Source organism: Caballeronia sp. LZ019 (assembly GCF_031450825.1).
In the GTDB taxonomy this organism is placed as follows: domain Bacteria; phylum Pseudomonadota; class Gammaproteobacteria; order Burkholderiales; family Burkholderiaceae; genus Caballeronia.
This window is the reverse complement of sequence record NZ_JARTVZ010000005.1, coordinates 1,831,091-1,946,433: the sequence shown is the minus strand read 5'-3', so window position 1 is coordinate 1,946,433 and position 115,343 is coordinate 1,831,091. Positions and strand designations below refer to the sequence as shown.

At 64.3% G+C, this 115,343-nt stretch carries 101 protein-coding genes and 1 pseudogene (2 of these 102 running past the window's edge); 48 read left to right on the top strand and 54 right to left on the bottom strand.

Translation table 11 applies throughout. From position 1 onward, the window contains the following. Nucleotides 1-299, bottom strand: partial view of a hypothetical protein gene (locus P9255_RS22530; protein WP_309763134.1) — the 5' portion only. It extends 139 nt beyond the left edge of the window; only the first 299 of its 438 coding nucleotides appear in the window; it begins with the start codon at nucleotides 297-299; its stop codon lies off the left edge, out of view. A 56-nt stretch (nucleotides 300-355) separates the two neighbouring features. Here P9255_RS22530 and P9255_RS22525 point away from each other — a divergent pair, with 56 nt between their 5' ends. Further along, nucleotides 356-544, top strand: coding sequence for a hypothetical protein (locus P9255_RS22525; RefSeq protein ID WP_309790460.1), 189 nt, complete (start codon nucleotides 356-358; stop codon nucleotides 542-544). 402 nt (nucleotides 545-946) lie between these two features. Here the strand turns inward: P9255_RS22525 and P9255_RS22520 are convergent, their stop codons facing one another. Further along, on the bottom strand, nucleotides 947-1,936 hold the full coding sequence (locus P9255_RS22520) for a hypothetical protein (protein WP_309790459.1): 990 nt from the start codon (nucleotides 1,934-1,936) through the stop codon (nucleotides 947-949). Nucleotides 1,937-2,375: 439 nt separating this feature from the next. Here P9255_RS22520 and P9255_RS22515 point away from each other — a divergent pair, with 439 nt between their 5' ends. The 3 genes from P9255_RS22515 (at nucleotide 2,376) to P9255_RS22505 (ending at nucleotide 3,807) form a co-directional block, all read left to right on the top strand. After that, on the top strand, nucleotides 2,376-2,588 hold the full coding sequence (locus P9255_RS22515; RefSeq protein ID WP_309763136.1) for a hypothetical protein: 213 nt from the start codon (nucleotides 2,376-2,378) through the stop codon (nucleotides 2,586-2,588). A 169-nt stretch (nucleotides 2,589-2,757) separates the two neighbouring features. Next, nucleotides 2,758-3,480, top strand: a complete 723-nt coding sequence (locus P9255_RS22510; RefSeq protein WP_309765332.1) for a 16S rRNA pseudouridine(516) synthase — start codon at nucleotides 2,758-2,760, stop codon at nucleotides 3,478-3,480. A 150-nt stretch (nucleotides 3,481-3,630) separates the two neighbouring features. Continuing rightward, a complete protein-coding gene (locus P9255_RS22505) occupies nucleotides 3,631-3,807 on the top strand; it encodes a hypothetical protein (RefSeq protein ID WP_309763137.1) in 177 nt (58 codons plus the stop codon). Here the strand turns inward: P9255_RS22505 and P9255_RS22500 are convergent. Next, nucleotides 3,804-4,847: an NAD-dependent epimerase/dehydratase family protein gene (locus tag P9255_RS22500; RefSeq protein WP_309763138.1), complete on the bottom strand. Its 1,044-nt coding sequence runs from the start codon at nucleotides 4,845-4,847 to the stop codon at nucleotides 3,804-3,806. The genes P9255_RS22505 and P9255_RS22500 overlap by 4 nt on opposite strands. A 91-nt stretch (nucleotides 4,848-4,938) precedes the next feature. Here P9255_RS22500 and P9255_RS22495 point away from each other — a divergent pair, with 91 nt between their 5' ends. The 3 genes from P9255_RS22495 (at nucleotide 4,939) to P9255_RS22485 (ending at nucleotide 7,849) form a co-directional block, all read left to right on the top strand. Beyond that, entirely contained in the window at nucleotides 4,939-5,970 is a 1,032-nt protein-coding gene (locus tag P9255_RS22495) for a CDP-6-deoxy-delta-3,4-glucoseen reductase (RefSeq protein ID WP_309763139.1), read from the top strand. A gap of 275 nt (nucleotides 5,971-6,245) precedes the next feature. Further along, on the top strand, nucleotides 6,246-7,430 hold the full coding sequence (locus tag P9255_RS22490) for an acetylornithine transaminase (protein ID WP_309790458.1): 1,185 nt from the start codon (nucleotides 6,246-6,248) through the stop codon (nucleotides 7,428-7,430). Continuing rightward, on the top strand, nucleotides 7,427-7,849 hold the full coding sequence (locus tag P9255_RS22485) for a GNAT family acetyltransferase (RefSeq protein WP_309763141.1): 423 nt from the start codon (nucleotides 7,427-7,429) through the stop codon (nucleotides 7,847-7,849). The genes P9255_RS22490 and P9255_RS22485 overlap by 4 nt, the downstream gene beginning before the upstream one ends. 118 nt (nucleotides 7,850-7,967) lie before the next feature. Here P9255_RS22485 and P9255_RS22480 read toward each other — a convergent pair whose 3' ends face one another. From P9255_RS22480 to P9255_RS22450, 7 genes are all read right to left on the bottom strand, one after another. Then, nucleotides 7,968-8,672: an ABC transporter ATP-binding protein gene (locus tag P9255_RS22480; protein WP_404980448.1), complete on the bottom strand. Its 705-nt coding sequence runs from the start codon at nucleotides 8,670-8,672 to the stop codon at nucleotides 7,968-7,970. Between the two features lie 18 nt (nucleotides 8,673-8,690). After that, complete coding sequence (locus P9255_RS22475; protein ID WP_309763143.1) at nucleotides 8,691-9,467, bottom strand: ABC transporter ATP-binding protein; 777 nt, start codon at nucleotides 9,465-9,467, stop codon at nucleotides 8,691-8,693. A 15-nt stretch (nucleotides 9,468-9,482) separates the two neighbouring features. Continuing rightward, nucleotides 9,483-10,652, bottom strand: coding sequence for an ABC transporter permease subunit (locus P9255_RS22470; RefSeq protein ID WP_309763144.1), 1,170 nt, complete (start codon nucleotides 10,650-10,652; stop codon nucleotides 9,483-9,485). Between the two features lie 24 nt (nucleotides 10,653-10,676). Then, nucleotides 10,677-11,627, bottom strand: coding sequence for a branched-chain amino acid ABC transporter permease (locus tag P9255_RS22465; protein WP_309763145.1), 951 nt, complete (start codon nucleotides 11,625-11,627; stop codon nucleotides 10,677-10,679). A gap of 222 nt (nucleotides 11,628-11,849) precedes the next feature. After that, the gene (locus tag P9255_RS22460) at nucleotides 11,850-13,067 is read right to left on the bottom strand and encodes a branched-chain amino acid ABC transporter substrate-binding protein (RefSeq protein WP_309790457.1); all 1,218 of its coding nucleotides are present in this window, start codon (nucleotides 13,065-13,067) and stop codon (nucleotides 11,850-11,852) included. Nucleotides 13,068-13,401: 334 nt separating this feature from the next. Next, on the bottom strand, nucleotides 13,402-14,370 hold the full coding sequence (ispH, locus tag P9255_RS22455) for a 4-hydroxy-3-methylbut-2-enyl diphosphate reductase (RefSeq protein WP_309790456.1): 969 nt from the start codon (nucleotides 14,368-14,370) through the stop codon (nucleotides 13,402-13,404). 2 nt (nucleotides 14,371-14,372) lie between these two features. Beyond that, nucleotides 14,373-14,828 (bottom strand): peptidylprolyl isomerase, encoded by a 456-nt coding sequence (locus tag P9255_RS22450; protein WP_309763148.1) that lies wholly within the window; start codon nucleotides 14,826-14,828, stop codon nucleotides 14,373-14,375. A 204-nt stretch (nucleotides 14,829-15,032) separates the two neighbouring features. Between P9255_RS22450 and radC the strand changes: the two genes are divergently transcribed. The 4 genes from radC (at nucleotide 15,033) to nadB (ending at nucleotide 18,195) form a co-directional block, all read left to right on the top strand. Then, the gene (gene radC / locus P9255_RS22445) at nucleotides 15,033-15,770 is read left to right on the top strand and encodes a DNA repair protein RadC (protein WP_309763149.1); all 738 of its coding nucleotides are present in this window, start codon (nucleotides 15,033-15,035) and stop codon (nucleotides 15,768-15,770) included. A gap of 231 nt (nucleotides 15,771-16,001) precedes the next feature. Then, on the top strand, nucleotides 16,002-16,235 hold the full coding sequence (rpmB, locus tag P9255_RS22440; RefSeq protein ID WP_008351171.1) for a 50S ribosomal protein L28: 234 nt from the start codon (nucleotides 16,002-16,004) through the stop codon (nucleotides 16,233-16,235). Nucleotides 16,236-16,246: 11 nt separating this feature from the next. After that, a complete protein-coding gene (rpmG, locus tag P9255_RS22435; RefSeq protein WP_014190626.1) occupies nucleotides 16,247-16,414 on the top strand; it encodes a 50S ribosomal protein L33 in 168 nt (55 codons plus the stop codon). Nucleotides 16,415-16,596: 182 nt separating this feature from the next. Next, a complete protein-coding gene (gene nadB / locus P9255_RS22430; protein WP_309763150.1) occupies nucleotides 16,597-18,195 on the top strand; it encodes an L-aspartate oxidase in 1,599 nt (532 codons plus the stop codon). Nucleotides 18,196-18,201: 6 nt separating this feature from the next. Here the strand turns inward: nadB and nadC are convergent, their stop codons facing one another. The 6 genes from nadC to purN all read right to left on the bottom strand — a co-directional run bounded on the left by nadC (nucleotide 18,202) and on the right by purN (nucleotide 25,106). Next, nucleotides 18,202-19,068, bottom strand: coding sequence for a carboxylating nicotinate-nucleotide diphosphorylase (gene nadC / locus P9255_RS22425; protein WP_309763151.1), 867 nt, complete (start codon nucleotides 19,066-19,068; stop codon nucleotides 18,202-18,204). Beyond that, nucleotides 19,065-20,192, bottom strand: coding sequence for a quinolinate synthase NadA (gene nadA, locus P9255_RS22420; RefSeq protein ID WP_309763152.1), 1,128 nt, complete (start codon nucleotides 20,190-20,192; stop codon nucleotides 19,065-19,067). Before nadA ends, nadC begins: the two co-directional genes overlap by 4 nt. A 110-nt stretch (nucleotides 20,193-20,302) precedes the next feature. Beyond that, on the bottom strand, nucleotides 20,303-21,502 hold the full coding sequence (locus P9255_RS22415; RefSeq protein WP_309763153.1) for an acyl-CoA desaturase: 1,200 nt from the start codon (nucleotides 21,500-21,502) through the stop codon (nucleotides 20,303-20,305). A gap of 263 nt (nucleotides 21,503-21,765) precedes the next feature. After that, nucleotides 21,766-23,142 (bottom strand): mechanosensitive ion channel domain-containing protein, encoded by a 1,377-nt coding sequence (locus tag P9255_RS22410; protein WP_309763154.1) that lies wholly within the window; start codon nucleotides 23,140-23,142, stop codon nucleotides 21,766-21,768. Nucleotides 23,143-23,148: 6 nt separating this feature from the next. Further along, the gene (locus P9255_RS22405; RefSeq protein WP_309763155.1) at nucleotides 23,149-24,459 is read right to left on the bottom strand and encodes an RsmB/NOP family class I SAM-dependent RNA methyltransferase; all 1,311 of its coding nucleotides are present in this window, start codon (nucleotides 24,457-24,459) and stop codon (nucleotides 23,149-23,151) included. After that, on the bottom strand, nucleotides 24,456-25,106 hold the full coding sequence (gene purN / locus P9255_RS22400; RefSeq protein WP_309763156.1) for a phosphoribosylglycinamide formyltransferase: 651 nt from the start codon (nucleotides 25,104-25,106) through the stop codon (nucleotides 24,456-24,458). Before purN ends, P9255_RS22405 begins: the two co-directional genes overlap by 4 nt. Before the next feature lie 165 nt (nucleotides 25,107-25,271). Between purN and P9255_RS22395 the strand changes: the two genes are divergently transcribed. From P9255_RS22395 to dut, 6 genes are all read left to right on the top strand, one after another. Then, entirely contained in the window at nucleotides 25,272-26,267 is a 996-nt protein-coding gene (locus P9255_RS22395; protein WP_309763157.1) for a bifunctional riboflavin kinase/FAD synthetase, read from the top strand. 111 nt (nucleotides 26,268-26,378) lie between these two features. Next, the gene (ileS, locus tag P9255_RS22390; protein WP_309763158.1) at nucleotides 26,379-29,210 is read left to right on the top strand and encodes an isoleucine--tRNA ligase; all 2,832 of its coding nucleotides are present in this window, start codon (nucleotides 26,379-26,381) and stop codon (nucleotides 29,208-29,210) included. Between the two features lie 14 nt (nucleotides 29,211-29,224). After that, nucleotides 29,225-29,719, top strand: coding sequence for a signal peptidase II (gene lspA, locus P9255_RS22385; RefSeq protein ID WP_404980388.1), 495 nt, complete (start codon nucleotides 29,225-29,227; stop codon nucleotides 29,717-29,719). Between the two features lie 55 nt (nucleotides 29,720-29,774). Then, the gene (gene coaBC / locus P9255_RS22380; protein ID WP_309763160.1) at nucleotides 29,775-30,983 is read left to right on the top strand and encodes a bifunctional phosphopantothenoylcysteine decarboxylase/phosphopantothenate--cysteine ligase CoaBC; all 1,209 of its coding nucleotides are present in this window, start codon (nucleotides 29,775-29,777) and stop codon (nucleotides 30,981-30,983) included. A 3-nt stretch (nucleotides 30,984-30,986) separates the two neighbouring features. Continuing rightward, a complete protein-coding gene (locus P9255_RS22375; protein WP_309790455.1) occupies nucleotides 30,987-31,991 on the top strand; it encodes an LLM class flavin-dependent oxidoreductase in 1,005 nt (334 codons plus the stop codon). Nucleotides 31,992-31,994: 3 nt separating this feature from the next. After that, nucleotides 31,995-32,441 carry a dUTP diphosphatase gene (gene dut, locus P9255_RS22370; protein ID WP_309790454.1) on the top strand — a complete coding sequence of 149 codons (447 nt, stop codon included), beginning with the start codon at nucleotides 31,995-31,997 and terminating at the stop codon, nucleotides 32,439-32,441. Between the two features lie 65 nt (nucleotides 32,442-32,506). On the opposite strand, the gene clpA is transcribed toward dut, so the two are convergent. Next, on the bottom strand, nucleotides 32,507-34,810 hold the full coding sequence (gene clpA, locus P9255_RS22365; protein ID WP_244814254.1) for an ATP-dependent Clp protease ATP-binding subunit ClpA: 2,304 nt from the start codon (nucleotides 34,808-34,810) through the stop codon (nucleotides 32,507-32,509). After that, the gene (clpS, locus tag P9255_RS22360) at nucleotides 34,807-35,121 is read right to left on the bottom strand and encodes an ATP-dependent Clp protease adapter ClpS (RefSeq protein ID WP_008351199.1); all 315 of its coding nucleotides are present in this window, start codon (nucleotides 35,119-35,121) and stop codon (nucleotides 34,807-34,809) included. Before clpS ends, clpA begins: the two co-directional genes overlap by 4 nt. Nucleotides 35,122-35,638: 517 nt before the next feature. Between clpS and cspD the strand changes: the two genes are divergently transcribed. Further along, nucleotides 35,639-35,845 (top strand): cold shock domain-containing protein CspD, encoded by a 207-nt coding sequence (cspD, locus tag P9255_RS22355; protein ID WP_008351201.1) that lies wholly within the window; start codon nucleotides 35,639-35,641, stop codon nucleotides 35,843-35,845. Nucleotides 35,846-36,001: 156 nt separating this feature from the next. Here the strand turns inward: cspD and icd are convergent, their stop codons facing one another. Further along, nucleotides 36,002-37,258, bottom strand: coding sequence for an NADP-dependent isocitrate dehydrogenase (icd, locus tag P9255_RS22350; RefSeq protein WP_309763162.1), 1,257 nt, complete (start codon nucleotides 37,256-37,258; stop codon nucleotides 36,002-36,004). A gap of 205 nt (nucleotides 37,259-37,463) precedes the next feature. Between icd and P9255_RS22345 the strand changes: the two genes are divergently transcribed. The 10 genes from P9255_RS22345 (at nucleotide 37,464) to P9255_RS22300 (ending at nucleotide 48,493) form a co-directional block, all read left to right on the top strand. After that, nucleotides 37,464-38,039 (top strand): pseudouridine synthase, encoded by a 576-nt coding sequence (locus P9255_RS22345; protein ID WP_309763163.1) that lies wholly within the window; start codon nucleotides 37,464-37,466, stop codon nucleotides 38,037-38,039. Between the two features lie 362 nt (nucleotides 38,040-38,401). Beyond that, complete coding sequence (locus P9255_RS22340; protein WP_309763164.1) at nucleotides 38,402-38,623, top strand: hypothetical protein; 222 nt, start codon at nucleotides 38,402-38,404, stop codon at nucleotides 38,621-38,623. A gap of 287 nt (nucleotides 38,624-38,910) precedes the next feature. Next, nucleotides 38,911-39,351: a DUF192 domain-containing protein gene (locus P9255_RS22335; protein ID WP_309765333.1), complete on the top strand. Its 441-nt coding sequence runs from the start codon at nucleotides 38,911-38,913 to the stop codon at nucleotides 39,349-39,351. Nucleotides 39,352-39,603: 252 nt separating this feature from the next. Then, complete coding sequence (fusA, locus tag P9255_RS22330; RefSeq protein WP_309790453.1) at nucleotides 39,604-41,709, top strand: elongation factor G; 2,106 nt, start codon at nucleotides 39,604-39,606, stop codon at nucleotides 41,707-41,709. A gap of 102 nt (nucleotides 41,710-41,811) precedes the next feature. Next, a complete protein-coding gene (locus P9255_RS22325) occupies nucleotides 41,812-42,315 on the top strand; it encodes a cupin domain-containing protein (RefSeq protein WP_309763166.1) in 504 nt (167 codons plus the stop codon). A gap of 97 nt (nucleotides 42,316-42,412) precedes the next feature. Next, nucleotides 42,413-44,074 (top strand): ABC transporter substrate-binding protein, encoded by a 1,662-nt coding sequence (locus P9255_RS22320; RefSeq protein ID WP_309763167.1) that lies wholly within the window; start codon nucleotides 42,413-42,415, stop codon nucleotides 44,072-44,074. Nucleotides 44,075-44,115: 41 nt separating this feature from the next. After that, nucleotides 44,116-45,078, top strand: coding sequence for an ABC transporter permease (locus P9255_RS22315; protein WP_309790788.1), 963 nt, complete (start codon nucleotides 44,116-44,118; stop codon nucleotides 45,076-45,078). After that, nucleotides 45,075-45,932, top strand: a complete 858-nt coding sequence (locus P9255_RS22310) for an ABC transporter permease (RefSeq protein WP_309763169.1) — start codon at nucleotides 45,075-45,077, stop codon at nucleotides 45,930-45,932. Before P9255_RS22315 ends, P9255_RS22310 begins: the two co-directional genes overlap by 4 nt. Continuing rightward, nucleotides 45,929-48,013: an ABC transporter ATP-binding protein gene (locus P9255_RS22305; RefSeq protein ID WP_309790452.1), complete on the top strand. Its 2,085-nt coding sequence runs from the start codon at nucleotides 45,929-45,931 to the stop codon at nucleotides 48,011-48,013. The genes P9255_RS22310 and P9255_RS22305 overlap by 4 nt, the downstream gene beginning before the upstream one ends. A 69-nt stretch (nucleotides 48,014-48,082) precedes the next feature. Next, a complete protein-coding gene (locus P9255_RS22300; RefSeq protein ID WP_309790451.1) occupies nucleotides 48,083-48,493 on the top strand; it encodes a hypothetical protein in 411 nt (136 codons plus the stop codon). On the opposite strand, the gene P9255_RS22295 is transcribed toward P9255_RS22300, so the two are convergent. Genes P9255_RS22295 through aspT (P9255_RS22285) form a run of 3 tightly spaced genes read right to left on the bottom strand, consistent with a single transcriptional unit; the run spans nucleotide 48,490 to nucleotide 52,806 of the window. Next, nucleotides 48,490-49,335: an aldo/keto reductase gene (locus P9255_RS22295; RefSeq protein ID WP_309790450.1), complete on the bottom strand. Its 846-nt coding sequence runs from the start codon at nucleotides 49,333-49,335 to the stop codon at nucleotides 48,490-48,492. The genes P9255_RS22300 and P9255_RS22295 overlap by 4 nt on opposite strands. A gap of 53 nt (nucleotides 49,336-49,388) precedes the next feature. Continuing rightward, nucleotides 49,389-51,095, bottom strand: a complete 1,707-nt coding sequence (gene aspT / locus P9255_RS22290) for an aspartate-alanine antiporter (RefSeq protein WP_309763173.1) — start codon at nucleotides 51,093-51,095, stop codon at nucleotides 49,389-49,391. Between the two features lie 28 nt (nucleotides 51,096-51,123). Then, a complete protein-coding gene (aspT, locus tag P9255_RS22285; protein WP_309763175.1) occupies nucleotides 51,124-52,806 on the bottom strand; it encodes an aspartate-alanine antiporter in 1,683 nt (560 codons plus the stop codon). Nucleotides 52,807-53,333: 527 nt separating this feature from the next. Here aspT (P9255_RS22285) and P9255_RS22280 point away from each other — a divergent pair. Next, nucleotides 53,334-54,335, top strand: a complete 1,002-nt coding sequence (locus P9255_RS22280; RefSeq protein ID WP_309790449.1) for a LysR family transcriptional regulator — start codon at nucleotides 53,334-53,336, stop codon at nucleotides 54,333-54,335. Nucleotides 54,336-54,401: 66 nt separating this feature from the next. Further along, a complete protein-coding gene (locus tag P9255_RS22275; RefSeq protein ID WP_309790448.1) occupies nucleotides 54,402-55,421 on the top strand; it encodes a 2-hydroxyacid dehydrogenase in 1,020 nt (339 codons plus the stop codon). Between the two features lie 13 nt (nucleotides 55,422-55,434). On the opposite strand, the gene P9255_RS22270 is transcribed toward P9255_RS22275, so the two are convergent. Next, nucleotides 55,435-55,932 (bottom strand): plasmid fertility inhibition factor family protein, encoded by a 498-nt coding sequence (locus tag P9255_RS22270; protein WP_309763177.1) that lies wholly within the window; start codon nucleotides 55,930-55,932, stop codon nucleotides 55,435-55,437. Between the two features lie 210 nt (nucleotides 55,933-56,142). Between P9255_RS22270 and P9255_RS22265 the strand changes: the two genes are divergently transcribed. Genes P9255_RS22265 through pdeM form a run of 4 tightly spaced genes read left to right on the top strand, consistent with a single transcriptional unit; the run spans nucleotide 56,143 to nucleotide 62,169 of the window. Then, complete coding sequence (locus P9255_RS22265; RefSeq protein WP_309763178.1) at nucleotides 56,143-57,195, top strand: ligase-associated DNA damage response exonuclease; 1,053 nt, start codon at nucleotides 56,143-56,145, stop codon at nucleotides 57,193-57,195. Continuing rightward, complete coding sequence (locus tag P9255_RS22260; RefSeq protein WP_309790447.1) at nucleotides 57,192-58,847, top strand: ATP-dependent DNA ligase; 1,656 nt, start codon at nucleotides 57,192-57,194, stop codon at nucleotides 58,845-58,847. Before P9255_RS22265 ends, P9255_RS22260 begins: the two co-directional genes overlap by 4 nt. Next, nucleotides 58,844-61,492, top strand: a complete 2,649-nt coding sequence (locus P9255_RS22255; RefSeq protein ID WP_309763180.1) for a ligase-associated DNA damage response DEXH box helicase — start codon at nucleotides 58,844-58,846, stop codon at nucleotides 61,490-61,492. Before P9255_RS22260 ends, P9255_RS22255 begins: the two co-directional genes overlap by 4 nt. Nucleotides 61,493-61,500: 8 nt before the next feature. Continuing rightward, nucleotides 61,501-62,169 carry a ligase-associated DNA damage response endonuclease PdeM gene (pdeM, locus tag P9255_RS22250; RefSeq protein ID WP_309790446.1) on the top strand — a complete coding sequence of 223 codons (669 nt, stop codon included), beginning with the start codon at nucleotides 61,501-61,503 and terminating at the stop codon, nucleotides 62,167-62,169. Here pdeM and P9255_RS22245 read toward each other — a convergent pair whose 3' ends face one another. Beyond that, nucleotides 62,170-62,610 (bottom strand): hypothetical protein, encoded by a 441-nt coding sequence (locus tag P9255_RS22245; RefSeq protein ID WP_309763182.1) that lies wholly within the window; start codon nucleotides 62,608-62,610, stop codon nucleotides 62,170-62,172. A 259-nt stretch (nucleotides 62,611-62,869) separates the two neighbouring features. On the opposite strand from P9255_RS22245, the gene P9255_RS22240 reads away from it, so the two are divergent. Beyond that, nucleotides 62,870-64,042 (top strand): MFS transporter, encoded by a 1,173-nt coding sequence (locus tag P9255_RS22240; RefSeq protein ID WP_309763183.1) that lies wholly within the window; start codon nucleotides 62,870-62,872, stop codon nucleotides 64,040-64,042. Nucleotides 64,043-64,082: 40 nt separating this feature from the next. Here the strand turns inward: P9255_RS22240 and P9255_RS22235 are convergent, their stop codons facing one another. The 4 genes from P9255_RS22235 to hmgA form a co-directional block, all read right to left on the bottom strand. Then, entirely contained in the window at nucleotides 64,083-64,436 is a 354-nt protein-coding gene (locus P9255_RS22235) for a hypothetical protein (protein ID WP_309763184.1), read from the bottom strand. Nucleotides 64,437-64,440: 4 nt separating this feature from the next. Further along, entirely contained in the window at nucleotides 64,441-64,797 is a 357-nt protein-coding gene (locus P9255_RS22230) for a hypothetical protein (protein ID WP_309763185.1), read from the bottom strand. Between the two features lie 621 nt (nucleotides 64,798-65,418). Beyond that, complete coding sequence (gene fahA, locus P9255_RS22225; protein ID WP_309763186.1) at nucleotides 65,419-66,705, bottom strand: fumarylacetoacetase; 1,287 nt, start codon at nucleotides 66,703-66,705, stop codon at nucleotides 65,419-65,421. After that, entirely contained in the window at nucleotides 66,702-68,039 is a 1,338-nt protein-coding gene (hmgA, locus tag P9255_RS22220; RefSeq protein ID WP_309763187.1) for a homogentisate 1,2-dioxygenase, read from the bottom strand. Before hmgA ends, fahA begins: the two co-directional genes overlap by 4 nt. A 177-nt stretch (nucleotides 68,040-68,216) precedes the next feature. Between hmgA and P9255_RS22215 the strand changes: the two genes are divergently transcribed. Beyond that, nucleotides 68,217-69,038 carry an EAL domain-containing protein gene (locus tag P9255_RS22215; protein ID WP_309763188.1) on the top strand — a complete coding sequence of 274 codons (822 nt, stop codon included), beginning with the start codon at nucleotides 68,217-68,219 and terminating at the stop codon, nucleotides 69,036-69,038. A 5-nt stretch (nucleotides 69,039-69,043) separates the two neighbouring features. Here the strand turns inward: P9255_RS22215 and P9255_RS22210 are convergent, their stop codons facing one another. Then, nucleotides 69,044-70,588 carry an FGGY-family carbohydrate kinase gene (locus P9255_RS22210; protein WP_309763189.1) on the bottom strand — a complete coding sequence of 515 codons (1,545 nt, stop codon included), beginning with the start codon at nucleotides 70,586-70,588 and terminating at the stop codon, nucleotides 69,044-69,046. A 334-nt stretch (nucleotides 70,589-70,922) separates the two neighbouring features. Here P9255_RS22210 and dalD point away from each other — a divergent pair, with 334 nt between their 5' ends. From dalD to P9255_RS22195, 3 genes are all read left to right on the top strand, one after another. After that, nucleotides 70,923-72,323: a D-arabinitol 4-dehydrogenase gene (dalD, locus tag P9255_RS22205; protein ID WP_309790445.1), complete on the top strand. Its 1,401-nt coding sequence runs from the start codon at nucleotides 70,923-70,925 to the stop codon at nucleotides 72,321-72,323. A 113-nt stretch (nucleotides 72,324-72,436) separates the two neighbouring features. Beyond that, nucleotides 72,437-73,918 (top strand): xylulokinase, encoded by a 1,482-nt coding sequence (gene xylB / locus P9255_RS22200; protein WP_309790444.1) that lies wholly within the window; start codon nucleotides 72,437-72,439, stop codon nucleotides 73,916-73,918. An 851-nt stretch (nucleotides 73,919-74,769) separates the two neighbouring features. Next, a complete protein-coding gene (locus P9255_RS22195) occupies nucleotides 74,770-75,717 on the top strand; it encodes a sugar-binding transcriptional regulator (protein ID WP_309763192.1) in 948 nt (315 codons plus the stop codon). A gap of 3 nt (nucleotides 75,718-75,720) precedes the next feature. On the opposite strand, the gene P9255_RS22190 is transcribed toward P9255_RS22195, so the two are convergent. The 7 genes from P9255_RS22190 to P9255_RS22160 all read right to left on the bottom strand — a co-directional run bounded on the left by P9255_RS22190 (nucleotide 75,721) and on the right by P9255_RS22160 (nucleotide 82,728). Continuing rightward, a complete protein-coding gene (locus P9255_RS22190; RefSeq protein WP_309763193.1) occupies nucleotides 75,721-76,584 on the bottom strand; it encodes an MOSC N-terminal beta barrel domain-containing protein in 864 nt (287 codons plus the stop codon). Between the two features lie 66 nt (nucleotides 76,585-76,650). After that, nucleotides 76,651-77,802 (bottom strand): sn-glycerol-3-phosphate ABC transporter ATP-binding protein UgpC, encoded by a 1,152-nt coding sequence (locus tag P9255_RS22185; RefSeq protein WP_309763194.1) that lies wholly within the window; start codon nucleotides 77,800-77,802, stop codon nucleotides 76,651-76,653. A 32-nt stretch (nucleotides 77,803-77,834) separates the two neighbouring features. After that, entirely contained in the window at nucleotides 77,835-78,503 is a 669-nt protein-coding gene (locus tag P9255_RS22180; RefSeq protein WP_309765336.1) for an HAD-IA family hydrolase, read from the bottom strand. Nucleotides 78,504-78,558: 55 nt separating this feature from the next. Next, entirely contained in the window at nucleotides 78,559-79,410 is an 852-nt protein-coding gene (locus P9255_RS22175; RefSeq protein WP_309763195.1) for a carbohydrate ABC transporter permease, read from the bottom strand. Then, entirely contained in the window at nucleotides 79,407-80,342 is a 936-nt protein-coding gene (locus P9255_RS22170; protein ID WP_309763196.1) for a sugar ABC transporter permease, read from the bottom strand. The genes P9255_RS22175 and P9255_RS22170 overlap by 4 nt, the downstream gene beginning before the upstream one ends. 67 nt (nucleotides 80,343-80,409) lie before the next feature. Beyond that, nucleotides 80,410-81,708, bottom strand: a complete 1,299-nt coding sequence (locus P9255_RS22165) for a sugar ABC transporter substrate-binding protein (protein ID WP_309765337.1) — start codon at nucleotides 81,706-81,708, stop codon at nucleotides 80,410-80,412. 246 nt (nucleotides 81,709-81,954) lie between these two features. After that, nucleotides 81,955-82,728 carry an L-iditol 2-dehydrogenase gene (locus P9255_RS22160; RefSeq protein ID WP_309790787.1) on the bottom strand — a complete coding sequence of 258 codons (774 nt, stop codon included), beginning with the start codon at nucleotides 82,726-82,728 and terminating at the stop codon, nucleotides 81,955-81,957. Nucleotides 82,729-83,013: 285 nt separating this feature from the next. On the opposite strand from P9255_RS22160, the gene P9255_RS22155 reads away from it, so the two are divergent. The 7 genes from P9255_RS22155 (at nucleotide 83,014) to P9255_RS22125 (ending at nucleotide 88,124) form a co-directional block, all read left to right on the top strand. Further along, entirely contained in the window at nucleotides 83,014-83,538 is a 525-nt protein-coding gene (locus P9255_RS22155; RefSeq protein ID WP_309763197.1) for a DUF1566 domain-containing protein, read from the top strand. A 113-nt stretch (nucleotides 83,539-83,651) separates the two neighbouring features. Beyond that, nucleotides 83,652-84,464: a hypothetical protein gene (locus tag P9255_RS22150; RefSeq protein WP_309763198.1), complete on the top strand. Its 813-nt coding sequence runs from the start codon at nucleotides 83,652-83,654 to the stop codon at nucleotides 84,462-84,464. Between the two features lie 32 nt (nucleotides 84,465-84,496). Beyond that, on the top strand, nucleotides 84,497-84,931 hold the full coding sequence (locus P9255_RS22145; RefSeq protein WP_309763199.1) for a hypothetical protein: 435 nt from the start codon (nucleotides 84,497-84,499) through the stop codon (nucleotides 84,929-84,931). A 129-nt stretch (nucleotides 84,932-85,060) separates the two neighbouring features. Beyond that, nucleotides 85,061-85,528, top strand: a complete 468-nt coding sequence (locus tag P9255_RS22140; RefSeq protein WP_309763200.1) for a Fur family transcriptional regulator — start codon at nucleotides 85,061-85,063, stop codon at nucleotides 85,526-85,528. A gap of 25 nt (nucleotides 85,529-85,553) precedes the next feature. Further along, on the top strand, nucleotides 85,554-86,435 hold the full coding sequence (locus P9255_RS22135; RefSeq protein ID WP_309790443.1) for a metal ABC transporter solute-binding protein: 882 nt from the start codon (nucleotides 85,554-85,556) through the stop codon (nucleotides 86,433-86,435). Then, nucleotides 86,432-87,343: a metal ABC transporter ATP-binding protein gene (locus P9255_RS22130; protein ID WP_404980387.1), complete on the top strand. Its 912-nt coding sequence runs from the start codon at nucleotides 86,432-86,434 to the stop codon at nucleotides 87,341-87,343. The genes P9255_RS22135 and P9255_RS22130 overlap by 4 nt, the downstream gene beginning before the upstream one ends. Continuing rightward, a complete protein-coding gene (locus P9255_RS22125) occupies nucleotides 87,336-88,124 on the top strand; it encodes a metal ABC transporter permease (protein ID WP_309763203.1) in 789 nt (262 codons plus the stop codon). Before P9255_RS22130 ends, P9255_RS22125 begins: the two co-directional genes overlap by 8 nt. A 49-nt stretch (nucleotides 88,125-88,173) precedes the next feature. Here P9255_RS22125 and fghA read toward each other — a convergent pair whose 3' ends face one another. From fghA to P9255_RS22105, 4 genes are all read right to left on the bottom strand, one after another. Next, nucleotides 88,174-89,022 carry an S-formylglutathione hydrolase gene (gene fghA / locus P9255_RS22120; protein WP_309763204.1) on the bottom strand — a complete coding sequence of 283 codons (849 nt, stop codon included), beginning with the start codon at nucleotides 89,020-89,022 and terminating at the stop codon, nucleotides 88,174-88,176. Between the two features lie 15 nt (nucleotides 89,023-89,037). Then, entirely contained in the window at nucleotides 89,038-90,144 is a 1,107-nt protein-coding gene (locus tag P9255_RS22115; protein ID WP_309763205.1) for an S-(hydroxymethyl)glutathione dehydrogenase/class III alcohol dehydrogenase, read from the bottom strand. A 39-nt stretch (nucleotides 90,145-90,183) separates the two neighbouring features. Next, the gene (locus P9255_RS22110; RefSeq protein WP_309790442.1) at nucleotides 90,184-91,398 is read right to left on the bottom strand and encodes an AGE family epimerase/isomerase; all 1,215 of its coding nucleotides are present in this window, start codon (nucleotides 91,396-91,398) and stop codon (nucleotides 90,184-90,186) included. A gap of 98 nt (nucleotides 91,399-91,496) precedes the next feature. Further along, nucleotides 91,497-92,909 (bottom strand): FGGY family carbohydrate kinase, encoded by a 1,413-nt coding sequence (locus tag P9255_RS22105; RefSeq protein ID WP_309790441.1) that lies wholly within the window; start codon nucleotides 92,907-92,909, stop codon nucleotides 91,497-91,499. A 343-nt stretch (nucleotides 92,910-93,252) separates the two neighbouring features. Here P9255_RS22105 and P9255_RS22100 point away from each other — a divergent pair, with 343 nt between their 5' ends. Continuing rightward, nucleotides 93,253-94,656, top strand: coding sequence for a nucleobase:cation symporter-2 family protein (locus P9255_RS22100; RefSeq protein WP_309763208.1), 1,404 nt, complete (start codon nucleotides 93,253-93,255; stop codon nucleotides 94,654-94,656). Between the two features lie 62 nt (nucleotides 94,657-94,718). Here P9255_RS22100 and P9255_RS22095 read toward each other — a convergent pair whose 3' ends face one another. The 6 genes and pseudogenes from P9255_RS22095 to P9255_RS22070 all read right to left on the bottom strand — a co-directional run bounded on the left by P9255_RS22095 (nucleotide 94,719) and on the right by P9255_RS22070 (nucleotide 106,984). Beyond that, nucleotides 94,719-96,194, bottom strand: coding sequence for an efflux transporter outer membrane subunit (locus tag P9255_RS22095; protein ID WP_309763209.1), 1,476 nt, complete (start codon nucleotides 96,192-96,194; stop codon nucleotides 94,719-94,721). Nucleotide 96,195: 1 nt separating this feature from the next. Next, nucleotides 96,196-99,364 (bottom strand): annotated as a pseudogene (locus P9255_RS22090) (efflux RND transporter permease subunit). Between the two features lie 20 nt (nucleotides 99,365-99,384). Next, nucleotides 99,385-100,539: an efflux RND transporter periplasmic adaptor subunit gene (locus tag P9255_RS22085; RefSeq protein WP_309790440.1), complete on the bottom strand. Its 1,155-nt coding sequence runs from the start codon at nucleotides 100,537-100,539 to the stop codon at nucleotides 99,385-99,387. A gap of 484 nt (nucleotides 100,540-101,023) precedes the next feature. Further along, on the bottom strand, nucleotides 101,024-102,544 hold the full coding sequence (locus P9255_RS22080) for an efflux transporter outer membrane subunit (protein ID WP_309790439.1): 1,521 nt from the start codon (nucleotides 102,542-102,544) through the stop codon (nucleotides 101,024-101,026). Nucleotide 102,545: 1 nt separating this feature from the next. After that, the gene (locus tag P9255_RS22075) at nucleotides 102,546-105,737 is read right to left on the bottom strand and encodes an efflux RND transporter permease subunit (RefSeq protein WP_309763212.1); all 3,192 of its coding nucleotides are present in this window, start codon (nucleotides 105,735-105,737) and stop codon (nucleotides 102,546-102,548) included. Nucleotides 105,738-105,754: 17 nt separating this feature from the next. Then, nucleotides 105,755-106,984, bottom strand: coding sequence for an efflux RND transporter periplasmic adaptor subunit (locus P9255_RS22070; protein ID WP_309763213.1), 1,230 nt, complete (start codon nucleotides 106,982-106,984; stop codon nucleotides 105,755-105,757). 376 nt (nucleotides 106,985-107,360) lie between these two features. Here P9255_RS22070 and P9255_RS22065 point away from each other — a divergent pair, with 376 nt between their 5' ends. Further along, nucleotides 107,361-108,005, top strand: coding sequence for a TetR family transcriptional regulator (locus tag P9255_RS22065; RefSeq protein ID WP_309763214.1), 645 nt, complete (start codon nucleotides 107,361-107,363; stop codon nucleotides 108,003-108,005). A 1-nt stretch (nucleotide 108,006) separates the two neighbouring features. Here the strand turns inward: P9255_RS22065 and P9255_RS22060 are convergent, their stop codons facing one another. The 8 genes from P9255_RS22060 to P9255_RS22025 all read right to left on the bottom strand — a co-directional run. After that, entirely contained in the window at nucleotides 108,007-108,627 is a 621-nt protein-coding gene (locus P9255_RS22060; protein ID WP_309763215.1) for a cysteine hydrolase family protein, read from the bottom strand. A 49-nt stretch (nucleotides 108,628-108,676) separates the two neighbouring features. Beyond that, nucleotides 108,677-109,486 carry an SRPBCC domain-containing protein gene (locus tag P9255_RS22055; protein WP_309790438.1) on the bottom strand — a complete coding sequence of 270 codons (810 nt, stop codon included), beginning with the start codon at nucleotides 109,484-109,486 and terminating at the stop codon, nucleotides 108,677-108,679. A 104-nt stretch (nucleotides 109,487-109,590) separates the two neighbouring features. Then, nucleotides 109,591-109,965, bottom strand: a complete 375-nt coding sequence (locus P9255_RS22050) for a DUF427 domain-containing protein (protein WP_309763217.1) — start codon at nucleotides 109,963-109,965, stop codon at nucleotides 109,591-109,593. A 164-nt stretch (nucleotides 109,966-110,129) separates the two neighbouring features. Continuing rightward, nucleotides 110,130-110,627, bottom strand: coding sequence for a carboxypeptidase regulatory-like domain-containing protein (locus P9255_RS22045; RefSeq protein WP_309765339.1), 498 nt, complete (start codon nucleotides 110,625-110,627; stop codon nucleotides 110,130-110,132). A 136-nt stretch (nucleotides 110,628-110,763) separates the two neighbouring features. Further along, nucleotides 110,764-112,272 (bottom strand): DegQ family serine endoprotease, encoded by a 1,509-nt coding sequence (locus tag P9255_RS22040; RefSeq protein WP_309763218.1) that lies wholly within the window; start codon nucleotides 112,270-112,272, stop codon nucleotides 110,764-110,766. 199 nt (nucleotides 112,273-112,471) lie between these two features. Beyond that, on the bottom strand, nucleotides 112,472-113,404 hold the full coding sequence (locus P9255_RS22035) for a YadA-like family protein (protein WP_309790437.1): 933 nt from the start codon (nucleotides 113,402-113,404) through the stop codon (nucleotides 112,472-112,474). A 502-nt stretch (nucleotides 113,405-113,906) separates the two neighbouring features. Then, complete coding sequence (locus tag P9255_RS22030) at nucleotides 113,907-115,208, bottom strand: ATP-binding protein (protein ID WP_309790436.1); 1,302 nt, start codon at nucleotides 115,206-115,208, stop codon at nucleotides 113,907-113,909. Then, nucleotides 115,208-115,343, bottom strand: partial view of a response regulator gene (locus tag P9255_RS22025; protein ID WP_309763221.1) — the 3' portion only. 527 nt of this gene lie beyond the right edge of the window; 136 of the gene's 663 nt are visible here — the last part of the coding sequence; the start codon falls outside the window, past its right edge — the gene reads right to left on this strand; its stop codon occupies nucleotides 115,208-115,210. The genes P9255_RS22030 and P9255_RS22025 overlap by 1 nt, the downstream gene beginning before the upstream one ends.

The following is a 115,343-nucleotide window of genomic DNA, read 5'->3' as shown; positions in this document are numbered from 1 at the left end:
TATAACCATAGAAGCACGCCGCCAAGCGAGGCGAAAATTCCCAGATTTACGATAAATATCGCCTGCTCCAGACGATGAATCACTTGCCATCGCAACGGGTCTCGCAGCAATTCCGACGGAAAAGCGGCAAGCGCCATATTGAAGCTGATGCCCGAGGCGACCAGCGAGATCGGGAAGAACTCGTCGACGCCCGGCTGCCTCAGCGCCACACGCACGATGTATTCGATCACGCCCATGAAAAGCGGCAGCAGAAATACGAGACGTTGGCTCGTTGAGGGAAGACGCTTTGCGGTCATCATCGTGTCCAGTGGTACTGATCGTGATCGGTACGACTGTCGCTCGCACGGCGGCGCGCGTGAAGTCGGCCATCCGGCTAATAGCGCATGCGTCTTTTTCGGATCATCATTGCGCGAATGTGCGCAATACCGTAGAAGCGAGACGTTTTTTCTCGGGAGAATCGCAGGCGGCGGTATCGATGAAGCCGGACCTGCATGCGCTGCGAGCACGCTCGTTCGGCTTGCTTAAGGTTTTCCCGATGCCGTGAGCCGCCCCGCGCGTTGCGCCAACCTGACCCGGCACGAGTACGCATGATGCAACCCGAATATTCGCTGTCGCTCGATGCGGTGATCTGCCGCCGCTGCAACGTCGTTTCGCCCGCCGTCGACGAGACGTGCCCGTACTGCGGAGCGGATCGCCAGGGCGCGATCTTCACCAGCGTCGCGGATACCAACGCCGATGCTGCCGCAAGCGACGATCGGCGCGATTTCGTCGACTTGCGCGACACCGGCTGGCTCACGCGGCTCGTGCGTCGAAGAATGGTGACGTCGTATCCGAGCCTGGTCGAGCCCGGCGACGCTCTGCCGTTGCCGGAACGCAGACCCGCGCGCAAGGGGCTCGTAATGCTTGTGAGCGGTGTGGTGGCCGGCGTCGCGGCGGGCGGATACTTTTATACGCAGTCCGATGCGCAACGCACGCCGACGCAAACCGTCAGCGCGGCGGGAACGATCGGGAACGCGTCGTCGTCGCCGCAAACCCGCGATGATGCCGATCGGCATGCGCTCACCCGGCGGCAGGACGACGAGGCGCAGACTTGGAAGACAACGGCTGCAGGCGCATCGGCTTCGGCCGCAGCCGTGCCTGCGGCGAACGGCGCGGGCGGTATGTCTGGTCCCAGCTTGGCACGTGTCGAAGGTTCTTCGTCGCCGGCAGTTGCATCGCGCGTCGTTGAATCCCAGGCGGCGTCCGGGAAGGGAGCGAAAGCCACGGAGGTCGCATCGGCGAGTGACTCGTCGCTGTCGTTGCACGGTGAGGCGGCGTCGAAGGCAACTACCGCCAAAGAGACAAGCGCCGCCGACATCGCATCGTCGAATGCTACGTCTTCGTCATCCCGCACCGTTGCGGCGTCGAAGGCATCCTCCGCAAAAGACTCAAGAACCGCTGCCGTTGCATCGGCGAGCGCTTCGCTCGCTTCGTCGCCCGCGGACATTGCATCGACCGCCAAGCGCGTACCGGAACTCCAGATTCCCGCGATGGCCGCCGAATCGCCAAAAACCCGCGAGGCGTCGCGACAGGCCGTCGCCGACGCGATCAACTCTGCCTCCCGCCACGGCCGCGCTGCGTCGGACATGGCGACGGGCGCGGTGGTATCCCAAACGCCGTCCCATGCGGTCTCGACAGTCGCGTCGGCCTCGCAAAGCAGGTCGTCGCCGACTTCCGAAGCAGCGCATGACAGGAGCGTTGCGACGCCTGTTGCATCGCCGAGCGCGGGAGCGCGCGTTGCGAGCGCCTTGCCATCCGTAACGTCTCCGCCCGCCGTCAACAGCAACACAGCGGCGACGTCGAACGCGACGGCTTCGCAATCGACAGTGACATCAGCACGCACGCCGGCCACGGCAGCGACTTCGGCAGCGCGCGCATCGTCTATCGCGCCGAACAACGAATCGCGGTCTGCTCCGACGATCACCGCTCAGACAGGATCAAGCACTGCCGCTACGCCGACGTCAGACGCCCTGGACAAAACACCCGCGAACATCGCCTCACCGGGCCGCCCGATCGCGCATTCGGCATCCGCCCACGAGGCGCCGTCGTCCGCCGAAGCGCGCACGGTCGCAGCCGTCCGCCAAGCGCTCGCCAACCGCGATCTCGCCGCCGCCCGCCGATACCTCCGCGCCCTCGCCCCGATTCAATCTCGCAGTGCGCAGACCCAGCAACTCGCAGCCGACGTCTCGCGTCAGGAACGTGCGCGCGACAGCGCGATGGCCAGCGCCCGTTCGTGCGCCGCGAACCATGATCCGGCATGCGTGACACGAAACGCGCGACGCGCCGTCGCGCTCGATCCGCGCAACGCGCAAGCTCAAGCGCTGCTGAAGCACGCAATGACCGTTCAAGCCGACGCCAACACCGCCTATTTCCGCAAGGCGAGCGCGCTGCCCGCACCGGTCGTCCCGTCGATGACGTTCGACGGGCGCTGGAGCGTCGCGCCCAGGAGCGCATCGGGCGAAAGCCACCGGAGCGACGCATCGAAGTCGTACACGCTTTTCGGCTGGGGCGTGCCTACGGTGTCGAAGGGACGCGGCGACGCGCATTGAAAAGGACACGCGGGAAGCCCGCGACGATTCGGCTCCCAGCCAGATGACGCATATCGCCGTACTGCCTCGGCTCCGAATGCGTCGCGGGAACTCGCCGCACGCTCATGCCTGACGTCGCAGGCGCCGTCGTGGCCTTGCTAGAATGCGCGCTTCAACTGCCCTGCATCCGATGGACCTCGAAACCCTCCTCTTCTCCCAAGGCTTCGGGTCGCGCCGCCAGTGCCGCGGGATCATCGCCGAAGGGCGCGTGCGCATCGGCGGCGAAGTCCGCACCGATCCGCGCGCCGATTTCCCCATCGCGCCGCCGCTCGATTTCGACGTCGACGGGCGCACGTGGACCTATCGCGACAAGGCGTATCTCGCGCTCAACAAGCCTGCGGGCTACGAATGCTCGCGCGATCCGCAGCATCATCTGAGCGTGTTCCACCTGCTGCTGCCGCAACTGATCGAGCGCGGCGTCCAGCCGGTCGGCCGGCTCGATCAGGACACCACCGGCCTGCTCCTCCTTTCCGACGATGGCGCGTTCGTCCACGCTTTCACGTCGCCGAAGCGCAAGGTGCCGAAGGTCTATCTCGCGACGGTGCGCCATCCCCTCGATGACGCGCAGCTCGCCACCCTTCGCGAAGGCGTGCTGCTGCACGGCGAGACGAGACCGACCGCCGCGCTCGCCGCCCATCGACGAGACGAACGGTTACTCGAACTGACCGTGCTGGAAGGCAAATACCACCAGGTCAAGCGGATGGTCGCGGCGGCGGGAAATCGCGTCGAACAGCTGCATCGGGAGCGCGTCGGCGGTTATGCGCTGCCGGCATCGCTCAGGGAAGGGGAATGGCGCTGGCTCGACGCCGACGATCTTGCCGCACTGCGCTCGAAGGAAGACATCGACGCGTGACACGGCCACCTGCCGGCCCCAGGAAACCGATCTGTAAATCCCGAAAACCGCCCACGCCCGCGCGTTGCGCCGCAGCATGCCTTCCGGTCCGAGTGCTCATATACTCGTCTTACGGAACCAGAATGACTAAAACAAGGGCAGGAGGGCATCATGGCTTCCCACATGAGCGTCGCGCTGATTGCGTTCGTCGTGTTGTGCGCGGTTCTGATCGGGGTATTGGGCGTCGTCATGCACATGAGGCATAAGTACTCGCCGAATCTGATGGGCGCGCTGATCGGCGCATTGATGTGCTTCGTCCTGCTCGAAACGATTCCGGCGCTGATCTAGCGCGGCGTATCCGCTTCCATTCCCGGCCCGGCGTGCCCGCGGCTTCGCTCGCGAAGGAAATGGTCGACCGTGGGATAGCGCAGCGCGTAACCCAGTTCGCGCTTGAGACGATCGTTGCGAAGGCGTCGCGATTCGCGCATGAACGAAAGCGTGACCGGTTCCAGCCGCGCTTCGGCTTCCTCTCTCGTGATGCGCGGCACGCGCGGCAATCCGCAGGCATCGGCCACGCGGTCGAAATAATCGGCCATGCACAAGTCCGTATCGTCCGATGCGTTGATCGCGCGCTGCGGCTTTCCCCGCCCGAGCGTTCGAACGATGATCGCGGCGAGATCGTCGGCGTGAATGTGGTTCGTGTACACGTCGTCGCGTTCGATGAGCGCAGGCATCGCCCGTTCGATGCGCGCGCGCGGCAGACGGTCTTCCGCATAGATTCCGGGGATGCGCACGATCGACACGCGCCAGCCGCTTCGCACGCCCGTGCCGCGCAACAGTTGCTCTGCCGACACGCGGCGCCGCGCACGCTCGTTCTCGGGCCGCACGGGCCGCGTTTCGTCGATCCGCGCGCCGCGGCAATCGCCGTATACGCCCGTCGTGCTCGCATAAACGAACCGCAAGCGGGCCTGCGCCGACGTGGCTCCAAAAGAGGTGTCGGGTACAATGAAAGACGCGCTGCGCCACGCGGGACGTACAGCCATTGAGGTTTGCACGCCACGCGCCACCGAGCGGCGAGGCGCGCGCAATGCTGCAAGAAGGGCGCGGGTGCGGCGGTCGGTATCGCCGTCGCGCTGGGGCGGCGCGAGATGCAAGACATGACGCGCGATGCCCGCGAGCCTCGCAAGACTTCTGCGCGCATCGAGGTCGCCGGTAATCGGCAACGCGCCTGCCGCGCGCAGTTCGGCTGCACGTTCGGGATGATGCGTAAGCGCGATCACGCGCGGTCCGGCGGCGCGGGCATGAAAGAGCGGCAACGTGCGCAGCCCGACATCGCCGCATCCGACGATCAGCACGCGCGGGCGGCGCAGAATTCGAGTGGCGATCATGCGGTGCATTGTATCCGCCGCTCGTTGCAGACGTTCGGCCGCTGAACGCGGCATCGAAAGACATACTTACACCATCGCACGAAATCGATCTATGGCATTCAACGTAACGCTCCGGCAAAGCGGCCGGCAGTTTCAGGTGGAACCCGACGAACCGGTGCTGACCGCCGCACTGCGTCAGGGGATCGGCCTGCCCTACGGCTGCAAGAACGGCGCTTGCGGCTCCTGCAAGGGCGCGGTCGTCGAGGGCGAAGTCGAACAGGCGCCGCATTCGTCGTCGGCGCTCTCCAACGATGAAAAAACCCGCGGCATGGCCCTCTTCTGCTGCGCCACCGCGCAAAGCGATCTGACCATCGACGTGCGCGAAGTCGCGGGCGTCGGCGACGTGCAGGTGAAGAAGCTGCCCTGCCGCGTCAACGCGCTCGAGCGCCGGGCGGACGATGTCATCGAACTGAAGCTGCAGTTGCCCGCCAACGAGCGCCTGCAATATCTCGCGGGGCAGTACATCGAATTCATTCTGAAGGACGGCAAGCGCCGCAGCTATTCGATGGCGAGCCCGCCGCATCACGAAGGCCCGCTCGAGCTGCACATCCGCCACATGCCGGGCGGCACGTTCACGGACCACGTGTTCGGCGCGATGAAAGAGCGCGATATCCTGCGCTTCGAAGGCCCGCTCGGCACGTTCTTCCTGCGCGACGAATCGGACAAGCCCATCGTGCTGCTCGCGTCGGGCACGGGCTTCGCGCCGATCAAGGCGATCATCGAGCATGCGGTGTTCAAGAACCTGAACCGCCCGATGACGCTCTATTGGGGCGGCCGCCGCAAGAAGGACCTGTACATGATGGAACTGGCCGAGCAGTGGGCGAAGGAAGTGCCGAACTTCAGGTTCGTGCCGGTGCTCTCGGAACCCGATGCGGTCGACAACTGGAATGGCCGCACGGGCTTCGTACATCGTGCCGTCATCGAAGATCTGCCCGATTTGAGCGCGTATCAGGTCTATGCATGCGGCGCGCCGGTGATGGTGGAATCGGCGCAACGCGATTTCACGCTGCATCACCGGTTGCCGGAGGACGAGTTTTACGCGGACTCCTTCACGAGCGCGGCGGATCTCGCGCATCCGGTGTGATCGGCATTCTGTGAAACCGCCGGCGCCGAGATTTTCGCGCTGGCGGTTTACACGCAGGAACGTCATAACGTATCCTTCGCGAATGAATCGAATCCTGAACGCACTCCGACGCCGCCGCTCGCCGCTTCCTTAGGGATGCCGCTGGCTCGTCAAGCATTCGCGCTCGTCATGGTTCGGTTGTATGAAGCGCAGAGAATGAAGCCACGCAAACGCCGTGGCTTTTGTTTTTTGCGCGCCGCTTTTTCTTTCGTCATCGCCTCGTGGAGCCCGCTGTCATGAATTTCAATGAGTACCCTGTCGATTCGCTGATGTACATCACGAACCGCCCCGAGATCGTGTTCACGCACGGCAAGGGCTCGTGGCTCTACGACAATACCGGCAAGCGCTATCTCGACTTCATTCAGGGCTGGGCGGTCAATTCGCTCGGCCATTGCAACGACGGCATGATCGAAGCGCTGGAGAAGCAGGCGCGCACGCTGATCAATCCGTCGCCGGCGTTCTATAACGGCCCGATGGCGCAGCTCGCCGGCTTGCTCACGCAGCACAGCTGCTTCGACAAGGTGTTCTTCGCCAACAGCGGCGCCGAAGCGAACGAAGGCGCGATCAAGCTTGCGCGCAAATGGGGCCGCAAGTTCCGCAACGGCGCCTACGAGATCATCACGTTCGATCACAGCTTCCACGGCCGCACGCTCGCCACGATGTCCGCGAGCGGCAAGGCGGGCTGGGACACGATCTATGCGCCGCAAGTGCCGGGCTTCCCGAAAGCCGATCTGAACGATATCGCCTCGGTCGAGAAGCTCATCAGCGAGAAGACCGTTGCCGTCATGCTCGAGCCGATTCAGGGCGAAGGCGGCGTCATTCCCGCGACGCGCGAGTTCATGCAGCAATTGCGTGCGCTGACGAAGCAGCACAACCTGCTGTTGATCGTCAACGAAGTGCAGAGCGGCTGTGGACGCGCGGGAACATTGTTCGCGTACGAGTTGTCGGGCATCGAGCCGGACATCATGACGCTCGGCAAGGGCATCGGTGGCGGCGTGCCGCTTGCTGCGTTGCTGTCGAAGGCGGATGTCGCGTGCTTCGAGGCGGGCGACCAGGGCGGCACGTACAACGGCAATCCGTTGATGACGGCGGTGGGCCATTCGGTGATTTCGCAGCTTGTTGCGCCCGGCTTTCTCGCGGGCGTGCGCGAGCGGGGCGAATATTTGCGTAGCGAGTTGCTGAAGTTGTCGGATGAGCGCGGCTTCCGGGGTGAGCGTGGCGAGGGCTTGCTGCGCGCGCTGCTGCTGGATAGCGACAAGGGACCGCAAATCGTCGAGAAGGCGCGGCTGATGCAGCCGGATGGGTTGTTGCTGAACGCGGCGCGGCCGAACTTGCTGCGCTTCATGCCGGCGCTCAATGTGACCAAGGACGAGATCGATCAGATGCTTTCGATGCTGCGTTCCGTGCTCGATACGCTGTGATCGTTCGCACCTTCGAAGCGGGCGATCGCGATGCCGTGATCGCTCTGTGGCGCGATGTGTTTCCCGAGTACGGGGATGCGTCGAGGCCGCAGCGCGATCCGGCTTTGTCGATTGCCAACAAGCTGTCGACTCAGCCTGAGTTGTTCTTCGTCGGTGTGGTGGATGACGCCGTCATCGGAACCGTCATGTGCGGGTATGACGGGCATCGGGGGTGGGTTTATTCGCTTGCCGTTTCGCGTTCGTCGCGAAGGCGCGGGTTTGGGCAATGTCTGATGCTTCATGCCGAAGCGGCGCTTGCCCGGCTTGGTTGCCCTAAGGTTAATCTGCAGGTGCTTTCTGTTAAGCCCGAGTTAGTTTCGTTTTATCAGCGGCTCGGGTATCGCGTTGATGATGTTGTCAGTCTGGGCAAGCGGCTTTAGTGTTCTTTTCGTTGAGCTTGTTTTCGTGTCGGTCTATTAATGCGCCCCGGGGAGGGGCGAGCTAATAGACCGACACGAGATAACGAAGCCACCAAAAACAGGCGGAGTGAAAAAACCCTCACTCCCCCAGATAAGCAGCCCGAACCTTGGGATCATCGAGCATGACCTTGGCATCGCCGGACATCGTGACAGTACCGGAATCCATCACATACCCGCGATTAGCGGCCTGAAGCGCCAGCCGCGCGTTCTGCTCAACCAGCAGCACGGTCAAGCCTTCCTTTGAAATCTCCCGAACGACTTCAAAAATCTTCTCGACCATGATGGGCGAAAGCCCCATGGAAGGCTCATCGAGAAGCAGCAGCTTCGGTCGCGAAAGAAGAGCGCGAGCCATCGCAAGCATCTGCTGCTCGCCGCCCGAAAGCGTCCCCGCGTACTGCGAAGCGCGCTCCTTCAAGCGAGGAAAGAAGCCGAACATACGCTCGGTATCCTTCTGAATGCCGTCGGCGTCATTACGCAGATAAGCCCCCATCTGCATATTCTCGAGAATCGACATGCGCGCAAAGATGCCGCGCCCTTCCGGCACCATCGCGAGGCCGCGCTTCAAAAGCTCATGCGTCGGCACGCCCTTGATCGACTGGCCCATGTACTCGATATCGCCGCCCGAATAAGGCTTCAATCCGGTGATGGCCTTCATCGTCGTGGTCTTGCCCGCGCCGTTCGCGCCGATCAGCGTGACCAGTTCGCCCTGCCCGACTTCCAGATCGACACCCTTCACCGCCTGAATGCCGCCGTAATTCACCTGCAGGCCCTTGACCTTCAACATCGCGCTTGTGGTCGCCATTTAGTGCACCCCCGCACCCAGATATGCCTCGATCACCTTCGGGTCCTTCTGCACGTCCTGCGGCAGACCCTCGGCGATCACCTTGCCGTAATCGAGCACCGTCATGCGGTTGCACAATCCCATCACGAGCTTCACGTCGTGTTCGATCAAGAGAATCGTCTTGCCGTCCGCGCGAATCTTGTCGAGCAGACGCGTCAGTTCGACCTTCTCCGTCGCGTTCATGCCGGCCGCCGGCTCGTCGAGCGCGAGCAGCTTCGGGTCCGTCGCCAATGCACGCGCGATTTCCAGTCGACGCTGATGCCCGTACGACAGATTGCGCGACGTATAGTCCGCGTACTGCAGCACGCCGACATATTCGAGCAGTTCCAGCGCGCGTTCCTTGATCTCGCGCTCTTCACGACGTTCCGCCGGCGTCTGCAAGACCGCGCCGATCAGCCCGTGCTTCGTGCGGACGTGCCGGCCGACCATCACGTTCTCGAGCGCAGTCATGCCGCCGAAGAGACGAATGTTCTGGAACGTGCGCGCGATGCCCGCCTTCGCCACCTGATACACGGCAGTCGGCGTATACGGTTCGCCGTCGAGCTTGAATACGCCCGAATCCGGCGTGTAAAGACCCGTGATGACGTTGAAGAACGTGGTCTTGCCCGCGCCGTTCGGGCCGATCAGACCGTAAATTTCGCCTTCCTTGATTTCGAGGCGCACATCGGAGAGCGCCTGCAAGCCGCCGAAACGCTTGTTCACGCCCTGCACGGACAATCGAGTACGTTTGTCGCTCATTTTCCAGTCCCCCGCTTAGGCGCGCACCGGCTTCTTGCCGCTGCGCTTCGCGATCTTCGCGATCTTGTCTTCGTGTTTCGCGGCGGGCCACAGGCCTTCCGAGCGATACAGCATGATGAGCACCATCGCCAGACCGTACAGCAACTGGCGGATGACTTCGGTATCCACGATCTGATGGCCGAAGATGGCGTTCTGCAGCGGACCCATCGTCGAGCGCAGGAATTCAGGGAACACGGCGAGCAGCACCGCGCCGAGAATCACGCCGGGAATATGGCCCATGCCGCCAAGCACCACGCACGCCAGCACGACGATCGATTCCCAGAACGTGAACGATTCCGGCGACACGAAGCCCTGGAACGCACCGAACATCGCGCCCGACAGACCGCCGAACGACGCGCCCATCGCGAATGCGAGCAGCTTCACGTTGCGGGTGTTGATGCCCATCGCCTTCGCCGCGATTTCGTCCTCGCGGATCGCCGCCCAAGCACGGCCGATGCGCGAATGCTGCAGACGCGTACACACCCAGATCACGAGCAGCGCGCCCAGCACGAACAGGTAGTAGTACATGTAGACGGACGGGAACTTGAAGCCGAAGAACTCGTGCGTCTGCGACAGATTGAAGCCCGCCACCGTCACCGGATCGATGCCCGTGATCCCCTTCGGCCCGTTCGTGATGTTGATCGGACGGTCGAGGTTGTTCATGAAGATACGGATGATTTCCCCGAAGCCCAGCGTGACGATCGCGAGATAGTCGCCTCGCAGGCGCAGCGTCGGCGCGCCGAGCAGCACGCCGAAAGTCGCTGCGAGCGCCATCGCGATCGGCGCGATGATCAGGAAGGGAATGTGCAGGCCGCCCGGCGCGAGCTGCGCGATCCATTCGAACTGCGAAGTCAGCTGCGGCGACGACAACAGCGCCGCCGTGTACGCGCCGACCGCATAGAACGCGATATAGCCCAGGTCCAGGAGGCCGGCGAAGCCGACCACCACGTTGAGGCCGAGCGCCAGCATCACGTAGAGCATCGCGAAGTCGAGCACGCGGACCCAGTAGTTGCCGCCGGCTGCGCCGATCACCATCGGCGCTGCGATCACGAACACGGCGGTCAAGAGGCCGATGACGAGCGTCTTCGTCGTGTTCTTCTCGGGGATGAGCGTCGTCGACGGCTCAATCGGTTGAATCGAAGTCATTTTATTCAGCTCCTCACTCGGTCTTTAAGCGCGATCCGCGACACGTTCGCCGAGCAGACCCGACGGACGGAACACGAGCACGATGATCAGCACGACAAAGGCGAAGACGTCCTGATAGTTACTGCCGAAGACGCCGCCCGTCAGACCGCCGATGTAACCGGCGCCCAACTGCTCGATCAGACCGAGCAGCACGCCGCCGACCATCGCGCCGCCCAGATTGCCGATGCCGCCCAGCACCGCCGCCGTGAATGCCTTGAGTCCCGGGATGAAGCCCATGTAGAAGTGCGCGTTGCCGTATTCCGACGCGATCATCACACCGGCGAGCGCCGCCAGCGCCGAACCGATCATGAAGGTCGCGGAAATCACAAAGTTCGGATTCACGCCCATCAGCGATGCGACGCCGGGGTTCTCGGCGATGGCGCGCATCGCACGGCCGAGCTTGGTCTTGTGAACGAGCAGCAGAAGGCCAGCCATCACGAGGAACGCGACCGCGATGATCACGATTTCCGTCATCGAAATCACGGCGCCCGGATTGTTCTCGCCGGCGGTGATCACGTTGATCGGATCGGTCGGCAGGAGCTGCGGGAACGCGAGCGGATTGCGGCCCCAGATCATCATCGCGATGGTCTGCAGCAGAATCGACACGCCGATGGCGGTAATGAGCGGCGCGAGACGCGGGGCCCTGCGCAGCGGCCGGTACGCGACCTTTTCGATGGTATAGCCGACGATCGCGCAGACGACCGCGGCAATGACGAGCGCGATCGTCAGCATGATCGGCCCGGGCATCGATGGAAAGTGGTTCTGCATGACGCCGATCGCTGACAGCGCGACCATCGCGCCGACCATCAGCACGTCGCCGTGCGCGAAGTTGATGATGCCGAGAATCCCGTACACCATCGTATAGCCCAGAGCGATGATGGCGTAGACGCTGCCAAGCACCAGACCGTTGATGATCTGCTGGATGAAAATATCCATTTAAAGCTCCTTAGCCCCGTGCGACCGGATCACGCCTTTATCACCGGCCGATAAACCGGTGTGAAGCGAAATCTGGAGCGGCACTGCGCGTACTTTTAAAAAAACCGGTAAGGGTTGATCGCCTGCCGTTTCGCCCGCCGCCGGGTAGGTGCGGGCTTCCGGCAGACGGATACGAAACGGCGCTTTCGATAAGGCGCCGCAAGACTCAGAAACGCCTCTCTGCTACTGCCTGACGACGTCGAGCACGTCCTTCTTCTTGTCCTTGAAGTCGTAAAGCGTGATGGTGCCTGCCTTCAGATCGCCTTTGTCGTCGAACGCGATATGCCCCGTCAGACCGTTGAAGTCCGTCGTGGCCATCGCCGCGAGCACCTTGCCCGCCTCGATGGAATTGGCGCGCTTCATTGCATCGACGATCACGTACATCGCGTCATACGTGAACGGCGCGTAAATCTGCACCGGGGTGTGGAAACGTGCTTCGTACTTCTGCGCGAAGTCCGCACCCTTGTCCATCTTCGAGAGCGCGAGCCCCGCTTCCGAACAGACGATGTTCTGCACCGCATCGCCCGCCAGTTCCGGCAATTGCTGCGTGCAGACGCCGTCGCCCGCCAGAATCTTCGCCTTGACGCCGAGCGCCGCCGCTTCCTTCGCGAACGGGCCGCCTGTCACGTCCATGCCGCCGTACATCACCACGTCGGGCTGCATGCGCTTGATCTTCGTGATGATCGCCTTGAAATTGCGCGCCTTCTCGGTTGTCGACTCGCGCGCCGCGATCTTTACCCCGCCCGCCTGAATCGTCTTTGCGAATTCGTCGGCGAGGCCGCGGCCGTAGGCGCTGGCGTCATCGACGATCACGACTTTCTTCGCGTGCAGCGTCTTCATTGCGTAGCCGGCCAGCACGGGGCCCTGCTGCGCATCGGTGGCGACGACGCGAAACGTCGTCTTGTAGCCTTGCCTCGTATATTGCGGGTTGGTCGTCGAGGGCGAAATCTGCGCGATGCCCGCATCGCTGTAAATCTTCGACGCCGGAATCGACACGCCCGAATTCATATGCCCGATCACGGCCGCCACATGGTCGTCCACGAGACGCTGCGCGGCTTCCTCGCCGGTGCGCGGATCGGCGGCGTCGTCCTGGCTGTCGAGTTGCAGGTGAATCGCGCGGCCGTCGATCGTCAGACCCTGACTGCTGATTTCTTCAAGTGCGAGCCGCGCACCGTTCTCGTTGTCTTTTCCGAGGTGCGCCTGCGTTCCGGTGAGCGGCGCGACATGACCGATCTTCACGATCGTCGCCTCGCTCGCGGGCGCCACGGCGGCCGCCGGCGCAACTGCGGCGCTCGCCGCCGACGCTGCTCCGCTCGCCCCGCTTTCGTCCTTCTTGCCGCATGCAGTTGCCATTGCAACCGCAGCCGCGATGGACACGGCGTGAGCAAACTTGAATCGCATCAAACAGGTCTCCTGCGCCTTCCAAAACGGTTACCGAAGCCCCTTGGGACTCAAGACGCGCGAATTGTAACGCCAAATATGAGACGAGCAATATTCTTGCGTGGCGGGGTTTTCCAGCATTGCAACCCGGATTTTCGGGCTGTTTCGCAGCAATAGCGCAACCGGGTTGCGATCTGTCCTTGTGCAGCAGTTGCACCACTCCGGAAGTGGGTCTTTATTCGACTTCGTTCGTGCCGGTATCAAATTGGTGCATGGCTCTTTTTGGACGCGGTGTGCTCGACGGCGGACGGCGAAAAAAAAGCGCCCGGAGGCGCTTTTCGAGGACTTCGTCTAATTACTGCGGCAAGGACAATCCGCGCGGCAGCGGAAAAGAAATCGTCTCTTCGATGCCTTCGAGCGACCGCACGCTGCGCACGCCAAGCTCACGCAGCCGTTCGATGACCGCCTGAGCCAGCACTTCCGGCGCCGACGCCCCGGCCGTCACACCGATCCGCTTCTTTCCTTCCAGCCACGCCGGATCGATCTGCGTCGGCGAATCCACCATATAGGCGGGGATGCCGCTACGCTCGGCGACTTCGCGCAGCCGGCTCGAGTTCGAGCTGTTCGGGCTGCCGACCACGATCACCACATCGCACTGCGGCGCGAGGAACTTGACCGCGTCCTGGCGATTCTGCGTCGCGTAACAGATGTCCTGCTTCTTCGGCTCCTTCACGTTCGGATACTTTCGCTTCAGGGCATCGATGATGGCGGAAGCGTCGTTGACGGAAAGCGTCGTCTGCGTGACGTAGGCGATGCGGTCCGGATCGCGCAGATCGAGCTTCTCGACGTCATCGATGTCTTCCACCAGATGCATGCCTTCGCCCGACTGGCCCATGGTGCCTTCGACTTCAGGATGCCCCTTGTGGCCGATCATCACGATGTCGAAGCCTTCCTGGCGCATCTTCGCGACTTCCATGTGTACCTTGGTCACGAGCGGGCACGTGGCGTCGAACACGCGCAGGCCGCGTGTTTCGGCCTCGGCGCGCACCGCCTTCGATACGCCGTGCGCGCTGAAAATCAGCGTGCTGCCTTCGGGCACGTCCGCGAGCTCCTCGATGAAAATCGCACCCTTCTTCCGCAGATCCGCGACGACATAGGCGTTATGGACTATCTCGTGCCGCACGTAGATGGGCGCGCCGAAGAGTTTGATCGCCCGCTCGACGATCTCGATGGCGCGATCGACGCCCGCACAGAACCCGCGCGGCTGGGCCAGCAGGATTTCGAGGTCGGTTTCGATGTCGTTGAGGCTTTCAGTCAGGCTCATGGCTACAGGATTCCGATGATTTTCACTTCGAAGGCCAGCGCCTGGCCGGCGAGCGGGTGATTGAAGTCGAAGAGCGCGGACGTCTCCCCCACTTCCTTCAGCACGCCGGCATAGCGCCCGCCGTTGGGCGCGTTGAATTCGACGAGATCACCCGGAGAAAAATCCTCGCCGATCATGCTGTTTTCACGCAGCGTCGCCAACGACACCCGCTGCACGAGCTCCGGATTGCGCGGCCCGAACGCCTGATCCGGCGTTAGCTGAAAGGTCGAATGGTGGCCGACCTTCAATCCAAGCAGAATTTCTTCGAGCGGCGGCGCAAGCTGGCCCGCGCCCAGCAGGAGCGTCGCGGGCTTGTCGGTGAAGGTGTTGACGATGTCGGCGCCATCAGCCAGTGCGAGCCGGTAATGAAGCGTGACATGGGAACCGGGTTTCACCTCGGAGATATCGATGATGCTCATGAGTATTGGATGTGGCGGTTCAGTGACAAGCGCGGCGTGCGCCGGGCGAGCGGCGGCTCTTCGGCACGAAGCTGCGAACCGCGGGGCGCAGGATCGGGACGAGCGCCAAAACCGCTATTGTAAGACAGAGTTGCGAAACGCCGTGACGGGCACGCGCGGCGTTGGTGCGCCACGCCTCGCACATCCGGCCGCGCGGAGCGTGCGATGACAGCCGTGCTTCCGCTGCCCGAGCCCGTCGAATCTGCGCTGCAAGAACGGCTGCGGTTGCTATCGATTCCTGAATGGGACGAAGCCGACCGCCCGCGCGAACGTCTGCTGAAGGGCGGGCCGGCCACGCTTTCCGACGCAGAACTGCTCGCGCTTTTCCTCCGGACGGGTGTGCCGGGCCTGACGGCCGTTGACGTGGCGCGCGCGCTCGTGCGACGATTCGGCTCACTGCGTGCCGTTCTGGATGCGTCCGCCTCCGACTTGCAGGACGAGCGCGGTGTCGGCGAGGCGCGCGCCGCGACGCTGCTCGCCGTGTCCGAAATATGCCGGCGCGCGCTGGCGGAGAAGGCGCGCGAGCGCATGCTGCTGAACTCGCCGGGCGCAGTCGAGGATTTTCTCCGCCTCAAAATCGGCACGCGGGCTAACGAAGTGTTCATCTGCATCTATCTGGATGCGCGTCACCAGCTGCTGCATATCTGCGAAGAGGCGCAAGGCTCGCTCACGCGTGTGGCGGTGTATCCGCGGGAAATCGTGAAGCGGGCGCTCGCGTTCAATGCAGCGGGGCTGATCGTCGCGCATAATCATCCGTCGGGCGGCGTCGAGCCGAGCGCCAGCGACCGCAAGCTCACCCGCACGCTGCAGGACGCGCTCGCGCTCATTGACGTCAAGCTGCTGGATCACATGGTCGTCGCATCGAATGACATTTTTTCGTTCGCGCGAGAGGGCTGGCTGTGACGCCGCCCGCACCGGCGCGCAAGCCAGAAAATCTTGATAACGCACTGTTTTTCCTGCTAGAATCCACGTTTGCTTTTTTCAACCGCCTGTTCTGGTCCACGCAGTCCTCATTGGCATAACCGTGCTGCCAAGTCCCCGATCGGCAAATCGGGCGATTAGAGGCATCGGGCGAAGGAATTTCCCTTCATTCGAGCGTTCGATTCAGACTCAACGTGTATTAGGAGCGTCATCATGGCACGCGTATGCCAAGTAACTGGGAAAGGCCCGATGTCGGGCAACAACGTTTCCCACGCAAACAACAAGACCAAGCGTCGTTTCCTGCCGAACCTGCAGAACCGCCGTTTCTTCGTTGAAAGCGAAAACCGCTGGGTGCGTCTGCGCGTCTCGAACGCCGGCCTGCGCCTGATCGACAAGAACGGTATTGACGCCGTGCTCGCAGACCTGCGCGCACGCGGTGAAATCTAAGGAGCACGCACATGGCCAAAGGCGCACGCGACAAGATCAAGCTGGAGTCGACCGCAGGCACGGGTCACTTCTACACGACGACCAAGAACAAGCGCAACATGCCGGAAAAGATGCTGATCAAGAAGTTCGATCCGGTCGCCCGCAAGCATGTTGACTACAAGGAAACCAAGATCAAGTAAATCTTGATCCGAGTACCTGTAGGAAGACACTGAAAGCCCCGCCCATGCGGGGCTTTCTGCTTTTCAGCCCTGGACATTCCCACGCCTTTCACACCCGCGTGCGAGGGATTTCATTGTTCCCGCCGCACCCCGCGCGATATGCTTGCCGGCTACGCAAGCACACGCAACGGAGACGCGGCAACATGAATTTCGATGTAGCGATCGTAGGAAGCGGCCTCGCGGGACTGAGCGTCGCGCTGAATCTGGCCGAAACGCGGCGCGTCGCGATCATCGCGAAACGCGCGGTGAGCGAAGGCGCGAGCGACTGGGCGCAGGGCGGCATCGCGGCGGTGCTGGACTCGGCCGACAGCATCGACAACCACGTCGCCGATACGCTCGTCGCGGGCGGCGGCCTGTGCGACGAAGCGGCGACGCGCTTCATCGTCGAGAACGGGCGCGCGGCCATCGAATGGCTGATCGACGCAGGCGTGCCCTTCACGCGCGATATGTCCGCCGAACTCGGCTTCCACCTGACGCGCGAAGGCGGTCACAGTCATCGCCGCATCATCCACGCGGCCGACGCGACGGGCCACGCCGTCGTCACGACGCTCAGCGAGCGCGTGCGCAATCATCCGAACATCACCGTTCTCGAAGATCACTACGCGATCGATCTCATCACCTCGGACCGGCTCGGCATGCCCGGCCATCGCTGCCACGGTCTCTACGCGCTCGACCTGAAAACCGGCCGCACCGTGACGATCCAGGCGCCGCACACGGTCCTCGCGACGGGCGGCGCGGGCAAGGTCTACCTCTACACGACGAACCCGGACACCGCCACTGGCGACGGCATCGCGATGGCGTGGCGCGCGGGCTGCCGCGTCGCGAACATGGAGTTCATCCAGTTCCACCCGACCTGCCTCTTTCATCCGTACGCGAAGTCGTTCCTTATCTCCGAAGCGGTGCGCGGCGAAGGCGGCATCCTGCGCCTGCCGGACGGCACGCGCTTCATGCCGGAGCACGACGCACGCGCCGAACTCGCACCCCGCGATATCGTCGCGCGGGCGATCGACTTCGAAATCAAGAAGCGCGGCATCGACTGCGTGTATCTGGACATCAGCCACCAGCCGCGCGCGTTCCTCGAAGAGCATTTTCCGACGATCCTCGCGCGCTGCCGCGAATTCGGCATCGATATCGCGAAGGAGCCGATTCCCGTCGTGCCCGCCGCGCATTACACGTGCGGCGGCGTCGTCACGGATCTGGCCGGGCGCACGGACCGGCCGGGGCTGTATGCGGTCGGCGAAACGGCCTGCACCGGACTGCACGGCGCGAACCGGCTCGCGAGCAATTCGCTGCTGGAGTGCATCGTGATCGGACGCGCGGCGGCGCATGCTATCGAGGCGGATGGATTTTCGTCCGGCTGCCATGCCGAACTGCCCGACTGGGACGAAAGCCGCGTGTCGGACCCTGACGAGGAAGTCGTCGTCGCGCATAACTGGGACGAGTTGCGGCGGCTCATGTGGAACTATGTCGGCATCGTGCGCACGGACAAGCGCCTCGCGCGCGCGCAGCATCGGATTGCGCTGTTGCGCGACGAGATCCACGAGTACTACGCGAACTTCAAGGTGAGCCGCGATCTGCTGGAGCTGCGGAATCTGGTCGATGTCGCTTCGCTGATCGTGGAGAGCGCATGCACGCGGCGCGAGAGCCGCGGCCTGCACTTCAGCCGCGACTGGCCCGGCACCTTGCCGAAGGCGCTGCCGACCGTGCTGATGCCGCCACCGAAGCGGCGACGCGGCGTTTAACGGCCGCTAAAGAATGCGCATGGAGAAATCCGTGGCGCGCACGTCTTTGGTGAGCGCGCCGATCGAGATGCGGTCTACGCCCGTTTCCGCGATCGCGCGCACGGTCTCGAAGTTCACGCCGCCCGACACTTCCAGTAACGCACGGCCCGCTGTGATGCGCACGGCGTCGCGCATGGCGTCGAGCGCGAAGTTATCGAGCAGGATCGATTCAGCGCGATGCGTCAACGCCGTTTCGAGCTGCGCGAGGGTTTCCACTTCGATCTGAATGGGCACGCCGGCGTTCAGGGCGAGCGCCGCATCCATCGCCTCGCCCACGCCACCCGCCGCCGCGATGTGATTCTCCTTGATGAGGATGCCGTCATACAGCGCGAGGCGCTGATTCGCGCCGCCACCGACACGCACTGCGTACTTCTGCGCGAGCCGCAAGCCCGGCAGCGTTTTGCGCGTATCGAGAATGCGGGCACGCGTGCCTTGAATCGCATCGACAAAACGGCGCGTCGCGCTCGCCACGCCGGAAAGCAGTTGCAGGAAGTTGAGACCGTTGCGCTCGGCGGTCAGGAGCGCACGCGCGGGACCGCGCAGTAACGCGACCGGCGTGTCCGCCGCCATGCGCTGCCCTTCCCCGTAATGCCATTCCATCTCGATCGACGGATCGACGCGGCGCATCACTTCGACGAACCACGGCACGCCGCACAGCACGGCATCCTCGCGCACGAGAATGCGCGCCGTGCGCCGCGCGTCGGCGGGCACGAGACGGCCGGTGACGTCGCCGCTGCCGATGTCTTCCGCGAGCGCATCGGCGACATTGCGGGCGAGCGCCGCATCGAATGCTTCGCCGTACTGGGCGCGCACGTCTTCGAAAATCGACGTCATGCCGCCCCCACATTCGAGAACAGCGCCGCGTCGTTGGCCAGATCGCCGCTCGTCTGCACGCGCTTCTTGTGGCGCGCGGCGAAATCGAGCATGCGGTCGATAGGCACGCGCGCCCGCTCGCCGATGGCCGCATCGATTTGAATCTCGTTGTGGCCGCGTTCGAGCACGTCGGCGAGATTGGCGAGGCCATTCATCGCCATCCACGGACAATGCGCGCAGCTCTTGCAGGTCGCGCTGTTGCCGGCCGTGGGCGCCTCGATGAACGTCTTGCCCGGCGCGGCCAGCCGCATCTTGTGCAAGATGCCGAGGTCCGTCGCGACGATGAAGCGTTGCGCATCGAGCCGCACGGCGGCGTCGATCAGTTGCGTGGTCGAGCCGACGACATCCGCGAGCCGCACGACGGCTTCCGGCGATTCGGGATGCACGAGAATCTTCGCGTCCGGATATTCGGCGCGCAGCAGGTCCAGCTCGATGCCCTTGAACTCGTCATGCACGAGGCACGACCCCTGCCACAGCAGCATGTCCGCGCCGGTCTTCTTCTGGATGTAGCCGCCGAGATGCCGGTCGGGCGCCCACAGAATCTTTTCCCCGCGCGCGTGCAGGTCCGCGACGATTTCGAGCCCGATCGACGACGTGACCATCCAGTCGGCGCGCGCCTTCACGGCGGCGCTCGTGTTCGCGTACACGACGACGGTGCGCTCCGGATGGGCATCGCAGAACGCGGAGAATTCGTCGGCCGGGCAGCCGAGATCGAGCGAGCAGGTGGCATCGAGATCGGGCATCAGCACGCGCTTCCCCGGGCTCAGAATCTTGGCCGTTTCGCCCATGAAGCGCACGCCCGCGACGACCAGCGTTTTTGCGCCGTGGTCGCGGCCGAAGCGCGCCATTTCCAGGGAATCGGCGACGCAGCCGCCGGTTTCGTCGGCGAGCTCCTGGAGCTCGGCATCGACGTAATAGTGGGCCACCAGCACCGCCTGCTCGCGCCGCAACAGCGCGCGAATGCGCTCCTTCAGCGCACGCTTTTCTTCCGGCGATGGCGCGTTGGGCACTCTCGCCCACGCCTCGCCCACTCCACACGTCAGGCCTTGCGGCCGGTCGTACTCGACGCTTCTGATCGCTTCCATGTCTCCTGTCCCACCCTTCGAGCCAAAAACAATGCGAAATCCGCGGCACAAAAACAAAGACCCCGCCAGAGCGGGGTCTTGTGACGTCTTAAAATCTTAGCGGATATCGCTTACAAAGCGTAGCGACGCAAACGCAGCGCGAAATCCTGCAGCGCCTTGATGCCGCTCTGCTCCGCACGATGGCACCAGTCCTGCAATTGAGCCAGAAGTTGCTCGCGCGACGCGTTCGAACGGTCCCACATTGCCGCCAGATCCTTCCGCAGTTCGATATACGTGCGCAGCTTCTGGTTGTCCGAGAACAACTCGGGCAGTTGCTGGCGCTGCGGTTCGTTCAGGCCGTCTTCTTCCTTATGGAACCACTTGCGCGCGCCGCGCATCAGTTGATACTTCTCGCGCGCACCGGCTTCCTTCAGCTTCGCCAGTTCCTGAGCGTATGCGTGCTTGAGCGCCTTGCCGTAGCGCGCCATGACTTCGTAGCGGTTGGCCAGCACGGCCTGCAGCGTGTCGTGATCCACCACTGCCTTGCTTTCCGAGAGTCGCGGCGTGGGCGCGAGCTTCTTCACCTTGGCGAGACCCATTGCCGACAGAATGCGGATGTAGAGCCAGCCGATATCGAACTCGTACCATTTGCTCGACAGCTTCGCCGACGTCGCATACGTGTGATGATTGTTATGCAGTTCTTCGCCGCCGATCAGGATGCCGAGCGGGAAGATGTTGGTGCTCGCATCGGCGGAATTGAAGTTGCGGTAGCCCCAGAAGTGCGCGAGACCGTTGACCACGCCCGCCGCCCAGAACGGAATCCAGATCATCTGCACGGCCCACACCGACAGCCCGACGATGCCGAACAGCGCGACGTCGATCACCATCATGATGCTGATGCCGAGAATCGGATAGCGCGTGTACACGTTGCGTTCCATCCAGTCGTTCGGCGTACCGTGACTGAAGCGGCGCAGCGTTTCTTCGTTCTTCGCTTCCGCGCGATACAGTTCCGCGCCTTCGAGCAGCACTTTCCAGATGCCGCGCGTCTGCGGGCTGTGCGGATCTTCTTCCGTCTCGCACTTCGCGTGATGCTTGCGGTGAATCGCGGCCCACTGACCGGTCAGCATGCCGGTGGTCATCCACAGCCAGAAGCGGAAGAAATGGCTTGCGATGGGATGCAGGTCCAGCGCGCGATGCGCCTGGCAGCGGTGCAAATAAATGGTGACGCCAGCGATGGTGACATGCGTCACTGCAAGCGTGAACAGCAGAATCTGCCACCAAGAAAAGTCGAGCAATCCGTTGGCGAGAAATTCGAGGGAAGAATTCAGCAAGGCGGTTTACCTGTGTAGCTGTGAAATTCGGGAAAAATGGCCGGTTAAAACCGTTCCGAGGCGATTCCGAAACGCGAGGCGGCCGGCTTGTCGGGCACGTGAAAGGTGTGCGCGCGGGTTCGATCGCATTCTACTGCAGTCGTTCCAAGTCTTTGTCGGAAAGGTGAATTTTTTTGAATCTCCCGCAAACCGGGAAAATCTCACGCGCCGCTTTTCCGTTCGGTTCCTTACGGAAACGGAAGGAATGACGCACGCCCCACTAGTCAGACCGCGCTCTGAGGCACACCTGCGCCGTCATCGCGCCACCGTTCGGCATTTCGTACCGGGCCGGCCGCTGCGCCCTGGACGATTCTGATTTCCCGCTGCGCATACGGAATGGCAATTCCGTTCTCCGAGAATAACCGCCACACGCACCGGTTGACTTGCGACTTAACGCCGCCCGTGCCCTTGGCCGCGTCTTCGATCCAGAAGCTCAGTTCGAGATTGATGCCGTCGGCGCCGAAGCTCGCGAGCAGCGCAGCGGGCGCCGGGTCCTGCAACACGCGCTCGACGCCCTGTGTCGCTTCGACGAGCAGTTGCATCGCGCGTTCCACGTCGCACTCATAGCTGACCTGCACGGCGACCTTCGCGTTCCCGCGCGTCAGATACGACGAGTGATTCTGTACGACATCGGTAATGAGCTTTTCGTTCGGAATCAGCGTTTCGATGCCGTCGAGCCCGCGCACCACCGTATAACGCGTGCGAATCTGCGTGACCGTGCCCTGCGAGCCGCCCACGCTGATCATGTCGCCGAGCCGCAGCGACCGGTCGAGCAGAATGATGAACCCCGACACGTAGTTGCTCGCGATCTTCTGCAAGCCGAAGCCGAGCCCCACGCCGAGCGCGCCGCCGAACACGCCGAGCACCGTGATGTCGATGCCGACGATCGACAGGCTGACGAGGATCGCCGCCAGGATCATCAGCGCCCGCGCGACGCGCGCAAGCACGACCTTAAGATTCGCATCGAGCGAGCGGGCGCGCATCAGGCGGTCGTCGATGAGCGCGCCGGCCCACATCGCCACGATCAGCGTCACGCAGACCCACAGCACGCCCGAGGCGAGCGAGAGCAGCGTCATGTGCGCGTTGGCGAAGTTGAAGCGTACGCTCGCCATCCAGCGGACGACGTCGTCCTGAATGCCCATCACCGTGAGCAGCATGGCAAGCCAGACGATCACCGTGACGAGTTTTTCGAACACGAAGAGCAACGCGTGCGCTTCATGCTCCGTCCCGCCGCTGCCGCTCGTCCGGAAAACGCGCCGCACCGCGTAGAACATCATGTAGATGACGGTGATGCCGCACAGCGGCACCAGCGCGAGCCGCAAAAGCGACGTGTGGATGAACGGCGCCAGCGCGAGCTGCGCGATGGCCACGAAGACCATGCCGAGCAGCGGAAACAGCGCCTTGTTGAGGCTTTCCGCGCCGAACCGAACGGCCTCGAAGCGCGACTGACGACGCGCATCGAGCTTTCTGCGCAGCACCCGCGCGCACCACCATGCGACCGCGAGCAGGCCGAGCAGCGCGCCCACCTGCCAGAGCACTTCCGGTTCGCCGAAATCGCGGAAAAGGCGCTCGGACAGGTGCGTCAGGAAGCGGTTCTGCATCGACGCTTAAGCGGTTTGTTCCCCGGCGTCATCCTGCGTCGCCTTCTGGGCCTTCGCTTCGGGCACGCGCTCCAGCACGGCGGCGAAGAAGCCGTCCGTTCCGTGCTTGTGCGGCCACAGCGACAGGTAATCGCCGGTATCGAGATCGATGCGCTGCTCCGCGAGCACATCGCGCGCGGGAACGACGCGGAAGTTCGGATGCGTTTCCAGGAACTGCGCGACGACGCCCTCGTTTTCTGCTTCGAGCATGCTGCACGTCGCATAGACGAGACGGCCGCCCGTCTTCACGAGGCGCGCGGCGCTCGTGAGAATCGACAATTGCTTCGGCGTGAGCTCCGCGACGGTCGCGGGCGATTGCCGCCACTTCAGGTCCGGATTGCGGCGCAGCGTGCCGAGGCCCGAGCACGGGGCATCGACGAGCACGCGATCGATCTTGCCCGCGAGACGCTTGATCTTCGCGTCATGCTCGCTGTCGATCAGCACCGGGTTCACGTTCGACAAGCCGCTGCGCGCGAGGCGCGGCTTCAGCTTCGCGAGACGGCGATCGGACACGTCGAAGGCATACAGACGGCCGGTGGAGCGCATCATCGCGCCGAGCGCGAGCGTCTTGCCGCCCGCGCCCGCGCAGAAATCCACGATCATCTCGCCACGGCGCGGCGCCATCAGCGAGCACAGCAACTGGCTGCCCTCGTCCTGCACTTCGATCCAGCCTTCCTGGAACGGCGCAAGACGCGTGAGCGCGGGCTTGCCGTCCACGCGGATGCCGAACGGCGCGAACGGCATTTCGCCCGCGTCGATGCCCGCGTCGACGAGCGCCTTCAGCGCCGCTTCGCGCGTCGCCTTGATCGGATTCGCGCGCAGATCGAGCGGTGCCGGATAGTTCAGCGCGGCGGCGAGCTGCGCGAGCTCTTCCGGCTCGAAGCGCCTGGCCATCGCGTCGTGAATCCATTGCGGCAGATTCGTGCGCACGCGCACGGGCAGGCTCGCCGGATCGATCTTCGATACCTGCGCGAGCCATTGATATTCGTCGGCGGACACGTGCGGCTTGAGCGCGCTCAGGCCTGCCGTCTGCATCAGCCCCAGCAGCGCGAGACGCCGCGCCTGGTTGCCGCTGCCGCTTTCCGCGAGATGCGAGAACTCCATCTTCCGGCGCAGCACCGCGAAAACCGCCTCGGCAATCACGCCGCGCTCGCCGTGGCCGAGCTTCGGATGCGCGCGGAAGAAGCGGCTCGTCGCGGCATCGGCGGGACCGGCGAAGCGCAGCACGTCCGCCAGCAGCGTTTCGGTTTGACCAATCAGAAATCCATGCAGCCTCATACGCCCTCCCCGGCAATGTCGGCAAAGAGCCATTGCGGCTCAGACGGCGTGAGAGCGACACGTTCGCCCTCGATACAAAGACGCCCTTCGATGAACCAGCGCACCGCGCGCGGGTAAATGATGTGTTCGACCGTCAGCACGCGCGCGGCGAGCGCGGCGGCATCGTCGCCGGCGATGACGGGCACCGCGCCCTGCGCGACGATCGGCCCGTGGTCGAGCGTCGGCGTCACGAAATGGACGCTCGCACCGTGCACGCGAACGCCGGCGTCGAGCGCCTGCTGATGCGTGCGCAGCCCCGGAAAACACGGCAGCAGCGACGGATGAACGTTCAGCATGCGACCGGCATAGCGTTCGACGAAAGCATCGGTCAGCACGCGCATGAAGCCGGCCAGCACGACGACATCCGGCTCGAAGCGGTCGATTTCGCGGGCGAGCGCGGCGTCGAATGCGGCGCGGTCATCGAACTCGCGGTGATCGACCACGGCGGTCTCGATGCCGTTCGCAGCCGCGAAGCCGAGCCCGGCGGCATCGGGACGGTTGGAAATGACCGCCGCGACGCGAGCCGGCCAGCCTTCACGCGCACACGCGCGCACGACGGCTTCCATGTTGCTCCCGCGTCCGGAAATCAGAATGACGATTTTTTTCATCCGCGGATTTTATCATTCGGCGGCGGCGAAAATCGTGCCAAAGGGCAGCAACCCGGCAGTCAACGTCTCCAAGGGCGGCGGCGCGGCGAGAGAACCGTCCCCGCGTGCGAGCGTTTATAATCGAATGCTTTGCGGCATCAGCCCTCCCACCGACCAACGCCTATCGTGAGAGTCTTCCGCGGCCTCCCCAACGCCGAAAGCCGGTCGCCCTGCGCACTGACCATCGGCAATTTCGACGGTGTCCATCGCGGCCACCAGGCGCTGCTCGCGCGCGTGCGTGCCGCCGCCGACGCTCGCGGGCTGCCGGTCTGCGTGATGACTTTCGAGCCGCATCCGCGCGAGTTCTTCAATCCGGCAGGCGCGCCGCCGCGCATCGCGATGCTGCGCGACAAGCTCGAAGCGTTGCGCACCAACGGCGTCGATCGCGTGGTGGTCGAGCACTTCAGTCAAACGTTCGCGAGCCAGTCGCCGGATACGTTCGTCAAGAACGTCATCGTCGATGGCCTGCACGCGCGCTGGGTCATGGTCGGCGACGACTTCTGCTACGGCGCGAAACGCGCGGGCAACTTCGCATCGCTCAAGGCGGCGGGCGACCAGTACGGCTTCGAAGTCGAGCAAATGGCGACCGTCGCGCATCCGAACGGCGCGCGCATTTCGTCCTCGTCGGTGCGGGCGTCGCTCGTCGCGGGCGACCTCGAGGCGGCGCATCTCGCGCTCGGGCGTCCGTATGTCATAAGCGGTCACGTCGTGCACGGCGCGAAGCTCGGCCGCGATCTCGGCTTTCCCACGCTCAATCTGCCGATCGCGCACAAGCGCCCGGCGGCGTCGGGCATTTTCGTCGTGCGCGTGCACGGCCTCGCGGACGAACCGCTGCCGGCGGTGGCGAGTCTCGGACTGCGCCCGACCGTCGACGATTCCGGCCGCGTCCTTCTCGAAGTCTTCGTGCTCGACTGGCACGGCGACGCCTACGGCAAGCTCGTGCGCGTCGAATTCCTGAAGAAGCTGCGCGACGAAGAAAAATACGTCGACCTGGAAACGCTGTCGGCCGCCATCGCCAAAGACGTGGACAACACGCGCGCCTACTTCGGCCTGCCGCCCGCGAGCAACGCCGGCAGCCGCGCCACGGGCTTCGCCATTTCGGCCACCGACCGAATTAGGTGAGCGCGCGATGCCGCTTTGATAAAAGCGCATCGCCCGCTGCCCCGCACTCGAATGCCCGTATCACCGCGCGCCGTTTGCAAGCGCCGTCTCACCGAATTCACTGAGTCACTCATGAGCGACAAGAAAGAGAAAGCCTCCTCGAAGTATCCGGTCAATCTGCTCGATACGCCCTTCCCCATGCGCGGCGACTTGCCCAAGCGCGAGCCCGCGTGGGTGAAGGAATGGCAGGACAAGAAGATCTACGAGAAGATCCGCGCCGCCTCGAAAGGCCGCAAGAAGTTCATTCTGCACGACGGCCCGCCGTACGCGAACGGCGACATTCACCTCGGTCACGCCGTCAACAAGATCCTGAAGGACATGATCGTCAAGGCGCGCAATCTGGCGGGCTTCGACGCGGTCTACGTGCCGGGCTGGGACTGCCACGGCATGCCGATCGAAATCCAGATCGAAAAGCAGTTCGGCAAGTCGCTGCCCGCCGCCGAAGTGATGCAGAAGGCGCGTGCGTACGCCGGCGAGCAGATCGAGAAGCAGAAGGTCGGCTTCCGTCGGCTCGGCGTGCTCGGCGACTGGGACAATCCGTACAAGACCATGAACTTCGTCAACGAGGCCGGTGAAATCCGCGCGCTCGCGAAAATCATGGAAAAGGGCTACGTGTTCCGTGGCCTCAAGCCGGTGAACTGGTGCTTCGACTGCGGCTCGGCGCTGGCCGAGGCGGAAGTCGAATACAAGGACAAGACCGATCCGACCATCGACGTGCTCTTTGCATTCGCGGAGCCGGAGAAGACCGCGCAGGCGTTCGGCCTGCCTTCGCTGCCGAAGACGGAAGGCGGCATCGTGATCTGGACGACGACGCCCTGGACCATCCCCGCGAACCAGGCGTTGAACGTGCATCCGGAGATCGTCTACGCGCTCGTCGATACGCCGCGCGGCCTGCTGATTCTCGCGCAGGAACGCGTCGAAGCGTGTCTGCAGAACTACGGCCTGCCGGGCGACGTCATCGCCACGACGACCGGCGAGAAGCTCGGCAACCTGCGCTTCCATCATCCGCTCGCGGCGGCGCATCCCGGCTACAAGCGCACCTCGCCCGTATATCTCGGCGATTACGTGACGACCGAAAGCGGTACGGGCGTCGTGCACTCGTCGCCGGCGTACGGCGTGGAAGACTTCGTGTCGTGCAAGGCGCACGGCATGGCGGATTCGGACATCATCAACCCGGTGATGGGCGATGGCCGCTACATCGAATCGCTGCCGCTCTTCGGCGGGCTGTCGATCTGGAAGGCGAATCCGCAGATCGTCGAGGCGCTCGATCACGCCGGCTCGCTGCTCAAGACCGAAAAGTACACGCACAGCTACATGCACTGCTGGCGTCACAAGTCGCCGATCATCTATCGCGCGACTTCGCAATGGTTCGCCGGCATGGACGTGAAGCCGAAGGACGGCGGGCAAACGCTGCGCGAGACCGCGCTCGAAGGCGTCGAGAACACGGCGTTTTATCCTTCGTGGGGCAAGCAGCGCCTGTACAGCATGATCGCGAACCGCCCGGACTGGACGCTTTCGCGTCAGCGTCAATGGGGCGTGCCGATGGCGTTCTTCGTGCACAAGGAAACCGGCGAGCTGCATCCGCGCACTCCCGAATTGCTGGAAGAAGTGGCGAAGCGCGTCGAGCAGGGCGGCATTGAGACGTGGCAATCGCTCGATCCGCGCGAGCTGATCGGCGACGACGCCAACATGTACGAAAAGAATCGGGACACGCTCGACGTCTGGTTCGACTCCGGCACGACGCACTGGCACGTGCTGCGCGGCTCGCACAAGGACGAACTGCAGTTCCCCGCCGACCTGTATCTGGAAGGTTCGGACCAGCATCGCGGCTGGTTCCATTCGTCGCTGCTCACCGCTTCGATGCTCGACGGCCGCCCGCCCTACGACGCGCTTCTGACCCACGGCTTCACCGTGGATGGCGAGGGCCGCAAGATGTCGAAGTCGCTCGGCAACGGCATCGATCCGCACGAGGTGGCGAATCGCCTCGGCGCGGAAACCATCCGCTTGTGGATCGCATCGACGGACTATTCCGGCGAACTTGCCATCTCCGAGGAGATCCTGAAGCGCGTGACGGAAACGTATCGGCGTATCCGCAATACGCTGCGCTTCCTGCTCGCGAACCTGTCCGATTTCGACTTCGACAAGGACGCGGTGCCGGTGCAGGACTGGCTGGAAATCGACCGTTACGCGATCGCGCTCGCGCGCAATCTGCAAGACGACGCGCTCTCGCACTACGAGAAGTACGAGTTCCACCCGGTCGTCGCGAAGCTCGCGACCTTCTGTTCGGAAGACCTCGGCGGTTTCTATCTCGACGTGCTGAAAGACCGTCTCTACACGATGAAGCCCGGCTCGCGCGAGCGCCGCAGCGCGCAGACGGCGCTGTATCACATCGCGCATGGCCTGCTGCGTCTGGTTGCGCCGTATCTGTCGTTCACGGCGGAAGAAGCGTACAAGGTGCTGAAGCCGGGTCAGGATACGATCTTCACCGAAGTCTTCCACGCTTATCCGGACATCGCGAATTCGGGCGAGTTGCTCGACAAGTGGACGCTCATCCGCGCCGCGCGCGGCGACGTGACGAAGGCGCTGGAAGAAGCGCGCACGGCGAACCAGATCGGTTCGTCGCTGCAGGCGGAAGTAGTCGTGCGGGCAAGCGGCGCGCGCTATGACGCGCTCGCAAGTCTCGGCGATGCGTTGCGCTTCGTGCTGATCACGTCGCAGGCGCAGGTCGCGCAGGTGGCGAGCGAAGCGGAAGAAGGCGTCGACGTGACGGCATCCAGTTACATGAAGTGCGAGCGCTGCTGGCACTACTGCGCGGATGTCGGCTCGCACGCGGAGCATCCGGGGCTGTGCGGCCGCTGCTTCTCCAACCTCTTCGGCGCGGGCGAAACGCGGAGCGCAGCATAATGGCAACGAAAACGATGGCGAAACAAACTTCATCGAGTGGATCGCTCGCGCCGTGGCTCGGCATCGCGCTGATCGTGATCCTGTTCGATCAGTTGACGAAAATCGCAGTGCAGAAGGTCTTCGCCTATGGCGAGCCTCACGCGCTCGCGCCTTTCTTCAACCTGCTGCTCGTCTATAACCGCGGCGCGGCGTTCAGCTTCCTCGCGGCGGCGGGCGGCTGGCAGCGCTGGGCGTTCACGGCGCTGGGCGTGGTGGCGGCGGCCGTCATCTGCTATCTGCTCAAGAAGAACGCGACGCAGCGGCTCTTCTGCGCGGCGCTCTCGCTCATCATGGGCGGCGCGATCGGCAATGTGATCGACCGCCTCGCGTATGGTCACGTGATCGACTTTCTCGACTTCCACGTGAACGCGTGGCACTGGCCGGCGTTCAATCTCGCCGATACCGCCATCACCATCGGCGCGGCGCTGCTGATTTTCGACGAACTGCGGCGCGTGCGCGGATCGCGATGATGTTCCCGGCGCGGCTCTTTTCAGCGAGCCGCGCTTTCTTTGCGACGGAGGCAAGTTGGAACTCGCAGGCAAACATCTCGTACTGGGGCTGACGGGCGGCATCGCGTGCTACAAGATCGCGGAGCTGACGCGCCTGCTCGTCAAGGCGGGCGCGACCGTGCAGATCGTGATGACCGAAGCGGCCACGCAGTTCATCACCCCCGTCACGATGCAGGCGCTCTCGGGACGCCCGGTCTACGTGTCGCAATGGGATGCGCGCATGCCGAACAACATGGCGCACATCGATCTGTCGCGCGAAGCCGATGCGATCGTCGTCGCCCCCGCCTCCACCGACTTCATCGCCAAGCTCGCGCATGGCATGTGCGACGACCTGCTGTCCACGCTGTGCGTCGCGCGTGATTGCCCGCTGCTCGTCGTTCCCGCAATGAACCGGCAGATGTGGCAGAACCCGGCCACGCAGCGCAACGTCGCGCAGGTCCGCGATGACGGCATCGAAGTGCTCGGCCCGGATTCCGGCTCGCAGGCGTGCGGCGAAGTCGGCGACGGACGCATGCTGGAGCCGTCGGCGACGTTCGAAGCCATCTGCGCATTCTTCCAGCCGAAGATTCTGCGCGGGCAGCGCGTGCTGATCACGGCGGGACCGACCTTCGAGCCGCTCGACCCGGTGCGCGGCATCACGAATCGCTCGTCGGGAAAAATGGGCTTCGCGCTTGCGCGGGCGGCGGCGCAGGCGGGCGCCGACGTGCATCTGGTCGCCGGGCCGGTGTCGCTGGCAACGCCGTGGGGCGTGTATCGCGAGGACGTGCAGACGGCCCAGCAGATGTACGACGCCGTCATGGAAGCCACGTCGGACGCGGACATTTTCATCGCGGTGGCGGCGGTCGCGGACTGGCGCGTCGATCACGCGAGCGCGCAGAAGATCAAGAAGGCGCCCGGACAGCCGTTGCCGTCGTTCGAATTCGTCGAGAATCCGGACATTCTCGCCGCCGTGGCGAAGCTGCCGAACCCGCCCTTCTGCGTGGGCTTCGCAGCGGAAAGCGCGGACCTCGACGTTCACGGCGAAGAGAAACGCAAGCGCAAGAACGTGCCGCTTCTGATCGGCAACCTCGGCCCGCTGACCTTCGGCCGTGACGACAACGAAGTCGTGCTGTTCGAGACGTCGGGTGCCACGCCGCTGCCGCGTGCCGACAAGCAGCTTCTCGCCCGCACGCTGATCGCGGAAATCGCCAAACGTGCGCCGCGCGGCGGCGCGCTCTTCTCCTGAGCCATGACGAAGCTATCGGTTCTCGATCAAACGCCGGTCATTCACGGCCACACGGTCGCGGATGCGATCGCGGCCACGCTCGACCTCGCGCAACTCGCCGATGATCTCGGCTACACGCGCTACTGGTGCGCCGAGCATCACGGCCTGTACGGCGTGTCCAACCCGTGCCCGGAAGTGATGCTCGCGCGCATCGGCAGCCTGACGAAGCGCATCCGCATCGGCTCGGGCGGCGTCATGCTGCCGTACTACAGCCCCTTCAAGGTCGCGGAACAGTTTCTGATGCTCGAAGCGCTGTTTCCGAATCGCGTCGATCTCGGCGTCGGCCGCGCGCCCGGCGGCGACATGCGCACCGCGCAGGCGGTCGCATCAGGCTCCTACAATCGCGGCGATATTTTCCCGCAGCAGGTCGCGGAATTGATCGCGCTATTCACCGGCAACATTCCCGACGATTCCCTCGCCAAAGGCGTGCTGCTGCAACCGCAGATCGACACGCGCCCCGAACTCTGGATGCTCGGCTCCAGCGACTTCGGCGGCCTCCTCGCCGCGCAGCTGGGCATCCGCTTCGCGTTCGCGCATTTCATCAACCCGCAGTACGGGCAGCACGTGGCGCAGGCGTATCGCGAGCGCTTTACGGCCGGGCACGAACAGAAGCCCTATCTCGCGGCGGCGGTCTTCGTCATTTGCGCCGATACGGACAAGGAAGCCGAAGCCCTCGAACGCGCCGTGGATCTGCGCCGCGTGCAAATGGCCTACGGGCTGAATCAGCCGATTCCATCCATCGCACAAGGCATTTCGCAGGTCTACGGCGAACGCGAACTTGCTGTGATCGCGCATGAGAAAGCGCGCAGCATCATCGGCACGCCGGAACGCGTGACCGAACAACTGCATGCGCTGCAGGAGCGATTCAACGCCGACGAACTGATCGTGCTGACAGTCGCCGGCAGCTACGCCGCGCGCACGCGGTCCTATCAACTTCTCGCCGACGCCTTCGCGCTCGGCCAAGCCTGAACCATGAAACTCGACGTCAAGATTCTCGACGCGCGCATGCGCGACTTCATGCCCGCCTACGCGACGCCCGGCAGCGCGGGCCTCGACCTGCGCGCGTGCCTCGATGCGCCGCTCGTCATCGAACCGGGCCAGACGGTGCTCGTGCCGACGGGCCTCGCGGTGCATCTCGGCGATCCCGGCTACGCCGCGCTGATCCTGCCGCGCTCGGGCCTCGGTCACAAGCACGGCATCGTGCTGGGCAATCTCGTCGGCCTGATCGATTCGGATTATCAAGGTCAGCTGATGGTCTCGACGTGGAATCGCGGCGATACCGCATTCACGCTGAATCCGATGGAACGGCTCGCGCAACTCGTGATCGTGCCGGTCGTGCAGGCGCAGTTCAATATCGTCAACGACTTCGAAGCAAGCGAGCGCGGCGCGGGCGGATTCGGCAGCACCGGCAAGCACTGAGCTTTCTCGGGGCACAAAAAAACGGCGCGGTCGAAACCGCGCCGTTTTGCTTTCATCTACCGCAATCAGTCCACTTCGATCGCTTCCGGATTCGGATTGCGCGGCGGAGCCGAATTTTCGTCGAAGGTCAACTGCACCTTGTCTTCGGCATCCACGTCCACGGTCACACGGCCGCCGTTGAGCAGCTTGCCGAACAGCAGTTCGTCGGCCAGTGCGCGGCGGATCGTGTCCTGGATCAGCCGCTGCATCGGACGCGCGCCCATCAGCGGATCGAAACCGTGCTTCGCCAAGTGCTTGCGCAGCGCATCGGTGAAGACCGCATCGACCTTCTTCTCGTGCAACTGATCTTCCAGTTGCATGAGGAACTTGTCGACCACGCGCAGGATGATTTCTTCGTCCAGCGAACGGAAGCTGATGATCGAATCCAGACGGTTGCGGAACTCCGGCGTGAACATGCGCTTGATGTCGGCCATTTCATCGCCCGACTCGCGGCGCGACGTGAAGCCGATCACCGACTTGCCCATGGTCTCGGCGCCCGCGTTCGTCGTCATGATGATGATGACGTTGCGGAAATCCGCCTTGCGTCCGTTGTTGTCCGTCAGCGTGCCGTGGTCCATCACCTGCAGCAGCACGTTGTAGATGTCCGGATGCGCCTTCTCGATTTCGTCCAGGAGCAGCACGCAATGCGGCTTCTTCGTGACGGCCTCGGTCAGCAAACCGCCCTGATCAAATCCGACATAGCCCGGCGGCGCGCCGATCAGCCGGCTCACCGCATGACGCTCCATGTACTCGGACATGTCGAAGCGCAGCAACTCGATACCGAGCGTGAACGCCAGCTGCTTCGCGACCTCGGTCTTGCCGACGCCGGTCGGGCCGGAGAACAGGAACGCGCCGATCGGCTTGTCCGTCTTGCCGAGGCCCGCGCGCGCCATCTTGATCGACGCCGACAAAGCATCGATTGCCGGGTCCTGACCGAACACGACGGCCTTCAGATCGCGGTCGAGCGTCTGCAGCTTGCTGCGGTCGTCCTGCGACACGCTTTGCGCCGGCACGCGCGCGATCTTCGAGATGATCTCTTCGATCTCGCTCTTGCCGATAGTCTTCTTCTGCTTCGACTTCGGCAGGATGCGCTGGGCCGCGCCGGCTTCGTCGATCACGTCGATTGCCTTGTCCGGCAAGTGACGATCCGTGATGAAGCGCGCCGACAACTCAGCCGCCGCCGAGAGCGCACCCGACGAGTACTTCACGCCGTGATGCTCTTCGAAGCGCGACTTGAGACCGCGCAGGATGGCGACCGTCTGCTCGACCGACGGCTCCGTCACATCGACCTTCTGGAAGCGCCGCGACAAGGCCGCGTCCTTCTCGAAGATGCCGCGATACTCGGTGAACGTCGTCGCGCCGATGCACTTCAACTGTCCCGACGACAGCGCCGGCTTCAGCAGGTTCGATGCGTCGAGCGTGCCGCCCGATGCCGCGCCCGCGCCAATCAGCGTGTGAATTTCGTCGATGAACAGAATGGCGTGCGGACGCTCCTTCAGTTCCTTCAGCACCGTCTTCAGGCGCTGCTCGAAATCGCCGCGATACTTCGTGCCCGCGAGCAACGCGCCCATGTCGAGCGAGTAGACCTGCGCATCCGCGAGAATGTCCGGCACTTCGCCGCGCGTGATGCGCCAGGCGAGACCTTCGGCGATCGCTGTCTTGCCGACGCCCGCTTCGCCCACGAGCAGCGGATTGTTCTTGCGGCGGCGGCAGAGCACCTGCACGACGCGCTCGACTTCCAGCTCGCGGCCGATCAAAGGATCGATCTTGCCGTCCTTCGCCTGCTGATTCAGGTTCTGCGTGAACTGCGCAAGCGGCGTTTCCTTCTGGGCGGCGGCATCTTCCGATTCCGGATTCGCTTCGCTGTTCGCCTTCGCGGCGTCGCCGCTGTTCGTCTTCGCGATGCCGTGCGAAATGAAATTCACGACATCGAGGCGCGTCACGCCCTGCTGCTGCAGGTAATAGACCGCGTGCGAGTCCTTCTCGCCGAAGATCGCGACGAGCACGTTCGCGCCCGTCACTTCCTTCTTGCCGTTCGAGGTCGATTGCACATGCATGATCGCGCGCTGAATCACACGCTGGAAACCAAGCGTCGGCTGAGTATCGACGTCGTCCGTGCCGGGCACGGTCGGCGTATTGTCATGAATGAAATTGCGCAGGTTCTGACGCAAATCTTCGATGTTTGCTGCGCAGGCGCGCAACACCTCAGCGGCGGTCGGATTGTCCAACAAGGCCAGTAAAAGATGCTCGACCGTAATGAACTCGTGCCGCGCCTGACGTGCTTCCATAAACGCCATGTGCAGACTGACTTCCAGTTCCTGGGCAATCATGCTTCCTCCATCACGCACTGCAGCGGATGACCCGCCTGCCGTGCATGGCTAACGACTTGCTCAACTTTGGTCGACGCAATGTCCCGCGTGTAGACCCCACAAACTCCCCTGCCCTCGCGATGAACCTTCAGCATGATCTGCGTCGCAGTCTCACGATCCTTATTGAAGTATTCCTGCACGATCATCACGACGAATTCCATCGGCGTGAAGTCGTCATTCAGCAGCACCACCTTGTACATCGCCGGCTTCTTGAGCTTCTGCTCCTGCCGCTCGAGTACCGTGCCATCCTGCTTGTTGGGATTAATCGCCATACACCCATTCTAAACAACACGGGCGCTCTCGCAATTGCCGCTCCAGCACCGGCTACACAACCGGAAAGGGTTACTGAAACGTACATTGCGCAGCTACCGTCCATCGTATCCTGCCGCCGCCCAAGGATCTCGGCGCGGCCCGCTTGCACCTCGTCGAAACCAGTATCGCACAGCTTCAAAAAAAACAAGCGATGCCACCTTGGCGGGGCCGCCGGGCGTATCACACAAGTGAGTCGATTATGCGACTTTTCAAGATGACTTGCTTGGACGGAGGCGCACACGCGAAGCAGGAATTACCCTACGAATGCGTTCGCTGCAACGAGCATAAGCTCTATCTTAAAAAATTCTTGACACTCGATTTAAGAGATTCAACAATCAAACTGGCACTTTTTTCCGGGGGCCTCCGGGCAAAAAAGGCCGAGGTGAGCTAGTGAGGAGGGGCGGTTGGCTTGAGGGGTGGGCCGTCGGGCTTTTCGAACGTGCTCGGGTTGCGACGAGAGTTAGAGGGGAAGTACGAATGTCTACTGGTACGGTCAAGTGGTTCAACGACGCGAAAGGCTACGGATTCATCACGCCCGATGAAGGCGGCGAGGATCTGTTTGCGCATTTCTCGGCGATTCAAATGAACGGTTTCAAGACGCTCAAGGAAGGCCAGAAGGTTTCTTTCGAGATCGTCCAGGGACCGAAGGGCAAACAGGCATCGAATATTCAGGACGCTGCCTGACCGTTCGGCTGCATTTGCCTCGTGAAACCCGGCCTTCGCGCCGGGTTTTTTTGTGGCCGTTTTCCGAAACCGGCCGCCTGAAGCCGGCGAAATAAAAACCCCGAAAGGCCCGAGCCTTTCGGGGTTATTCGAATGCGGACCGTGAAGCGCGAACGCTCACATATTCTCGATCATCACCTCGCCGAACGCCGAGCAAGAAACCTGCGTCGCGCCTTCCATCAGCCGCGCGAAGTCATACGTCACGCGTTTCGAAAGAATCGACTGCTCCATCGACGCGATGATGCGGTCCGCCGCTTCCGTCCAGCCGAGATGACGCAGCATCATTTCAGCGGAGAGAATCTCGGAACCCGGGTTCACGTAGTCCTTGCCCGCATACTTCGGCGCGGTGCCGTGCGTTGCTTCGAACATCGCGACCGAGTCCGACATGTTCGCGCCCGGCGCAATGCCGATGCCGCCGACCTGCGCGGCGAGCGCATCGGAGATGTAGTCGCCGTTCAGATTGAGCGTGGCGATCACGTCGTACTCGGCGGGACGCAGCAGAATCTGCTGCAGGAAGGCATCGGCGATGACGTCCTTCACCACGACTTCCGCGCCCGTCTTCCGGTCCTTCACCTTCATCCACGGACCGCCGTCGATCAGCTCCGCGCCGAATTCCTTCTGTGCGAGCGCGTAGCCGTAGTCGCGGAACGCGCCTTCGGTGAACTTCATGATGTTGCCCTTGTGCACGAGCGTCACCGATCGGCGATTGTTGTCGAGCGCATACTGGATCGCCTTGCGCACGAGCCGCTCCGTGCCCTCGCGCGACACCGGCTTGATGCCGAGTCCCGACGATTCAGGGAAGCGGATCTTCTTCACGCCCATTTCGTCGCGCAGGAACGCGATCACCTTCTTCGCCTCGGCGGACTCCGCCGGCCACTCGATGCCCGCATAGATGTCTTCCGAGTTCTCGCGGAAGATCACCATGTTCACCTTGTCCGGCTCGCGCAGCGGCGAAGGCACGCCCTTGAAGTAGCGCACCGGGCGCAGGCAGACATAGAGATCGAGTTGCTGGCGGAGCGCCACGTTCAGCGACCGGATGCCGCCACCGACCGGCGTGGTCAGCGGCCCCTTGATCGACACGAGGTATTCCTTCACGACATCGAGCGTTTCGTCGGGAAGCCAGACGTCCGGCCCGTAGACGCGCGTCGCCTTCTCGCCCGCGTAGATCTCCATCCAGTGAATCTTGCGCTTGCCGCCGTAGGCCTTCTCGACCGCCGCATCGACCACCTTGATCATGACGGGCGTGATGTCGACGCCCGTGCCATCGCCCTCGATATACGGGATGATCGGCTGATCCGGCACGTTGAGCGAGAAATCCGCGTTGACGGTGATCTTGTCACCGTCCGCCGGTACCTTGATGTGCTGATACGGCATGGTCGACTCCAGAGAAGGTCGGGCTCTAATGGAAGCTGGCGGTATTGAGCGGCACGGCCGGGCGTCGTTCGCAGGGATGGCCAGAGCATCATTCTAACCATGCCCCGCCTGGCGGCTATCGCGCTCTGCCATTGCAAAGGCGGTTCGCGAATCATTATGCATTAAGATGCCGCTCCGACCGTCCTTGCGCCTGCCCTGTCTTCCGATGCCGCTCATCGCACTCAACAAACCCTTCGGCACGATCTGCCAGTTCTCGGCGCACGAGACGCGGCCGTCGCTCGGCGACTGGGTGAAGACGCCGGGCGTCTATCCCGCGGGCCGCCTCGATGCCGACAGCGAAGGGCTGCTGCTCCTCACCGACGACGGCGCGCTCCAGGCGCGCATCGCCGAGCCGCGTCACAAGCTCGTCAAGCGTTATTGGGCGCAGGTCGAAGGCGCACCGGGCGACGATGCCCTTGCGCATCTCGCCCACGGCGTCGATCTCGGCGATTACGTGACGCGCCCGTGCCGCACCGCGTTCGTTCGCGACGAGCGCATCGAAGCGCTATGGCCGCGCAATCCGCCGATCCGATACCGCGCCGCCATCCCGACGACGTGGATAGAACTCGCCATCACCGAAGGCAAGAACCGGCAGGTCAGGCGGATGACGGCCGCCGTCGGTTTTCCGACGCTGCGGCTCGTGCGCGTGGCGATCGGCGCCCTCGATATCTTCGCACTCGACCTTGCGCCCGGCGAAAGCGTCGAAGTGCCTGCGCGATCTCCGTGGCAGCGCACCGGTTGAATGTCGCCCGCATGCGCTGATTTTTATCGGCGTGATTCACGGCGATGACATCGACCGATGACAAGCCACTCGCAGTGCGAACTTTTTTTTCATTCGCCGCGCGATTCTCATGAAAAAGACGTCAACCGACCTTTTGCACGATGCGTTAAGCGCCATAGATGCCGTGCAAAGCTATCCGGCATGAACGAATCAACCTTTCGATAACCTGTGTGCTCCAGGCTATTTGAAAGGAAAAGCGTTCACAGCCGTATCGCGTTTCTTTCGTCGATACGACTGTCAACCGAAAGGTGGATGGCTCGTTTACCGACATGACTCAATGACCGGGTCGTTTGGTTAATCAAACTCAAGCTGAGGATTCACAAATGAACAAACTGATCGCTGCTCTCGTCGCTGGCCTGTTCGCAACGGCTGCATTCGCACAAGCTTCGGCTCCGGAAGCTGCTGCTCCGGCGGCTGCTTCGGCTGCTGCTCCGGCGAAGGCACACAAGTCGTCGTCGAAGAAGCACGCACACAAGGCTTCGCACCACAAGAAGTCGCACAAGGTTGCCGCTTCGGCACCGGAAGCTGCTTCCGCAGCTCAGTAAGTTCGTTGTAAGAGGCGGTAAAGCGAAGTCAACAACAAGCATTACCGCCGCTTGCGGCGTTAAAGGGCAGATCGCCGAAAGGCATCTGCCCTTTTGTTTTGCGTCCGTTTTGTATCCTCGTCCTCGCTTCGAGTAACATGCGCGGGCCTGCTGGTTATCCGGCGCAACGACTGTTTTCAAAGGAGCATCGTGTGAATTCGCTGTTGCTTTCCCTGCGTGCCTTGCGTTTTTCATTTTCTCCGCGTCGCGTGTCGATTAGGAAAGCGACGCGCGCCTTTCTCATCGCGATGCTGCTGCCGCTCGCATCCGTCACGCTGGTCGAGGCGCAGACCATGCCGCCCGGCGCGAAACAGCCGTCCGACTTTCCCCGCGCGAAACTCACCGCGGGCATGTACGTGATCGACGCCGCCGTCGCCGCGAACGATGCCGACCGCGAGCAAGGGCTCATGTATCGCACGCAGCTCGGCGCAAACGAGGGCATGCTCTTCGTGTTCAACGAGAACGCCGTGCACTGCTTCTGGATGAAGAACACGCTGATTCCGCTGTCGATCGCATTCATCCGCGCGGACGGCACGATCACCGACATCGACGAGATGCAGGCGCAGACCGAGAACAACCATTGCCCGCGCAACAACGGCGTGTACGCGCTCGAAATGCCGAAGGGCTGGTTCGCGGCCAAGGGCATCAAGCCGGGCGTGAAGATCAAGGGGTTGCCGGGCGCTCAGTGAGCCCGCCCTGTTAGCTCGCCGTGTTAACCGACAAAGGCGCGTCCTCCGACGCGCTTTTTTTTCGCCCAAGCGCCGCCTCCGAACGATGCCGAGCGGCAATTCAGGCCGAGCTGGCAAGATTCCTGCAAAGAGACTGTCGACGCGCTATCCTAAAAAGGTTAGCGCAATGCCGCCGCGACGTTCGGCGGCCGCCGCGTGGCGACGCGTACGAACTGCGCCGCGCCGCCAGGATATTTTCCACAGGAGGTTCACGTGCCCCGCAAGACCCCCATCGAGCGCTATCGGAACATCGGGATCAGCGCTCACATCGATGCCGGCAAAACAACGACGACCGAGCGCATCCTTTTCTACACCGGCGTGACCCACAAGATCGGCGAGGTTCACGACGGCGCGGCCACGATGGACTGGATGGAGCAGGAGCAGGAGCGCGGCATCACCATTACGTCGGCTGCGACGACCGCCTTCTGGAAAGGCATGGCCGGCAATTACCCGGAGCATCGCATCAACATCATCGACACGCCGGGACACGTCGATTTCACGATCGAAGTGGAGCGCTCCATGCGCGTGCTCGACGGCGCGTGCATGGTCTACGACTCCGTCGGCGGCGTGCAGCCACAGTCCGAAACCGTGTGGCGTCAGGCGAACAAGTACAAGGTGCCGCGCATCGCGTTCGTCAACAAGATGGACCGCGTGGGCGCGGATTTCTTTCGCGTGCAGCGGCAGATCGGCGAGCGCCTGAAGGGCGTGGCGGTGCCGATCCAGATTCCGATCGGCGCGGAAGAGCACTTTCAGGGCGTGGTCGATCTCGTGAAGATGAAGGCCATCGTCTGGGACGATGAGAGCCAGGGCATCAAGTTCGCCTACGAGGACATTCCCGACAATCTCAAGGAAGTCGCGCACGAATGGCGCGAGAAGATGGTCGAGGCCGCGGCGGAAGCGAGCGAGGAACTGCTCGAGAAGTACCTGACCGACCATGAAAGCCTGACCGAGGAAGAGATCAAGGCCGCGTTGCGCCAGCGCACGATCGCCAACGAGATCGTGCCGATGCTGTGCGGCAGCGCGTTCAAGAACAAGGGCGTGCAGGCGATGCTCGACGCGGTGATCGACTATCTGCCCTCCCCTGTCAACGTGCCCGCGATTCTCGGCCACACCGAGGACGATCAGCAAGCCGAGCGTCATCCGAGCGACGACGAGCCGTTCTCCGCGCTCGCCTTCAAGATCATGACCGACCCGTTCGTCGGCCAGTTGATCTTCTTCCGCGTGTACTCCGGCGTGGTGAATTCGGGCGATACCGTCTACAACCCGGTGAAGTCGAAGAAGGAACGGCTCGGGCGCATCCTGCAGATGCACGCGAACGAGCGCAAGGAAATCAAGGAAGTGCGCGCGGGCGACATCGCGGCGGCGGTCGGCCTGAAGGAAGCGACGACCGGCGACACGCTCTGCGATCCCGACAAGATCATCATCCTCGAGCGCATGATCTTCCCGGAGCCGGTGATTTCGCAGGCCGTCGAGCCGAAGACGAAGGCCGACCAGGAAAAGATGGGCATCGCGCTGAATCGTCTCGCGCAGGAAGATCCGTCGTTCCGGGTCACGACCGACGAGGAATCCGGCCAGACGATCATCTCCGGCATGGGCGAGCTGCACCTCGAAATTCTCGTCGACCGGATGAAGCGCGAGTTCGGCGTCGAGGCGACGGTCGGCAAGCCGCAGGTCGCGTATCGCGAGACGGTGCGCAACAAGGTGACGGATGTCGAAGGCAAGTTCGTCAAGCAGTCGGGCGGACGCGGCCAGTATGGCCACGCGGTCATCACGCTCGAGCCGGACCCGGGCAAGGGCTACGAATTCGTCAACGCCATCAAGGGCGGCGTGATTCCGCGCGAGTTCATCCCGGCGGTCAACAAGGGCATTCAGGAAACGCTGAAGGCGGGCGTGCTGGCGGGCTATCCCGTCGTCGATACGAAAGTGACGCTGACCTTCGGCTCCTATCACGATGTCGACTCCAACGAAAACGCGTTCCGCATGGCCGGTTCGATGGCCTTCAAGGAAGCGATGCGCCGCGCGAAGCCCGTGCTGCTCGAACCGACGATGGCCGTCGAAGTCGAAACGCCCGAGGAATTCATGGGCAACGTGATGGGCGATCTGTCGAGCCGGCGCGGCATCGTGCAGGGCATGGAGGACATCGCGGGCGGCGGCGGGAAGATCGTGCGCGCCGAGGTGCCGCTTGCCGAGATGTTCGGCTACTCGACGTCCCTTCGTTCGCTGACGCAAGGCCGCGCGACCTACACGATGGAGTTCAAGCACTACGCGGAGACGCCGAACAACGTGTCGGAGGCGATCATCAACTCCAAAGGGAAATGACCGGCGCGCGCCGTTGCGACAATCGCGTGTAATATCGGAAGTCCGTTGCTCGCTCGTGTTGGTGGCGGCAACGGACTTTTTTTGTCCACGGACGCAAAGACCATGAGCGACGCACATCACATCGATTGGCGCGAAAACGGCGTCAAGGTCATAAAGGGCGATCAGCTCGACACCAACACCCCGCAGACGCCGGGCATGCATCGCGCGGCGGCCATCAACGCGGCGCGCGTCGGCGCGCAGAAGATCTGGGCGGGAACCGTCACCATTCATCCGAATGCGAAGACCGGCGCGCATCATCACGGCGCGCTGGAAAGCGTGATCTACATCGTGCGCGGGCAGGCGCGCATGCGCTGGGGCGAGCACCTCGAGTTCACCGCCGAGGCCGGACCCGGCGATTTCATCTTCGTGCCGCCGTACGTGCCGCATCAGGAAATCAATGCGAGCACCGACGAGCCGCTGCAGTGCGTGCTGGTGCGCAGCGACAACGAGGCGGTCGTCGTGAATCTGAACATCGACGCGGTCGAAGAACCCGAAGAAGTCTATTGGGTCGATCCCATTCACAAAGACCCGCACGACCACAAGCACGATCATCCGCACGGCAACTGAAGCCGGATGCGGCGCGTTCCTTGCTCCCGCGCCCTGACGCGCGACGCGGGTCCTTGCCTGACGATTACGCCGGACAACACCACACGGAACGACACCGATGAAGAAAACATCGACCGACGCGCATCACCTCGAACTCGCGCGCACGCATGCGGGCGAGCTCGGCAATCACGCGATCGACGAATTCAGGGCCGGCCGGCTCACGCGGCGCGAACTGCTGCGGCATGCGAGCGTGCTCGGCATCGCCCTCACGGCGGGCGGGCTGTTCGGCATGCCGATGGCGCGCGCCCAGGGCGCGGCCAAGCCCGGCGGGACGATCCGCGTCGCGCACATGACGCCGGCCGGCGCGGTCGATCCGCTGACGGTCACGGATTCCGCGGGCCTCGTGCTCATCAACCAGACCGGCGAATTCCTGATCGACGACGACAGCGAGACGCTTACCCTGCGCCCGGCGCTCGCGCTGTCGTGGTCGTCGAACGCGACGGGCGATGTCTGGACCTTCAAGCTCCGCCCCAACGTGAAATTTCACGACGGCCAGCCGATGACCGCCAGGGACGTCGCCGCGACCTTCAACCGCCTCGCCGATCCGAGCGCGGGCTCGGCGGCGCTGTCGGTGCTGAAGGGCGTGCTGTCGAAGAACTCGGCGAAGGCCGTCGACGATCACACCGTCGAGTTTCATCTCGACGCGCCGAACGGCAATTTTCCGTACTACGTTTCGTCGGACAACTACAACGCGGTGATCCTTCCGGCGAACTTCAGCGGCTCGTATGAGAAGTCGTTCATGGGCACGGGCGCGTTCAGGCTGGAGAAATACACGCCGAAGGTCGGCGCGTCGTTCGTGCGCAATCCGGACTACTGGGGCGACAAGGCGCTGCCCGATCGCGTCGCCTTCTCGTTCTATGCGGACCATCAGGCGCAGCTCCTCGCAATGCAGGGCCGCCAGGCCGACGTGATGGGCGACTTCACCGTGCAGGGCGGCGTCTCGCTGCTCTCGAACCCGCAATACAAGGTGCTCGGCGCGAAGTCGAGTTCGCATCGGCAGATTCACATGCGATGCGACACCGGCGCGTTCAAGGACAAGCGCGTGCGTCAGGCGCTCGCGCTCGCGGTCAATCGCGAAGTCATCGTGAAGGGGCTGTTTCGCGGACGCGCGGTCGTCGGCAACGACAGTCCGTTCGCGCCCGTCTTCCCGTCGAGCGATCTCTCCGTGCCGCAGCGCAAGCTCGATATCGCGCAAGCGAAGAAGCTGATGAGCGAGGCGGGCGTCGCGAACGGCTTCGACATCACGCTCACGACCGAGAAGTACATGGAGATTCCCGATCTCGCGGTCGTCGTGCAGAACGCGGCGAAGGCGATCGGCATTCGCATCACGCTGAAGGTCGAGAGCCAGGACCTGTATTACGGCTCGGGCACGTTCGGCAAGTCGGACTGGCTCGATTCGCCGCTCGGCATTACGGACTACGGACATCGCGGCGTGCCGAACGTGTTTCTCAACGCGCCGCTCACGAGCGGCGGCACGTGGAACGCGGCGCACTTCAGGAACGCCGAATACGACAAGCTCGTCGCGCAGTTCGTCGCGGCGCTCGACGTCGCATCCCAGAAGAAAGTCTCCGGGCAGATTCAGCGCCTGTTGCTCGATGAAACGCCTGTCATCATTCCGTACTTCTACGACCAGCTGATCGTGACGCGCGCCAGCGTCAGCGGCGTGCGCTTCAACGCGATCTCGCAGATGTGGTTCGACCGCGCGACGGTGGCCGCTTGAGCACGATCACCCCGACGGCGCACGCAGCCGACTTCGCCAGAATGAAACGCATCGTGCGCTTCGTCGGCGTGCGCGTGCTGCTTGCGCTCGTCACGCTGTGGCTTCTGTCGATGATCGTCTTCGCGGGCGGCCAGCTTCTGCCCGGCGATGTCGGCCGCGCGATTCTCGGTCCGCTCGCCGACGCGCGCGCGGTCGCGGCGCTCAATCATCAGCTCGGCGTCAACAGGCCGCTCGTCACGCAGTACGTCGGCTGGATCACGCATTTCCTGCGCGGCGACATGGGCGAGTCCTATGCGTTCCGCGCGCCGGTCGCGCCATTCATCGGGGCGGCGCTGTGGAATTCGGCGAAGCTCGGCGCGCTCGCATTCGTGGTGGTCGTGCCGCTCGGCATCGCGGGCGGCGTGTATGCGGCGCTGCACGCGGGGCGCTTCATCGACCGCATCATCAGCATCGGCGGGCTGACGGCGACGGTCGTCCCGGAGTTCGTGTCGTCGATCGTGCTGATCCTGATCTTCGGCGTGTGGCTGCAATGGCTGCCGATCGAGGCCACCGCGCCCGCCAACGCGAACTTTCTCGTGCAACTGAAGCATCTCGTTCTGCCCGTGCTGCCGCTCGTCTTCGTGTTCTTCGGCTATATCGCACGGATGGCGCGCGCCGGCACCGTCGAAGCGCTCGATGCCGACTACACGCGCACCGCCATTCTCAAGGGCCTGCCGCGCCGTATCGTGATCTTCCGGCACGTGCTGCGCAATGCGCTGCTGCCGACGGTGACGGTCGCCGCGACGCAGCTCGGCTACATGATCGGCGGGCTGGTCGTCGTCGAGACGCTGTTCCACTATCAGGGCATCGGTTCGCTCATCTACGGCGCCGCGAAGGCCAAGGATTTTCCGATGCTCGAAGCGGGCGTGCTGACCATCGGCGTGATCTATACGGCGGCGAATCTGATCGCCGATGCCCTCTACGTCGTGCTCAATCCGCGGCTGCACACGGGAGGCGCGCGATGAGCACCGCCACCGCGTCGGCTCCTAGACCGCGCCGCTTCGACGCGCTCGGCGCGCTGCTGCGTTCGGGCACGTTCGACTTCGGCGTGCTGATCCTGCTGTCCTGGATCGTGTGCGCGCTGTTCGGCCACTGGCTCGTGCCGCTCGACCCCTACGCCTCCGATCCGCTCAACTCGCTCGCGCCGCCCTCGCCGGAGCACTGGTTCGGCACCGATCAGCTGGGCCGCGATGTCTTCGCGCGCGTGATCGTCGGCTCGCGCGACATTCTCACCATCGCGCCGCTCGCGACGCTCATCGGCACGGCGGCGGGCACGGCCATCGGGCTGATCGTCGGCTATTTCGGCGGCTGGGTCGATGCGGTCATCGGCCGTGTCACCGATGCGCTGCTCGCGCTGCCGCTCGTGATCGTCGCGCTGCTGGCGCTCGCGGCGGTCGGCGCGAGCAACGCAACCGTGATTCTCGTGATCGGCCTCACCTTCGCGCCGATCACCGCGCGCACCGTGCGCGCCGCCGTGCTCGGCGAGCGCCATCTGGACTACGTGCTCGCGGCGCAATTGCGCGGCGAGAACGCGTTCTACATCATGTTCGCGGAGATATTGCCGAACGTGCTGCCGCCGATCGTCGTCGAGGCGACGGTGCGGCTCGGTTACGCGATCTTCGCGGTCGCGACGCTCTCCTTTCTCGGCTTCGGCATTCAGCCGCCTTCCGCCGACTGGGGCCTCGCGCTATCTGAGAGCTACACGCTGATGGCGGGCGGCGCGTGGTGGACCGTGGTGTTCGACGCCGCCGCGATCGCGTCGCTGGTGATCGCCGTCAATCTCGTCGCGGATGCCGTGCAAGGAGTGCTCGACCGATGAACGGACCGCCGCCATCGGCATTCCCCGCGTTCGGCGCCGCCAAGGGCGATCAGGCCGACGCGCTGACGGTCGTCGGCCTGACCGTCGCCTATCGCGCGCGCGGACACGAACGCGAAGTGCTGCAGGACATAAGCTTGCGCGTGCGGCGCGGCGAAGCGTACGGGCTCGTCGGCGAATCGGGCTGCGGCAAGTCAACGGCCGCCCTCGCGATGCTGCGCTATCTGCCGCGCAACGGCCGCGTCAAGGCGGGGCGCATCACGATCGGCGGCCGCGATGTCGCCACGCTTCATGCCGATGCGTTGCGCGGCCTGCGGGCGAACGCCGTATCGATGGTCTATCAGGACCCTGGCCGTGCGCTGAATCCGTCGCTCACCATCGCGCGACAGGTGTCCGAAGCATTCGAAGCGGCGGGCGCATCCGCGAACGAGGCGCTGTCGCGCACCGCCGACATGCTGCGCCGCGTGCGGATCGCATCGCCTGCGCGGGTGATGGAGAGCTATCCGCATCAGCTGTCGGGCGGGATGCAGCAGCGCGTCGTGATCGCGATGGCGCTCGCGTGCAATCCCGAACTGCTGATTCTCGACGAACCGACGACCGGCCTCGACGCCACGGTGGAAGCCGAAGTGCTCGATCTGATCGCGCAGTTGCGGGCGGAACTGGGCACGGCCGTGCTCTTCATCAGCCACAACCTCGCGGTGATCGGGCGCATGTGCGACCGTGTCGGCGTGCTGTATGCGGGCAAGCTCGTCGAAGAAGGCGCGACCGCCGATGTCTTCGCGAAGCCTCGTCATCCGTACACGGTCGGCCTTCTGCGATGCCTGCCCACGCGCGGCCGCAGCAAGGAAAACGGCCGTCTCGACACGATCCCCGGTTCGCTGCCGCTGCCGGGATCGATTGCGCAAGGCTGCGTGTTCGCGCCGCGTTGCAAGCTCGCCGACGAGCGCTGCGTGAAGGATGCGCCGCCGCCCTATCGCGTGGCGTCGCTGCACGGCGATCAGATGGCGCGCTGCCATTACCACGAGCGCGCGCAGGATTTGCCGCGCTCCACGGCCGAAACGCCCGCGCCCGTCGCTGTGCCTGTCGATGAACCGGTGCTCGCGCTGTCCGCGCGCCATCTCTCGAAGACCTTCCGCGTCGGCGACGAAGACGTCCGCGCGGTCCACGATGTATCGCTCGATCTCGTGCAGGGCGAAACGCTCGGGCTCGTCGGCGAATCGGGCAGCGGCAAGACGACGCTCGCGAAACTCCTGCTCGGTCTCGTCGCCCCGGACAAGGGCGCGACGCTCGAACTCGATGGCGAGCCGTTGCCGGAACGTGTCACGCGCCGCAGCGGCGAGCAGGTCAAGTCGCTGCAGATCGTGTTCCAGAATCCCGATTCGGCGCTGAATCGGGCGCATTCGGTGCGGCGGCTGATTGCGCGGTCGCTGTCGAAGCTCGCCGCGCTGCGCGGCGAAGCGAAGGAAACGCGCCTGCACGCGCTGACCGAAGCGGTGCGCTTGCCGGAACGCTATCTCGGCTCGCGCACGCGGCAGCTGTCGGGCGGATTGAAGCAGCGTGTCGCCATTGCGCGGGCGTTCGCGGGCGATCCGCGCGTCGTCGTCTGCGACGAACCGACTTCCGCGCTCGACGTCTCGGTGCAGGCCGCGATCCTCAATCTGCTCGCCGATCTGCAGCGCGAGCGGCGCGTGAGCTACGTGTTCATCTCGCACGACCTGAACGTCGTGCGCTATCTGTCGGATCGCATCGCGGTGCTCTATCTCGGACGCATCATGGAGATCGGCCGCGCCGCCGATGTCTTCGATGGCCCGCAGCATCCGTACACCGAAGCGTTGCTGTCGTCGGCGCCGTCGCTCGACGAGGCGCGGGCGGGCAGCGAGCGCATCCGCCTGTCGGGCGACTTGCCGAGCGCGGCGAACCCGCCTTCCGGCTGCGTGTTTCATACGCGATGCCCGCGCAAGATCGGCGACATGTGCGAGCGCGAGACGCCGCCTTGCCGCGATGCGGGCAACGGCCACGAGATTCACTGCCACATCCCGGTCGACGAATTGCGGGCGCTTCAATCGCGGGAAAAGGCCGTCTGAAACGACGCGGGCCGGAACCAAAGCGCGTCCGATGTCTCTCATTGGTTACACAAAACAATGAGGACGCTCATGAAGAAATACGCTCTCTCGCTCGCCGCTTCCCTCGCGCTCGGCGCTGGCGTTTCCGCTCACGCGCAGTCAACGCCCGCGCCGGGCGCATCGGACCCGTCGTTCTCGGCGTGGTCGCTCGCTCAGCAGTGCGGTCAGAAAAGCGACAACGCCGCGCAAGGCCAGTGCGTCGGCGCGGTGCGCGGCATCGTGCGGGGCTATCAGTACGGCGTGTTGTTCCTGTCGCAACGCGCATCGCTCGCGGATACGGAGACGAAGCGCGTGTCGCTGTGCTTGACGAACACGTCGGTGTCGTCGATCGTCAACGACTTCCTCGCCGATGCAAAGCAGGTCAGCGAAGCCGATCTGCGGCGCACGCCGGCCGAAGTCGCGGTGCTAGGCTCGGTGCATGCACATCATGCGTGCTCCTAAAGCATCTCCAGCCCGCGCTTCACCTTCGGCGGCTTGAACTGCTTATCGATATCCGCGAGTTCGTCCGTCAACAAGCGGATATCGAGCGCGGCGCGGTTTTCGCGGACATGCGCAATATCGGCGGCTTTGGGTATCGCGAAAACGCCCGGCTGCTGCAAGACCCACGCGAGCGCCACCTGAAACGCCGACACGCCGCGGGATGCGGCGATCTTCTCCAGCACCCCGCCGCGCGGCAGACGCGCATGATCGACGGGGCTGTATGCCATCGCCGGCAGCCGATGTTCGCGCAGCCACGGCAACAGATCGAACTCCGGCACGCGGCGCGCGACGTTGTACAGAATCTGGTTGGTCGCGCACGCATCGCCGCCATCGAGCGCGAAGAGTTCCTCCATGTCGTCCGTGTCGAAGTTGCTCACGCCCCAGTGACGAATCTTGCCGTCGCGCTTCAGTTTCTCGAAGCCCGCGACCACGCCGGCCAGGTCCTCGCCGCCGCGCCAGTGCAGCAGGTAGAGGTCGATGCGATCGGTCAACAAGCGCCTGAGGCTCCGCTCGCACGCGGCCTGCACGCCGCGCTCGGTGCCGTTATGCGGATAGACCTTGCTCACGATGAAGATGTCGTCGCGCCTGTCCGATAACGCCTCCGCGATGAGCTTTTCGCTTTCGCCATCGCCATACATCTCGGCCGTATCGATGAGTGTCATTCCGAGTTCGACGCCCTCGCGCAGCGCGGCGATCTCCGCCCTGCGCGCATTCGGGCGCTCGCCCATTTCCCAGGTGCCCTGACCGAGCTTCGGAATCGCTTCGCCGTCCGGCAGTTCGACGGCAGGTAACGCGTTCGCCATGAGGAGCCTCCTTGTGTGCCGCCGATTATGGCGCAAGGCGTCTTCTCATGCCGTCACACGATCTCGACGATCAACGGCCCGAGCAGCGTCAGCAGCACGTTCGCAAGCGCATACGTGACGGCGAACGCCGCCGTCGGCGCCGGGCTTTCCGCCTTGTCGAGCACGCCGCCGAACGCCGGATTGGCGCTGCGCGATCCCGACAGCGCGCCCGCGAAGATCGCCGCGTTGTCGTAGCGCAGCACGTAACGCCCGAAGAGCATCGTCAGCAGCAGCGGAAACAGCGTGACGAACACGCCGAGCAGGAAGATCGTGAGGCCGCTCTGCTTTACCGTGACCACCGCCTGCAAGCCCGAATTCAGCCCGACGACCGCCACGAACGCGGCCAGCCCGAAGTCCTTCAGCAATTGCGACGCGGCGGGCGGCATCACTCCGTACATCGGATGCTTGCCGCGCATCCAGCCGAACACGAGCCCCGCGAGCAGGCAGCCGCCGCCCGAACCGAGCGTGACCGGAATGCCGCCCACGCGCACGACGACCAGTCCGATCAGCAGCCCGACGACGATACCCACGCCCATGTAGATGAAGTCGGTCTTGTCGGAGTACGGCAGTTCGTAGCCGGCTGCATCGACGGCGCGTTTCGTGTCCTGCGGCGACCCGTAGAAGGTGATGACATCGCCATGCTCGAGGCGCGTTTCGGGCAGCGCGGGCAGCGGCATCCCGGCGCGCGTGACGGCCTGCACGTAGACGCCGTGGCGCATGGCGCGATCGACGGTTGCGCGCACGGCTCGCATCGTCCAGTGATTCATGCCGCGCATCGCGAATACGCCCCGGCGTGTTTGCATCACGACGCTGACGCCGTCGGTGTCCGCGACTTCGTCGCCGATCTGCGCCGCTGCGCCGGCCATCACCTCGCGCCGCCCGACGACGAGCACGATATCGCCCGGCTCGAGCGTCACGTCCGGCTGCGGTTCGATCGCATGGCCCGCGCGCCGGATGCGCTCGATGGTGATCGCGTCCTGTTCGTCCATTTCGATGTCCGCGACCGTGCGTCCTGCCGCGCCTGCGCCGCCCGCCCCGCCTCCCGTCACGCGATACGTCCGCCCGACGAGCGGCGGCAGCGCCGAAACCTGCCCGGGCGCGGGTCCGCCGATGCCGCCCGCAAGCGACTTCTCGGCTTCGATCGACGCTTCCTTCAGTCCCTGTCCCATGAACTTCGGCAGGATATTCACGCATACGACGATGGCGCCGAGCGAGCCGAACACATAAGTGACTGCATAGGCGATGGCGACATCCGCCTGCAGCGCCTTCGTCTCTGCCGCCGACAACCCGAGCCGCGCGATGGCGTCCCCCGCGGTGCCGATGATCGCCGATTGCGTCAGCGCCCCGCCCGCCAGCCCCGCCGCAAGGCCCTTGTTCAGTCCGAAGAGTTTCGCGCAGACGACCACCGTGGCGAGCGCGCTGACGGCGAGAAAGACGGCCATCGCCATTTCGCGCAGCGTCCGCCGGTTCAGCGAGTTGAAGAACTGCGGCCCCGAGTCGTAGCCGACCGCATAAATGAACACGGCAAACATCACCGACTTCACGCCGTTGTCGATCTGCACGCCGGCCTGACTCACGACCACCGCCGCAAGCAGCGATCCGCCGACGCCGCCCAACTGGAACTTGCCGAAGTTGATCTGGCCGATCAGATACCCCGCCGCGAGCGACAAGAACAGCGCGCTCTCCGGCGACTTCTGGAAAACATGATGGAGCCAGTCCACTGCGCCCTCCCGGTAGCGGCCGAATCGTTCACCCGAGCCTGCTCACGAGCCCGACGACGAGCGGGCCGAGCAACGGCAACAGCACGTTCGAAATCGCGTAGGTGATGGTGTAGCCGATGACCGGCGTCGAGTTACCCGTCACGCCGACGAGCGCGCTGATCGCCGGCGTGCTGCATTGCTGGCCGGCGATCGCGCCGAGCAGCATCGGCACTTCGAGCTTGAGCAGCAGGCGGCCGACGAGAAGCGATGCGATCGCCGGCCCGAGCGTGATGGCGATGCCCGCGATCGGCAGCGCGACGCCGAACTCGCGGATCAGCCGCACCGCGTCCGCCCCCGCCGACAGCCCGACCGCCGCGATGAAGGTGCACAAGCCGAAGTCCTTCAGAATTTGCGCCGCCGCCGACGGCAACGAGCCGATCAGCGGATACCGCGAGCGAATCCAGCCGAACACGAGCCCTGCCAGCAGACAGCCGCCGCCCGTGCCGAGCGACACGTCGATGCCGCCGACCTGCGCCGACAGCCGCCCGATCGCCATGCCGACCAGCACGCCGATCCCGAGGAACACGAAGTCCGTCTTCTGCGTCGCACGGACGATGTAGCCGAGCTTCGCCGCGCCGCGCGCCACGTCCGCCTTCGCGCCGACGAGCGTCAGCACGTCGCCGCGCTGCACTTGCGTGCCCGGCAACGCGGGAATGGTGCTGTCGAGGCGCGTCACGGCGGCGACGTAGACGCCCCGCCCTTCCGCCGGATTCGCGCGGGCCCGCGCCTGCGCGAGCGTCAGTCCGTGCATCGCGCGGTTCGTGAGCATCACGTCAACTTTCTCGACGAAGACATCCGGGCCGCCGTTGGTGAAGACTTCCTCGCCGATCGACGGAATCGCGTCAACGAGCGCCCCGCGCCGCCCCGCGATCACGATGCGATCGCCCGCCTTCAGCGCGACGGCCGGTTGCGCCTTGACGACGGACCGCTCGCGCATCACCCGCTGCACGCTGATCTCGTGCCCGAAACGCTTCTCCAGTTCGCCGATGCCGAGCCCGGCGGCCGCCGTCACCTTCAGTTCCCGCGCGGCGAGCGGCGATACGGCGGGCGTCTGACCTTCGGCGAGCGCGCCGTCGCCGCCGAGCTGACGCCATACGCGCTCGGCCTGGTCACGCAGATTCACACGGAGGATGAGCGGCGCAATCTGACTCACGAACAGCACGATGGCGACGAGCCCGAACAGATAACTCACGCTGTAGGCGGTCACGATGTTGGCCTGAAGGCGCGCGGTTTCAGCCGGAGGCAGCCCGAGCCGCGCCACGGCCTCGGATGCGGTGCCGATCACCGCCGATTCCGTCGCGCCGCCGGCGAGCAATCCGGCCGCGGTGCCGGCATCGAGCTTAAGCGCCGCCGCGATGCCGAGCACAAGCGCAACCACGACGATTACCTCGACAAACGACAGCGCTCCATAGCGCCAGCCGCGCCCGATGTTCGCGAAGAATTGCGGGCCGCCCGTGAATCCGAGCGCGAAGATGAAAAGCGCGAACGCGATGTTCTTCAGGTCCGGCGATATGCGCGCGCCGCTTTGGCCGAGTATCAGCGCGACGATCAGCGTGCCGCAGACGCCGCCCAATTGAATGGGCCCGAACTTCAACGACCCAATGAAAAAGCCTATTGCCAGGCTGGCGAACAGCGCTATTTCCGGCTGGGCCGCGAGTAGTTGCCAAAGCATGGTGCGTTTATCCCGTTTGAGTTCCCGACCACGAAGCCGACTTGCACCGGGCCTGGAATGCTAGTAAGTCGCTGCCAGCTACGCGGCTTTTAGCTATCGGCTTGCGTTTCCCTTAATTAAAAACTCGAGGCGAAAATTAGATGGCAGTCTGTTCCCGAAGTAGACGCGGCGACTATCAACGAAAACTGGAAATTTCAATTAAGCAGAATCACCACTTAACACCAAGCACATTTCAACTGGCACAGGCCGCTATCTAAATAGCACTATTACAAGACACTTTCTATGATTAAGTAATAAATACTACCAATTGACGGTTTATCGACATTTTTTATTTCTTTGCTAGCCACCATCCAGATTATAAATTTCATTTCGGCAAATATTCCCGTCAACTGAAGAATTGTTAATCTGATATTGCAATATCTTCGTTCTGTCAATATTATGCGTACAAGCATCTCAAAACCGGGCGACTCGCAAAGCCTCGCGTGCCGCCCATATTCAACGCGGCACAACCGAGAGAGGGCCAGACGATGAATCAGATCCATGCTATGCGCGTCTTCGTTCGCGTGGCGGACACGGAAAGTTTTCGGCGTGCCGCGCAGCAACTCGATGTATCGAATGCGCTCGTCACTCGCGCAATTGCGATGCTAGAAGCGCACCTCAGAACTCGCCTTATTAACCGGACAACCCGCAATCTCTCATTGACCGAAGCAGGCACCCGCTATTTGGAAGGATGCCGCGCATTACTGGAAGAACTCGATCATCTCGAATCGGCGGTCACGCATACCGAGGGTGAACCGAGTGGCACGCTGCGTGTGGTCGCATCGAGCGCGCTTTCATTACTCACATTGACGCCGCTCATCGACGGTTTCCGCAAGCTGTATCCGAAGGTGAACGTGCGCCTTACACTGGCCGAGCGTCACGTCGATCTTGTCGAGGACGGTTATGACGTCGGCATCGTCGCGGCGTTCATGGTCACGAGCACCGCGCTGGTCGAGCGGCCCATCGGCGTGAACGCGCTGATACCGGTCGCGACGCCCGAGTTCGTGGCCGAGCACGGCCTTCCGGCTTCGCCGTCGGACCTGCAGACGATGCCCTCCGTCGGGCTGCCGAACGACATTCGCAGTTCGTCGTGGCACTTCCGGCATCGGCTCGGTTCGTCGGAACAGGTGACGCTCTCGCCGGTCTACTCGGTCAACAGCGCGCTGATGGTGCGGCTCGCGACGCTGCGCGGCATGGGCTTTTCGGTGCTGCCGGAGGGCATCGTGGCCGGCGACATCCGCGACGGCACGCTCGTGCGCCTCTTGCCCGACTATTTCGTCGATGATCCGGAGATGAAGCTGTCGATCGTCTATCCGGGCCGTCAGTATCTGCCCGCGAAGACGCGCTTCTTCATCGACTATGCGCTGGAGAAGCTGACCAAGGAGATCAATTCCGGCAATACGCGGCCGGACGAGATGTTCCGCCAGCCGCCGACGGGCTTTCAGCCTTCCGCCGCGAATGGCGGAGCCGGCGCGCCGACCACTCACTGAACGCTCGCGTTCGGCTGACTTCGAGCCGGCGCGAGTTCCGTAACGAACCCGCTGCCGGCCCGAACGATGACAGAACCCGACGCAAGCACCACCCCACGCCTCATTCTCTTCAGCACCCGCCAGTACGACGCCGATACCTTCGCCCAGGCGAACGAAGCATTCGGCGTCGCACTGGACTTCCAGGAAGCGCATCTCGATGCGCAAACCGCCATTCTCGCGCAGGGCTTCACGGCGGTGTGCCCGTTCGTCAACGACAGCCTCGACGAAACCGTCCTCGAAAAGCTGCACGCGGGCGGCACGCGGCTCATCGCATTGCGCTCCGCAGGCTTCAATCATGTCGATCTGAACGCGGCGAAGCGGCTCGGCGTCACGGTGACGCGCGTGCCGGCCTATTCACCGCACGCGGTCGCGGAACATGCGGCCGGCATGATTCTCACGCTCAATCGCCGGTTTCATCGCGCGGTGGCGCGCACGCGCGAAGGCGACTTCTCGCTCAACGGCCTGCTCGGCTTCGATCTCCACGGCAAGACGGTCGGCGTGATCGGCACGGGCATCATCGGGCGCGTGTTCGGCACGATCATGGCGGGCTTCGGCATGCGAGTCCTCGCCCACGATCCCGGCCCGCCCGCGCAGGATCTGCTCGATCGCGGCGCGCGCTATGTCGAGCTCGACGACCTGCTCGCGCAATCGGACATCGTTTCGCTGCACTGCCCGCTTCTGCCGTCAACGTATCACCTGATCGACGCGCGGGCGCTTGCCCGCATGAAGCGCGGGGCGATGCTCATCAACACCGGGCGCGGCGGGCTCGTCGAAAGCAATGCGCTGATCGGCGCGCTGAAAAGCGGCCAGCTCGGGCATCTCGGCCTCGACGTGTACGAGGAAGAAGGCGGCCTGTTCTTCGAAGATCACTCGGATCGCCTGCTTCAGGACGATGTCCTCGCGCGGCTGCTCACGTTCCCGAACGTCATCATCACGGCGCATCAGGCGTTCTTCACGCGCGAGGCGCTGATGGAGATCGCGCAGACGACGCTCGGCAACGTGAAGGCGTGGGCCGAAGGCGCGCCGCGCAATGTGGTCAACGCATAGGCGAACCGCAGCCTCATACCTCGTCGTATTCGGCGCTCGTTTCGCCGGGCGCGGCGCACATCGCGCGCAGCAGGCCGGCTTCGCGCTCGTGCACTTCCACCGGCATGCAGAGCGCGCCCGCATGCGCCAGATAGCGCGCGCGATGCTGCCCGTTGCGAAACGCGACGACGCCCTCGCGATGCACGCCCAGGAGTCCGAGCAGCCCGCCCGAGCGCCGCACGCTGATGGTCACGTAGGGCATCTCCGGCACGCGCGGGTTATCGGGATCGAGGAACTCGCGAATGCCGCGCACCTTGCCGGCGTGCCAGTCGTCGACGGCCTTGAGCACGTAGTCGGTGTCGTCGCGGTCGGCGCATTGCAGCAGCTTCCTCACATCGACGAGGACGACCTCATGGCGCGAACCGGCATCGGCGAAGACCCGCTTCAGGCGCACGAAGTCGTACTGCGGGTGGCTCCTCAGCCTGACGATCCAGACCGCTTCCGCAGCGGCCGGCGCTACCATCGTGTCCATTTCGGCTTCACCAGAAAAATCGCCATGCGGCGCGAGCACCGTCGCGCAAGGAACAGCGCGGTCCGACAAGACAACAGACAACAACTCAACACACTTTTACACCGTAGCCGGTCTTCGTGAAAGCGGCATGACGGGCACGTCACGTGCTTTGTTGCGTGGACTGAACACTCGAGGGCCAACGTGCAGGCAACGCAGCACACACGGCGACCCGTGGACACTTCATCCGATCTCATCGTCGCGCGTCCGGAAGGCTTGTACTGTCCGCCGGGAGGCTTCTATATCGATCCCTGGCGGCCCGTCGAGCGCGCCATCATCACGCACGCCCACGCGGATCACGCCCGCTTCGGGCACGCGCGCTATCTCGCGGCCGAAGCCGGCGTGAGCGTGCTGCTGTCGCGGCTGCCGGGCATCGACGTGCAAGGGCTGCCCTACGGCGAACGCATCGACGTGAACGGCGTGCGGGTATCGCTGCATCCGGCGGGGCATGTGCTCGGCTCGGCGCAAGTGCGCGTGGAGCACGGCGGGCGCGTATGGGTCGCGTCCGGCGATTACAAGGTCGAGCCCGATCCGACCTGCGCGCCGTTCGAGCCGGTGCGCTGCGATACGTTCATCACCGAATCGACGTTCGGATTGCCGATCTATCGATGGGAGCCGTCGCAGGCCGTGTTCCACGGCATCGATTCATGGTGGCGGCATAACGCGAGCCAGGGCCGGGCGTCCGTGCTCTTCTGCTATTCGTTCGGCAAGGCGCAGCGGCTTCTCGCGGGCATCGACGCGGCCATCGGCCCGATCTTCTGTCACGGCGCCGTCGAGCCGCTCAATCGCGCGTATCGCGAGGCGGGCGTCGCGTTGCCGGATACGCGGCTCGTCAGCGAGATCGCCGCGCGCGACAAGGCCGCGTTCAAGGGCGCGCTGATCGTCGCGCCGCCTTCGGCGCAAGGCAGCACGTGGATGCGCCGCTTCGGCGATTACAGCGATGCCTTCGCCTCCGGCTGGATGCGTCTGCGCGGCACGCGGCGGCGCAAGGGCGTGGATCGCGGCTTCGTGCTGTCGGATCACGCGGACTGGCCCGGCCTGCAGACCGCGATCGGCGCGACGGGAGCGGAACGCGTGATCGTCACGCACGGCCAGATCGAGCCGATGGTGCGATGGCTCTGCGAGCAAGGCCTCGACGCGGGCGCTTTCAGGACCGAATACGGCGACGACGCGATCGAAGCCGATACCGCCACGAGCGAAGCCACCGCACAGACGCCATCGCAATGAGACGCTTCGCGACGCTCTATACCGCGCTCGACGCGACGACATCGACCAACGAAAAGCTCGAGGCGCTGATCGCGTATTTCTCCGGGGCGGAGCCCGAAGACGCGGCGTGGGCGTCGTATTTTCTGGCGGGCGGCAAGCCGCGCCAGTCGGTGCCGACGCGCCTCATGATCGAGTTCGCCCGCGAGCGCGCGGGGCTTCCGGAATGGCTTTTCGAAGAGTCGTATCAGGCGGTCGGCGATCTGGCCGAGACCATCGCGCACGTTCTGCCGCCGCCCGAACGCGAGTCGGAGCTGGGGCTTGCGCAATGGATCGAGGATCGCGTGCTGACGCTGCGCGGCGCGAATCCCGACGAACTGCGCGAGCGGCTCGTCGGCTACTGGAACGAGTTGAACGGGAGCGAGCGCTTCCTGCTGACGAAGCTGATCGGCGGCGGCTTTCGCGTGGGCGTCGCGCGGCAACTGGTCGTGCGGGCGCTCGCGGAAGTGGCGGGCGTCGACCACAAGCGCATCGCGCAACGCATGGTCGGCTGGACCGATTCGCGGCAAGCGCCCAGCGCCGCGCGTTATCTGCGGCTGATCGCGCCCGCGGCCGAAGGCGATGACGTCGATACCCCGCACGAAAGCGACCTCGGCCTGCCCTATCCGTTCTTTCTCGCGCATCAGTTGCAGGCCGAACCGGCGACGCTGGGAACGCCCGCCGACTGGATCGCCGAATGGAAGTGGGACGGGATTCGCGCGCAACTGGTGAAGCGCGGCGGCCGCGTCTGGATCTGGTCGCGCGGCGAAGACCTGCTGACCGAGCGCTTTCCGGAACTGGCTGCGCTCGGCGCGTCGCTTCCGGACGGCACGGTGATCGACGGCGAAATCCTCGCGTGGGAACCGGGCGCGACGATGCCGCTGCCGTTCGCCCGGCTCCAGCCGCGCATCACCCGCAAGTCGCTGACGAAGAAAGTGCTCGCCGATTCCCCCGCCGCGCTGCTCGCCTACGACCTGCTCGAAGCCGATGGCCGCGATTTGCGCACCGAGCCGCTGCACGCGCGCCGCGCGAAGCTGGATGCGCTCGCGCGGGAGCTGTCGGTGGATCTGCTGCGCGTATCGCCGGTCGTCGAGGAATCGGACTGGTCCGCGCTTGCCGCGTTGCGCGAGGAAAGCCGCGCGCGCGGCGTCGAAGGGCTGATGCTGAAAGAGCGCGATTCGATGTACGGCGTCGGCCGCACGAAGGCTTCCGGCACCTGGTGGAAGTGGAAGATCGACCCCTATTCCGTCGATGCCGTCCTGCTCTACGCGCAGCCCGGTCACGGCCGGCGCGCGAGCCTCTACACCGATTTCACCTTCGCCGTCTGGGACGAAGCCGACGGCGTGCGCACGCTGGTCCCGTTCGCGAAGGCCTATTCCGGCTTGACCGATGAAGAAATGCGCCAGGTCGACGCCATCGTGCGCAAGACGACCGTCGAGAAATTCGGCCCGGTGCGCAGCCTCACACCGACGCTCGTGTTCGAGATCGGCTTCGAGGGCATCCAGGCGAGCCCGCGCCACAAGTCGGGCATCGCGGTGCGCTTTCCGCGGATGCTGCGCTGGCGTACGGACAAGTCCATCGAGGATGCCGATACGCTCGATCTGCTGAAAGGCTTCCTGAACGAGGCGGTGGCATGACCGTCCCCGACGACGACCTGCAAGACATCGCGCCGCCCGACGCAGCCAGCCGCGCACGCCGCCGCGCGCCGCGTCCGCGCCGCGTGCCGCGCACGCAGGCGGCGCAGGCCAAGCTCGATGCCGCCGCCGAAACGTTCAGACCCGCGCCCTTCGCCTGCGACCCCATCGAAGCCGCGAAACCGATGGACGAGCGCATCGCGCGATGGTTCGGCGAGCGCGGCTGGCAGCCCTTTCCGTTTCAGCGCGAAGTCTGGCGGGAAGTGCAGCGCGGCGCGAGCGGCCTGCTTCACGCGACGACCGGCGCGGGCAAGACCTGGGCGATCTGGCTCGGCGCGCTCGCGGCGTTCGCAAGCCCGCCGAAGGGAAAGCGCAAAGCGGCAGACAGGGCCGCGCTCCCCGCTCCGCTCACGGTGTTGTGGATCACGCCGATGCGCGCGCTCGCCGCCGATACCGCCCGCGCGCTGCAAACCGCCGTCACGGCGCTGTCTGCGCCCTGGACCGTCGGGCTGCGCACGGGCGATACGTCGTCGACGGAACGCGCGAGGCAGAATCGCCGGATGCCGTCCGCGCTCGTGACGACGCCCGAGAGCCTCACGCTGATGCTGACGCGCGCCAACGCTCGCGACGAGCTATCGCACGTGCGGCTCGTCGTCATCGACGAATGGCACGAGCTGCTCGGCAACAAGCGCGGCACGCAGACCCAGCTCGCGCTCGCACGCCTGGCCCGCTGGCGGCCCGATCTGCAGGTGTGGGGCTTGTCCGCGACGCTCGGCAATCTCGCGCTCGCGCACGATGCGCTGCTGCACAGCGTGACGACACCGCGCGTCGTCGTGCGCGGCGCGCAGCCGAAAACGCTCGTCGTCGATACGCTGATTCCCGACACCATCGAGCGGTTTCCGTGGGGCGGGCATCTGGGCGTGCGCCAGGTCGGACCCGTCGCCGATGAGATCGAGCACGCGCAAAGCTCGCTCGTCTTCACCAACACGCGCTCGCAGTCGGAAGTCTGGTATCGCGCGCTGCTCGATCTTCGTCCGGATTGGGCGGGGCTGATCGCGCTGCATCACGGCTCGCTCGACAAGGAAGTGCGCGACTGGGTCGAACTCGGGCTCAAGAACGGGCAGCTGAAGGCGGTTGTCTGCACGTCCAGTCTCGATCTCGGTGTCGATTTCCTGCCGGTGGACCGCGTGTTTCAGATCGGTTCGCCGAAGGGCGTCGCACGCCTCATGCAGCGCGCCGGACGATCCGGCCATGCGCCGGGCCGTGTGTCGCGCGTGACGATCGTGCCGACGCACGCGCTCGAACTCGTCGAAGCGGCGGCGGCGCGCTGGGCGATCGAAGCGCATCGCATCGAAGGGCGCGACATGCCGAAGAAGCCGCTCGACGTGCTCGTGCAGCATTTGGTGACGGTGGCGATCGGCGGCGGCTTCGCGCCCGGCGAGATGCTCGACGAAGTCCGCACGGCTTATGCGTATCGCGATCTGACGCAGGCGGAATTCGACTGGGCGCTCGCGTTCGTCGAGCGCGGCGGGGCGTCGCTGGCGGCGTATCCGGACTATCACCGCGTCGTCGCGGGCGAGGACGGCGTGTATCGCGTGCCGCGCGAGGATCTCGTGCGGCGGCATCGCAACAACGTCGGGACGATCGTCGCCAATGCGACCATCAACGTCGCCTACATGACGGGCGGGCGCATCGGCGCGATGGAGGAATCATTCATCTCGCGCATGAAGCCCGGCGATGTCTTCACCTTCGGCGGCCGCGCGCTCGAACTGATTCGCGTGCGGGACATGACGGCCTATGTGAAGCGCGCGACGTCCTCGCGCGGCGCGATGCCGCAATGGGCGGGCAGCAAGATGCCGCTGTCGTCGGAACTGGCGGAAGCGGCGCTCGTCATGCTCGCGCGCGCGAACGACGGCATCTACGACGAGCCCGAGATGCAGGCCGTCAGGCCGCTGCTCGATCTTCAGGCGAAGTGGTCGGCGCTGCCGGGACCGGGCGTGCTGGTCGTCGAGGCGGTGCGATCGCGCGAGGGGCATCACTTCTTCTGTTATCCGTTCGCCGGGCGCATGGCGCATATCGGCCTCGGGTCGCTGATCGGATGGCGGGTCGCGCGCGATCAGCCGAGCACCTTCTCCATCTCGATGAACGATTACGGCTTCGAGTTGCTGTCGGCCAAGCCGTTCGACTGGGAAACGCTGATCGCCGACGGCCTCTTTTCCCCCGACGATCTGGAGCACGACATTCTCGCGAGCCTCAACGCGTCAGAGTTGTCGGCGCGGCGGTTTCGCGAGATCGCGCGGGTGTCGGGGCTGATCTATCAGGGGCATCCGGGCCAGCAGAAAAGCGCGCGGCAGTTGCAGGCGTCGAGCGGGCTCTTCTACGAGGTGTTCCGCAAGCACGATCGCGGCAATCTGCTGCTCGCGCAGGCCGATCAGGAAGTGATGCTGCAGGAGCTCGAAATGCGCCGCCTGCGCGATGCGCTCGTGCGCATGAGCGAGAGCCGGCTCGCGTTCACGCGCCCGAAGAAACCGACGCCGTTCGCGTTTCCGCTGATCGTCGCGCGGCTGCGGGAGAAGGTGAGCACGGAGAAGCTGTCGGATCGCGTGGAGCGGATGCTTGCCGATCTCGAGAAGGCGGCGGGGGCTTGAGCACGCTCATGGCAATCGAGGCACTGACAATCGACGTATGCGGCCGCGCACTGCTGCTCTCGGCGGAGCGCGCGGCATTCGATCCCCTGGAGAAAGCGCTGTTTATCGCCGATGTGCATCTCGGCAAGGACGCCGTGTTCCGCGCGCGCGGCATTCCGGTGCCCGCGGGCGCCACGCCCGAGAATCTGGCGCGGCTCGATGCGCTGATCGCGACGCACCGGCCGGAGTCGGTCGTCTTTCTCGGCGACCTGCTGCATGCGCGCGAATCGCACGCCGACGAAACGCTCGCCGCACTCGATGCGTGGCGCGCAAAGCATCGCGCGTTGCGGCTCGTGCTCGTCGAGGGCAACCACGATCGTCACGCGGGCGAGTTGCCGTCGCGCTTCGGCGTCGAGCTGGTGAAAGAGCCGTATCGGCTGGGACCGTGGGCGCTTTGCCATCATCCGCAGACGGTCAACGGTGCGTATGCGCTCGCGGGTCACGAACATCCGGTGTATCGGCTCGCGACGCGCATCGAGAGCGTGCGGCTGCCGTGCTTTCGCTTCGGCGCGCGCGCGGGCGTACTGCCCGCGTTCGGCGCGTTCACCGGCGGCTTCGAAGTGAACGAGAGCGTGCGCCGCGAGCGAGAAGCCGTGTACGTGGTCGCGGGCGAGCGCGTGTTCGGCGTGCGCGTCTGATCAGCGGTAGGTCTTCGTCGATGCCTGCAGCTTCGACAGTTTGCCGGCTTCGAGCTTGTACCAGCCGAGCGATGTCTGCATCACCACTTCATCGGCTTGCCAGAACACGCGCTGCACCGTCATGCGCTCGCCCGAGCGTTGCACGAGCGGCGGATTGCGGCGGAAGTCGTAGAGGACGGGGCCGACATCGGTCTGCATCAGCGAGCGTGTGAGTGCGCCGCTTGCGTCCGTTTCATCGAAATGAGCGATGCGGCGGGCGTCGAAGCGGTCGAAGGCCTGCGTGCCGAGCATGGCGGCGAAGCCGGATTCATCGCGCAGGAAGTACACCGTGCCCGCCTTCGTGGCGATGGGGCCGGAGGCGTCGCTTTGCGCGTACGCGTGAGTGGCGGCAAGCACGGCGCACGCGATGACGGCGCGCAGGCGGTGGGGAATCGAAGACATAGGTTCTCGGGTGGTTGCTGTGTTTTTCCAACACTCCGTGCCGCGCAACGATCCGCGCGCAGCGGAGCTCGATGCGAAATGTACGCCGCGCCGTGCGGCCGCCACGGCGGCCTTCGTGCCCGGCGCGTGCCGATGCGGTAAAAGTCCGCTCATCATCCGGCATTGTCCGGACGTGCGCGCGTCAGGGTTTCTACCAGCATCAAAATTGACCTTTCGGTAGAATTCGGGCCTTCCTTGCGCCGATTCCGCCCCTTCCGCCATGCCCTTGCCCCTGCTAGCTCTTGCCGTTGCCGCGTTCGGCATCGGCACGACCGAATTCGTCATCATGGGCCTGTTGCCCAACGTCGCGCGCGACCTCGCCGTGTCGATTCCCGCCGCCGGCATGCTCGTGTCCGGCTATGCGCTCGGCGTGACCATCGGTGCGCCGATTCTCGCGATCGTCACCGCGAAAATGCCGCGCAAGAAGGCGCTGATGGGGCTGATCGGCGTGTTCATCGTCGGCAATCTGTTGTGCGCGCTCGCGCCGAACTACTGGGTGCTGATGGGCGCGCGCATCGTCACGGCGTTCTGTCACGGCGCGTTCTTCGGGATCGGTTCGGTGGTCGCCGCCGATCTCGTCGCGCCGAACCGTCGCGCGCAGGCCATTGCGCTGATGTTCACCGGACTGACGCTTGCAAACGTACTGGGCGTGCCGCTCGGCACCGCGCTCGGACAGGCGGCCGGATGGCGCGCGACATTCTGGGTCGTCACGCTGATCGGCGTCGCGGCGGCGGGCGCGCTGGCGGTTTGCCTGCCGAAGCACATCGAGATGCGCGAGACGAGCATCCTCCGTGAATTCGACGTGCTCAAAAACCCGCAAGTGCTGATGGTGCTGGGCATCAGCGTGCTGGCATCGGCGAGTCTTTTTTCGGTGTTCACGTATATCACGCCGATCCTCGAAGACGTCACGGGCTTTTCGCCGCATGCGGTGACGTATGTGCTGCTGCTGTTCGGGTTGGGACTGACGGTTGGGAGCACGCTTGGCGGCAAGCTGGCGGACTGGAAGCTGTTGCGCTCGCTGTTGTCTTTCCTGGCGTCGATTGTCGTGATTCTGATGATCTTCGCCGGGACGATGCACGCATCGGTCTCCGCGATGATCACGATCTTTCTGTGGGGCGTGCTCGCGTTCGCGATCGTGCCGCCGCTGCAGATCCTGATCGTGAATCGCGCTAGCGATGCGCCGAATCTGGCTTCGACGTTGAATCAGGGAGCGTTCAATCTCGGCAATGCCACCGGCGCGTGGTTGGGAGGATGTGCGATCAGCGCGGGCGCGCCGCTCACGTCGCTGCCCTGGGTCGGGGTCGCGATGGCTTGTGGCGCGTTCGGGCTTACGTTGTTGTCGGCCACGCTGGACAAGCGGTCAAGGAGAGGGGCGGTCGGGCAGGCGGTTTGAGGGATCGCGCTTGTTCTCGGCGGCTCGCTTCGTAGTCAAGTCAGCTAACCCGTTCAACCGCGAGCGAATCGAATTCGATAGCGAGTTCCGCGCCGAGCGTCGAGTACAGAAAAGCGGTGCAATTGCCCGTCCGGTCGGTAAGACGCTCGCCGTTCTCAAGCAAGGCCCGGACGCGATCATAGTTCGCATTCCCCGGCGTGAGCGTCTCGATGCTGAATACGATGTTCAGCAAGCCCAGCCCTTCGAGCACGACGCACGTCACGCCGCCGAACGTGAGCGTCGCCCGTTCCTCCTGCTTGTACAAGCCGAGAGCGATCGTTTCCGGCCCGACCTTGATGCTGTCGAGATACCAGTCGTGAAAGTGGCGCCATCGGTTCAATAAGTCGATCGACATCGCGTCACCAGGGAAGAAGTGAAACGGGCGCGCCCTCGTCACGCACGCCGCCTACCCAGTTGTGGGCGTGCGGGTTGGAGTTGCCATGATGCGCCTCGAGGTCGAAATCGGTCAAAGGCGTGCCGTCTCTGCCGTATTGCCGCAACTGCGGCATCTTGCCGGGCATGCTTGACGCCCAGGAGCCCGGCGTTCCTCTATACGGCATGCCCGCGATTTGCTCTGCTTCACCGATGACTTCCCGCTCGTCATAACGAAGAGGCTCGGCGTTGAGCGAATAGTCGGCGTGGTCCGCTATACACTGATCCACTTCCTCGCGCGTCTTTTCGAAGGTCGCCCGAGCGTGCGGCCATTCGTACGCCATAGCGAAGAACTTCCCGCTCCTGATACCGCTCAATCAGAGCGGGCAACAAAAGCTCATCGGGGAAGCTCGCATTAACGGGGCCGTGCCGTTCACTGCCGGCGACGATGTGACCTCGCAGGAAGTCCCGGACGTCGTCAATCCTGATTCGCGGATCCATGAAAGGCACGGAGAGTCCGACTCTCTCGAGGAAGCTGGCAGTCTCCGCTGCGATGTACTGCGTAAGCTTTCCACGGCTGTCGATCTGAGCATTGAAGAAGAAAGATTCGCAGACAATATAGTGCTTATCGTCCCAGCGATTTTTGGTCAGCCTTAAGAGTCGGTGATGATATCGATGCACCCGGCCCTTGATGCGAAGAAGCCCATTGTGTTGAAACATTTGCTTGTCTTGAGCCGCATCGCGGCGAGCGTGTCGAGGATCGAGGCGAAGTCGGCGTGACTTTCGTCAACTCGTAGGAACCCCAAACATACACCGCTCGCCGCGCGACAAGCGTGAACATTCGTTGATGAAACCTTTAGGCCGAACGGCAAAACCGTCACGAGAGCCCCACGCCGACAAGCAATAGCTCAACGCATCGAAGGCTTCGGCCTCGGAAGCTACCATCGCACGGATCGTCCGTTGAATCACCCCCGCGCCGGCAGAATGCGCCCCACACACTCCCCAAACCCCACCCGATACCCTTCCCCCTGACACCACCCCCGCAGCACAACTTCATCCCCGTCCAGCAGGAAAGCCCGTTCCCCGCCTTCGTCGAGCTGAATAGGCCGCTGCCCGTTCCACGTACTCTCAAGCAAACTCCCGCAAGACTCCGCCGTCGGTCCGCTGATCGTCCCTGAGCCCATCAGATCGCCGACGCGCGTATTGCATCCCGACACCGTGTGATGCGCAAGCTGCTGCGCCATCGACCAGTACATCAGCTTGAAGTTGGTCCGCGAAACGACCGTCGCTCTCGCCGCGCCATCCGCTCGCAGCGCCACTTCCAGTTCGATGTCGAAGGCATGATCCCCCGCATGCCTCAGATACGCCAGCGGCTCCGGGTCCTGCACGGGCGTCGCGGTGCGAAAAGGTTCGAGCGCATCGAGCGTCACGATCCACGGTGAAATGGTCGTCGCAAAGCCCTTCGAGTTGAACGGTCCGAGCGGCACATACTCCCATTGCTGAATATCCCGGGCGCTCCAGTCGTTCAGCAACACCATGCCGAAGATATGCGCCTCCGCCTCCTCACACGCAATCGGCTCGCCCAGCGCATTTCCGCGCCCGACGATGAACCCCGTTTCCAGTTCGATATCCAGCTTGCGGCACGCGCCGAATACCGGGCGGTCCTCGTTAGGCAACTTGATCTGACCATTCGGGCGACGCACCGGCGTGCCGCTCACGACCACCGACGACGCGCGCCCGTTATACCCTACCGGCAATTCCGACCAGTTCGGCAACAGCGCATTCTTCGGATCACGAAACATCGATCCGACATTCGTCGCGTGCTCCTTCGACGAATAGAAATCCGTATAGCCCGGAATATCGACGGGCAAGTGCGTCGTCGCGTCCTTGCGCGGCACCAGCGCGCGGCGGCGCAACGCAGCATCGTCCCGCAAGGCCGGCGTGTCTTTCGCGAGCAATCCGCTTAACGCGATCCGCACCGCGCGCCACGTATCGCGTCCGAGCGCGATGAAGCCGTTCAGGCGCGGCGCGGCGAACGTGCCCTGCGCATCGATCAGGCGCGCGTCTTCGAGCGCCGCAAGATCGACGATCCAATCGCCGATCGCGACGCCCGCGCGCGGCCGCTCGTCAACGGCATCGCTGAAGATGCCGAACGGCAGGTTCTGAATCGGGAAGTCGCTCGCCGGATCGTTCGCGGACTCGATCCAGCTTTTCAGCGTGGGGGCGAGCGTCGCCTTCAGCGCGTCGTTCATCGTTGCTCCGGATTGAAGTGTTTGGTGAGGCCCTGCCAGCACTCGTAGTAATTGGCCTGCAATTGCGCGGTTTCCAGCGCGAACTGCGTCGGCTTGATGAGCGTGCGCGTTTCGAACATGAACGCCAGCGTGTCGCCGACTTTCGCGGGTTTCGACGTATCGCTCTTCGATGCCTTCTCGAACGTCCCGGCATCCGGCCCGTGGCCCGACATGCAGTTGTGCAGACTCGCGCCGCCCGGCAAAAAGCCTTCGGCCTTCGCGTCGTACACGCCGTGCACGAGTCCCATGAACTCGCTCGCGACATTGCGATGAAACCACGGCGGCCGGAAGGTATCCTCGGCGGCGAGCCAGCGCGGCGGAAAGATCACGAAGTCGATCGAATCGACGCCCGGCGTATCGCTCGGAGACTGCAGCACGAGGAAGATCGACGGATCGGGATGGTCGTAGCTGATCGAACCGATGGTGTTGAAATGCCGAAGATCGTACTTGTACGGCGCATAGTTGCCGTGCCACGCGACGACATCGAGCGGCGAATGCCCGATGTCCGCGCGCCACAACGCGCCGTTCAGCTTGGTCACGAGCTCGAAATCGCCCTCGCGGTCTTCGTAGGCGGCATGCGGCGTGAGGAAATCGCGCGGATTCGCCAGTCCGTTCGAGCCGATGGGCCCGAGGTCGGGCAATTGCAACAGCGCGCCGAAGTTCTCGCAGATGTAGCCGCGCGCCTCGCCATCGGGGAGCGTAACCGAAAAGCGCACGCCGCGCGGAATCACCGCAATCTCGAACGGCGCGACATTAAGCGTGCCGAGTTCGGTCGCGATCGACAGCCGCCCCTGCTGCGGCACGATCAGCAATTCGCCGTCGGAATCGTAGAAGAAGCGGTCGCGCATCGGGCGATTCGCGGCATACAGATGAATCGCACAACCCGTCATCGATTCGGCCGAGCCGTTGCCGGCCATGGTCACCCAGCCGTCGATGAAATCGGCCGGTTCGGCGGGCATCGGCAACGGGTCCCATCGCAACTGATTCGGCGGCGTGGGCGGCACATCGGCGAAATTCGCGACGAGCTTCGCGCGCAGCCTGTTGCCCGCGATACGCGTGAACGGCTTGTGCACCGCCCCCGGCCGGATGCGATACAGCCACGACCGCCGGTTGTGCGCGCGCGGCGCGGTGAACGCCGTGCCGGAAAGCTGCTCCGCATACAGGCCGTACGCCGCGCGCTGCGGCGAATTGCGGCCGAGCGGCAGCGCGCCGGGCAGCGCTTCGGTGGCGTAGTCGTTGGCGAAGCCGGACTGATAGTGCCGGCTCGCGTCGGTGTGAGTGTCGAAAGCGGACATCGCGGAAAGTCCTCGAGTAGATCGATGTTCACCGATAGTAAACCGATTACGATTAGTGAAATAGATCGTAAACCCTGATTCGACGGCGCGCGCCGCGCATATCAATATGTCGATTTGGTGCAAGGCGATCGGTCGCGCGCTGGTAGCATCGACACGAAAACTTGACACGCGCACGCCATGATCGCCCCTTCATTGCCAGAACTCGTCGCCCGAGCTGCGGAACATCCGTTCCTCGGCGCGCATATCGTGCTGGGCGAAGGCGAACATGCGCGGCAGGCCATCGCGCATTACGGCGAGGTGACGGTGGCGAGCGCCTATGAACCGATCTTCGATGTCGGCACGCACAGCTTCCCGCAGACGCTGTCGGCGTCGCCCGAAAGCGCGGAACGGTTCGGCGACGAACTGGGCATGCAGGCGCTGACGCTGATCGAAGGCGACGTGCCGCATGATCCGTTCGCCCGCCTCGACGACGACCGCGCGCTCGTCGCGCTCGACCGTCTATCGCGGGCGCTGCATGCGTTCAACTTCTTTGGGCGGCAGCGCACCGGCCTGCTCTTTCTCCGCGTCCATGAGCGCCTCCTGAAAAGCGTGAAGTACGATCACGGCCTGCATTTTTCGTCGGTGCTGCTGGAGTTCGGAATCAACCCGGCGCGCGTGGTGATCGAATTGCCGGCGGCGGCCGTGGCGCACAAGACGTTTGTCGGCTACCTGACCAAGAGCTATCAGCACTACGGGTTCAAGGTGGCGGGGAATCTGCCCAACGCGGGGCAGATCATGGCGGTTTCCGAGATGGCGCGGCTCGATTTCATCAAGATGGATGCGGGCGCCGCGCTGCGCGACTCGGTCGTGAAGCATCTGGTCGCGTATGCGCATCGGCTGAAGATTCCGCTGATCTTCTCGAATGTCTCCGACGAAGCGCAGTTCAACGCGCTTCAGCAGTTCGACGTGCACTTCGTGCAAGGCCCGGTGTTCGATGCCCATGCGGGCGCGGCCCGCTAGTTGCCCTATTCAGTGCGCAGCCGGTGCATCGCGTCTTTCAGCGCCGGATACAGATCGACATAAACGCCGAATCGCTCCTGATACACGCGCTGCCGCCCGCCGTCGGGCGTCGCACGCTCGACGAGCGTGACCCATCCCCCTTCGGCGGTCTCCCGCGAGATGAGTCCCGCGCCCAGCGCCGCGAGCAGCGCAGCGCCCATCGCGGCTTCGACTTCCTGTTCGATCGACACGACCGGATAGCCCGTCACATCCGCGATGATCTGCATCCACAAGTCCGAGTGCGCCGCGCCGCCGACGACGATCAGCCGGTCATCCAGCGATTGCGCCCCGCGCCGCCCCGCCTCCATGTTGTGCTTCAGCGCGAACGCGACGCCTTCGAGCACCGCGCGATACAGCGTCGCCCGCGTGTGAAAAAGGTTGAGCCCGACGAACGTGCCGCTCGCATGCGCGTCCCAGACCGGGCTGCGCTCGCCCATCAGATACGGCAGGAACACGACGCCGTCCGAACCCGCCGCGACCTTCGACGCGGCCTCTTCCAGCAGCCGATGCGCGTCGCCGTGCGGCAACTGCTTCGCGGCGTCGATCTCGGCCTGGCAAAACTGATCGCGATACCACGCGACGCACGCACCCGCCGTGCTCGCGCCGCCGAACACGTACAGATCCCGCTTGCCGTTGTACACATGCGGCATCGATACGAGGCCGTGCCGCGCATCGACGCTCTGGTTGATATAGCCCCAGCACATGCTCGTGCCGATCATCGCGACGTGATGCCCTGCCTGCGTGACGCCGGCGGCGAAGGTCGCGACGGCGGCATCGACACCGCCCGCGACGATCGGCGTGCCGGCGGCAAGCCCGAGCTTGTCGGCCCATTCCGGCAGCAGTCCGCCGACCACTTCCGACGATTCGACGAGCCGCTCCGGCATCATCGATGCGGGGATGCCGAGCATGTCGAGCGCTTCGCGCGACCACGCGCGGGCGGCGACGTCGTACACGCCGCCGATATTGCCCGCCGAACTGTGATCGACCGCGAGTTCGCCCGTCAGCCGCTGAATTACGAACGCGTTCGGCGGCAGCAGCCAGCGCGTCTTGCTCCACACATCGGGCCGATGATTGCGCAGCCACAGCATTTTCGTGAATCCGTAGTAACTGTCGACGCCGTTGCCGGTGATCGCCGCGAGCCGCGCCACATCCACGTGCTCGCGCACCCAGTCGACTTCGGCTGTCGCGCGGCGGTCCATCCAGATGAGACACGGATGCAGCGGTTCGATATGTTCATCGACGGGGATGCCCGAGCCGCCATACAGGCTGCTCACGCAGAGCGACCTGATCTGCTGCGCATCGACGCCCCGCGCCTTCGCCTTCGCGACACAGGCAGCGATGCACGCCGTCACCGCATCGAACCAGACCTGCGGCCATTGCTCGGCCCAGAGCGGCTTCGGCGTATCGGGATGGTAGGCGCTCGAGTGCTGCGCGACGATCGCGCCTTGCGTATCGACGACCAGCGCCTTCGTGCTCTGCGTTCCGATGTCGATGCCGATCACATAGTCCATTCGCGTCTCCTATCGTTCTATCGTTATGGTGCGCCTGTCGTTCGAACCGAAGCCGCATGCACCTTCCGCCAATCACGGCCGCGTTGACTATCCGGGTAACTCCCGATCGGTGCCGAGGCGCGCCATGCTGCACTGCAGCGCCGAACGCGAAAGGCCAGCACTCATGCGCGTTCCCCTTCGGCGCCGGCGAAACGCGCCGCATTGCAACGACGAAGGCCCGCGCGCCGCGCCTTGACTTTCGGGATAGCGGATACGATCATTCGACCACCTATCGAGCAAATGTTCAGTCAGCCGTCTGCGCAGAACGGGCGCATAGCCAAAAGGAAGAGAAGACATGAGTAGCGAAACCGGCGTTGGAAAGGCGAGTGCGAACGTGATCCTGCACATCGGGGCGGGATCGTTTCATCGCGCGCATCAGGCGTGGTATCTGCACCGGCTGATCCAATCGGGCGATGCGGACTGGTCGCTCGCCGTCGGCAACATCCGCGGCGACATGAACGCCGTGCTCGATGCGCTCGCCGCGCAGAACGGCGAGTACACGCTCGAGACGGTCACGCCGCAAGGCGAGCGCGACTACGAGACGGTGAAATCGATCCGGAACGTCGTGCCCTGGTCCGCCGATCTGACGCAGCTCATTGCGACAGGCGCCGCGCCCGAGTGCAGGATCGTGTCGTTCACCGTGACCGAAGGCGGTTATTACCTCGACGAGCACGACCGGCTCGACACGGCGAACGCCGACCTTGCCGCCGACCTCCAGGGCGCGAAGACGACGATCTACGGCGCGCTGGCCGCCATTCTCGATGCGCGCATGAAGAACGGCGCGGGCAAGGTTTCGCTGCAGAACTGCGACAACCTGCGCAGCAACGGGGACCGTTTCAAGGCGGGCATGCTCGAATTCCTGCAGTTGCGCGGCGAGACTGCCCTGCGCGACTGGATGATCGCGAACACGTCGTGTCCGAATTCGATGGTCGATCGCATCACGCCGCGCCCGACGCCCGATGTCGCCGAGCGCGTGAAGGCCGCGACCGGCTTCGACGATCGCGCGCCGGTGATGGGCGAGAAGTTCATCCAGTGGGTGATCGAGGACGAGTTCTGCGCGGGCCGTCCCGCGTGGGAGAAGGTGGGCGCGGAGATGGTCGAATCGGTGCTGCCGTACGAGGAAGCGAAGATCCGCATTCTGAATGCGAGCCATAGCTGCATCGCGTGGGCGGGGACGCTCGTCGGCCTGCAATACATTCACGAAGGCACGCAGGACATGGAGATTCGCGCGCTCGCGGAGGCCTACGTCACCGAGGACGTGATTCCCTGCCTCACGCCGAGCCCGATCGACCTCGCGAAGTATCGCGACGTGGTGCTCGACCGCTTCGGCAATCCGTACATCAAGGATACGAACCAGCGCGTGGCAGCGGACGGCTTTTCGAAGCTGCCGGGCTTTATCGCGCCGACGCTGTCGGAATGCTTCGCGCGCAACGTCGATCCCGACGCCACGGCGGTCTTGCCCGCACTTTTCTTCCGCTTTCTCGAACGCTGGCATGAGAACAGGCTGCCGTATGCGTATCAGGACGGCGTGATGGACGCGGGCGTCGCGCATGGCTACTTCACGGCGAGCGATCCGGTCAGGGCGTTCGTCGCCGACAAGCTCCTGTGGGGCAGCATGGCGCAGACCGAGAACCTCGAGCGCGTGATGCGCCGTGCGATCGCGCGTGTCGATGCGTGGCTGAGGAATCGTCCGTAGCCGCGTGATGCGTGCGCGCCGCTCGGGTATTGTGCTCATGGCGCGGCGTTGCGCACGGCGTTAAATTCCCTCTTTCCGCCGGATGAGTCCCGGCCTCGACCAAGGCATCGTTCATGTACTTAGGCATCGACCTCGGCACCTCCGAAGTGAAAGTGCTGCTCCTTGCGGGCGACGGCAGCGTCGTCGGCACGGCGGGCACGCCGTTCACCGTCTCGCGCCCGAAGCCGCGCTGGTCGGAACAGAATCCGCTCGACTGGTGGGACGGCACGCGCGCCGCGCTGTTCAGGCTGCGCGAGCAGTATCCCGCGGAGTTCGCGCAGGTTCGCGGCATCGGGCTGTCGGGTCAGATGCATGGCGCGGTGCTGCTCGACTCCACCGATCGCGTGCTGCGTCCCGCGATTCTCTGGAACGACATGCGCAGCGACAAGGAGTGTGCCGAGCTGTACGAGCGCGCGCCGCATCTGCATGAAATTGCCGGCAACCTGGCGATGCCGGGCTTCACTGCGCCGAAGCTGCTCTGGGTGAGGCACAACGAGCCGGATATTTTTGCGCAGACGGCGTGCGTGCTGTTGCCGAAGGATTATCTGCGGATGCATCTGACGGGCACGAAGGTGTCCGATCCATCGGATGCTGCGGGGACGTTGTGGCTCGACGTTGCGCGTCGCGACTGGTCCGACGAACTGCTCGCCGCGTGCGGGATGTCGCGCCAGCAGATGCCGTCGCTCGCCGAGGGCAGCGAGCCATCGGGCACCTTGCTGCCGGCGCTCGCGGCGGAGCTCGGCTTGGGCGACGACGTGATCGTGGCGGCGGGCGGCGGCGACAATGCGGCGAGCGCGGTGGGCATCGGCGCGACGGAGCCGGGCGACGGATTCCTGTCGTTGGGCACATCGGGCGTGCTGTGTGTGGTGGGCGACCGCTTCCGGCCGAATCCGGCGTCGGCGGTGCATGCGTTCTGCCATGCGATTCCGGACCGGTGGCATCAGATGAGCGTGGTGCTGTCGGCGGCGAGCTGTTTGCGCTGGGTGTGCAAGCTGACGTTGACTGACGAGCCGACTTTGCTTGCTGAAGTGGAGGCGTTGCCGGCGGAGGCTTTATCGACTGCGCCGTTGTTCCTGCCTTACCTGAGCGGCGAGCGGACGCCGCATAACGATCCGTATGCGCAGGGCGTGTTCTTTGGCATGACGCATGCGACGGATCGGGCGTTGCTGGGTTATGCGGTTCTTGAAGGCGTGACGCTTGCTCTGACTGATGGACTGGATGCTTTGCAGTCCGCTGGGACGCAGACGCGGGCATTGTCGATGTTGGGTGGTGGCGCTCGCAGCGCGTACTGGGGGCAGATGTTCGCCGATGCCTTCAATACGCCGACGCGGACGCATGGCGGTGGGGAGACCGGGGCTGCGCTCGGAGCCGCACGGTTGGGATGGCTTGCAGCCGGGGGCGATCCTGCGGTCGTGCTTGCCAAGCCCGCTGTGAAGCAGGAGTTCTCGCCGGATGGCGAGAGGCATCTGGTCTTGCGGCAGCGGCTTAAAGGGTTTCGAGAGCTTTATCAGCACGTACGGCCGTTGTTCGATTCTTCTCGGCCGCGGTTGATTTGATTTTTTTTTTCGCTTGGCGCGGGTGATGGCGGTTGGTTTGGGATGCTATGGAAGTTGAATTCGCGTCGGTCTATTGGTGCGCCCCTCCCCGGGGCGGGGGTCACTTTCTTGGCTGTCGACCAGAGTTGGCGCTTCAGCGCCTTACTCTGGTCCCATGCAAAGAAAGTAACCAAAGAAAGCAGCTTTTTTTCGAACCGCCCAATGCACAGACTTGCGTGACCACTTCGTAGAAAATCGGTGGCACTCAGCTTGATCGAACCTTGAATCACCTTCCGCGCCCACTGACAACTAACGTCCTCCGAGCCCCTTGGCTCGTTAACAACAGCGCGAAATTGCGCACACGCAACATCGAACGAGAACTCAGCCTCCGCGCTGAAAGACGTAACAAGACTTTCGGAAGACCTTGGTCAGTCGCATGACGCCAGACGCAAAGAGAGAAAAAGATATTGTCTTTGCTCTCTTGCGGTACTGTTCGAGATGGTTGATCTGTGTGGATGAGTGTGTGCGCGTATGGTGTTGTCGAGCCAAGGGGCTCGGAGGACGTGAGTTGTCAGTGGGCGTGGAAGGTGATTCAAGGCTTTGTCAAGCTGAGGGCCACCGGTGTTCTACGAACTGGCCACGCAAGTTAGTGCATTGTGCGGTTCGAAAGAAAAGCTGCTTTCTTTGGTTACTTTCTTTGCATGGGACCAGAGTAAGGCGCTGAAGCGCCAACTCTGGTCGACAGCCAAGAAAGTGACCCCCGCCCCGGGGAGGGGCGCGCCAACAGACCGACGCGAAATCAAGTTTCCCGAACCAAACGAAATCAGACAACCAAACACCGGCGCCAGACCAAAACAAAGACCGCCTTAAAAGTGCCAAAATCAAACGAAAAGCTCGACTTAGCAACCCGCGCAGCGTGGCTCTACTACGTCGCCGGCAACACCCAGAACGAGATCGCCGAGAAACTACAAATCTCGCGCCCGGTGGCGCAACGCCTGGTTGCCTACGCAGTAGAAAAAAACCTGATCCGCGTCCGGGTCGATCACCGCATCGCCGATTGCCTGTCGCTCGCGCAACAACTCTGCGACCGCTACGGCCTCGCGCTCTGCGAAGTCGTGCCCATCGACGGCGACAACACCGAACAGGTCGACCGCAAGCTCGCCGTCGCCGGCGCGCAAGTCATGGAGCGCTATCTCACCGATGAAAAACCCATCGTCGTCTCCATCGGCAGCGGCCGCACGCTCAAGGCAGTCGTCGCGCAGATCGGACAGCTCGACCGGCCACAGCATCGCTTCGTGTCGATGGTCGGCGCCATCGCGCAAGACGGATCGTTCAATCGCTACGACGTCGCGCAGCAACTCTCGGAAAAGACCGGCGGCAAGCACTTCATGCTGCCCGCGCCACTCATGGCCGACAACGAAGCCGAGCGCGCGCAATGGGTCAATCACCGGCTCTACCGCATCGTCGACGAACTCGCACAACACGCCGACGTCGCCTTCGTCGGCATCGGCAATATCGGCATCAACTGCCCGCTGCACGAAGACGGCTTCATCACGCGCGGCGAAGTCGAAGAGATGATGCAAGGCGGCGCAGTCGCCGAATGGCTCGGCTTGCCCATCGACGCCGAAGGCAGGCGCGTCCTATCGACGACAGGCGCGCGCGTCACGAGCCTCAAGCTCGATTCGCCGCCGAAGCGGCCGACCATCGGCTTCGCGGGCGGCGAGCGCAAACGCGACGCGCTCATCGCCGCGCTCAAAGGTCAATGGCTGTCGGGGCTCGTCACCGACGAACTTTGCGCACGCGCCGCGCTCGACGCCTGACGCTCAGAACGCAATCTCGGCGTCGACCGCCTGCCCCGCTTCGAGCACGATGCCCCCGCCATCGACGACGATCGCATTCTTCCCGAACGTCAGCTTGCCGCCGTGCTGCTCGCTTGCGCGGAACGTGCTCATCGTGTCGAGCGGCTCGTGCGGCCAGGCAGGATTCGGCGCGCCGGTCAGCTGATCGATCGTCGGCACCGGGCAGCGCGTGCAGAGCTTGACGAGCCGCAGCCGCACATCGCCGTTGGTCGCGCGAATCGTCATGTCGCCAACGTAATCTTCCTCGAACGCATCCAGCCCGCCCACGACCACATTCGGCCGGAACCGATCCGCCGATACCGCCGGCGCACCGTTGCCCGCGAGCCGCGCATTGAGATCGTCGAGCGATGCCTGGCCGAGCACGAGCAGCGGGAAACCGTCGGCAAAGCGCGTCTCGGCCGAAAGCGGCGCGGTCCATTTCTCGTCAACCGCGCGGCGCGCTTCCGGCGCAAAGCGCGCGAGCTTCGCCGGTACGCCCAGGAAATCGCCGAACCATTGCGACGATTCACGGCCCGTGTCGAGCGCCTCCACCGTGTCGCGCCATACCGTCGCCTTCATGCGATCCGCGCCGCTCAGCGCGCGTGCATCGAGCGGCGTGCGCAGCGTCGGCATGCCGGGTGCGCCGATCCTCAGGTATTCGCCATCGATTGCGGTCGTGATCAGCGCCATGCGCGGGTGCGTGCGCTGCGTGATCATGCCGCCCGATGCGTCGGTGACCATCCAGTTGCGGTCGTATTCGAGGCCGGTTTCGAGCAGCGTCGCGCGTTGCACGGCGATGCCCGCGCAGGACTTGATCGGATAAACGAAGAGTTCGTTGATGACGGGCATGATGGTCGATGGATGAGCGAAGGCGAAGCCGCATTATGGCGCGTCCATCGACCGATCAAACGTTATTCACGCCGAAGCGCGCATCGGCCTGACTTCCGGATGATCCTTCAGATAAGCCTCGACCGCGTTGCGTTGGAAGGCCTGTCCTTCAGCGTCGAACATGTGGCAGTGGTCCGGCTCCGCGCCGAGCTTCAGCTTCTCGCCGCGCGCATGTTTTTCCAGCGGCGGAATGCGCGAGATGAGGCCATCCGGCGCGACTTGCGTTTCGGCGTAGAGATACGCGGCGTCGCCGAGCGTCTCGACCGTCATCGTCGATGCCGACACGCCATATTCGCCCGACGCCGCCACCGGCTGCAGATGCTCCGGCCGGATGCCGACCGTCACCGCATCGCCCGGCTTTGCATTGCCCGGCAGCACGCCGACGAGTTGCGCTTCGCCGGTCGCGTACTTCACGAGCACGCCGCCGTCGCGCACCTGCACCACGGTCCCCGAGAGGAAGTTCATCTTCGGCGAGCCGATGAAGCCCGCCACGAACTTGTTCGCCGGCGCGTGATACAGCATGTTCGGCGTGCCGACCTGCTCAACATTGCCCGCCGACAGCACGACGATCTTGTCCGCGAGCGTCATCGCCTCGACCTGATCGTGCGTCACGTAGATCATCGTCGTCTTGAGATCGTCGTGGAGGCGCGCGAACTCGAGGCGCATCTTCACGCGCAGCGCGGCGTCGAGGTTCGAGAGCGGTTCATCGAACAGGAACACTTTGGGCTTGCGCGTGATCGCGCGGCCGATCGCGACGCGCTGACGCTGGCCGCCCGACAATTGCTTAGGCTTCCTGTCCAGCAGATGATCGATGTGCAGGATCTTCGCGGCCTGCTTCACCGCCGCGTCGATGGCCGGCTTCTTTTCGCCCGCGAGCTTGAGGCCGAAGGCCATGTTGTCGTAGAGCGTCATGTGCGGATAGAGCGCATACGACTGGAACACCATCGCAATGCCGCGCTTGGCGGGCGGCAGATCGTTCACGCGCGTGCCGTCGATCATCAGTTCGCCGCCGCTGATCTCCTCGAGACCCGCGATCATGCGCATCAGCGTGGACTTGCCGCAGCCCGATGGCCCGACGAACACGACGAACTCGCCGTCATCGATATCGAGGTTGACGCTCTTCATCACCTCGGTGTCTTCGTATCGCTTGTTGATATTGCGCAGGGTCAGGCTAGCCATGATTGTCTCTCCATGCATTCTTGAGTCACGCGCTACTTCGCGTCGAACGTCGCGTGCTTGAGCCATTGATCGACGAGCGCGGGCAGGCGCGCCATATCGTCGAACACGATTTCAGCGCCCGCGCGCCTGAGCGCGCCGATCTGCCCTTCCGTCGCATGTCCGCCGCCGATGAAGCCGAGCACCGGCATGCCCGCCGCCCTCGCCGCCGTCACGCCCGTCACGCTATCCTCGACGACGAGACAGCGCAGCGGATCGACGCTCATCGCGCGGGCCGCCGCGAGATACACGTCGGGCGCGGGCTTCGGATTCGCCACCATGTCCGCGCAGAAACGCCGCTCGCCGAAAAAGCGCACGAGGCCCGTGCGTTGCAGCACGGCATCGACATACGAAGAAAAGCTGTTGCTCGCGCAGGCCTTGTTGAGCGGCACCGCGGCGAGCGCCGCTTCGATGCCTTCCACGGGCGGCGCCTGCACCGCCGCCGCTTCGACCGAACGCCGGATTGCGCCGACCTGCTCCGGTGTGAGCGTGCGGTTCACGGTATCGGCGGCGCTCGCGAGCACCGCTTCGATGCGCAAGCCGAGCAGCGGCAGCACGACCGGCTCCACATCGACGCCCGGCCACAATGCCACAAGCTCGGTGACGAGCATCCGCGCCGCCACCGCTTCGCTGTCGATCAGCACGCCGTCGCAATCGCAGATCATCAGGTGATCGCCGATACGGGCCGCTTCGAATGAACTTGATGTCACGAGCCCGTCCTCACTTGACCGCGCCGAAGGTGAGACCGCGCACGAGCTGCTTCTGCGACAGCCACCCGACGATGAGAATCGGCGCGACCGCCAGCAAGGAAGCCGCCGAGAGCTTGGCCCAGAAGAGGCCTTCCGGACTCGAATACGACGCGATGAACACCGTCAGCGGCGCAGCGTTCGAACTCGAGAGGTTGATGCTCCAGAACGCTTCGTTCCACGAAAGGATAATGAGCAGCAGTCCCGTCGACGCGAGTCCCGGCAGCGCCATCGGCATGAGCAGATAGACGATTTCCTGCCACGTCGTCGCGCCGTCGATGCGGCCCGCTTCCAGAATGTCCTTCGGCACTTCGTTGAAGTACGTGAAGGCCATCCACACTGCAATCGGCAGGTTGATCAGCGTGTACACGATGATGAGACCGCTCACCGTATCGAGCAGGCCCGCGTTCTTCCACAGCAGGTAGATGGGCACCAGCACGCCGACCGACGGCATCATCTTCGTGGACAGCATCCACAGCAGCAGCTTCTGCGTCTTCTTCGTGGGAAAGAACGCCATCGCGTAGGCGCACGGCACCGCCAGAATCAGGCAGAGGAGCGTGACGCCCACGGAAATCATCACCGAGTTGAGCGCGAAGCCGAAGTAATTGCTGCGCGCGAAGACTTCGCGAAAGCTGTCGAGCGTCGGCGAGAAGAACAGCGACGACGCGTACGCCTGCTGCTCGGTCTTGAACGCGGTGATCGTCATCCAGAAGATAGGGAAGAACAGCAGGATGGATACGATCCACGCGACGACGCCGGGCACGATGCGCTTCACATGATCCAGCACGGGCACGGAAGTCGTGGTGGTAACGGGATGCGTGCTCATGACTCGTACTCCCCTTTGAGGTTCTTCGCGAGCATCCGCACGAGGAAGAACGCGACGATGTTCGCCAGAATGACCGCCAGAATGCCGCCCGCCGATGCGAGGCCCACGTCGAACTGCTGAAGGCCGAGCGCGTAGATCAGATACGAGAGGTTGGTCGTCGCGGTGCCGGGACCGCCGCCGGTCGTCGTATAGATTTCCGCGAAGATCGAGAGCAGAAAAATGGTTTCCATCATCACGACGACCGCGATCGCGCGCTTCAAATGCGGCAGCGTGATGAAGAAGAACATCGAGAACGGACCCGCGCCGTCAATGCGCGCCGCCTCCTTCTGCTCCTGGTCGAGAGATTGAATCGCGGTGAAGAGGATGAGGAACGCGAACGGCAGCCACTGCCACGCGACGATGACGATCACCGCGAAGAGCGGATAGTCGGCGAACCAGTCGATCGGCTGTAGCCCCATCGATCGCATCAGCGAGGCGACGAGGCCGTACACCGGATGCAGGATCATGTTCTTCCAGATGAGCGCGGAGACCGTGGGCATCACGAAGAACGGCGCGATCACGAGCAGACGCGCGATGCCCTGCCCCACGAACTTGCGATCGAACAGCACGGCGAGCAAGACGCCGCCGATGACCGTGATCGCGAGCACGGAAACGATCAGCGTCAGCGTGTGACCGATGGACGGTCCGAACGCGGGATCGGTGACGAGAAACTCGAAGTTGTCGAGGCCCGCGAATCCTTTGACGTCGGGATTGAGCAGGTTGTAGCGCGAGAACGAGAACCAGATCGTCATCGCGAGCGGAATGGCCATCCACAGGAACAGCAGTCCGGACGACGGCGTGATGAGCCAGCGGACCGACTTCGCGCGCTTCTTGTCGCGCTCGGCGGCGGACTCCTCGAAGTGATCGGTGATGGCGGGATTCAGTTGACGCATGATCGTGTCACCTCTCGATGATGCCAGCGGGCCGCGCCGCATCGTGCGGCCCGCACACTGCGTGGATTTACTTCTGATACCCGGCCTGCTTGACCGCGCGGTCGGCTGCGGCGTTGGCCGCCTTCAGCGCGTTATCGACGCTCGTCTGTCCGGCGACGACACCGGCGATCGACTGGCCGACCACCGTGCCGAACGACTGGAACTCCGGAATGCCGACGAACTGGATGCCGCTATACGGCACTTTCTTCAGCGAGGAATCGTTCGGGTCCGCGGTTTCGATGGCCTTCAGCACGAAGTCGCCGAACGGCGCGGCCTGCTTGTACTCGGGCCGCGCGTAGGTGGACTTGCGCGTGCCCGGCGGCACCGACGCCCAGCCTTCGTCCTTGCCGACCATCTCGATGTATTCCTTCGACGTGGCCCATGCGGCGAACTTCTTCGCGGCGTCCTGCTGCTTCGAGGTCTTCGGCACCGCGAGCGACCACGACCACAGCCAGTGCGATCCCTTCGGCGTGACCTGCGTCGGCGCGGCCGCGAACCCGATCTTGTCCGCGACTTGCGACTGCGACTTGTTGTAGAGCATGCCGGCCGCGACGGTGGCGTCGATCCACATCGCGCACTTGCCGGACGACATCAGCGTGAGGTTCTCGTTGAAGCCGTTGGAGCTGGCTCCCGGCGGGCCGTCGTTCTTCAGGAGGTCGGCGTAGAACGAGACCGCCTTGTGCCATTCGGGGGAATCGAGTTGCGCCTTCCATTGCTCGTCGAACCAGCGGCCGCCGAAGGTGTTCACCACCGTCGAGACGAAAGCCATGTTCTCGCCCCAGCCCGCCTTGCCGCGCAGACAGATGCCGTACTGGCCCTTCGATTTGTCGGTGAGCTTGTCGGCGAACTGCTTGATCTGATCGTAGGTCGGCTGATCGGGCATTTTCAGGCCGGCCGCCTGGAACAGGTCCTTGCGGTAATACGTCATCGAGCTTTCGACGTAGAACGGCAGCGCGTAGAGCTGACCGTTGTACGAGAGGCCGTCGCGGGCCGTCTTCACGACATCGTCGAGATCGTAGTTGGCGGGCAGGCCCGTCATCGGCGTCAGCCAGCCGCGCTTGCCCCACTGCGGCGCTTCGTACGTGCCGATGGTCAGCACGTCGAACTGGCCGCTATTGGTCGTGATGTCGGTCGTTGCGCGCTGGCGCAGCACGTTTTCTTCGAGGATCACCCACTTGAGCTGAATGTCGGGATTGGCCTTCTCGAACGCCGGAGCGAGCTTCTTCAGCTCGATCATGTCCGGGTTGTTGAGCGTCGCGATGGTGATGGTCGTCGCGGCCTGGGCGGAAAGCGGCACGAAGACCGCGGTCGCGAGCGCCGCGGACATCGCCGATAGCGTGAGCAATGCGGTGCTGGCCCGCCGCGTGCGCGGCTGTGCTGGAACGATGCGTTGGGTGCGTTTCATTCGGTTCGTCTCCTTTTTCGTTAGCACGGGCGCAGGGACGGTCGTCGAGGGCCGCCTGTCTGCTTTGTGTCGATGCGCGATGCCGATGATGCAATCGCGCGGTTTCATCGTCCGCGACGCCGTTTCAATATAGACGGTGCGCCCGATGCTGCAAGGCGCGCGCGGGAGTCAGCTCATCCAGTTGCCGCCGTTGACGTTGATTGTCTGCGCGGTGATGTAATCGGAATCGGCGGATGCGAGAAAGAGCGCGGCGCCGGTCAGATCGGCGGGCACGCCCATGCGCCCGAGCGGCACTTCCTCGCCGACGAGCCGCTTTTTCTCGCCGAGCGGCCGGTTCTCGTAGCGCGCGAAAAGTGCATCGACCTGCTCCCACATCGGGGTATCGACGACACCGGGCGCGATGCCGTTCACGTTGATGCGCTCTTTCGCGAGCGCGAGCGCCGCCGATTGCGTATAGCTGATGACCGCCGCCTTCGTGGCGCAATAGTGCGCGACGAGCGCCTCGCCGCGCCGTCCCGCTTGCGACGACATGTTGATGATCTTGCCGCCGCGGCCCTGCTCGACCATGCGTGCGGCGACCGCCTGCATCAGGAAGAACATGCCTTTCACGTTGACTGCGAAAAGGCGGTCGTAGACGTCCCAGGATTCGTCGAGGATCGGGCGCATGTCGAAGAGCGCCGCGTTGTTGAAGAGAATGTCGATGCCGCCGAAACGCTCGACGGCGCGCGCCACGATGCGCGCGATGTCTTCGCGGCGCGTGACGTCCGCGCTGAGCGCGAGCACGCGGCCGGATGCGTCGCCGTAGCGCTGCGCCATCTCCTCTGCGTCCTTGACGTCGACGATGACGAGTTTGGCGCCTTCGTCGAGATAGCGCCTGGCGACCGCCTCGCCGATCCCGCTCGCCGCGCCTGTGATGACCGCGATCTTGTCTTCCAGTCTCACCGATGTCTCCGGGTCTTCGTTCGACGCGATATGAGCGAACGCTCTGCGACCGAACAATTGCTCGTTGTTTGATCGAATGATCGGTGTTGGACGGGGCGATGTCAAGGTGGGAAAACGAGGGATCGATGGTGCACTGCGCCAATGCCCTAGCGCTTCTATGCCGGTTCCCCTGTTGATCCGGCGATGCCACCGCCGATCTCGGATTGTTCTCGTTGACGGGTGGTCCGTTACTCCTCAAGGTTCCCAACTCCGGCTCGACCGGAGACACTCATCAATGGAACATCTATGAACTCTCTAAAGATCAAATTGAGCTTGGCGCTGCCCTTGTTGATTATGCTGGCAGGTAACTCCCCCAAGTTGGTTGCTTGCGTTCAATTTTCATCACATGCGTTCGTCTTCCGAGACGATGTGGCAATGGATCGTGCGACCGGCTTGATATGGAAGAGATGTGCGGTAGGTATGAAGTGGGATAAGAATGGAAAACAATGCAATGGACGACCAACCGGCCTAAGTCACGACGACGCGCGAAAGGCAGCACAAAGCGCAGGGATCGGATGGCGTGTTCCGTCGGGTCATGAATTACAAACGCTGCGCGTCGATTCGTGCAATGGCTTGAAAATCAACACGAAGGTCTTCCCCGGCGTGCGCCTGTCTGATTTCGGGGAAGGCGCAAACTTTTGGACTTCCACTGCGGCTTTGCCCGGAACATTCTATTACTTCAACTTCACCGATGGTTCAGTTGACTTTCACAGTTCAGGCTTCGCGTTATCGACGCTGCTTGTCCGGAGTCAGGAAAGAAAGCGCGAATAAAAATTCATAAACCCCGGAAGGAGCTCATCCATTGAGGCTCAGGCAATTATTAACTTACCAAAGCGGACTGCATGCAGTAAGTCAGTTGTCCTTCGACGGAAGAAGCAAAACTAATGAACACCCCCTTACTGAAGTTGTTGTCCACCATCGCATTACTGGTCATTGCGTACATAGGCAGCGTCTTCGCCTCCTCTCGAGAGGCGCGCCCCGCCAGGATCGTGGAATCATCCCACCCTCCCTATGTTGCGAAGATAGCGGGCGGACAGCTGATGGCGATCACGTTGGAGCCCCGACAATTGCCTCTCGACATGAACGCTGCAAACTCGATCAGATCCGAGACCGCAGACTTCAAGCCGGCCCGTTATTCGTTTCCCGACGCAAGCGTTCCGCAGTCTGTGTTGTCGCGCATGTCGAACATTTACCGCTACGATCGCTGCCGCGACGTTCCGATCGTTTCCTCGGGAGGTGACTGGGTGATCGCGGAATACTTTCGAGCGGGGTCTCACGTGCCCCTCTCGCGCTTCCAACTGCTCGGCAAGCAGGTGCAGCGTCAGGAGCTCTTAGACGCAAGCGGCAAGGCGGTGAACGTGATCGTAGTTGACTGGGCGCCCGCAAGCGCAAGGGACGACGAGGAATCAACCGACCCATCCGCGCTCGGGGAACATCCAGCATGGATACGCGTGTTCAAGGTCTCGCCTTCCGGCAAAAAGACGCTCATCGCCCTAGCCTCGAGGAAGATGCGCTTCACGACCGCGCCCGATACCTACGATGCGCCAAAGGACGACGACCTCGTGTTCGGTTCACCGAATGGCCAGTCGAAGTGGCGGACGAAGGCAGAGTTTCTCAGCGCGAACCGTATCGAACTGGACGCCAGGAGCCTGAGGGGAGACCTGCATCGGGCAGCAGGCTCACGCGCGAGTCATTGACTGTGCATCGGCTTCTTCGCCATCTCGATCACGTGAAGATCACGCACTGTGTTGTGTCGGCCCTCGTGCTGACCGCTGCGAATGCTATGGCCGCAGGCGAAGCGCCGCTCAGGGACCGGCCGACTTCCGTCACGGCAATGCCCGAGTCCGATCACTCTTATATCGGGAGGCGCGGAGACGCGTTCGAATACACCAGGATTCCGACCGACGGTATCGACGTGGAATCCCGTGTTCTGGTCTGGTATCTCGGAACGCGCAAGGGCCAGGGGCCTGCCGTCCGTTATCAGGACGGCGGTAGCACCGGTACGCTGACGTGCTATGACGACTGCCAATTCGTGATGGGCGCCACCACAGTCAATGGAAAGGTCACGCACATCGGTCGAATCCGCGTGACGAACGATCCTCTCATCTACGCGATCATGCGCGACGCACGCGCTGGCCACCTGTCGGATCTTAGGCGACGCTGACGCCGGCCAACTTCCCGCAGGTCTCCATCCCCGGCGTCGACGAAGAAGCCCATGTGCATCTTTGGGTGATACGTTATATCATCGCGTCTCGACACAACGACGCGTGCCGCCCATCGCAGCCCAAACGCCATGACCGCCTCCCTCGAAACCATGCTCGCCCGCGCCGAAGCGCTCGCCGACGCGCGCGGCCTCGCGCTGACGCCGCTGCGCCGGCACGTCTACGAACTCGTGCTGAAGGCGCACAAGCCCATCGGCGCCTACGACCTCATCGACGCGATGGAGCCCAAGCGCGGCGCACGCGTGCCGCCGACCACCGTCTATCGCGCGCTGGACTTTCTCGTCGAAAACGGCCTCGTGCATCGCATCGAGTCGAAGAACGCGTTCGTTGCATGCTGCGATGCCGGCAAGCCGCACGAAAGCCAGTTCCTCATCTGCGACGAATGCGGTGCGACGCTCGAAATTCAGGGCCGGGAACTCGCCTCCTCGCTGTCCGCGAGCCCGCCCGCGCACGGCTTCCAGGTGCGCCATCAGGTCGTCGAACTGAGCGGCCTGTGCAGCGATTGCCAAGGCAAACACCGCGCGCAACACGGCGCATGACATCTCGCATTCAACAAGGAAAACGATGAAACTCGCGCATGTCCTCACTTGCATCGCCGCTGCGTTCAGCCTCTGCAATGCTGCCATCGCTCAGACGCCGCGCGTGCCCGTCGTCGCCGCAGAGAATTTTTATGGCGACGTGATCCGCCAGCTCGGCGGCGACCATGTGCAAGTGACGAGCATCCTCAGCAGTCCGGATCAGGACCCGCATCTGTTCGAAGCCAGCCCGAAGACGGCGCGCGCGCTTCAGTATGCGGCGCTCGTCGTCTACAACGGCGCCGACTACGATCCGTGGATGGACAAGCTGCTCGGGGCATCGAAGGACAATGGCAAGCGCACGGCGATCGTCGCGGCGCAACTCACCGGCAAGAAGCCCGGCGACAATCCGCATCTCTGGTACGACCCGCCGACGATGCCCGCCGTCGCGAAAGCGGTGAGCGCGTATCTCTCTGGCGCGGACCCCGCGCACAAGAGCGATTACGACGCGCGCCTCGCCGCGTTCCTCGATTCGCTCAAGCCCGTCAACGCGCGCATCGCGGTGTTGAAGTCGCATTACAAGGGCGTGCCGGTGACCGCGACCGAACCGGTGTTCGGCTATATGGCCGACGCCATCGGCTTCGAGATGCGTAACCAGCGCTTCCAGACCGCCGAGATGAACGAGACGGAACCAAGCCCCGCCGACATCGCCGCATTCGAGAAGGACTTGCGCGAGCGGCGCGTGCACGTGCTCATCTACAACAGCCAGGCGACGGGCGCGCTCACGCGCCGGTTGCTCGATGTCGCGAAGGACGCACACGTGCCGAGCATCAGCGTGACGGAGACGCTGCCCGCCGGCAAGACGTATCAGCAATGGATGCAGACGCAACTCGACGCCCTCGCGGGCGCGCTGCAAGGATGGCAACGATGACGCAGACGCCGCAAGCCGCGCTTCAAGTCGATCGCGTGACGCTCGAACTCGGCGGACGCGCGATCCTCAACGACGCGAGCTTCACCGTGAACACAGGCGAATTCATCGGCGTGCTCGGGCCGAACGGCGCCGGCAAGACCACGCTGATGCGCGCCCTCCTCGGCCTCGTGCCGGTCGCCTCCGGCACGATTCGCGTGAACGGCGAAGCAGTGATGCGCGGCAACGCATCCATCGGTTACATGCCGCAGATTCGCAGCGGACTTGCGGGGCGCCGCGTGCTGGGCCGCGATTTCGTGGCGATGGCGGCGGACGGGCATCGCTGGGGGTTGCCGCATCGCAATGAGCGCATTCGCGCGGATGTCGAACGCGTGCTCGATCTCGTCGGCGCGCGGCAGCTCGCGGGCCGGCCGCTGTCGGAGCTATCGGGCGGCGAGCGCCAGCGGCTCTTGCTCGCGCAATGTCTGCTCGGCAATCCGCGCCTGCTGCTGCTGGACGAGCCGCTCATCAGCCTCGATCCGCGTCATCAGACGGGCGTCGTCGAACTCGTGCGGCGCGTGCAGCGTGAGCTGAACATCACCGTGCTGTTTTCGGCGCATGAACTGAATCCGCTCCTGAACTCCCTCGATCGCGTGCTGTATCTCGGCAACGGACGCGCGGCGCTCGGCACCGTCGACGAAGTCATCACGAAGCCCGTGCTGTCGCGCCTTTACGGCTCGCCCATCGACGTGATGCGCGTAAACGGCCGCATTTTCGTGATGTCCGGCGATGTCGAGATCGACAAGCTCGATCACGCGCACGAGGAAGGCGGGGAGCACGCGCACGAACATGAGCACGACCACGATCATGGCCACGGGCACGCCCGTGAGCACGGCCACGGCAAGAAGGGAAAGCACACGCACAATGTTTGAATACGACTTCATGGTGAATGCGTTCGCGGCGTCGGGGATCGTCGCGGTGCTGTCGGGGATCGTCGGCTATTTTCTCGTGATGCGCGGACAGACGTTCGCGGGCCACGCGCTGTCGCACGTCGGCTTCACCGGCGCAACGGGCGCGGTGCTGCTCGGCATGCCGCCGATCTGGGGCATGGTCGGCTTCACGCTCGCGGCGGGCGTCGGCATGGGCGCGCTCGGCGAGAAGCTGTCGGGCCGCGATGTGGCCATCGGCGTGATTCTTTCGCTATCGCTCGGCTTCGGCCTGCTGTTTCTGCACTTCTTCACCGCGTACGCGACGCAAGCGACCGCGCTGCTGTTCGGCAACGTGCTCGGCGTGAATCACGCGACGCTCGTCTTGCTGGCGGGGCTTGCGGCGGTGAGCCTGGTCGCGCTCGGCATCATCATGCGGCCGCTGCTGTTCGCGTCGCTGCAGCCGGAACTGGCTGAGGCCAAAGGCGTGTCGCTGCGGCTCGTCTCGGTGCTGTTTCTTGCGATCACCGCGCTGGCGGTCGCGGCATGCACGCAGATCGTCGGCGTGCTGCTCGTCTTCGCGCTGATGGTCGGACCGGCCGCCGCCGCGCAAAACGTGACGACGCGGCTGTCGGCGGGACTCGCGCTCGCGGCCTTGTTCGCGTTGGGGCAGGCGTGGATCGGCTTGACGCTCGCCTATTACACCGACTGGCCGACGAGCTTCTGGATCACGATGCTCGCGGCGCTGGTGTACGGGGCAAGTCTGTTGGGACAGCGCGGACATTGACCGCTGAGAAACCGGTCGTGCCGTGCGACACGACCGGCGTTTCAATACGTCAGCGGCACAAGATCCGCGCATGATGCGCGATGTGCTCGCCGACGAACGTCGAGATGAAGAAGTAGCCGTGGTCGTAGCCCTCATGCCGGCGCACGGTCACGTCATGCCCTGCCTCGCGCGCATTGCGCTCGAAGACATCCGGGTAAAGCTGCTCGGCAAGGAACTGATCCGCCAGCCCCTGATCGATCAGAATCCCGCCGTCGAAGCGAGAGGCGGCAGCGCCTTTGACGAGCTCGCTCGCATCGTATTGCTTCCACGCTTCGCGATCATCGCCGAGATAGCCGGTGAACGCTTTGACGCCCCACGGACAATGCGACGGCGCGGCGATCGGCGCGAACGCCGAGACGCTGCGATAGATGTCCGGATTGCGCAGCGCCAGCACGAGCGCGCCGTGTCCGCCCATCGAATGACCGAAAATGCCTAGCCGGTCGTCACGTATGGGCAAGTCGGCCAGCGCCGCACGCCGCAAATCCTGCGTCACGTACGAATACATGCGATACCGCCCGCTCCACGGCTCGCGCGTCGCATCGACGTAGAAGCCCGCGCCCGCGCCGAAGTCCCATGCATCCTTCTCGCCGGGAATGTCGGCGCCGCGGGGACTCGTGTCCGGCGCGATCAGCGCGATGCCATGCTCCGCCGCGTAACGCTGCGCGCCCGCCTTGATCGGAAACGTCTCCTCGGTGCAGGTGAGGCCCGCGAGATAGAACAGCGCGGGCACCTTGCCCGATGCCGCTTGCGCCGGCAGAAAGACGGAAAAGCGCATCGGCAGGCCGATCGATTCCGGCTCGTGCCGATAGATGCGCTGCACGCCATCGAAACAACGGTGTTCCTCGATGAGTTCGAGCATGGCGTCCTCCTTCGCTCAATAGATGACGACGGAACGGATCGACTCGCCCTTCTTCATCAGGTCGAAGCCGTCGTTGATCTGCTCCAGCTTCAGGTGGTGCGTGATGAGGTCGTCGATATTGATCTTGCCTTCCATGTACCAGTCGACGATCTTCGGGACATCCGTGCGGCCGCGCGCGCCGCCGAACGCGGACCCTTTCCATTCGCGGCCCGTGACGAGCTGGAACGGACGCGTGCTGATTTCCTGCCCCGCCGCCGCCACGCCGATGATGAACGACTGTCCCCAGCCCTTGTGCGTGCATTCGAGCGCCTGACGCATCAGCGTCACGTTGCCGACGCATTCGAACGAATAGTCCGCGCCGCCATCGGTCAGCTGCACGATATGGTCGACGACGTTCTCCACCTCGTTCGGGTTGATGAAGTGCGTCATGCCGAACTTCTTCGCGAGTTCGACGCGGCCCGGATTGATATCGACGCCGATGATCTTGTCCGCGCCGACCATCTTCGCGCCCTGGATCACGTTCAGGCCGATGCCGCCCAGCCCGAACACGACGACGTTCGCGCCCGCTTCCACCTTCGCCGAATACACGACCGCGCCGACGCCCGTTGTCACGCCGCAGCCGATATAGCAGATCTTGTCGAAGGGCGCATCCTCGCGCACCTTCGCCACGGCGATCTCCGGCACGACGATGTAGTTCGAGAACGTTGACGTGCCCATGTAGTGAAAGAGCGGCTTGCCGTCGAGCGAGAAGCGCGATGTTGCATCGGGCATCAGGCCTTTGCCTTGCGTCGCGCGAATCTTCTGACAGAGATTCGTCTTGCGCGACAGACAGAACTTGCACTCGCGGCACTCCGGCGTGTAGAGCGGGATCACGTGATCGCCCTTTTTCAGCGTGCCGACGCCCGGCCCGACATCGACGATCACGCCCGCGCCTTCGTGACCGAGAATCGCCGGGAAAATGCCTTCCGGGTCCGCGCCCGACAGCGTGTAGTAGTCGGTGTGGCAAATGCCCGTCGCTTTCACTTCGATCAGCACTTCACCCGCGCGCGGGCCTTCGAGATCGACTTCCTCGATGGTGAGCGGCTGACCGGCTTTCCATGCGATTGCGGCTTTTGTCTTCATCGTTACGTTCCTCGGCTATTAGGGTCTGGGTTAGTTGATTCAGCGAATGATATTCAGGACTTCGTAGCACGCGCCCATCGTGTGATAGTCGGTCTTGCCGGCGGGGCTTTTCTCGTCGCTGTACTGGCGATTGTCGCGGCTCAGGATGCGATACCACGCGCCGTATCGATGGTTGACGAAATGCGCCCAGCTATACGCCCACAGGCGGTCGTACTCGCGCCAGTAATGCGCGGCGGCATCGGCGTCGCCTTCGCGCTGCATGCGGTCGGCGAGCAGGGCCGCCGCCCCGAGAGACTCTGCCTGCACCCAGAAATACTTGTCCTCGTCGTAGAACTTGCCTTCGGTGTCGAAGCCATAGACCATGCCGCCATGCTCGTGGTCCCACGACGATTCCAGCGCGCGGTCGAACAGTTCACGCGCGCGTTGCACATGCCATGTTGCGGGCCGATGCCGGTCGAGGATCAGCAGCAGCTTCGCCCATTCGGTCTGATGTCCCGGCTGAAAGCCCCACGGCCTGAAGATGTTGCTGCGATCGCCCTTGTTGTAGTCCCAGTCGATCGACCAGTCCGGCTTGTAGTGCTCCCAGACGAGACCGCCCGCGAGCGCCGCCTGACGGTTCACCATGTTGTCGGCGAGCAGCGCGGCGCGGTCGAGATAACGCGCCTCGCCGGTCGCTTCGAACGCCGCGAGAAACGCCTCGCACGCATGCATGTTCGCGTTCTGCCCGCGATACTCCGACACCTCCCAGTCCGCGCTCGCCTCGTCCTTGTAGAGACCGTGCTCCGCGTCCCAGAAGCGCGTTTCCATCAGCTGCCATGTTTCGTCGAGATAGGCGCGCGCTTCCTCGAAGCCCGCTTCGATCGCCTTCGCGTACGCCAGCACGACGAACGCGAGGCCATAGCAGTGATTCGTCGCATCCGTGACCTCGCGGCCGTTCAGCGTCCACGCATAACCGCCCGTTTGCGGATTGCGATGAACCTCGCGCAGATAGTCGATGCCATGCCGCACGCCGCCGCGATACTCGTCGAGACCGTAGTGCTTGTACGCCATCGCGTAGTTGAACACGAAGCGCGTGCTCGACACCAGATGACGCGACTTGCGGTCATAGATGGCGCCGTCGTTCTTGTAGAAGTGATAGAAGCCGCCTGCGGGGTCCATGCAGTGCGGGTGATAGAAGATCATCGTGCGCAGCGCGTGATCGAGCAGGAACTGGCGCGAGCGGAAGTCGGGTTGCGACGGTGCGGATGCGGACATGGCGGAAGATCGATGTTGTCGTGATGCGCCGGATGACGCTGCGGGGCGCGGCTTGAATCGAAGCAGAGGCCAAAGTGTAAGGGCTAACGCGCCCGCCGTCAGAACCAGCTTTCGACGCGCCCATAAAGATCGATGAAACGCGCGTGCCTGACTTCGAGCGCGGCGTCGGCTCGCGGGGAAGCGACGCGCGTCGCTGCCGGCGCAAGCGCTGCGAGTTCCGCCATGCGCCAGTGTCCCGCCGCGATGCCGCCGAGCATCGCCGCGCCGCGTGCCGCCGCGTTCGGGCAATCGACGGCGTCGAGCTCGGCATCGAGCGCATCGGCGAGGAGCTGACGCCAGCGAGCATCGATCGAGCCGCCGCCTGCAAGACGCATCGCGCTCAATGGCGTGCCGCTGCGGCGGATGGCATCGAGGCCCGCGCGCAATGCGAATGCCACGCCTTCGAACGCGGCGCGCATCAGCGAGCCGCGAGTATCGTCGAGGCCGAGGCCGAGCCAGCCGCCGCGCGCCGCCGGGTTCATCCACGGCGAACGCTCGCCGCTCAGATACGGCAGGAAGCTCAGGGATGCGCTCGCGTCGGCGGCGAAGGCTTCGTCGTAGGCGGCGGGCCAGTTCGCAAAGCCCAGCCAGCCGCGCACCGCTTCGAGCGCTACGCCGACATTCTGCATCGCCGCCATGCGATACCACGGTCCCGTCGCCCCGCGATACGTATGCAAGCCGCGCATCGACGCTGGCGCTTGCTCGCTCATCACGACGATCTGCCCGCCGCTGCCCGTCGTCAACAGCGCATCGCCATCGTTGGTGAGGCCGCTGCCGAGCGCGGCGCATGGCGTATCGCCCGCGCCGACGGCCATCGGGATGCCCGCGTGCAAGCCCAGTTCCGCCGCCGCTTGCGCCGACAGCGCGCCGCCTTCCGCATGGGATGCCGCCACCGGCGCCAACCACGCGCGCGGCAAGGCGAGCCTGTCGATGAGCGCCTCGTCCCAATCGCCGGCGGACGAAGCCAGCGCCGTCGCGCAGGCGTCGGACGGATCGGTGACGAACGCGCCGCCCAGCCGCGCACGCAGCCAGTCCTTCGGCTGCAACGCCCATCGCATGTCGGCGGCGACCGCCGGTTCGTTGATCGCGAGCCAGCGCAGCAACGGTCCGGCCATGCCCGGCGCGACGGGATTCGGCTGCGGCTCGGGCCACGCGTCGAGGAGGCTGCTTGCACGCGTATCGGGCCAGAGCATCGCGGGGCGCAGCGCGCGGCCATCGGCGGCGGTGGGCACCAGGCCGTGCATCTGGCCTGAGAAGCCGATCGCGCTCACCGCAGCCCGCTCGTCCGATGGCAAACGCGCGGCCGCATCGACGAGCGCGGCATGCCACGCATCGGCGGAAGTTTCGGCCCAGCCGGGATGCGCGCTCGATACCGCATACGCCGCACTCGACGATGCGACTTCGCGCGCCGCGTCATCGACGATGGCGAGTTTGATCGAACCGGTGCCCAGATCGATGCCAAGAAAACGCATGGAATGACGTCTCCGGTCTTGCTGGAAAAGCGTTAGGGAAAACGCGCAAATCGCGGGTTAACCCCGCTAAAGCGCGCGCGGCGCCAAAAACGGACTATACGAGCGCCGTAATGAACATCATAACGACGCGCGCGAAATTGCAGCCTTTCGTCACACGACATGAATCCTCGCGCGTGCGTCAAACCCCTTCCAGCCAAGGCTGCGACGCCATCTTGCCGTGCGCCGCGCGTGTTTTCCATATCGGCTTGCGAACGCGACGTATAGAGACGCGTGGTCTTGTTAGGGCTTTTTGACGCACTTACCTTGGAGGCCATTCAAGTGAAAAGGCAATCAAGGAGACGACATGGCATCGAGTTTCAGCGACGCGAACGCGCGAGCGTTGGTCCATCCGTGCGACGAGCGGCTGCCGACAGGTCAGCTCCTGACGCTCGGCATACAGCACGTCCTCGTAATGTACGCGGGCGCCGTCGCCGTCCCGCTGATCCTCGGCGCAGCGATGCATCTCACGAAGGACGAAGTCGCATTCCTGATCAGCGCCGACCTGTTTTCATGCGGCGTCGCGACGCTCATCCAGACGCTCGGCCTGTGGATATTCGGCATTCGCCTGCCGGTCATCATGGGCTGCACTTTCGCCGCCGTCGGTCCGATGGTCGCCATCGGCACCAATCCCTCGCTCGGCATTCTCGATGTCTTCGGTGCGACGATCGCGGCGGGCGTCATCGGCATCTTCCTCGCGCCGATGATCGGCAAGCTCTTGCGCTTCTTCCCGCCGGTGGTGGTCGGCACCGTGATCGCGGTGATCGGGCTTTCGCTGATGGGCGTCGGCATCAACTGGGCGGCGGGCGGCGTCGGCAATCCCGACTACGGCAATCCGGTGTATCTGCTGCTGTCGCTCGTGGTGCTGTCGCTGATCCTGCTCATCAACAAGTTCGCGCGCGGCTTCATCGCGAATATTTCGGTGCTGCTCGGCATCGTCGCGGGCTTCGTGATCGCCGCGATGCTCGGCCGCGTCAGCATGGACGGCGTCGCACATGCGCCGTGGGTCGGCATCGTGATGCCGTTCCACTTCGGCCTGCCGCACTTCGATGCGCTCTCCGTCGCGACGATGGTCATCGTCATGTTCGTGACGTTCATCGAATCGACCGGCATGTTCCTCGCGGTCGGCGATCTGGTGGAGCGTCCGGTCGATCAGAAGGCGCTCGTGCGCGGCTTGCGTGTCGACGGTCTCGGCACGCTGATCGGCGGCGTCTTCAACTCGTTCCCGCATACGTCGTTTTCTCAGAACGTCGGGCTGATCGGCGTGACCGGCGTGAAAAGCCGCTTCGTCTGCGCGACGGGCGGCGTGATTCTCGTGCTGCTCGGTCTCTTTCCGAAGATGGCGCAAGTCGTCGCATCGGTGCCGCCGTTCGTGCTCGGCGGCGCGGGCATCGTTATGTTTGGGATGGTGGCGGCGAACGGCATCAAGGTGCTCTCGAAGGTGGACTTCGCGAAGAACCATCACAACCTGTTCATCGTCGCGGTGAGCGTGGGTCTCGGGCTCGTGCCGGTGGTCGCGCCGAAATTCTTCTCGCAACTGCCGCACGCGCTCGAGCCGATTCTTCACAGCGGGATTCTGCTGGCTTCGGTGTCGGCGGTGGTGCTGAACATCGTGTTCAACGGCGTGCGCAAGGAACGCGACGCGCGCTGCGAAATCCGCCAGGCCGGGCATGAGTTCGACGGAACCGCGCGGGCGTCGGAAGCGCAGTAAGGGGGAAGTGCTGGCGGTTGGTGCTCGAGCGCCGCGGTGATGAACCGCGGCGCTTTTTTCTTTTATGCCGATGATGCGGGCGCATCCGCTGCGCGGGGCGCGTCGCCGGTGCGCTCGATCCATCCGCCGCCCAGCGCCCGATACAACCCGACGAGGTTCGCAAGGCGCTGCGTGCGCGCGACGATCAACGACTGCTGCGCCGCATACAGGTCCTGCTGCGCGGTCAGCACGCCGAGATAGCTGTCGACGCCCTGTCGATAACGCATCGTCGACAAGTCGAGACGGCGTTGCTGCGCGGCGGCATCGCGTTCGAGCGCCTGAATTTGCTGATCGAAGGTGCCGCGTGCGGCGAGGGCATCGGCGACATCGCGGAACGCCGATTGGATCGCCTTCTCGTACTGCGCGATCTGGATGTTCTTCTGGATGTTGGCCAGGTCCAGATTCGCCTGATTCTGGCCACCTTCGAAGATGGGCAGCGTGATCGTCGGCGCGAAGCTCCATGCGGCCGAACCCGGCTTGAACAATCCACCGAGCGTCGGACTCAAGGTGCCGAAGCCGCCCGTCAGCGAGATGCGCGGAAAGAACGCCGCCCGCGCCGCGCCGATATTCGCGTTGGCCGCGCGAAGGTTCTGTTCCGCCTCCATGATGTCCGGGCGATTCGCGAGCAGATCGGACGGCAGGCCCGCCGGGATGTCCGTCAGCAGGTCCTGTCCATCGAGCGGCATGCCGGGCGGGAGATCGTCCGGAAGCGGTTCGCCGAGCAGCAGCGCGAGCGCGTTGACCGCCTGTGCCCGCGCGCGCTGCTGTGCCTGATAGTTGGCGCTCGCCGTTTCCACCACCGTCTGCGATTGGCTGAGGTCGAGTTCGGAAGCCGCCCCGGTAACGAACTGCAGCTTGACGATGCGATACGACTCGCGCGCCGTCTTCAGCGTTTGCTCGGTGATCCTTAGCAGATCGTCCGCCTGCAGCACTTGCAGATACTGCGCGGCCACCTGCGACACCAGCGAAATCTCGAACGCCTTGCGGGCGTAGGCCGTCGCGAAATACTGCGCGAGCGCCTGATCTTTCAGGCTTTGCACGCGCCCGAACAAGTCCAGTTCCCACGATGCATTCAGGCCGACCGAATAGGTGTTCGAGATGGTCTGATCGAGAAACGAAAGACTGCGCGGCGTGCGCTGCTTCGACTGGTCGGCTTGCGCCGCGATCGCCGGAAACAGTTCCGAACGCACGATCCGATACTGCGCCTGCGCTGCCTGCACGTTCAGCACCGACGTGCGCAGGTCGCGGTTGTTCTTTAGCGCGATATCGATGAGCCGCTGCAGGCGCGCATCGACGAAAAACTCACGCCAGCCGATGTTCGCCGCCGCGACGCCTTCCGCACTGCGCGCGCCGTGTGCCGCGCTTGGCTGCGTCGCGTAGACGCCGCCACCCGGGAACGCCGGAGCGACCGGCGCGGCGGGACGCTCGTAGGTCGGTGCGAGCGTGCAGCCCGTCGCCAGAATGGAGGCGGCCGCTGCAATGAAAGTGAATCTACGCATGTCAATGTCCCTCCTGCGAACGCTGCCGCTCGTAATCCGCGATGGCCGCGTTCGTGTCTTCCCTGTCGCCGCCGAAACGCGCGCGCACCACGACAAAGAACATCGGCACCATGAAGATGGCGAAGAACGTCGCGGTGACCATGCCGCCGATCACGCCGGTGCCGATCGCGTGCTGGCTCGCCGAACCCGCGCCATTGCTGATCGCGAGCGGCAGCGTGCCGAGGATGAACGCAAGCGAGGTCATCAGAATCGGACGCAGGCGCAAGCGCGCCGCTTCGAGCGCGGCCGCGACCGGTCCCATGTTGTGATTGAGCTGCAAATCGCGCGCGAACTCGACGATCAGAATCGCGTTCTTCGCCGACAGGCCGACCGTCGTCAGCAGGCCGACCTGGAAGAACACATCGTTTTCGAGTCCGCGCATGGTCACGGCAAGCAGCGCGCCGATCACGCCGAGCGGGACGACCATGATGACCGAGAACGGAATCGACCAGCTTTCGTACAGCGCCGCGAGACAAAGGAACACGACGAGGATCGATATGCCGTACAGAATGGGCGCTTGCGAGCCGGACTGGATCTGCTGAAGCGACAAGCCCGTCCATTCGTAGCCGATGCCCGCCGGCAGCTTCGCGGCGAGCGCTTCCATCGCGGCCATCGCCTGGCCAGTGGATTTGCCGGGCGCAGCCGCGCCCTGGATTTCGGCCGACGACATGCCGTTGTAGCGCTCGAGCTTCGGCGAGCCGTTGCGCCATTCGCCGGTCGCGAACGCGGAGAACGGCACCATGCCGCCCGACGCGTTGCGCACGTACCAGCCGTCGATATCCCCGGGCGACATGCGGAACGGCGCGTCGCCTTGCAGATAGACCTTCTTGATGCGGTTGTCGGTATCGAGGAAGTTGTTCACATACATCGATGCCCACGCCGCCGAGAACGTCTGATCGATCGCGGATGGCGCGACGCCCAGCGCCAGCGCCTTCTCACGGTCGATGTTCACCTTGAACTGCGGCGTGTCGTTCAGGCCGTTCGGACGCACGCCCGCAAGCGACGGGTCTTTCGCCGCCATGCCGAGCAATTGGTTGCGCGCGGCCATCAGCGCGTCGTGGCCCACGCCCGCGCGGTCCTGCAGCTCGAAGTCGAAGCCCGCCGCCGTGCCGAGTTCGGGAATCGACGGCGGATTGACCGGGTAGACCATCGCGTTGCGATAGCCCGCGAAACGCCCGAACGTGCGGCCGACGAGCGCCTGAATCGTGGCGTCCGCGTGCCGCCGCTCCGCATAGTCCTTCAGCCGCACGAACACGAGACCGGAGTTCTGCCCGCGCCCTGCGAAGCTGAAGCCGTTCACGGGTAAACACGGATTCGACGACCGCCTTCTCTTCCTTCAACAGATAAGCGGCGACATCGTCGAGCGCGCGTTGCGTCGTTTCCTGTGTCGATCCGGCCGGACCGGCGACGAGGATGAACATCGTGCCCTGGTCTTCATCGGGCAGGAACGCTTTCGGCAGCTTCGCGAACAGCAGGCCGACCACCGCGATAATCGCCAGATAGATGACGAGCCAGCGCCCCGAGCGGCGGATCACGTGGGTCACGCCCGCGTGATACCGGTCGCGGCTCTTGTCGAACACGCGGTTGAACCAGCCGAAGAAGCCCGTCGATTTCTGCGCGTGGCCTTTGGGCAGCGGCTTCAGAATGGTTGCGCACAGCGCGGGCGTGAGGATCATCGCGGTGAGCACGGACAGGACCATCGCGGAGACGATCGTCAGCGAGAACTGGCGATAGATCACGCCGACCGATCCGCCCGAGAACGCCACCGGCACGAACACCGCCGACAGCACGAGCGCCACGCCGATCAGCGCGCCGGTGATCTGGCCCATCGCACGGCGCGTGGCTTCGCGCGGCGGCAGGCCGTCCTCGCTCATCACGCGCTCGACGTTCTCGACGACCACGATGGCGTCGTCCACGAGCAGGCCGATGGCGAGCACGATGCCGAACATCGACAGCGTGTTGATCGAGAAGCCGAGCGCCGCCATGATCGCGAACGTGCCGAGCAGCACGACCGGCACCGCGATGGTCGGAATGAGCGTGGCGCGGATGTTCTGCAGGAACAGATACATCACGAGGAACACGAGCACGATGGCTTCGCACAGGGTCTTGATCACGTCCGAAATGGACTGCCGCACGAACGGCGTCGTGTCGTACGGATACGTGACGACGAGCCCGTGCGGGAAGTACTTCGAGAGCTCGGCGACTTTCTTGCGCACGCGTTCCGCCGTGGCGAGCGCATTCGCGCCGGTCGCGAGACTGATGCCGAAGCCCGCCGCCGGATGCCCGTTGTACTGCGTCTCGAAGTTGTAGTTCTCACCGCCGAGCTCGACGCGCGCGACATCCTTCACGCGCACCTGCGATCCGTCCGCGTTCGACTTCAGCAGCACGTTGCCGAACTGTTCGGGCGTGCGCAGCAGCGTCGCCTCGGTGATGGTGGCCTGCATCGCCTGACCGGGCACCGCAGGGGTGCCGCCGAGCGAGCCGCCCGCGACCTGGACGTTCTGCGCCTGCAGCGCCTGCTGGACGTCGGTCGGCATGAGGCTGTACTTCGTCAGCTTGTTCGGATCGAGCCAGATACGCATTGCGTATTGCGTGCCGAACAGGTTCACCGTGCCGACGCCGTCGATACGGCTGATCTAATCCTGCACGTGCGACGCCACGTAGTTCGCGAGGTCGTTGCGGTCCATGCTGCCGTCTCCGGACACGAACGCGAGCACGAGCAGGAAGCTGTTGCTCGCCTTCGACACGCTGAGGCCCAGTTGCTGCACCACTTGCGGCAGGCTCGGCGTGGCGAGCTGCAGCTTGTTCTGCACCTGAACCTGCGCGATGTCGGGGTTCGTGCCCGGCGCGAACGTGAGCGTGATGGTCGCGGCGCCCGAATCGTCGGAAGTGGACGACAGATACAGCAAGTGGTCGAGCCCGTTCATTTGCTGCTCGATCACCTGCGTCACCGTGTTCTCGACGGTTTGCGCCGATGCGCCGGGGAACATCGCGTTGATCTGGATGGACGGCGGCGCGACCGTCGGATACTGCGCGACCGGCAGCGTCGATACCGACGCGAGGCCCGCGAGCATCAGAATGATGGCGATCACCCACGCGAAGATCGGGCGATCGATGAAGAATCTGGCCATAGATGCAATGCCTCCCCGGTTCAGGCCTTAGGCGCGGAAGCAGCCGCGACGGGAGCGGCCTTCACCGCCATCCCCGGCTGAACCTTGTCAACGCCCTCGACGATCACGCGATCGCCCGCCGCGACGCCGCTTTCGACAATCCAGTTGTGTCCCTGCATGCCCGATGTCACGAGCGGGCGCGGCGCGACCTTGCCGTCCTGGCCGACGACCATCGCGATGGCCGTGCCCTTCTGGTCATGCGTGACGCCGGCGACCGGCACGAGCAGCGCGTTCGCATTGACGCCCTCTTCGATGCGCGCGCGCACGAACATGCCCGGCAACAGCACGCGGTCCTTGTTCGGAAATACCGCGCGCACGGTGACGGAGCCGGTCGAACGGTCGACGGTCACATCGCTGAACTGGAGCCTTCCTTTCTCGGGATACACGCGGCCGTCTTCGAGAATCAGCGTCACTTCGGCTGCGTTCGGGCCGGCGCTCGCAAGACGCCCTTCCTGCATCTGACGGCGCAGCTTGAGACCGTCGAGGCTCGATTGCGTGAGATCGACGTACATCGGGTCGAGCTGCTGCACGGTCGCCATCAACGTGGCCTGGCTCGCCTGCACGTAGGCGCCGGGCGTGACCTGCGAGATGCCGATCTGGCCGCTCACGGGCGACACCACATCCGTATAGCCGACGTTGATCTGCGCCGTCCGCACCGATGCCTTCGCCGCCGCCACCTCCGCTGCGGCCTGGCCGAGCGCGGCGACCGCGTTGTCGTAGTCCTGCTTGCTGACCGCGTTCGCGGCGACCAGCACCTTGTAGCGCTCGGCCTGGGCCGTCGTCGAGACGAGATTCGCCTGCGCCTTCGCAAGCGATGCCTTCGCGCTGTCCAGCTGCGCGAGATACGGCGCGGGATCGATCTTGTAGAGGCGCTGGCCGGCCCTGACGAGACCGCCCTCGGTGAACTCGCGCTTGAGCACGATGCCATCGACACGCGCGCGCACCTGGGCATCGACGAACGCACTGGTGCGGCCCGGCAGTTCGCTCGTCACCGTCACCGCGGCGGGTGCAAGCGTGACGACGCCGACTTCGGGCGTGGGCGGCGTCATCGGTGCATGCTTGTCTCCGCAGGCAGCGGCGAGCATGGCGGCCGCCATGACACTGATGAGGCGGTGTGGAATCCTTTCGAAGCGCATGAAGCGGCGACCTCTTTGATGACTTGAAAAAGGGAAAGTGCGTGCGTTCTCCGTGGGGAACGCCAATGAGCGCGGATGCCCGGCGTGCGCGGACACCGATCGATGCACTTGTTGCGTGCTGAATGCGGACGGCGCGTGTGGCCGCCGCATGCCCGGCGCGCCGCAGATGGCGTGCAGGACGAGCCCATCTCGCTGTGACGGCTGCCTGCGCGACGGCAGGCGAAGAGGCACCGCCTGAAGAGGCACGGCCTCGCTCGCGGCGTCCGTGAGCGCAGTGCGATGGACGCCCGATACCCGAACGCGTCAAGCGGGGCGATTATAGATAGCGACTTTCATCAGGATGGCTAATGGAAGCGCATATTCGATGAAATTTGACGACGGCAAACCAAATGTATCGAAGCATTCCTAGCCACGAGCGACGGCCGAAAAAAAGCCCGGCGCGATGGCCGGGCTTCGACTTGCCGATACTAGGCAGCGTTCTGCATCATCCCGCTGCCGCTGGCGACGATGCGCCCTGCGGTGCGCTTGCCGATCCGACATCGGCGGGAGCATCGGCGGGGCGCGGCTGGTCGCCGGTATGCTCGATCCATCCGCCGCCGAGCGCCTGATACAGCGTCACCAGATTGGCGAGCCGTTCGGTGCGCGCGGTGATGAGCGTCTGCTGCACGGAGTACAAGTCCTGCTGCGCGGTCAGCACGCCGAGATAGCTATCGACGCCCTGGCGGTAACGCATCGTCGACAAGTCGAGACGGCGTTGCTGCGCGGCGGTGTCGCGTTCGAGCGCCTGGATCTGCTGATCGTAGGTGCCGCGTGCGGCGAGGCCATCGGCGACATCGCGAAATGCCGACTGAATCGCCTTCTCGTACTGCGCGATCTGAATATTCTTCTGGATGTTCGCCAGATCGAGATTCGCCTGATTCTGGCCGCCCTCGAAAATCGGCAGCGTGATCGTCGGGGCGAAGCTCCATGCAGCCGAGCCCGGCTTGAAGAGACCGCCGAGCGTCGGGCTCAGCGTGCCGAAGCTGCCCGTCAGCGAAATGCTCGGGAAGAACGCCGCCCGCGCCGCGCCGATGTTCGCATTCGCCGCGACCAGGTTCTGCTCCGCCTCCATGATGTCCGGGCGGCGCGTCAGCAGATCGGACGGCAAGCCGGCCGGAATGTCCGTCAGCAAGTCCTGTTCGTTCAGCGGCATGCCGGCTGGCAGATCGTCCGGAAGCGGTTCGCCGAGCAACAGCACGAGCGCGTTCACTGCCTGCGCCCGCGCGCGCTGCTGCGCCTGATAGTTCGCCGTCGCCGTTTCCACCACCGTCTGCGACTGGCTCAGATCGAGTTCGGACGCGGTGCCGTTGTCGAACTGCAGCTTGACGATGTTGTACGACTCCTGCGCCGTCTTGAGCGTCTGCTCGGTCACTTGCAGCAGGTCGTCCGCCTGCAGCACTTGCAGATACTGCGCGGCCACCTGCGAAATCAGCGAAATCTCGAACGCCTTGCGGGCGTACGCGGTCGAGAAATACTGCGCGAGCGCCTGATCCCGCAGGCTTTGCACGCGCCCGAAGAGATCGATTTCCCACGACGCATTCAGGCCGACCGAGTATGTCCGCGAGATCGTCTGGTTGAGGAACGACAGGTTGCGCGGCGTGCGCTGCACCGACTGGCCCGCCTGAGCATCGATCGCCGGGAACAGTTCGGAACGCACGATCCGATACTGCGCCTGCGCCGCCTGAATGTTCAGCACCGACGCGCGCAAGTCGCGGTTGTTTTTCCAAGCGATATCGATGAGCCGCTGCAGGCGCGCATCGACGAAAAAGTCCCGCCAGCCGATATCCGCGCCCGCGACGCCCTGCGCACTGCGCGCACCCTGGGCCACGCCCGGCTGCGTCGCGTAGACGCCGCCGGTCGGGAACGTCGTGGACACGGGCGCGGCGGGACGCTCGTACTTCGGCTCCATCGTGCAGCCCGTCGCCAGAACCGCGATGGCCGCTGCCATCAAAGAAAGTCTACGCATGTCAGTGTCCTTCGTTGCCATCGCGCGGATGCTGCTCGTCAGGGTGATGCTGCTCGTAATGCTCCAGCGCGACTTCCGGATTTTCCTTGTCGCCGCTGAACTGCGCGCGGATCACGACGAAGAACATCGGCACCATGAAGATCGCGAGGAACGTCGCGGTCAGCATCCCGCCGATCACGCCCGTGCCGATCGCGTGCTGGCTCGCCGAACCCGCGCCGTTGCTGATCGCAAGCGGCATCACGCCGAGAATGAACGCGAGCGAGGTCATCAGGATGGGGCGCAGGCGCAGCCGCGCCGCTTCCATCGCCGCTTCGATCGGGCCCATCTTTTCCGATATCTGCAACTCGCGCGCAAACTCGACGATCAGAATCGCGTTCTTCGCCGACAAGCCGACTGTCGTCAGCAGGCCGACCTGGAAGAACACGTCGTTTTCGAGCCCGCGCAAGGTCACGGCAAGCAGCGCGCCGATCACGCCGAGCGGCACCACCATGATGACCGAGAACGGAATCGACCAGCTTTCATACAGCGCCGCAAGACACAGGAACACGACGAGAATCGAGATGCCATACAGAATCGGCGCCTGCGAACCCGACTGGATTTCCTGATACGACAAGCCCGTCCATTCGAAGCCAATGCCTGCGGGCAGCTTCGCGGCGAGCGCTTCCATCGCAGCCATTGCCTGGCCGGTGGATTTGCCGGGCGCCGCCGCCCCCTGGATTTCGACCGACGAGATACCGTTGTAGCGCTCCAGTTTCGGCGAGCCGTACGTCCAGTTGCCGGTGGCGAACGCGGAGAACGGCACCATCCCGCCCGACGCGTTGCGCACGTACCAGTCGCTCAGGTTTTCCGGCGTCATGCGGAACGGCGCGTCGCCCTGCAGATACACCTTCTTGATCCGGCTATCGGTGTCGAGGAAGTTGTTCACATACGCCGATGCCCACGCGATCGAGAACGTCTGATCGATGGATGCCGCCGTGACGCCGAGCGCCAGCGCCTTCTCGCGATCGATGTTCACCTTGAACTGCGGCGTATCGTTCAGGCCGTTCGGACGCACCTGCGCGAGCGACGGGTCCTTCGCGGCCATGCCGAGCAACTGGTTACGCGCGTTCATCAGCGCATCGTGGCCCACGCCCGCACGGTCCTGCAGCTCGAAGTCGAAGCCCGCTGCCGTGCCGAGTTCGGGAATCGACGGCGGATTGACCGGGAACACCACCGCGTTCTTGTAGCCGGAGAAGCGCCCGAACAGCCGGCCGACGAGCGCCTGCACCTTCTGGTCGCCCTTCTGGCGCTGCGCGTAGTCCTTCATCCGCACGAACACGAGACCCGCGTTCTGACCGCGGCCCGCGAAGCTGAAGCCGTTGACCGTGAACGTCGATTCGACGATCGCCTTTTCGTCGTTCAGCAGATAGTCGGACACGTCCTTCAGCGCGCGCGCCGTGGTTTCCTGCGTGGAGCCGGCCGGCGTCTGCACGAGCACGAACATCGTGCCCTGGTCTTCATCCGGCAGGAACGACTTCGGCAGCTTCACGAACAACAGGCCCACCGCGACGATCACGACCAGGTAGATCAGCAGCCACCGTCCCGAACGCTTGATGACGTGATACACGCCCGAGTGATACTTGTCGCGGCTCTTGTCGAAGGTGCGGTTGAACCAGCCGAAGAAGCCCTTCTTCTGTTCGTGATGGCCCTGCGGAATCGGCTTCAGGATCGTCGCGCACAGCGCCGGCGTCAGGATCAACGCGGTCAGCACGGAGAGCACCATCGCGGAGACGATCGTCAGCGAGAACTGTCGATAGATCGCCCCGACCGAGCCGCCCGACAACGCCACCGGCACGAACACCGCCGACAGCACGAGCGCCACGCCCACCAGCGCGCCGGTGATCTGGCCCATCGCCTTGCGGGTCGCCTCGCGTGGTGACAAGCCCTCTTCCGCCATCACCCGCTCGACGTTTTCCACCACCACGATCGCATCGTCAACCAAGAGGCCGATCGCGAGCACGAGACCGAACATCGATAACGTGTTGATCGAGAAGCCGACCGCCGCCATGATCGCGAACGTGCCGAGCAGAACCACCGGCACCGCGATGGTCGGGATCAGCGTCGCGCGCAGGTTCTGCAGGAACAGATACATCACGAGGAACACCAGCACGATGCCTTCGATCAGCGTCTTGACCACGTCCTCGATCGACAGGCGCACGAACGGCGTCGTGTCGTACGGGTACTTCACGACGAGCCCGTGCGGGAAGTACTTCGACAGCTCGTCGATCTTCTGGCGCACGGCCTTTGCGGTCGCGAGCGCGTTCGCGCCGGTCGCGAGCTGAATACCGAAGCCCGCCGCGGGCTGGCCGCTGTACTTCGTGTCGAAGTTGTAGTTCTCGCCGCCGAGCTCGATGCGCGCCACGTCCTTCAGGCGCACTTGCGAGCCGTCCTGATTGACCTTCAGCAGCACGTTGCCGAACTGCTCGGGCGTGGACAGCAGCGTCGCTTCGGTGATGGTCGCCTGCAGCATCTGCCCCGGCACCGACGGCGTGCCGCCGAGCGAGCCGCCCGCGACCTGCACGTTCTGCGCCTGCAGCGCGGTCTGCACGTCGACCGGCGTGAGGCCAAAGTTGGTCAGCTTGTTGGCGTCGAGCCAGATGCGCATCGCGTATTGCGAGCCGAACAGCGTGACCGTGCCGACGCCGTCGAGACGGCTGACCGGATCCTGAATGTGCGACGCCACGTAGTTCGCGAGGTCGTACTTCGACATGCTGCCGTCTTCGGACACGAACGCGAGCACGAGCAGGAAGCTGTTGCTCGACTTCGTGACCTTGGTGCCGAGCTGCTGCACGACTTGCGGAAGAAGCGGCGTCGCGAGCTGCAGCTTGTTCTGCACCTGCACCTGCGCGATGTCCGGGTTCGTGCCCGGCGCGAACGTCAGCGTGATGGTCGCGGTGCCGGAGTCATCCGACGTGGACGACAGATACAGCAGGTGGTCGAGACCGCTCATCTGCTGCTCGATCACCTGCGTCACGGTGTTTTCGACCGTTTTCGCCGATGCGCCCGGATACGTCGCGCTGATCTGCACGCCCGGCGGCGCGATGGTCGGATACTGCGCGACCGGCAACGTGAAGATGGCCGCGATACCGGCGAGCATCAGAACGATGGCGATCACCCACGCGAAAATCGGGCGATCGATAAAGAACTTTGCCATGAGGCGGGCTCCTGGTTTTACGCGCCCGAGGCAGCAGATGCGGGTTGAGCGGACGACGCGGACTGCGCGGCTTGCGCATCGCTCGCCTGGGAGGCGCCCCCGGCCGCTGCCGGCAGTTGCGCGGGCACTGCCTTGACGTCCGCACCCGGCTTGACCTTGTCGACGCCTTGCACGATCACGCGGTCACCCGGCTTAAGGCCGCTTTCGACGACCCAGTTCTGGCCGTAGGTGCCGGACGTGACGAGCTGGCGCAGCGCGACCTTGTTGTCGTCGCCGACGACGAGCGCGGTCGGCGTGCCCTTCTGATCGTGCGTGATGCCGATCTGCGGCACGACGAGCGCGCTCGGATTCACGCCCTCTTCGATGCGCGCGCGCACGAACATGCCCGGCAGCAGCACGCGGTCCTTGTTCTGGAAGATCGCGCGAACGGTGACGGAGCCGGTGGTCTGATCGACGGTGACGTCGGTGAACTGCAGCTTGCCCTTCTCCGAATAGACGCGGCCGTCTTCCAGCACGAGCGACACCTTCGCGGCATTCGGGCCGCTCGTCGTGAGACGGCCTTCCTGAATCTGGCGACGCAGCTTGAGGCCATCGAGACTCGACTGCGTGAGATCGACGTAAGTGGGATCGAGCTGCTGAACGGTAGCCATCAGCGTGGCCTGGCTCGCCTGCACGTAGGCGCCCGGCGTGACCTGCGAAATGCCGACCTGACCCGTGACCGGCGAGACGACATCGGTATAGCCGAGGTTGATCTGCGCGGTATCGACGGCAGCCTTGCCCGCTGCCACATCGGCTGCGGCCTGGCCTTGCGAGGCGACGGCGTTGTCGTAGTCCTGCTTGCTGACGGCGTTCGCCGCGACGAGCACCTTGTAGCGATTCGCCTGCGCGGTCGTCGATGCGAGATTGGCCTGCGCCTTCGCCAGCGACGCCTTCGCGTTGTTCAACTGGGCGATGTACGGCGCCGGATCGATCTTGTAGAGCCGCTGCCCCGCCTTGACGATGCTGCCTTCGGTGAATTCACGGCGCAGCACGACGCCGTCAACGCGCGCCCGCACCTGCGCGACGAGATACGCGCTCGTGCGGCCCGGCAGTTCGGTCGTGACCGGCACGGCGGTCGGCTGGACCGTCACGACGCCGACTTCGGGCGTCTGCGGCGGCGGGGCCGATTGTTTCTGTCCGCACGCCGCCAGAAGCATGGCAGCCGTTGCGGCACTGACGAGGTGATAGGGAACCCTTTCGAAGCGCATGGAGCGACCTCTGTTCATAACTGGTAGCGAAAAAAAACGCGTGCCTCTCAAAAATGAGAGGCAACTCGTCGCCTGAATGCCGACGCGCGCATCTGTGATGCCGGCAGCGCACGACTTGGACGCGGCCGCTGGCGCTGCTGACGAATCTGACCATCGGTGGACGAAATATGACCAAAAAGCCTTGAAACGGTCTTGACGTCGTGTGGGGTGGTATTATAAATACATTCACGAATGAATGTAAAAATCTGCTACAGCGCAGATTACTGGCGTAACAAACATCCGCCGCGTCGGGCCTGTAACGCTCAAACGCTCCCCGTCAATCCCCTTTCGCACTACCCGCCGACGCGCCCGGCTCGCGGCAGTTGTCATCACGAACATGGTCAGACGAACCAAGGAAGAAGCGCAGGAGACGCGCAACCGCATTCTGGACGCCGCCGAACGCGTTTTTTATGAAAAAGGCGTTTCGCGGACGTCGCTTGCGGACATTGCGCAGGCGGCGGGCGTCACGCGCGGCGCGATCTACTGGCACTTCACGAACAAGGGCGACCTCTTCAACGCGATGTTCGACCGCAGCCTGCTGCCGCTCGACGAGCTCGTCGAAGCGACGCTCGACGGCAAGGAGCCGGACCCGCTCGCGCATATCCGCGAGATTTTCGTCTGGTGCATGCGCAACATCACCGCTGACGAACAGCGCCGCCGCGTGTTCGACATCCTGTTTCTGAAGTGCGAATTCGTCGAAGAGATGGGGCCGGTGCGCGAGCGTCACCAGAACAACATGCGCGACGGGATGGAGCGGATCGAGCGGGCGCTGCGCAACGCCATCGACAAGCAGCAATTGCCGGCGGCGCTCGACACGCGGCGTGCCACCACGCTGCTTCACGCACTGTTCACTGGCATCCTGCATGACTCGCTGATGCTGCCGGAAGCCGTCGATCCGGCGCAGGATTCCGAAGCGCTGATCGACGCGTGCTTCGACGCGTTGCGCTCGAGTCCTGCCTTACTGATGCCGGCGAGCGTCTGAATCAACGCGCGACGGAACGCGCCCGCTGATTCGATGCGTAGATGTTGTCGCGTGCCGGCGGCTCGCCGTTCGCGAGCGCAGCGATCCATTCGTCGGTAGTCAGCACGGCGGCGAACCGCGACTGCATCACGACCGTGAACACGCGATGAATCTCTTCCGCGCTTGCCCGGCCCGCGCGGTTTTCATACGGCACGGCGCCGGTCGCATCGACGAGAAACTCCACCGACAGGCCAGCGTGGACGGCATGACGCACGGTGGAATCGTCGCAATTGTGGGTCATGTAACCGGCGATCACGATGGTGTCGATTTCGCGCGCCGCGAGCCAGCCGGCGAGGTCCGTGCCCGCGAAGGCGCTCGGCAGCGACTTTTCGACGTAGTGCGCGCGCGGACGATCTGCGACGGATTCGTGAAGTTCCGCCATCGCAGAACCGCGCGCGAAGATCGGCGCGGTGGACGGCGCGAAATTCTGCACCACGACAATGGGGATGCCGTGGGTATCGGCGGCGTCCATCGCGCGACCGATGTTGGCAAGCGATACCTGCACGTCGGGATATTCGATCGGCAGATTGCCGGTGACGTATTCGTTCTGCACGTCGATGACGATGAGCGCGCGGCGGGGCATGGCGGGTCCTCGATGGGTTGGAACCGGAGACTGTAACGCCGGAGCCGCGTTACTGCAGCGCCGCCCGCCGCGCAAAAAACACCAGTGCCGCGATCCCGATCAGCATCGCTACCCAGGCCCAGCCCGGCAATCCGAACGGGTGCGTATCGTGCCGGTGCTCCCGGTCATGCGCGCCGAACGCGTGCGTCCCGAGCCGATGCCGCAGCACGCCGCTCGCGGCGGCATCGCCGGATGCGAGATGCATCGCGCGCGCCGTCGAGCCCCCGCGACGCGAGAACGCCGCCGACATGCCGCCCGGCCGCAAGAACACGTGACGGCGCGTGCGCTCGCGTGCCGCGCGCATCGACGGCAAGCCGTGCTTGGCGCGCACGACTTCGCAGAATTCGGCGAAGAAATCGTCGGCCCCTTCGCGCAGCGCGTTCTCGATCTGACGCGGCGGCAAGCCGGCGAGCGGGCCCGTGACCGTCGCCCAGACGGTGTATTCGATCCACGTGGCGCTTGCGTCGTCCTCCGCATTCAGTGCGACCGCAATCTGCCCGCGCAATGAACCCACGCCCTCCCCGCGCGCCTTGAAACTGAGCGTGCGGGCGTAGCCATCCTGCTGCGCGTCGCCGTGCTCCCGCGACGGCGGCTCCATGCCGCCGCCCTGCCGCGTGCGCCCCGCAGGATGCGCGCGCACCTCGTAGCGCGCCCGCAGCGCGCCGAGCGGCACGACGAGCGTCAGCGCGTACTCACCGGCCGGCGTGCGCGCAAACGACTCGCAGTTTTCCAGGCTCGCCCGCAACAATGCGAGGTCGCCGAGCGCATCCCGGACATGCGCCGGGTCGAGCGGCACGCGCAACGCTTCCGTGACTTCCATCCGGGCCTCCGGGACGAGAAACGCCTGACGCTGGCTTTCGATCGCGTTCGATCGGTTCCGCCTGTTTTGGCACGCCGGCCAGCGCGCGTCTGTGCGGCGGCTCGCTAAGAAGTCTCGTCGATGCGATCCACCCGCGACGGATAAAACGCCAGATACCCCTTGATGCCCGCCACGGCGTCGAACGGGCTTTCGTAGCTCCAGACGGCGTTCTCGATCGGACCGTCTTCGGTCAGCAGATGGTAGTAGGTGGCATCGCCCTTGAACGGGCAGTGCGACGTGTGAACCGAGCGTTCGAGCCGCGCCATGTTCACGTCGGCGCGCGGAAAATAGTGAACGTTCTCGTGCCCCGTTTCGCTCAGCGTGAGGGATGCGTGGGTATCGGCGTACGTGACGCCCTGGTGGATGACGCGGCAGCGCCGGGCGTTCGGCAAAATCTCGATGCGGTGCGCCGCGTGCCCGTCGTTCAGGTCCGTGCTCATCGTGCTGTCCTCCGCGCTGCGGTTCAGAGAAGCGCGAGGCGCGACCGCGCGCCCCGTCACAAGCCACAAAAAAGCCACGAGCTAACCGGAGTCGACTCGTGACTTGATTATGAGACAAACTCCCGTCGCGGGGGAGTGGCAGTCCTGATACGCGGCTCACCGCGTCATTGGATGTTCCAGTGGAACGCCGCCTTTGCCTTGCCCGGACCGGCCACGCTGACGGATTGCTTCTTCTCCTGGTCCTTGTACTTCGCGTAGACCGTGTAGTTGCCCGCCGGCAGTTTGACGAGCATGTAAGGACCCATCGATTCCGTGTTCAGGACTTCGCCGCCCTTCCCGCCGACGATTCGCACGTGCACGCCCGACAGATAATCCGCGGTCGGCCCGGTGAAGCGCAGCGATAGCGCCCAGTGCGCCTGTTCGCGCAACAATGCGCGCGATTCGTCGAGACCGACGCCGCCCGACGTGTAGGACACATCGCCCTGTTGCTCGATCTGCGGCAGGCCGCCGCCGTTGCTGTTGCCCGCGCTGCCCGTGTCGGCCGTGCCGGCGCTTGCAGCATTCACGCCGCTCGCCGCTTGCGCCCACGCGCCGCTCGCGAGACCCGCGGCGAGCGCCGTCGCCAGCAGCGTCGCTGCCAGCTTTCCCGTTTTGCTCGTCATCGTCATCGTTGTTGGCTCCTTGTCCGATGCCGCCGTGCGCCGGAGCGCCAGCGACGTCACGCCCGATGCGCCAGGTCAGCGCGATAGGGCACCGCAACGCAAAAAGCACGCTGCGTGCCCGCCGCAGCCGCAGCGATCAACCCAGATCCACGGGCACGAAGATCTGCGCATCGTCACGCTGGATCAAGAGCGCGAGGCTGTCGCCCGCGTGCGAAACCATCGCCTTCAATTGCTGCACGCTGGTGACGGGCTGGCCGTTGACGGCCAGGATCACGTCGCCCGCCTGAATGCCCGCGCTCGCTGCCGCGCCGTTCGCCTGTTGCACGACGAGCCCGCGCGACAGCGATCCCTCCTGCTTCTCCTCCGGCGTGAGCGGCCGCACCGCGACACCGAGCCGCGCATCCTGCGATGCGCCGCCGCTGCCGTCGCCGTTCGCATCGGCGCTGGCGGTCTTCGCATCCTTGAGGGCGCCGATCTTCACGTCGATATCCTTCGTGGTCTTGTCGCGCCACACTTGCACCTTCGCCGAACTGCCCGGCGACAGTCCCGCGACCTGCGACGGCAGCGACGTCGAATCCGTCACCGGCACCCCGTTCAGCGCGACGATCACATCGCCCGGCTGAAGACCGGCCTTCGCCGCCGGTCCGCCCGGCTCGACCGAACTCACGAGCGCGCCCTGCGGCGCCTTCATGCCGAACGAATTGGCGAGTGTCTTGTTCATCGCCTGCACGGTCACGCCCAAACGCCCGCGGTCCACGTGTCCGGTCTTGATGAGCGCGTCCTTGACCTTGATCGCCTCATTGATCGGGATGGCGAACGAAAGACCCTGAAAGCCGCCGGTCTGCGAATAGATCATCGAGTTGATGCCGATGACCTCGCCCTGCAGGTTGAAGAGCGGCCCGCCCGAATTGCCCGGATTCACCGGCACGTCGGTCTGAATGAACGGCGTGTAATTCTCGTTCGGCAACGCGCGCGATTTCGCGCTGATGATGCCCGACGTCACCGTGTTGTCGAAACCATAAGGCGAGCCGATCGCCACGACCCACTGGCCGACCTTGCTGCCGTTCGGGTCGCCGATCTTCACGGTCGGCAGACTCTTCGCGTCGATCTTCAGCACCGCGACATCGGATTGCTTGTCGGCCCCGACGACCTTCGCGCGGAACTCGCGCTTGTCCGTCAGCTTGACCGTGACGACGTTCGCGTTATCGACGACGTGCGCGTTCGTGAGGATGTAGCCGTCGCTACTTACGATGAAGCCCGAGCCGAGCCCTTCGCTCGGACGATCCGCGCCGGGGCCGCCCTGGCCACCGCCGAATCCGGGCATGCCGCCGAAGCGCCTGAAGAACTGATAGAACGGATCGTCGGGGTCCATCGGCAACTGATTAGCGCCGTTGCGGCGCGCGGACGCCTGCTTCACCACGTGCTTCGCGCTGATGTTGACGACGGCCGGGCCGTAAGTTTCGACGAGGCCCGAGAAATCGGGGATGCCGGTCTTGGCGGCGGCTTCGGCCGGCATCATCGCGGCCTGCGCGGGCGCGATGACCTGCGGCGCGGGAACGTTGTTATGGCCGGCGACATAACCTGCCGACAACGCAACGGCGACTGCGGCGGCGACGGCGCTACGGGTGACAATCTTCGCTTTCATCGTGTGCTCCAGATAACAGGTGCGCTTGGGTAGAGCGGACTCTACGGATGACGGAAGATTAAGGGGTGTCGCTTAAATCTTTCTTAAAGCCGTGCAACGTCGATAGTGAAAGAAAACCGAAGCAAGCCCAAGAAAGCGAAAGGGCGGCTGCCCTTTCGGATAGCCGCCCTTCGATGGCGTTGTGGACTGACCGGTGCGTTCAGAACTCGTAGCCGACCTGACCGCGCACGCCCGTGTCGCCGTGCGGTGTCACCGATGCCGCCGCGTTCACCAGCCAGCGATTGTTCTCCGAGCGATACGTGCCGCCCAGACCGATCGCCGTATAACCCTTGTAGTTCGCGACGCCCGCTGCGACCACCGTCCTGCCCGGCTGATTCGGCGTGAGGTTGGGCATCGCCATCGCGGCAGCGACGCCCGCGAACGCTTCGCGCGCAACCGCGTTCACATTGTTCTGCAGTGCGTTCAACTGATTCATGTTGACCGCGTCCGTGCCCCGCACGCCGGCTGCGACGTTGGTCACGCGACGCTCGTTACCCGCCGATCCCACCGATACCGTGTTGTCCTCGGATGCGACCGAACGGTCGCCGAGCGCGACGGAGTTCGCCGCCGTGGCCTGCGCGCCGTTACCGATGGCCGTCGCGTTGGCACCGGTTGCAGATGCGGGCGCATCGTTGGCCTGCGAAGCGAGAACCGGCGTTCCGCCGATGGAAATGTTCTGCACGCGCTGGTTCAGCGCATCGACCTGGACGTTGGTCTGATAAAGCTGCGAGCCGTTGACCGCATCGGTGCTGTCGGCGCTGAGCGCGCCTGCCGCGACGCCTGTGACCTGACGCGCGCCGCTTGTGCCGGTGACGTCGACGACCGTGCCGTCCGTGTCCTTGCCAACGGTGATGGCGCGCGTCGTCGGGTCCTGCCGGACGAGGTTGACGGCGCCGCTCAGCGCGTTGATGGCGGCGGTGTTGTCCGCCACCTGCAGGTTGGTTGCGTAAAGCTGTGCGCCGTTGACCGCTTCGGTGCTGCTCGCCGAGAGTTCGCCGGGCGCGAGCCCCTGGATCTTGCTGCCGTTCATGTCCATGAGCTGATGCATCTGGATGCTCGTACCTGCACCGATGTCAACGGTGCCGTCGCTCAACTTTACCCACTCCGACGGGTTCGCACTACTGTCGCCCGCAAGCTGCACGAAGTCCGGCGTAGCTGTAGTGCAACCATTGGAGTTGTAACCCATCATGGTGCCCGCACTGCCGTAGGCGGTAAATGTAGCACTGCTGCACACGGTCACCCATCCCGCGTCAGCGAACGCGGCCGTGCTTCCGATCGACATCGCGCAAACGGCGACGATAACCTTTGCTCGGCTCGCGCATATCGCTTTCATAATTCTGCGGCCGGAAATGCCGTACCTGCAGCTCGTAATCTTCATTGCACCGCCTCCTCAGGTTAACAAACGAGCGATGAAGCGTACTGAGTGACGTGTACCGGGCGAAAGCAGAGTTTTCCTAAATGACTTGGCGATACGCGGTCCTTTTCAGCCTTTCAAAAAAAACTAGAAGACAAACCTCAATCAATATCTGATATTCGCGGCCATTTAGCAGGATTAACTGGCGAAGCACGGCGTCTTCTATTAGTTCGACGCGTTCTCAAAGCCGGACGACGACTTTCAGGCCTCCACCCGCCGACTCCGCCAGATCGACGCTCGCCCGGTGCTGGTCCGCGATGCGCCTGACGATCGCAAGCCCCAGTCCGCTTCCCGCGACATCCGTCCGCGCACGGTTCGCGCTTTCCCCCACGCGATAGAAGCGGTCGAACACACGCTCGCGTTCATCGGCTGGAATGCCCGGCCCCGTATCGGCGATCTCCACGACGGGCCGCCCGTCGCGCAGCGTCAGGCAGACATCCACACGTCCGCCCCTCGGCGTGTACTTGGTCGCGTTGTCGATCAGGTTGTTGAACATCACGCGCAGCGAATCCGGATCGCCGATGACCGTCGCCGGCTCGCTCGCCTCGATGCCCAGGTCAACGCCGCGCTCCTCGGCGACCAGCACGTATGCGCGCACGCAGTCGTCGAGCAGCGCGCGCAGATCGACGGCCTTCGCGACCGCCTTGCCATCCGGCTCCGATCGCGCCAGCGCGAGCAGTTGCTCCACGAGCCGCGTCGCCCGCGCGATGCCTTCATTGAGATCCGAGAGCGCCTCGCGGCGGGTCGGTTCGTCATCCGCGCGCGCGACGAGCTGCGCCTGGATCTTCACGGCGGCGAGCGGTGTGCGCAGCTCGTGCGCGGCATCGGCGACGAAGGCTTTCTGCGTATCGAGCGCCGCCGACAGCCGCGACAACAGCGCGTTCAGTGCCCGCACGAGCGGCCGCACTTCCTGCGGCAGGCGTTGATCGGAGAGCGGATCGAGCGCCTCGGGGTGACGCGTGTCGAGCGCACGCGTCACGCGCTGCAGCGGCGCAAGCCCTTTGCCGACGATCACCCAGATGGCGAGGCCGAGCAGCGGCAAGAGCAGCACGAGCGGCCACAGCGTGCGCCACGCGACGCCCGCCGCGACGCGATTGCGGATCGACAGCGGCTGCGCGAGCTGCACGACGTTATCGCCGACGATCGCGCTGTACACGCGCCATTCGCCGCGCGCGGTCATTTCGGTGGAGAAGCCGAGTTCGGCATGCGGCGCGAGCGGCACACGCGGATGCGAGTAGTACATCAGCACGCCGTTGCGGTTCCATATCTGGATGACGACGCCTTCATCGCTTTCGCTGCGCGACGTCAGCACCGACGAGAACGGCTCGGACGGCAGCGCCGCCGCGATTTGCTGAAGCTGGTAATCGAACAGCTCGTTGGCTTCGGCGAGCGCCTGCCGGTAGGTCAGCCATCCGGCAAACCCGACGCCGACGATCACGAGTGCGAGCAGCCAGATCAGCAGTTGGCGGCGGATCGACCGCATCAGGCGTCCTTCGCGACCATGTAGCCGAGACCGCGCACGTTGCGGATGAGATCGGCGCCGAGCTTCTTTCGCAGCGAATGGATATAGACCTCGACGGTGTTGCTGCCGATCTCCTCGCCCCAGCCGTAGATTTTC

Bases quoted from the DNA above. Each gene is read 5' to 3' on its own strand.
- P9255_RS22280 (WP_309790449.1), top strand. From the start codon at position 53,334: ATGAATCAGATCCATGCTATGCGCGTCTTCGTTCGCGTGGCGGACACG.
- P9255_RS22235 (WP_309763184.1), bottom strand. From the start codon at position 64,436: ATGTCGATCGACTTATTGAACCGATGGCGCCACTTTCACGACTGGTAT.
- purN (WP_309763156.1), bottom strand. From the start codon at position 25,106: ATGAAAAAAATCGTCATTCTGATTTCCGGACGCGGGAGCAACATGGAA.
- P9255_RS22100 (WP_309763208.1), top strand. From the start codon at position 93,253: ATGGCATCGAGTTTCAGCGACGCGAACGCGCGAGCGTTGGTCCATCCG.
- cspD (WP_008351201.1), top strand. From the start codon at position 35,639: ATGTCTACTGGTACGGTCAAGTGGTTCAACGACGCGAAAGGCTACGGA.
- P9255_RS22260 (WP_309790447.1), top strand. From the start codon at position 57,192: ATGAGACGCTTCGCGACGCTCTATACCGCGCTCGACGCGACGACATCG.
- rpmB (WP_008351171.1), top strand. From the start codon at position 16,002: ATGGCACGCGTATGCCAAGTAACTGGGAAAGGCCCGATGTCGGGCAAC.
- P9255_RS22210 (WP_309763189.1), bottom strand. From the start codon at position 70,588: ATGGACTATGTGATCGGCATCGACATCGGAACGCAGAGCACGAAGGCG.
- P9255_RS22340 (WP_309763164.1), top strand. From the start codon at position 38,402: ATGAACAAACTGATCGCTGCTCTCGTCGCTGGCCTGTTCGCAACGGCT.
- ileS (WP_309763158.1), top strand. From the start codon at position 26,379: ATGAGCGACAAGAAAGAGAAAGCCTCCTCGAAGTATCCGGTCAATCTG.
- P9255_RS22510 (WP_309765332.1), top strand. From the start codon at position 2,758: ATGGACCTCGAAACCCTCCTCTTCTCCCAAGGCTTCGGGTCGCGCCGC.
- P9255_RS22150 (WP_309763198.1), top strand. From the start codon at position 83,652: ATGAACACCCCCTTACTGAAGTTGTTGTCCACCATCGCATTACTGGTC.
- rpmG (WP_014190626.1), top strand. From the start codon at position 16,247: ATGGCCAAAGGCGCACGCGACAAGATCAAGCTGGAGTCGACCGCAGGC.
- P9255_RS22315 (WP_309790788.1), top strand. From the start codon at position 44,116: ATGAAACGCATCGTGCGCTTCGTCGGCGTGCGCGTGCTGCTTGCGCTC.
- P9255_RS22305 (WP_309790452.1), top strand. From the start codon at position 45,929: ATGAACGGACCGCCGCCATCGGCATTCCCCGCGTTCGGCGCCGCCAAG.
- P9255_RS22245 (WP_309763182.1), bottom strand. From the start codon at position 62,610: ATGTCTTCGATTCCCCACCGCCTGCGCGCCGTCATCGCGTGCGCCGTG.
- P9255_RS22230 (WP_309763185.1), bottom strand. From the start codon at position 64,797: ATGGCGTACGAATGGCCGCACGCTCGGGCGACCTTCGAAAAGACGCGC.
- P9255_RS22040 (WP_309763218.1), bottom strand. From the start codon at position 112,272: ATGAAAGCGAAGATTGTCACCCGTAGCGCCGTCGCCGCCGCAGTCGCC.
- P9255_RS22460 (WP_309790457.1), bottom strand. From the start codon at position 13,067: ATGCGATTCAAGTTTGCTCACGCCGTGTCCATCGCGGCTGCGGTTGCA.
- P9255_RS22170 (WP_309763196.1), bottom strand. From the start codon at position 80,342: ATGCGTCAACTGAATCCCGCCATCACCGATCACTTCGAGGAGTCCGCC.
- nadA (WP_309763152.1), bottom strand. From the start codon at position 20,192: ATGGAAGCGATCAGAAGCGTCGAGTACGACCGGCCGCAAGGCCTGACG.
- P9255_RS22320 (WP_309763167.1), top strand. From the start codon at position 42,413: ATGAAGAAAACATCGACCGACGCGCATCACCTCGAACTCGCGCGCACG.
- P9255_RS22465 (WP_309763145.1), bottom strand. From the start codon at position 11,627: ATGGATATTTTCATCCAGCAGATCATCAACGGTCTGGTGCTTGGCAGC.
- P9255_RS22495 (WP_309763139.1), top strand. From the start codon at position 4,939: ATGGCATTCAACGTAACGCTCCGGCAAAGCGGCCGGCAGTTTCAGGTG.
- P9255_RS22065 (WP_309763214.1), top strand. From the start codon at position 107,361: ATGGTCAGACGAACCAAGGAAGAAGCGCAGGAGACGCGCAACCGCATT.
- P9255_RS22325 (WP_309763166.1), top strand. From the start codon at position 41,812: ATGAGCGACGCACATCACATCGATTGGCGCGAAAACGGCGTCAAGGTC.
- P9255_RS22130 (WP_404980387.1), top strand. From the start codon at position 86,432: ATGACGCAGACGCCGCAAGCCGCGCTTCAAGTCGATCGCGTGACGCTC.
- P9255_RS22500 (WP_309763138.1), bottom strand. From the start codon at position 4,847: ATGATCGCCACTCGAATTCTGCGCCGCCCGCGCGTGCTGATCGTCGGA.
- dut (WP_309790454.1), top strand. From the start codon at position 31,995: ATGAAACTCGACGTCAAGATTCTCGACGCGCGCATGCGCGACTTCATG.
- P9255_RS22480 (WP_404980448.1), bottom strand. From the start codon at position 8,672: ATGTTGAAGGTCAAGGGCCTGCAGGTGAATTACGGCGGCATTCAGGCG.
- P9255_RS22270 (WP_309763177.1), bottom strand. From the start codon at position 55,932: ATGGACACGATGGTAGCGCCGGCCGCTGCGGAAGCGGTCTGGATCGTC.
- P9255_RS22490 (WP_309790458.1), top strand. From the start codon at position 6,246: ATGAATTTCAATGAGTACCCTGTCGATTCGCTGATGTACATCACGAAC.
- P9255_RS22085 (WP_309790440.1), bottom strand. From the start codon at position 100,539: ATGCGCTTCGAAAGGATTCCACACCGCCTCATCAGTGTCATGGCGGCC.
- P9255_RS22190 (WP_309763193.1), bottom strand. From the start codon at position 76,584: ATGCCCGTCATCAACGAACTCTTCGTTTATCCGATCAAGTCCTGCGCG.
- P9255_RS22255 (WP_309763180.1), top strand. From the start codon at position 58,844: ATGACCGTCCCCGACGACGACCTGCAAGACATCGCGCCGCCCGACGCA.
- P9255_RS22335 (WP_309765333.1), top strand. From the start codon at position 38,911: ATGCTGCTGCCGCTCGCATCCGTCACGCTGGTCGAGGCGCAGACCATG.
- P9255_RS22475 (WP_309763143.1), bottom strand. From the start codon at position 9,467: ATGAGCGACAAACGTACTCGATTGTCCGTGCAGGGCGTGAACAAGCGT.
- P9255_RS22110 (WP_309790442.1), bottom strand. From the start codon at position 91,398: ATGTCCGCATCCGCACCGTCGCAACCCGACTTCCGCTCGCGCCAGTTC.
- nadB (WP_309763150.1), top strand. From the start codon at position 16,597: ATGAATTTCGATGTAGCGATCGTAGGAAGCGGCCTCGCGGGACTGAGC.
- P9255_RS22115 (WP_309763205.1), bottom strand. From the start codon at position 90,144: ATGAAGACAAAAGCCGCAATCGCATGGAAAGCCGGTCAGCCGCTCACC.
- P9255_RS22295 (WP_309790450.1), bottom strand. From the start codon at position 49,335: ATGGCGAACGCGTTACCTGCCGTCGAACTGCCGGACGGCGAAGCGATT.
- P9255_RS22405 (WP_309763155.1), bottom strand. From the start codon at position 24,459: ATGAGGCTGCATGGATTTCTGATTGGTCAAACCGAAACGCTGCTGGCG.
- P9255_RS22375 (WP_309790455.1), top strand. From the start codon at position 30,987: ATGACGAAGCTATCGGTTCTCGATCAAACGCCGGTCATTCACGGCCAC.
- P9255_RS22135 (WP_309790443.1), top strand. From the start codon at position 85,554: ATGAAACTCGCGCATGTCCTCACTTGCATCGCCGCTGCGTTCAGCCTC.
- P9255_RS22275 (WP_309790448.1), top strand. From the start codon at position 54,402: ATGACAGAACCCGACGCAAGCACCACCCCACGCCTCATTCTCTTCAGC.
- P9255_RS22175 (WP_309763195.1), bottom strand. From the start codon at position 79,410: ATGAGCACGCATCCCGTTACCACCACGACTTCCGTGCCCGTGCTGGAT.
- P9255_RS22185 (WP_309763194.1), bottom strand. From the start codon at position 77,802: ATGGCTAGCCTGACCCTGCGCAATATCAACAAGCGATACGAAGACACC.
- P9255_RS22075 (WP_309763212.1), bottom strand. From the start codon at position 105,737: ATGGCAAAGTTCTTTATCGATCGCCCGATTTTCGCGTGGGTGATCGCC.
- P9255_RS22310 (WP_309763169.1), top strand. From the start codon at position 45,075: ATGAGCACCGCCACCGCGTCGGCTCCTAGACCGCGCCGCTTCGACGCG.
- P9255_RS22345 (WP_309763163.1), top strand. From the start codon at position 37,464: ATGCCGCTCATCGCACTCAACAAACCCTTCGGCACGATCTGCCAGTTC.
- P9255_RS22300 (WP_309790451.1), top strand. From the start codon at position 48,083: ATGAAGAAATACGCTCTCTCGCTCGCCGCTTCCCTCGCGCTCGGCGCT.
- P9255_RS22470 (WP_309763144.1), bottom strand. From the start codon at position 10,652: ATGACTTCGATTCAACCGATTGAGCCGTCGACGACGCTCATCCCCGAG.
- P9255_RS22165 (WP_309765337.1), bottom strand. From the start codon at position 81,708: ATGTCCGCGGCGCTCGCGACCGCGGTCTTCGTGCCGCTTTCCGCCCAG.
- P9255_RS22125 (WP_309763203.1), top strand. From the start codon at position 87,336: ATGTTTGAATACGACTTCATGGTGAATGCGTTCGCGGCGTCGGGGATC.
- clpS (WP_008351199.1), bottom strand. From the start codon at position 35,121: ATGGCGATTAATCCCAACAAGCAGGATGGCACGGTACTCGAGCGGCAG.
- hmgA (WP_309763187.1), bottom strand. From the start codon at position 68,039: ATGTCCGCTTTCGACACTCACACCGACGCGAGCCGGCACTATCAGTCC.
- P9255_RS22055 (WP_309790438.1), bottom strand. From the start codon at position 109,486: ATGGAAGTCACGGAAGCGTTGCGCGTGCCGCTCGACCCGGCGCATGTC.
- nadC (WP_309763151.1), bottom strand. From the start codon at position 19,068: ATGACGTCGATTTTCGAAGACGTGCGCGCCCAGTACGGCGAAGCATTC.
- P9255_RS22095 (WP_309763209.1), bottom strand. From the start codon at position 96,194: ATGCGTAGATTCACTTTCATTGCAGCGGCCGCCTCCATTCTGGCGACG.
- dalD (WP_309790445.1), top strand. From the start codon at position 70,923: ATGAGTAGCGAAACCGGCGTTGGAAAGGCGAGTGCGAACGTGATCCTG.
- P9255_RS22060 (WP_309763215.1), bottom strand. From the start codon at position 108,627: ATGCCCCGCCGCGCGCTCATCGTCATCGACGTGCAGAACGAATACGTC.
- P9255_RS22045 (WP_309765339.1), bottom strand. From the start codon at position 110,627: ATGACGAGCAAAACGGGAAAGCTGGCAGCGACGCTGCTGGCGACGGCG.
- P9255_RS22240 (WP_309763183.1), top strand. From the start codon at position 62,870: ATGCCCTTGCCCCTGCTAGCTCTTGCCGTTGCCGCGTTCGGCATCGGC.
- fghA (WP_309763204.1), bottom strand. From the start codon at position 89,022: ATGCTCGAACTCATCGAGGAACACCGTTGTTTCGATGGCGTGCAGCGC.
- P9255_RS22080 (WP_309790439.1), bottom strand. From the start codon at position 102,544: ATGCGTAGACTTTCTTTGATGGCAGCGGCCATCGCGGTTCTGGCGACG.
- P9255_RS22070 (WP_309763213.1), bottom strand. From the start codon at position 106,984: ATGCGCTTCGAAAGGGTTCCCTATCACCTCGTCAGTGCCGCAACGGCT.
- P9255_RS22030 (WP_309790436.1), bottom strand. From the start codon at position 115,208: ATGCGGTCGATCCGCCGCCAACTGCTGATCTGGCTGCTCGCACTCGTG.
- P9255_RS22155 (WP_309763197.1), top strand. From the start codon at position 83,014: ATGAACTCTCTAAAGATCAAATTGAGCTTGGCGCTGCCCTTGTTGATT.
- aspT (WP_309763175.1), bottom strand. From the start codon at position 52,806: ATGCTTTGGCAACTACTCGCGGCCCAGCCGGAAATAGCGCTGTTCGCC.
- xylB (WP_309790444.1), top strand. From the start codon at position 72,437: ATGTACTTAGGCATCGACCTCGGCACCTCCGAAGTGAAAGTGCTGCTC.
- icd (WP_309763162.1), bottom strand. From the start codon at position 37,258: ATGCCGTATCAGCACATCAAGGTACCGGCGGACGGTGACAAGATCACC.
- radC (WP_309763149.1), top strand. From the start codon at position 15,033: ATGACAGCCGTGCTTCCGCTGCCCGAGCCCGTCGAATCTGCGCTGCAA.
- P9255_RS22140 (WP_309763200.1), top strand. From the start codon at position 85,061: ATGACCGCCTCCCTCGAAACCATGCTCGCCCGCGCCGAAGCGCTCGCC.
- lspA (WP_404980388.1), top strand. From the start codon at position 29,225: ATGGCGAAACAAACTTCATCGAGTGGATCGCTCGCGCCGTGGCTCGGC.
- P9255_RS22215 (WP_309763188.1), top strand. From the start codon at position 68,217: ATGATCGCCCCTTCATTGCCAGAACTCGTCGCCCGAGCTGCGGAACAT.
- P9255_RS22515 (WP_309763136.1), top strand. From the start codon at position 2,376: ATGACCGTTCAAGCCGACGCCAACACCGCCTATTTCCGCAAGGCGAGC.
- P9255_RS22105 (WP_309790441.1), bottom strand. From the start codon at position 92,909: ATGCGTTTTCTTGGCATCGATCTGGGCACCGGTTCGATCAAACTCGCC.
- ispH (WP_309790456.1), bottom strand. From the start codon at position 14,370: ATGAGCCTGACTGAAAGCCTCAACGACATCGAAACCGACCTCGAAATC.
- P9255_RS22050 (WP_309763217.1), bottom strand. From the start codon at position 109,965: ATGAGCACGGACCTGAACGACGGGCACGCGGCGCACCGCATCGAGATT.
- fahA (WP_309763186.1), bottom strand. From the start codon at position 66,705: ATGAACGACGCGCTGAAGGCGACGCTCGCCCCCACGCTGAAAAGCTGG.
- P9255_RS22410 (WP_309763154.1), bottom strand. From the start codon at position 23,142: ATGCAGAACCGCTTCCTGACGCACCTGTCCGAGCGCCTTTTCCGCGAT.
- clpA (WP_244814254.1), bottom strand. From the start codon at position 34,810: ATGATTGCCCAGGAACTGGAAGTCAGTCTGCACATGGCGTTTATGGAA.
- P9255_RS22180 (WP_309765336.1), bottom strand. From the start codon at position 78,503: ATGATCTGCGATTGCGACGGCGTGCTGATCGACAGCGAAGCGGTGGCG.
- pdeM (WP_309790446.1), top strand. From the start codon at position 61,501: ATGGCAATCGAGGCACTGACAATCGACGTATGCGGCCGCGCACTGCTG.
- P9255_RS22505 (WP_309763137.1), top strand. From the start codon at position 3,631: ATGGCTTCCCACATGAGCGTCGCGCTGATTGCGTTCGTCGTGTTGTGC.
- P9255_RS22450 (WP_309763148.1), bottom strand. From the start codon at position 14,828: ATGAGCATCATCGATATCTCCGAGGTGAAACCCGGTTCCCATGTCACG.